Raw genomic sequence first — 115,343 nt, 5'->3', positions numbered from 1 at the left:
TAGTTTTACATAGGCTTCTTTGCCCTGCCACCTTCCAGGCATCAGGCAAAACACCCCTGGATTTCTCTCTTAATCCCCCCTTTCAATAGAAGAGAAGCCGGTATTGTGGCCCTACCCTTTCACCATTGCACCCTACTTTCAAGTGTTACTTACTTTTTACGCTGTACCCAACTCCAGGCACACCTGGCATCCTTTACTTAACTTCTTAGTTCACCACCTAATTCAAATCATCTTATGATTAAAAACCTCTACTCAGACAGAGATTACCCCAAGCGTAATTATGTCTTTAGGCCCAAGGCTGCCTGGACCATAATGGTTATGCTCCTGGTGATCTTACTTCAGGCCCAGGCCGGTCTGGCCCAGGATGCCAGAAGGAAAATAACCGGTAAAGTAACCTCAGCAGCTGATAACTCGGCCATGCCCGGTGTGAGCGTGGTAGTGAAAGGCACCACTAACGGCTCTGCCACCGATGTAAACGGAAATTTTTCCCTGGACGTGACCGACAATGACGTGCTGGTGGTCACCTTCATTGGCTATGTTTCACAGGAAGTGCCGGTGGGCAACAAGACTTCGCTAACGGTAAGCCTTAAAGAAGATGCCCAGGCCTTAAGTGAGGTGGTGGTGACCGGCTATGGTGAGTTAAGAAGAAATGACATTACGGGCGCCCAATCCACTATCAGCTCAGTGGAGATGGAGAGAACTGTGAACACTACCATTGAGCAGGCCATTCAAGGCCGGGCAGCCGGGGTATACGTTACCCAGAACACCGGGGCACCAGGAGGTGGTATCTCTGTGAACATTAGAGGGGTAAGTACGTTGGGCGGCACCAATGAGCCACTTTACGTGATTGACGGGGTGCAGATTCAGGGTTCCAACTCTGCTTCCGGCACTAACCCTTTATCTGCTATTAACCCGGCAGACATTGAGAGCATGGAGATTCTGCAAGGGCCTTCTGCCACCGCGGTTTACGGTTCTAGAGGTACCAACGGGGTAGTATTGATCACCACTAAACGTGGTAAAGCCGGTGAGGTTAAACTGAACTACGGCTTCCTGTACAGCTTGCAGACACCCCCTAAACGCCAGAATGTGATGGACCTGCGGCAGTATGCCCAGATGGAGAATGAATATAAGGCCCTGGCCGGCGGCACTCCCAGAGAAGAGTTCCTAGACCCTTCTTTACTAGGCAACGGGACAGATTGGCAAAAGGAGTTGTTCAGCAACGCCCCTATGGTAAAGCACCAGCTTAGCGTAAGTGGCGGCAGTGAGAAAACCACCTATTACCTGTCTGGGGAACATATGACCCAGGACGGCATTGCGCTGGGCTCTGGCTTTGACCGTAACTCCGTGCGCCTGAACTTAGACAACCAGGCCAAGAAATGGCTGACCATTGGCGGTAACTTCAACTTTGCCCAGACCAATGAAAAGCTGGCTTCTACCCAGTCTAACCTGATCTCCCTGGCGCTGCAGTTGCCTCCACATATTCCGGTAAGAAACATTAACGGCACCTACGGCGGCGGAACCGAGACCCCCACCAACCAATCTGAGCGGTTTACACCGCCTAACCCTATTGGTCTGGCTAATATCGTGACCAATGAACTCACCAGAAGACAATTACTGGGCGGGGTGAACATTGGCATCAAGATTCTGGAAGGCCTGGATTTCCGGACCTCTTTCAATGGTAACGTGAACTTCTCCAATTCTCAGTTCTTCCAACCAACCTATGAGTTCGGGATCCAGAGACGTACAGAGGCCCAACTGAACAACAGCCACAACCTGGGCACTTACTGGAATTGGAACCAGATGCTCCAATACCAGAAGACCTTTGGAAAGCACAGCATCAACGCCATGGCCACCCATGAGTCACAGGAATCTCAATGGAGAAACCTTTCTGGGGAGAGACGCGGCTTCCAGACCAATGACGTGCTTGACCTGAACGCGGGCGCCATCCTTACCAGCGTAGCCGGCGGCGGACACGGAGACTGGGCCATGGAATCTTATCTGGGCCGTATCAACTACAACTTCAATGACCGCTACATCTTGCAGGCCGCTTTCCGGGCAGATGGTTCTGTATTCTTTGGTCCAGAGAATAAATGGGGTTACTTCCCGTCTGTATCTGCGGCCTGGAGAGTTTCTGAAGAACCTTTCTTTAATGTGCCAGTGGTAAGCGACCTTCGCTTACGCTATGAGATTGGCCTTACCGGAAGCCAGGCCCAAGGTGGTGGTGCAATCTATGGTACCCTCTCTGCCGGACCTTCTCCTTTTGGCGGCGGCACCAGCTTTATCCCTAACCGCTATCCTAACCCTGGCTTCCAGTGGGAAGAAACCAGAACCAACAACGTTGGTATGAACCTGGGCCTGTTTGAGAACCGCATTCAGTTAGAGGCCGATTACTACATCAAGAACACAGATAACCTGATCTTGCAGGCCAGCTTGCCTTTCTATATGGGTACCAGCGGTAGCGGCTCTGTTTCTGCCCCAACCGTGAACATTGGTTCCCTCCAGAACAAAGGCTGGAACTTCGCCCTTAACACCATCAATATTGACAACGGCGCTTTCAAATGGTCTTCTAACTTCAACATTTCCCACTTTAAGACTACGGTAAAAAGCCTTTCTACTGAAAGCAGCATCTTGAACAGAACCACTAGAGAGTGGAACCTTTGGTCACAACGCACAGTGGTTGGTCAGTCGCCTTGGTTGTTCTATGGTTATATGGAAGACGGCATCTTCGGGAGCGTGGAAGAAGTGGAGAAAAGTGCCCGTCCCGCCGACAACAATGGCGTTCTCTTCCCGGTGGCACCCAACAGCGTTTGGATTGGTGACGTGAAGTACCGCGACTTGAGCGGCCCTGAAGGCAAGCCAGACGGCATCATTGACAGCTATGACCAGACGTTTATTGGCAACCCATGGCCTAAGTATTCTTTAGGTTTTACCAACAACTTCTCATACAAAGGCTTTGACCTGAGCATGCTCATCACCAGCACCGTTGGCAATGACATCTACAACTGGGTACGCAATGAGAACTCCAACCCTAACAACATCAACTTAGGCCGCAACCTGTTCACAGACGCCTTGGACTATGCCCGCGTAGGCGTTAACGCCCAAGGCAACCCTACGTTGCTGAACCCCGGCACCACCGTGGCCAGAATGTCTGGCGGTAACAGAAACAACAACTTCGGACGCCACACAGACAAGTATGTAGAAGACGGTTCCTTTGTACGCCTGAAGAACGTGAGCCTGACCTACAACCTTCCTGGCAGCCTGGTAAGCCGTCTCAAATACATTGGCGGGGCCAGAATTGGCGCCAGTGCGCAGAACGTCTGGACCATTACCGGTTACTCTGGCTATGACCCTGAAGTTGGCTCCCACGTGGGTGGCCTGGAGAACCCTAACAACGCCGCTATTGGAGTTGACTACGGCCGCTACCCGCTTACACCTATGTACTCTGTGAACATTGGTATTGATTTTTAACGTAACTCTTCCTTCAAAATGAAAAATAAATATTTATACCTGGCAGCCATTACCGCTTTGTCTGTCTTCTCAGGTTGTGAGAAAGAATTCCTGGACAGGCCGCCGCAAGACACGTTGGTTGATGCCAACTTCTTCAAGACCAATGACCAGATCTTAGCCGCTTCTGCGCCCTTATATACCGTGGTCTGGAAAGATTACGTGGACAAGAGTTACTGGGCCCTTGGCGATGTAAGAGGCGGCACCCTGCAGCGCGGTTTCTATGACGTGTTCAAGAATGACGTGATGTTCCGCACCACGGGGATTGACGTCTCTAACGTAGAGGCTTACCGGTCTTTTTATGTGGTGGTAGGCCAGGCCAACACCCTTATCCAGAACGTGAACCGCTATGCGGGGGCGGCTGTTAGCCCAGAGATTAAAAACCACGCCATTGCCGAGGCCCGGTTCATGCGCGCCGTTGCCTATTACTTCCTGGTTTCTAACTATGGCCCGGTGCCAATCATTGAGAACAACCTGGAGCTGTTGAACAACGCAGACGTGACCCGTAACACGGTAGAAACCGTGTGGGAATTTATCTCCAGAGACCTTGAGTTTGCCGCCGCCAACCTTCCTGCCACCGCGGTGCAGCCTGGCCGCATCACCAAATGGTCGGCTGAAGGATTCCTGGCCAAGGTGTTCTTGACCCGGGCCGGTGTTGAGTCTAAGGGCGGTGCCCTGAAACAGGAGTTCCTGGACAAAGCCAAAACCCTTTCTGAGCGCGTGATCACCATGAGCGGAAAAGGCCTTCTACCCAAGTATGAAGACTTGTTCAAGTTCCCGTATGACAACAACAATGAGTCTTTGTTTGAGCAGCAGTGGGTGTTTACTTCAGACTACGGCTACGCCAACACTATGGTGTCACAGCTTAACTTCAGCAATGACATTGCACCGGGCTCAGACGGCTGGGGCGGTGACTTAGGAGCCTCCTGGTGGATGCTAAGCCTATATGACGGCCTCATTCAGGAGAATGGCACCAAGCCCGGTTTCACGCTGGATCAACGGTTAAAAGCCACCTTCATGCTGCCAGGCGCCAATTACCCAGAGATCACGCAGACCGTGAGAGATGCCGCCGGAAACGCCAGCAAACAAAAGCTTGTCTTCCCAGCCCCGGCTGCCGCAGACCAGTACAGCTTTGCCAATGTTAAGAAATATGTGATTGGTAACCGAGACGATGTAGGAGACCAGGTGACCCAGCAGCGCTACCCTAACAACACCTACATGCTGCGGTTAGCCGACATGTACCTGATCTACGCGGAGGCAGCCCTAGGAAGCAGTTTCTCTACGTCAGATCCTAAAGCGCTGGAGTATTTCAACAAGGTACACATGCGGGCGGGCTTACCTGTTTATACAGGCCCCCTTACCTGGGACATCATTTTCCAAGAGCGCGCCAAAGAGTTTGCCGTGGAAGGCGTGATCTGGTATGACCTGGTACGGTTGCATTACTCCAACCCACAGAAGGCCTATGACATCATCAACAGCCAGGACCGGGAAATATTTGTGATCAGACCAGACCGCATGCCAAACCCAACCGGCTGGACCTTCACCAAAACCTCTTACGTGACGGCCAGAACGGCTACCGCCAACTCTGGTAACTTCCAGCTGCCTATCCCTACGGTAGAGCAAAGCCAGGCGCCAAGTTTGAGAAATGCCCCGGTTCCTTATGTGTTCAAGTAAGCACTGTATTTAGAAAAGAAATAACCAAGCATATGAAAGTTAATTTTAAAACCCTGTTATTCCTCTTCCTCGCGTTTGCGATGAGTGGAGTGTTTACGGCCTGTTCAGAAGATGACGATCTTTCTAACGGGGGTAAACCCATGATCAGTTATATAAGGGTTACCAAGCCTACGGCCTCAGACTCACTTATTGTGAAGGCGGGCCAGGGCAAAATGGTAGCCATTGTAGGAGACAACCTGGCCAACGTGAAGGAGTTGTGGTTTAATGACCAGCCGGCCTCTTTGAACCCCTCCTACATTACCAATACCACCATTATTACCAGAATTCCTGCTCAGATTCCCACTACCATCAACAACAAGCTCCGCATGGTTTTCGCCAACGGGGAGGAACTGTTGCATGATTTCACCGTGGACATCAGTAAGCCCAGAATTGACAGAATGATGAGTGAATATGTCAATACCGGTGAAAACGCCATTATAGTAGGTGACTTTTTCTATGAGCCGCTTAAAGTAACGTTCACTGGTGGGGTACAAGGCGAGATTGTCTCTATCAAAGACTTTAAAACGCTTGAAGTGAAAGTGCCCCAGGGTGCCCAGCCTGGCCCTATCACCATCACCTCTAACTTTGGGGAGACAGAATCTGTTTTCTGGTTCAGAGATAACCGTAACCTCATTGCCACCTTTGATGCCGGCACCAGTGGCTTATGGCATGGCCCTAACTTCATCAAAGAATCTGACGCAACGGTTAAGCCAATCAATGGTAAATTCCTGAGGATTGACAACAACTTGGGCGCCTGGGCCTGGTATGAAACCTATGTAGGGGAGCAAAGCAGCGTAGCAGCCACAGAGAACAAAAACATTCCCGCCGATGCCTTTGCCAACCCTGCAAAATACAGCCTGAAGTTTGAGATCAACACGCAGGAGTCTTTGACCGGGGCCTGGTACAGAATGTATATGGGACCAGACATGGCCGGCAAAAGAGGTGATGTTTACTACAACTGGCAGCCTAACCTGCACACTGAGGGCAAGTGGCAAACCGTCACCATTCCTTGGGAAGATTTCTGGAAGGCAAACAAAGAGTTCGCCTACAATGCAAACGGGTATGGCGTATCTATGCACTTTAGCGGACCCAATGCGGTTAAGGCCAAGTTTGCCATTGATAACATGCGCGTAGTGCCTAATACTAAACTTTAATTTTAGAAAGCTCTTTATATGAAAAACCTTTATAGCATAAGAGTATTGCTGATGGCGCTGCTGGTATTCTCCCTGGGGTACCTCACGTCCTGCAATGACGAGGATGATGACCTGAAGTCTGACAAGGTGGAGCTGTTAAGCTTTGGCCCCACCGGGGCCAAACACGGCGAGAAACTCAAGTTCATTGGCAATAACCTGAATAAGGTGGAGTCAATTGTTCTGCCCGGCGTAACCGTTCCCAAAGCCAAGTTCACTTCCCAGTCTTCAGAAATGATTGAGTTGGTAATACCGGCAGAAGCTGAGCAAGGCAGAGTGGTGTTAAAAGTAACCGGCGGCGAAGAGATCACCTCTAAAACTGTCCTGAGCTTTAATGTACCTGTGGTAGTGACCTCGCTTACCGGCGAGGCAAAACCAGGTACCAACATCACCCTCAAAGGTGATTTCCTGAACTGGGTAGACAGTGTACAATTTGGGTCACTCACTAAAAGCGTGAAGACATTTGTCACTAAGTCTAAAAATGAATTGGTGCTAACCGTTCCCATGGAAGCAAAGACTGGTTCCCTTTTCCTATTCACAGGTGGCACCAAGCCCCTGAAAATGGAAACGGAACAGATTTTGACCGTCACGCTGCCCAAAGTTACTGGCCTTTCTCCGGCTTCTTTAAAGCACGGCGATAACCTAACCATTACCGGCACTGACCTTGACTTGGTGAAGGAAGTTGTCTTCACTGGGGTGGGCACGGCCAAAGCCACCACCTTCGTAAGCCAATCCGCTACGCAAATTGTAGTAACCGTACCTAACAATGCCTCCACCGGTACCCTTAAGTTGGTGGCAAAGTCTATGGTAGAGGTACCCACTACCCAGAGCATGACGGTGATTCTTCCGGCTATCACCACCATGACCCCAAACCCAGTAGACCCGGGCGCCAACCTAACCATTACCGGTACTAACCTGGACCTGGTGAAGACGGTCAACTTTACCGGTGGCGCCTCTGTTTCCACTTTCATCAGCCAGTCTGCCACCCAGCTTGTCCTGAAGATGCCTACCACTGACATCTTGAACGGTGCCGTTACTTTTATTACCCAGCGTAACTACACCGTAGCCACCGGCAAGACCCTTTCCATCAATATTGCCCGTCCGGCTTATTACATATACAATGATGTAATTCATGCAGATTGGCAGAAATGGGACGGATGGGGAACCACTTCACAAGACATAGCTAACACTGAGTTTGTAAGCCGCGGCACCAAAGCAATAAAAGTAAGCTTCAATGATGCCTATGGTGCTTTCCAGTTGCACCCCACTAACAAAGATGTCCTGGACGGCTATACCACTATTGTGTTATATGTGCGTGGCACCGTTAACAGCAGAGGCTCCATCCAGACTAAGAATATGGCCGGCACCTTCGGTAATGATGCGCCCTTTGATATTGTAGCAGGCCAGTTCAACCGCATTGAAATTCCTATCAGCTCTTTAGGCAATATTACCGGTGGTATTAATGAGTTCTACATCAAGAACTACGGTACTAACCCCAACACTTTCTATATTGATGATATAGAGTTGAAATAATTTCAATTCAAGAGTATAAAAAAAGGGATAGCCAAATGGTTATCCCTTTTTTTTATGCCCTAAAATCAGAACCTAATAACTTGAAATAAATAAGGCACCTTTGTAAATATCACGCCACCAGAGAAAGACACGAAAAGGAAAAAATTACACAGCTAAATTCAAACTTAAATCCACTCACGATTCTTCATAAACCAAACTTTCCCCACACATTCCAACGCTTCATTTCACCTTCCTTTGTTAATCAAATCGCCTTGTAACAGCAGAATCATTTTGCGTTTTGGGCCTGTTTTCATAAAAACAGGCCCAAAACAGGGATACTACATTTAAGGAAGATTATCCCACACCCATAACCTCCAGTGACAGTAATGACTACCCAAAAATAGACTAAGTTTCTCTCTTTGAATTCTAAAAGGTTTAAAGATAGAACGCAGCCCAGTTTGCCTAACATGAGCTTTTACGTTTTGAGCCCGTTTTCTGAAAAATAGACTCAAAACGCAACATAGCAGTTCCTTCTCACTCAGGGAGAAGGCTAAGATGAGGGAAGAAGTTTCCAGTTAATAGCCTGCGCCATAAATCTGCAATCCGCTTATTCTCCTCCAACAGGATGCAGCATATATAAAACTTTTAATTACTTGGTTGGGCCGGACAAGGAGTATATCCCACTAATAACTAATAGTAAAAGAGGACCCCAAACTATTAAATGGCCGGGGCCAGTTTCTCCTTCTACTTGATTGCAGATCAAGTAGAAGGAGAAACTGGCCCCGGCCCTAAGGAAAACCTTATTGGATAAATTCTTTAGTTTTTGATCAGCTTAAGGGTTTTGGTCAGGTTCTTTTGGTTAACCTTCAATAGGTACATACCCTTAGGGAGCCTTTCTCCTAACTGCACCTGCTCACTTGCTGTACCTGCCGCAACTAAGGCACCTGCGCCATTGTAGAGTTGGTACTCAAACTTGCCGGCCAGTTCAAACCGGAAGCTCTCGGTAAAGGGGTTGGGGAAAAGGACATGTTTTTGGGCGGCAATATCCGCCCCAATTCCCGTCACTACCGCCTGTTGCGTGCAGAAAGGATAGCCTACATCAGCCCTGCCGGCCAAATATTCCCTAAGCCAAGTCATGGCTGGGCGGTCAAAGCCGGAAGAAGTGAGTAGGTTGGTGTTGGTTTTCCAAGTTTTGCCAGACTCATAGCCCCACAGCGTGATTCCAGCCACGGCCGGGTGTTCCCAATACACCGGAAACAAGGTTTGGTATCTGGTGTATTGCGTGTTATCATCTCCGGAAACATCTAACTCGGTCACATAAATAGGCACCCCGGACCGGGTCATTAAATCTAGCGACGATTTTAGCTGCGTGGCAGACAGGGTATTAATGTTAAACTCATGGGCCTGGGTCCCGAATCCGTCAATCAAATTCCTGTCTCTCAACAGCTTAACAATGACCAACTGCTCATTTATGGCAGACTGATCATTCTCAAGGCCATAGTCATTCAGGATCAACTTCGAATTGGGGAAGTACTGCCTGGCTTTGGTGAACAGCCAGATGATCCAGTCATGCCCCGTAACACCCCCTCCGCCTAGACCCTGTTTAAAGGCGGGCGTGGCGGCGGCGTGGGTGCGCAGATTTTCATTCAATACATCTATCTGGTCTATTCCAGTTGGGAATTGGGCCGCTACCGCCGCCATGTATTCCTCCATTTCCTCCTGAAACTCAGCGGGGCTGATTAGTAAATTGTTGCTGGAGTTAATGGCCCAGCTTGGAAACTGGCTGCCCCAGGCAAACACGTGGTATCGGAACGGCAAGTAGTTAGTTTTGGCGTGGTTATAGGCAATATTGGCCCCTGACCAGTTCATGACATCACGGGTAGGTTCCACAGATCCCCATTTGGTATTGTTCTCAGCGGTAACTCCATTCCAAAGCGAGTTAAAATTACTGGGCACGCTTCCCGCAATAATTTGCGCCAGGTATTTGCCTTTGCAGGCGCTCAGACCTATGCTTGGCGCGGCGGCCGAGCCTACGGTCGCTACCACCCCGGCCGAGGTACTTACCATACCCAGGTTATCGGTCGCTTTGGCGGTGAGGGTGTAGGTTCCCGCAGAAAGAGGGCTCCAGACAAATGTATACACATTGTTACTGCCGGTAGTGGTTTCCCCAAGCTTAGCAGAACCATTGAAGAACTCTACTTTGGCCACCGTTCCGTCTGTATAGGTGCCACCAATATCTGCCGCATACACCTTAAGGGCCATGGCTTTCCCGGCCTCAAAATAGGAATTGTTATGCGGGGCCGTAATCACGCAGGAAGGCGGGGTATTACTTTGCGCTTGAACCTTTACAGAAAAAAAGGCTAGCACTATAAAGAACAGAAAAAGTAAAGGTTTTGCCATTTTAATCAAGTATAAATAGTAAACAGAAGCAAAGGGTATTTTAAATAGCTTATCACGAACCATTCTTAAGATTCAAAAAGATAAAAGGCCAGTTTTGTATCACAGATTGGCAATAAAGTATTAACCAAACTTCAATCCTACCATTAACAATAAAACAACCCCTTTTGAGAAAACAATTTAATAATTAACTTACCAGAACACTAATTAAATAGACACTAAATAAAGCTATTGTCTTTAATAAGTTATCACATAAAATCAACCGGCAAAATCTTTATATCCACTGAGTCTCTTGGCGATTTCTCTTTAGTTACAATTTGCTTCAGCAGAATAAAAATCGCTCTTACTTTTAGATCCTGACTTAAAAAAGTTTTAGCTTCCAAAAGAGACCGAAAGGGTTGTCTCCCCGGCTTTATGGGTAGGATTACTCCTATTGGATTGGTACCAAGGCAAAAGAATGGGTGGCTCTAGAGAAGTTTCCCATAAGATTGCGAACTGGAGGAAAGAAAGAAAACTCCGAGGTAGAAATGACTGGGCTATGGCAAGAGCGGTGGGTTATCGCCCTCCTTTAGTGTATTTGCCTACAGAAAAAGACAGCTGGTTTCCTGGCGTAGCGCATGTCCTCTTCCGCCCTGACCTTTCTGCAGCGCAGCAGATTGATGTTAAAAAAAGACCATTGGCAAACCGATCGTATTGGTCTTATTTCAATGCATCTACTCCTTACCGCAAAAATGAGGAATAGCCCATAGACAACTGATTTTGAAAGATAGGAAGGCTATCATTTTATCTAATCAGATATTTCTTGCCTACTTCTACTAGGCAGAAACCGCCAATAACAACTAGAAAGATGAATTCCATGAAACACGAACATTTTTCCTCCCCAGTTTCCCTAGCGCCGGAGCCGGCGTGGAAAGGTAGTTTTCAATCTAACATTTGCTAAAAATGTACTACATTTTCACCTGACACCTTTTTAGTTTTGTATAGGTGCTAAAGCCTTAGCAGAAACCGGAAGAAGGGAAAGATTACCAGGCTATAACCTTACAGTTTCTCCCCAAAACAAAGGAATAAAAGAGAAAGCTGGCGCTTACCTGAACACTCCTCACCAGCCTGTTTATTCACCAGTAATACCTATAGTAATCTACCCATGACGAAACCTTTGCTGGCGTGCTTCCTTCTGCTCCTCACCCATTTGGTTTCTTTTGGGCAATGGCTACCTGTCAACAAAAAAGCTACTCCTGAAACCAAAAACCTGTACGCCAACCTGAAGCGCCTCTCCCAGAAGGGCACTATGTTCGGGCACCAGGATGCGCTGGCCTACGGCATGGGCTGGAAGTATGAAAACGGTCGGTCAGATGTAAAGGGGCTGGTAGGCGAATACCCTGCCGTGGTAGGCTGGGACCTGGGTCACCTGGAACTGAAGAAACCCGTGAACCTGGACAGCGTTCCTTTTACCAAGATGCGCGCCTTTGCGCAGGAAGTGTATGCCCACGGCGGCCTCAACACCTTCAGCTGGCACCTGAACAACCCCCTAGACCCCGGTAAATCCAGCTGGGACCCCATGGACTCCACGATCCAACATCTATTTAAAGACAAAAAGGCCTTACGGCGCTATAAATCCTGGTTAGACGAGGTGGCCGATTTTATGAAAAGCCTGAAAGGACCCAAAGGTGAATTGATTCCGGTGGTATTCAGACCCTTGCATGAGCATACCGGCAGTTGGTTCTGGTGGGGGCGCAAGCATTGTTCCCCCGAAGAATACAAGCAGCTTTGGCGTTTCACGGTAGATTACCTCAGGAAAAAGAAGGCAAATAACCTGCTGTTCGCTTACTCCCCAGACCGCTTCTCTTCAAAGGCAGATTACCTGGAGCGCTACCCCGGCGATGAGTACGTGGACATCCTGGGCTTCGACATCTACCACCGCCTACCCCCAGATACCACCCTCACGGCCCAGGCCACCCTAACCTTTATCCAGGAAACCCGCCAGATGGTGGAAACCCTGCGCCAGATAGGCAAGGAGAAAAACAAAGTCTGGACCCTGAGCGAAACCGGCCTGGAAACGGTGCCCCTAGCCAACTGGTGGACCCAGGTGCTCTACCCCATTATAAAAGATGCCGGCCTGTCTTACGCGCTGGTGTGGCGCAACGGCCGGCCAGACCATTACTATGCACCTTTTAAAGGCCAGAATAGCGCGGCAGATTTCAAGGCCTTTTACAATTACCCCAATGTGTTTTTCATCAAAGACGCGGCCCGGGAGCAGCTGTATGCGCCGGTACCGGCCCAGTCTAAACAAGCCAAAAACTAATCTCGCCCTAACTTCCCAAACCTAACAGACAAACCTTCGCCTGCATGAAACTAACCGCACTTGATTTCAGCATTATCGCTTTCTACCTTTTGGCAGTAGCGGCCATTGGGCTGGTTTTGCAAAACAGAGCAAAAGCCAATAAAGAAGCCTACATGCTGGGTGGCAATACCTTGCCCTGGTATGCGCTGGGGTTGTCTAATGCATCGGGCATGTTTGACATTTCCGGCACCATGTGGATGGTGATGTTGGGATTTGTCTATGGCCTCAAAAGCATCTGGATTCCGTGGCTGTGGCCCTCGTTCAACCAGATTTTTTTGATGATGTTCCTGGCCGCCTGGTTGCGCCGCTCTAACGTGACTACCGGTGCCGAATGGATGCTCACCCGCTTTGGCCAGGGCCGAGATTCTGCCCGGTCGCACAGCATTGTGGTGGCCTTTGCCTTGCTCAGCTGCCTGGGTTTTCTGGCCTACGGCTTTATTGGTTTGGGTAAGTTTGTGGAGATCTTTGTGCCCTGGTCTTTGGTGCAGCCGTACGTGCCGTTCACCGTCTCCCCGGAGTTCGTGCCCCATTTCTATGGCATGCTGTTTACGTTCTTCGCGGTGTTTTATTCCATCCTGGGCGGCATGGCCAGCATTGTCTGGGCAGATGTGCTGCAGTACGCCATCATGACGGCAGCCTCTATTGTAGTGGCCGTGCTGGCTATCAACAACCTGGAGACCACCCCGCTCAACGTACCTGAGGAATGGAAAACCCCTTTCTTCGGGGCCACCCTGGACCTGGACTGGACCGGCATTATTGATGACGTGAACGCCAAAATAAAGTCAGACGGGTACTCGCTCTTCGGGATTTTCTTCTCGCTCATGGTCTTCAAAGGCATCCTGGCCAGCCTGGCCGGACCCACGCCTAACTATGACATGCAGAAGATCCTTTCGGCGCGATCCCCCCAGGATGCCGCCAAGATGAGCGCCTTTGTTTCCATCGTGCTAATCCCTACCCGTTACCTTATGATTATGGGGTTCACGGTGCTGGCTATCCTCAATTATGACCAACTGAACCTCACCTCTGCCAGCGGCATTGACTTTGAGCGCATACTGCCGGCCGCTATCCAGCGCTTCGCCCCTACCGGTATCCTGGGCCTTATCTTAGCTGGCTTGCTTGCCGCCTTTATTGGCACATTCGCTGGCACCCTTAACGCCGCCCAGGCCTACCTGGTCAATGACGTGTACCTGCGCTATGTGAACCCAAAGGCCAATAACAAAACCGTGAGCCGCATGAACTACGCCACCGGCATTGTGGTGGTACTGGTGAGCATGGTGCTGGGCTTTATGGCCAAAGACGTGAACAGCCTTTTGCAGTGGATTGTGGCGGGGCTTTACGGAGGCTATATCTCGGCTAACGTGTTAAAATGGTACTGGTGGCGCTTTAACGGGAGCGGCTTCTTCTGGGGCATGCTTACTGGTATTGTGCCGGCACTCATTTTCCCTTACTTCACTGATGGGCTTGATCTGTACTACTTCCCGTACCTGCTCCTCATCTCCCTGGCCGGCAGTATTGCGGGCACGTTCATGGCCCCGCCTACTGATGCCCACACCTTAAAAAGCTTCTATAGCAATGTACGCCCCTGGGGTTTCTGGGGCCCGGTGGCCGCTCAGCTAAAAGCCGAGGACCCGACATTTGAGGAAAACAAAAACTTCTGGCTGGACATGTTCAATGTCATAGTGGGCGTCATCGGGCAGATGTGCCTCACCCTCTTGCCTATTTACCTGATTCTGGGCATGTATAATGAGCTTATGGTGGTGGGTAGCATTCTGCTGGTCTGCGGCCTCATTCTCAAGAAAACCTGGTGGGACAAGCTTCCCACAGACGGCCTTTCTGTAGCAGCCTCTATCAAAAGAAAATTAGTTACCCATTCATAAGCGGCCATCCGCTATTACCACCTTTGACCCTAGTACCATGGAAAACACCTTCCAGACAAGATTGAATGCGCTCACTGCGTTTCAGGCTGATTTGATTACCAGAGCAAACGAAAAGCAGCCTTTAGGCAACGGCATCTATGACAGATACACCTTTCCGGTCCTAACCTACCAGCATGCCCCCTTGTCCTGGCGGTTTGACCTGAACCCCGAGACCAACCCGTTCTGCATGGAACGCATTGGCATTAACGCGACTTTTAACGCGGGTGCCATTAAACTAAATGGCAAATACCTGCTGGTGGCCCGGGTGGAAGGCAATGACCGCAAGTCGTTCTTCGCGGTGGCGGAAAGCCCCAACGGCATTGACAATTTCCGGTTCTGGGAAAAGCCCATCACCATGCCTGAGACCGAGGCCCCAGACATAAACGTGTATGACATGCGGGTGGTGCAGCATGAGGACGGTTGGGTTTACGGCCTGTTCTGCACCGAGCGCAAAGACCCCAACGCCAAACCCGGCGACGAGTCCTCGGCCATAGCCCAGTGCGGCATTGCCCGCACCCGCGACCTGGTTTCCTGGGAACGCCTACCCGACCTGGTCACCACCTCGCCGCAACAGCGCAACGTGGTACTGCACCCCGAGTTCATCAATGGAAAGTACGCCTTGTATACCCGCCCGCAGGACAGCTTCATTGAAGCCGGTAGCCGCGGCGGCATAGGCTGGGGCCTGACAGATTCTATGGAGCATGCGGTGGTAGGCGACGAGTTCATTATAGACCCGAAGACCTACCACACCGTGTATGAGGCGAAAAACGGCCAAGGCCCCGCTCCCATTAAAACTGAGAAAGGCTGGCTGCACCTGGCCCACGGCGTGCGCAACACTGCTGCCGGCCTACGTTATGTGCTGTACCTGTTCCTCACAGACTTGAAAGACCCCGCCAAGATACTCTACAAACCGGCCGGTCATTTTATCGCCCCAGAGGGCGAAGAACGAGTAGGCGACGTGTCTAACGTGACCTTCAGCAACGGCTGGATTCTGGACGAAGACGGCACCGTGTTCATTTACTACGCCTCGTCAGACACCCGCACCCATGTGGCTACCTCCACCGTGGACCAACTGCTGGATTACGTCATGAACACCCCGGCAGACGGGTTCCGCTCGGCAGCCTCTGTGCAGCAGATTAACCGGTTGGTGGAGAAGAACCAGGCGTATCTGGCCAGCCAAAAACAGGAAAAAGCCTATGAATTAACCGGGGCCCGTTCATGATTTCGGCCACATCGTCTGCCCGCACGCACCAGCTTACCCTGTACCAACAGGAAATGGAGCAGGAACTGGAGAGGATTCTGGCTTTCTGGGCAGAAAACACCCAAGACCACCAGCATAGCGGGTTTGTGGGGCAGATGGACGGGACCGGCATGGTCATTCCAGAAGCCCCCAAGGGCAGCATCCTGAACGCCCGCATTCTCTGGACGTTCTCGGCGGCATACCGGCACACGCAGAAAAAAGAACACCTGGAGATAGCCACTCGCGCCTTTAACTACCTGCAAACCCATTTCCTGGATTCCGCCCACGGCGGAATCTATTGGATGGTAGACGCGCAGGACCAACCGCTTAACACCCGTAAGCAGGTGTATGCCCAGGCTTTCGCGCTGTACGGGTTCAGCGAGTATTACCGGGCCACCCAGTCGCCAGCGGCCTTAAAAAGAAGCCAGGAACTGTTCACCTGGATAGAGCACTACAGCTATGACCCGGAGCACGGCGGTTACCTGGAGGCTTTTAGTCGCGAAGGGCAATTGCTGGAAGATCTGCGTTTGAGCGAGAAGGACCGCAACGACCCCAAGACCATGAACACGCACCTGCATGTGCTGGAAGCCTACGCCAACCTGTACCGCATCTGGCCAGACCCGGTGCTGGCGGAAAGGCTGAGGGATTTGGTAAACGTCTTCCTGCAGCGCATCATAGACCCGGCCACCGGGCACCTGAAACTATTCTTCAGAAGGGACTGGACGTCTACCGCCAACCTGGTTTCCTACGGGCATGACATTGAAGCCTCCTGGCTTTTGCAGGAAGCCGCCGAGGTATTGAACGACCAAGCCTTGTTAACGCAGGTGAAAGAAGCGGCCCTCAAACTGGCCCAGGTCACCGCTGAGGCCCTACTCCCGGACGGCAGCCTGTACCATGAACTCAACCTGGACCAGAACCACTATGATACCCACCGCGAATGGTGGGTGAGCGCCGAGGCGATGGTAGGCTTTTTGAATGCCTTTGAACTGACCCAGAACGAAGAGTACCTGCGCCACTCCTGGAACGCCTGGCAATTTGCCCAAAACCATCTCCTGGACCACAAGAATGGTGAATGGCTCTGGGGCGTGCACCATGACTATACGCCCATGGCCGCACAAGACAAAGTAGGTTTCTGGAAATGCCCTTACCACAATGCCCGCGCCTGCCTGGAGATCATTCACCGGTGCCACCAAAAGGTAAGGCAAGAGAACCATACGTAACTTTATATCTGTGAATTTACTTAACGCGCCTGCTCAGCACCTAGTCCACAGGAAGAGCCGAGAAAAGAAAATCGTTTTAGGCACGTTTTTCAGAAAACGGGCTCGAAACAGAAAAGCAAGCCAAGGATATTCCAACTACAGACAGTGAAAAGAATTGGGTCTTTCCTGCAAATAGACAAGTAAACTTACCTCCTGTTTTAGGGCCGTTTTCCTGAAAACAGGCCCTAAACGGAAAACACAAAAAAGAACGTATGGCACACAAGACCACCAAATGCATTGTGTTGTTTCTGCTGCTGGCGGCGGTAAACGGCTGCGCGTTCAAAAGCACCTCGTTCAAGAGCAAGCCCAGCCTTACGGAAGCCCGTGCGCTTTTGGTGGACAAAAACGCCACTGAGCAAACCGCCGCCCTTTTCTACAACCTTAAGAGAATCTCTGAGGAAAAGATCCTGTTCGGGCACCAGGAAGCCACCCGCCAGGGCTACGGCTGGAACTGGCGGACCGGTTTGCAAACCCCAGACGTAAAGGCGGTTACTGGTCAGATGCCGGCCGTCTATGGGTGGGACTTCATAGACATTGCCAGCTTCAAGCCCCAGGAAGAGGTAAAGAAAGTAGAGGTATCGGTACGGGAACAGATCCTGGAAGGCTACAAGCGCGGCGGGCTCCACACCTTCTCCTGGCACTACAGCAACCCCGTGTCAGAGGGCAGCTTTTATTGGGAAAAATCTCCAGTAGAGGCAGTCAGTCAGATTCTGCCCGGTGGCTCTGCCCATGGAAAATTCAAGAACTCGCTCCGGCAAATAGCCGATTTCTCCAAGTCACTGCAGGTAGACGGCCAATTGGTGCCGCTCATTTTCCGGCCCTGGCATGAGTTTGACGGCGAGTGGTTCTGGTGGGGCAAGGGCCACCGCAGCCCAGAGGAGTTCAAACAGCTCTACCAGTTTACCGTCACCTACCTGCGCGACAGCCTGCAGGTGCGCAATATGCTCTACGCCTGGTCCCCGGACTGCCGGTTTAGCAACGAGGAAGAATTCCTGAAAGAATACCCCGGCGATGCATACGTGGATCTGGTGGGTACCGACAACTACTGGGATTTAAAGGAAGGCAAAGACCCGGCCGTAGCCGGCGCCAAATTCAAGCTGGTGTCTGATTTCGCCAAAAGCCGGAACAAGCTGGCCGCCGTCACAGAGTCGGGGCTGTTGAACGTGAGCCAGGCAAACTGGTACTCCCAGATGCTGATGAAAGCGCTGCAACATGACAAGCTGCAACTGGCCTACGTACTGCTCTGGCACAACCGCCAGGACGAGTTCTGGACGCCGTTCAAGGGCCACCCAGCGGAGCAGGATTTTGTGCAGTTTCTGCAGCACCCCTACGTGCTCACCGAAGAGAACGTAACCGACCTGTATAAGATAAAACGCCAGCTGCCCTACAAGAAAAAACAGCTCCTCAGGCCATGACCTCGCAACCGTACTTCCCAGAAATTTCACCTCATCTCCTCCCCTTATGACACTACTTTTACCTTTAATCAGGGAGTCTTTTCTCCACGCAAGGGCACTATGGGTAGTAGTCTTTTTACTTGCTGCGTGGCCGGCGCAGGCGCAGGAGATAAAACTGGAAGCCGAGAACGCCACCCGCAACGGGGTGACGGTAGGCAACAGCCTGGCCGGGTATTCTGGCACTGGCTACGTGCAGGGCTTTGACAACTCGTTTGCCAAAAACGTGGCTTTCACGGTCAACGCGCCGGCGGCAGGTATCTATGATTTGGCCATAAGATACGCTACGCCCTCCGGCGAGAAAGGATACGCCCTGGAAATAAACGGCCAGCGCACCGAAGGCATGTTCTCTAACGTACCCAGCTTCGCCACGGCGCAGGCCGGCAAGCAGTACCTAAACGCCGGCACCAACACCCTGGTCATTGGCGGAAGTTGGGGATATTACTACATTGACTTCATTGCCCTTACCCCGGCTACAATTCCGTTGCCGGTCAAGCCCTCTAAAACCCTCACCGATGCCAACGCCACAACCTCCACCAAAAACCTGTTCAGTTACATGGTAGATCTGTACGGAACCAAGGTGCTGGCCGGGCAGCAGGAAAACAACCTGCTACAGGAAATAGACTACGTACGGACCAACACCGGCAAAGACCCTGCCATTGGTGTCTATGATTTGATTGACTATTCGCCCTCCCGGTTGCAGTACGGCGCCAACCCTAACAACCACTCAGAGAAGGCCATTGCCTGGGCCAAGAAAGACCAGGGCCGGGGCATCATCAGCCTTATGTGGCACTGGAATGCTCCCACAGATTTGATTAACCAAAGCCCCGACCAACTCTGGTGGAGTGGTTTCTATACCCGGGCCACCACCTTTGACCTGGCTACGGCGCTAGCCGATAAGAACGGGGCCAATTACCAACTTCTGCTCCGCGACATGGACGCCATTGCCGTGGAGCTGAAGAAGTTTCAGGCCCAGGATATTCCGGTGCTGTGGCGCCCGCTGCATGAGGCGGCCGGGGCCTGGTTCTGGTGGGGCGCTAAAGGCGCGGCTCCTTTCAAAGAGCTCTGGCAAATCATGCATGACCGCTTCACCAATCACCACCAGCTGCACAACCTCATATGGGTCTATACCGCCGAGCCCAACAAACAAGACTGGTACCCCGGCGATGCCTTTGTAGACATAGTAGGCATTGACATTTATGAGAACACCGCCACAGCCTCTAACCTCAGCAGCCAGTGGACCGAACTGCAATCCTATTTTGACGGTAAGAAACTGGTCACCCTGTCTGAGACCGGCAACCTGCCCAACCCAGATTACATCAAATCCTTCGGTACCTGGTGGTCCTGGTTTGCGGTCTGGACCGGCCAAGATTATATCCGGAAACAGCCTATCCCGCTGCTGCAAACGGTCTTTAACCACCCAGACGTCATCACCCTGGATGAACTCCCCAACTGGCGCACCTACGGCACCCTTACCAGCAGTGCTCTGGAAAAAAATCTGGGTGAGCTTCGTATTTTCCCTAACCCTTCGGCCAACGGCAAACTGACGGTTGAACTGAACGCCACCTCGGCCGTAGCCGCCATCTTTACTTTACTTACTACCAGCGGAGTAAAGGTGACCTCTGTAAAACAGAAGCTGCGGGAGGGGCAGAATGTGGTACAGATACCGGTGAAGCAGCTGGCGGCAGGCATGTATGTGCTCTGCATCCAGAAAGGGAAGGAGCGGTTCACGCGGCGGGTGGTTCTTCAGAAATAAAGCTTGAACACACCTTGCTGTTTTGGGGCTGTTTTTCAGAAAACAGCCCCAAAACAGGAACAAGAAATTAGTAGAAAAGCATACCAAACAGAACGCATGAAAAAACTGGTTCTCTTTTTAACTGCCTTTGCGTTATCCCTCACCGGCTTTGGCCAAGGCAACAATTATGTGCAAAACTACAAGAAGTTTGAAGGCCTGGCCCTCATGCCGCCCATGGGCTGGAATAGCTGGAACAAGTTTGCCTGCAACGTAGACGAAAAGCTCATCAAAGAAACCGCCGATGCCATGGTCAGTTCCGGCATGAAGGCAGCCGGGTACACCTATATCAACATTGACGACTGCTGGCACGGCGACCGCGACAGCCTGGGCTTCATCCATCCGGACCCCAAGCGATTCCCGTCGGGCATGAAGGCGCTGGCCGATTACGTGCATTCCAAAGGCCTGAAATTGGGCATTTACTCAGATGCCGGGTCGCAGACCTGCGGTGGAAGGCCAGGCAGCCGGGGCTTTGAGTTTCAGGATGCCAAAATGTATGCCGAGTGGGGCATTGACTACCTCAAGTATGACTGGTGCAACACTGAGGGCCTAAAGGCCGAAGGTGCCTACAAAACCATCACTGCTGCGTTGCGCAAAGCCGGTCGGCCCATCGTGTTGAGCATTTGCGAGTGGGGCAATGACAAGCCCTGGGAATGGGGCCAAGAAGTGGGCCACCTCTGGCGCACCACCGGCGATATTTACAATTGCTTTGACTGCGTGGAAGACCATGGCACCTGGAAGTCCTGGGGCGTGATGCAGATTCTGGACAAGCAGGAAGGTCTTCGGCAGTACGCCGGCCCCGGCCACTGGAACGACCCGGACATGCTGGAGGTAGGTAACGGCATGGCCATAAACGAAGACCGCGCCCACTTTACCATGTGGAGCATGCTGGCCGCCCCGCTTATTGCCGGCAATGATTTGCGCAAAATGAGCAAAGAAACTGTAGCCCTTCTCACCGACAAAGAAGCCCTTGCCATTAACCAAGACAAGCTGGGCATTCAGGGGTTCAGGTACGCCAAAAAAGACAGCCTGGAAACTTGGTTCAAACCCCTGGACAACGGCAAATGGGCAGTCGCCTTTTTGAACCGCAGCAAGAACCCGCAGAAAGTAGGGTTTGACTGGAAGAACACACCCATCACAGATGATTTCTCTAAAAAGGAATTGAACGCCAAAACCACCTACAAAATAAGGAACGTGTGGACCAAAAAAGTGCTGGGCAACACCAAAAAAGCCTTCTCCGGCACCGTTCCCGGCCATGACGTAATTCTGCTGGTATTAAGCACTTAGCCACGATTCCGTTTTGGGCCTGTTTTTCCAAAAACAGGCCCAAAACGGAGTTGAAGTAAAAGCCATTTACACTCCACTTTCCTTGACCCTCCACTATGCGCTTAAAGACATTCTACAAACTTTCAATTTTGATGATTTTCTGCGGACTTGCTCCCTCGGCGGGAGCCGTTACCTTACCCGCCATTATCGGGCCCCACATGGTACTGCAACGCAATTCAGAAGTGACCATCTGGGGCTGGGGCAAGACCGGCGAAGAAATTACCGTAACCGGCAGTTGGGACAATCAACCCGTAAAAACCAAGGCAGACAACCAGGCTAAATGGGAAGTTAAACTGCAGACTTCGGCGGCCGCCGGTCCGCACACCCTCACCGTAAAAGGCTACAACACCCTGGTGCTGGAAGACGTGCTGCTGGGCGAGGTGTGGCTGTGTTCCGGCCAGTCTAACATGGAATGGAGCGCCAGCGCCGGTATAGACAATGCGGAGCAGCACTTGGCCCAGGCCAACTACCCGTCCATCCGGTTCTTCCAGGTGGCCCACCGCACCGCAGACACGCCGCAGCTGGACCTGCAGGGTCAGTGGGTGGTCTGCACCCCCGAAACCATGAAGTACTTCAGTGCCGTGGGATACTTCTTTGGGCGGGAGATTCACCAGAAAAGGCAGGTGCCGGTGGGCTTGATCAACAGCAGCTGGGGCGGCACGCCCGCCGAGGTCTGGCTCAGCAGCCAGGTCATTGCGGCCAATCCGGTGCTGGCTCAGTCGGCGGCCAACCGCAAAGAGGTACCATGGGGACCGGTGCAGCCCGGCAAAGCCTACCATGCCATGATTGCCCCGCTCATCCCCTTCCGGCTGGCCGGCGCCCTGTGGTACCAGGGCGAGTCCAATACTGATGCTCCCGAGGTGTACGCGCAACTGCTGCCTGCCCTCATTCAGAACTGGCGCACCCAGTGGCAACAGGATTTCCCATTCTACTATGTGCAGATTGCGCCCTACAAATACGGTGGTGCCGAAGAATGGCCCCGCTTAGCCGAAGCCCAGCTGAATACCCTGAGCGTGCCCCATACCGGCATGGCCGTGATCAGTGACGTGGGCAACATAGATGACATTCACCCGCGCAACAAGCTGGACGTGGGCAAACGCCTGGCCGCCCTGGCCCTGAACCAAACCTACGGCCAGAAAGACGTGCCTTTTTCCGGACCTATCTTCCGTGAGATGAAACCTGAGGGCAACAAACTACGCCTTTCCTTTGACCATGCAGACCAAGGTCTGGTAGTGAAGGGCAAAAGCCTTACCCATTTTGAGATTGCCGGAGAAGACCAGAAGTTTGTACCCGCCACGGCTAAGGTAGATGGCAGAATCATTGTGGTAAGCGCCAAGGAAGTAAAAAAACCAGTAGCCGTACGGTATGCCTGGAGCAACTCGGCCAACCCCAACTTGTTCAACAAAGCGGGGCTACCTGCCGCCTCCTTCAGAACCGACAACTGGCCTAAGAAATAAGGATATTTTCCTGTATCCATTGAAAAGCACATGAAGAAACTATACCTCCTGCTGGCGTTGCTGTGTACCTCCTTTGCCCAGCTTCAGGCCCAAAAGAAAGCCGATTTTGTCAAGACCAACGGGCACTCCTTCTCCTTGGGCGGCAAACCCTACTACTACATTGGCACCAACTACTGGTACGGAGCATTGCTGGGCTCTACCGGCCAGGGTGGCAATCGGGCCCGGCTCACCAAGGAACTCGACCTGCTAAAGAAAGCTGGCGTCACCAACCTGCGTATTCTGGCGGGCGCCGAAGGCCCAAACAACCAACCCTACCGCGTCTCGCCGGGGCTGCTCATGGCCCCTGGCCAGTACAATGACACGCTGTTGGCGGGGCTTGATTTCCTGCTCGCGGAGATGCGCAAACGCGACATGAAGGCGGTTCTGTACCTGAACAACGCCTGGGAGTGGTCGGGTGGTTTCAGCCAATATGTAAACTGGAACACCAACGTGCCCATTCCGTATGCCTTAGCCAATAACAATGACTGGGCTAGCTTTATGCGGTACTCGGGCCAGTTTCACCAGTGTGCCCCCTGCAAGCAGCAGTTTAAAGACCACGTAACCTTCATGTTGAGCCGCACCAATCAGTTCACGAACCAGAAGTACACAGACGACCCGGTGATTATGGCCTGGCAGATTGCCAACGAGCCCCGGGCTTTCTCTATGGCCAACGTGCCAGCGTATAGTCAATGGATCAAAAACACTGCCGCCCTCATCAAATCCCTGGACAAAAACCATCTGGTGTCTACCGGTTCAGAAGGCTCACATGGCTCAGAAGGTTCTATGGACGTTTTTCAACAGGTGCATACAGACCCCAGCATTGACTATTTTACCATGCATATCTGGCCGCGCAACTGGGGCTGGCTGGACAATAAGAACCTGGGTAGCTCTCTGGATTCTGCCGTTACCAAAACCATGCAGTACATGGACCGCCACATCGCGTTTGCCCGGGAACAGAAGAAGCCAATTGTGATGGAAGAGTTCGGTTTGCAACGCGACAACAATGAGTTCTCCCCAACGGCCAAAACCGCCCACCGCGATCGATACTACCAACAGGTGTTTGAGCGGGTGCTTTCCAGCGCCCAGGCAAAAGACGCCTTAGCGGGCGCCAATTTCTGGGCTTTCAACGGTACCGCCCGCCCTAACGCCACCCGCCGCTTCTGGCAACCCGGCGATGACCTTATGGGCGACCCGCCCCAGGAAGAGCAAGGCCTATACGGCGTCTTTGACACAGACTCCACCATGCCTTTGATTAAGAAGTACAGCAAGGCCGTAAAGAAAGCCGGCAAGAAAAAGAAGCGGTAAGCAAGAGTACATGGGTATTGCTTTTCCCATTTTCATCTTCTACCACCAAACCACCATGCATCAGCGCCTTCTAACCTTTCTGCTGCTTTTTTCTTTAATCTTTACCGGGTGCAAAACCAGCAGTGGCAACACGCAGGAAGCGGTGCTTTTTGAAGCTGACCATCCCCTAATCCAATACACCGGCCGCATTGATTTCTCTGACCCCAAGCAGCCACGTTTCTGGGCTCCGGGGGTGTATATCACCTTCCGGTTCAAAGGCACCACTTGTGAAGTTATTTTAAACGATGAGGAGTACGGTAATAAGCACAACTATCTGCAGATAGCTATTGACAACACCTCCCCCTATCGCATCCAGACCACCGGCAAAACCAACACCATTACCATTGGCGAGAACCTGACCCCGGGAGAGCATACGGTCACCATCTGCAAAAACACCGAAGCGAATGTGGGGTACCTGGAGCTAGTGGGAATAAAGGCGCAGGCCTTGTTGCCGCCGCCCGCCAAACCCACCCGCAAGATTGAATTTATTGGCAACTCCATTACCTGCGGCACCGGGGCAGACCTTTCGGGTGTGCCCTGCGGAAAAGGGCAGTGGCATGACCAGCACAACGCGTACCTAGCCTATGGCCCCAGAACAGCCCGGGAACTGAACGCCCAATGGCATCTGACCGCCGTCTCAGGTATTGGCCTTATGCGCAGCTGCTGCAACATGCCGGTGGTCATGCCGCAGGTGTTTGACAAAATCAATTTACGCGAAAATGAGTTGCCCTGGAATTTCAGCCGCTATGTGCCAGATGCCGTGACCGTTTGCCTAGGCCAGAACGACGGCATTCAGGACTCCACTGCGTTTACCAGAAATTACCTGCAGTTCCTGCAAACCATCAGGAGCAACTATCCGCAGGCGGAAATCATCTGCCTCACCAGCCCCATGGCCAACGCCAAACTAGCCGCCGCGCAGAAAAACTATCTCACCGGCATTGTAGCTGCGGCTAATAAAGCCGGTGATAGAAAGGTGCATAAATTCTTCTTCTCCCGCTCCTACACCAACGGCTGCGATGACCATCCAAGTCTGGAGGAGCATGGTTTTATTGCCGCTGAGCTTACTGCTTTCTTGAAGGAGATATTGAATTGGTGAATCTAGGAATTTAAAAAAGAGCTAGTAAATATTACTATTACTTTGAAATTAAATTCAACCAGAAATCAAACATTTTATTTTGCACCTGGCTTACATCTTAGTTACCTGTTTAATTATTGGAAGCATAAATTTTCAATAACTCTGTCACATACCTTTCTACTCTATAATCCTGAGCTTTCATAAATGCTTCTTTTGCGTTACTCAATAGTGCATTCTTATAAGAGCTTATTTCATTAAGAATACTCACCAATGCTCTTGCATCAGCTAAGTCAAAGAAAACTGCTTTACCATCAGAAACTTCCCTAAAGGTATTTATATCAGACAAAATACACGGCAAGCCAATTGCCATAGCCTCCGCCACAGCAATACAGAAACCTTCATTTTCTGAGGACATGACAAATACGTCATAATCTCCCAACAGCTCCGCTATATTTGTTTTCGCACCTAATAATTGGATATTATCTACTTTATAATCCATTAACATCCCTTCCAATTCATGGCGGCAATTACCCTCACCATAGATATCTAAAGAAAACTCATTACCCTTTAATTCCTTGAAAACCTTAATTAAAAAATTATAGTTTTTGGCACTTTTTAAATTTCCAACAGAAACCAACCGTAAGGGTCTATGAAAATCAACCTGAAAGCCAAGTTTATTTTTTAAAAAAAATGACTCCTCTACAAAATTATATAAAACATAATTATGGCCCTTTATGCGAACATGTTTGTGATAATCACTCTTTACAGTATTTGAAACAAAAATGGGGGTTTGGTTTTTTTTATAAGTAAGCTTCTCTATCAAAAGCAATGCTCTATTAGATTGGAAAACATCTAAACTAAATATACTGTGAACGCTAAAATAAAATTTCACATTAGCAGGGCAAGCCATTCTAGAAATTATAGTGGAATAATAAAGGTGGGCATGAACAATATTTACCTTATGGGCCATTATTATAGAACGAAGCTTTAGAGCCGCACTAAAAATATTTAATGCACCAGTATAGCCCAGGCAAATAACATCAACACCTATTAATGCGGGAAGCAAACTGGTAGAACCATTCAGATACACCACGGTGCATTTAACATCTGCAGGCAATTTCAATATAGTATTGACTACTATCTTCTCAGCCCCTCCCATTCCTAAAGAATCAATCACATATAATATTTTCATATTGACACCCTTTAAGAAATCTCATCCACGCAATTGTTACTCAAAAAGAGACCTAAGCAGATATTTAAAATATCTTTATCTAACTATATTAAATTATAGAGCCGTTTCAACTAAAATAAAGCTCAAACTCACTATTCTATTATTTGAATAAAACAAGGAATCGTTTATTAAATACACTCATTTAAAAAACGATTTAACCCATTTCCAGATTTTTGCTTTAAGGTATTGCAAGTACATAGGCTTGCTATATTTCCATAGCAATATCTTTTCCTCTCTATTATTTTGCCGGCTATTTTCAATCAATGCCTTAAATAGGATTTCAAGGGATTGCTTAGCGTAAAAGTTTTTCCAAAATGCCACTCCTCTTACCCAAGCTATTTTCTCAGTTTTAGAATTTAAAAAGCATTTTTGTTTGTATAAGGCAGTTAAGGCTCCTATTAACATTTCTTTAAAACGATAAGAAATGTTTTTTTCGTGAAAACGATAAACGGCAATGAATTCCTGATGATGTAAAACAGGATGCTTTCTGGCAATTCTTAAGTATAAATCGTAATCCTCACAGGTCCGTAAGGAGACATCGAAACGGTAATGCTCTAATACCCTTCTTCTAAACATCACCGCTGCTACCATACTAATATAATTACGCTCTAGAAGGTGTATATAGTGGGTGGTTTCAATGGATGTTTGAAAGGGAACAAATTGGTTCCGGCTCTCATAAAAATTCATGTAAGCCCCAGATACAAAGGCAAGAAGTTTGTTTTGCTGTAGAAAGCCAGCGTTTACAGATAACGCGCCTTCCACAAGCCAATCATCTGCGTCAAGAAACACCACAAACTCACCACTGCAATAATATATTCCTGCATTACGTGCGGCAGAAAGCCCTTGGTTTTCTTGATAAAGATACTTCACTTGTGGAAAGCCTTGTGCGACCACCCTACTATTATCTGTGGACCCATCATCTATGATCACCACCTCTACCTGGACATTCTGCTGGGACAAGACGCTTTCAATGGCAGTAGCCAAATAGTGTCCTTGGTTATAGCACGGGATAACCACTGAAACCAGATTAGGTATAAAGGGCTGTCTCAAGGTTCTTGCTGTTGCAAATACTGAGTAGATACTTCAACCGAAAGCGGCGTGAGATTAACAGGGAAATTAGGCCTAACCCAACCCCACCATTTTTCATACCAGTTAATACCTTCCCTAAAATCCTCAACGTCAAAGAATAAGCACTTTTCAAAATAAAATAGCGCTTGCGAGGTATTCTTGGTGAAATGTAGAGAAATGTAATAACTGCCATCATTTAAGAAATCACCAGGCACCGTACATTCCCCTTCTATTACTCCTGCTCTATAAATGGAAGCCTTACTAGCCACATCAAAAACACATTCCCCAGATGAGCTAAAAAGAATAATGTCTGTATTAAGCTCTATGTTGTCACAAAAATTGTAAAACCTGAATCTAACGGTTATAGCTGTTCTTATGTCTATGCTTGCATAGGGGTCACTTAAATGGGGGATTAATTCTACTGCTAAAACTTTAATGAATTCATTACCTGGTGCGTCTTCCAGAGAACTCCACTTTTGGAACCATACCTTATCCTGCGAAACGTATAAGTAATTATTCACCAACTGCTTACTATCCCCACTTGCATGCAGACAACCATTCTGTAGCCAGATGGACGTGGGGCAAAGGTTAGTGATTGCCTGCATATTATGACTGACAAAAAGAATAGTTCGGCCCTCTCCCGTCACTTGCCCCATCTTCCCTAAGCATTTCTTTTGGAAGTCAGCATCCCCTACAGCCAGCACTTCATCTATGATTAGGATCTCTGGTTCCAGATGAGCAGCCACCGCGAAGGCGAGGCGAACAGACATGCCGCTACTATACCGTTTAACGGGGGTATCAATATGCTGTTCTACGCCAGAGAAGGAAATGATTTCATCCAACTTGCTCCTAATCTCCCGGGTAGTCATACCTAGGATGGCACCATTCAAAAAGACATTTTCCCTCCCGGTAAGTTCTGGATGGAAGCCCGTTCCCACCTCCAATAAGCTGGCAATTCTTCCCTTGATTCTTACTTCCCCGGTGGTGGGGCTCGTAATCCTGGAAAGGATTTTCAACAGGGTAGACTTACCGGCCCCATTCCTTCCTATAATGCCAACTGCTTCGCCTTGCTTGATTTCAAAGTTTATATCCTTTAGGGCCCAAAAATCGCTTTTATTAGCAACTGGGTCATTTCCAACCAAAGCATAGGGGTTCTCTTTACCTCTTACAGATGCCCACCATTGGTTTAAGTCTCCCCTGAGTGTTCCGGTCCCAAAACTCCCTAGTCTGTATTTCTTCCCAAGCCCCTTTACCTGTATGGCTACATTTCCCATAACTACTTAGATAACATCTATGAAGCTTTTCTCTACCCTGTTAAAAAGCAGTATTCCTAGGGCCAATATAACCGACGTTAACAAAACACTGTACCCCAAAAACCAGGCATTCCATTCTCCTACTCCTAAGAGAGAGTACCTGAAAACCTCTACAAAACTGGATAGAGGATTAAAAAGCACCAATGGTTTGTATTTACCGCTTAAAAAGGAAAGGGGATAGATAATAGGCGTAGCGTACATCAATAGTTGCACGCCAAAGGAAACCAAGTAGCTAAGGTCACGGTATTTGGCGGTTAATGAGGAAACTATGATCCCTAATCCCAATCCCAGTGCGGCCACCAATAACAGTAGTCCAGGAATGAATAGTAACCTCCAGGAAACCTGGAAAGGATAATCGAAGACCAAAAAATAGAATAGGATCACCACCACAAGCAAAGTAAACTGAATGGCGAAGCTTATTAACGCCGATACAGTGCTTGCCACTGGAACAATCAATCGTGGGAAATAGACCTTCCCAAACAAACCTGCATTCGCAGAAAAAGTAACTGAAATGTTATTAATACAGGCCGAAAAGAAATTCCATAAAACTAATCCTGATAAATAAAAGACGGCAGGGGGCACGCCATCTGTAGGAATACCTGCCATCTTTCCGAAAACCAAAATAAACATTGCAGTGGTTAGGGCAGGGTGCAGGATATACCAAAGCGGGCCTAAAATGGTTTGTTTGTAAATAGCTACAAAATCCCGTTTCACAAACATCAGGATCAGGTCACGGTACCGCCAGATCTCCTGTAGATCAAGAGCAAACCAAGAGGCCTGGGGTTTAATGATCAAAGTCCATTTCTCTTCTGAATCCTGGCTTGATGGATATTCCATTCTTAGGTTTGAAATTCTGGCAAAACACCTGCAGTCAACGGTGACCATTGCCAAGAAGTCTGGCTAGGTCAAAACCAAGTATTTAAGATACCCAATTTAAAAGTGACAAATACCTTTATACATCATTTTTAATTTCAGCATAAAAGAGACAGAATCATACCTACTTAAATCTTGGGCAAAGTATTCTTGCAGGCTTTTCAGTTTTTTTTGCGGGTAATGATAACAGGCATAAAACCAGCGAGAAGCTAAAGAGCGTTTTAAGGCTATTTCAGGAAAGACGTTTACCTCCCTATTCATCAAAAGAATTTTTTTGAATAATTTGGCTACATCTTTCAGGGTATAAGGCTGCAAGGGCTGATCTAGATTATAGAGTACATCAAGCAATTTAAATTCAGCCTCATTCAAGGCAAACCCATGGGTTGCCAAAAATTGCCTTCTAATGCCGTCTACCTGTCTTTTTCTCTCCTTTACAATACATTCCCTACTCGTTTGATCAAAGATGCGGTACCTTAGCAGCGGCTCGGGCAAAACATAGAGGTGCAGCTTCTCTCTGTACCTGGCAAAGAAATCATAATCTTCCGCCTGCCGGAGGGAGGCATCATACCGCATTCCGCCGTCAAAGAACAACTCGCTTCTCAACATAACAGAGGGATTGCCTATCGGCATGCCAAATAGGGTCCTGCACATTACCTGATCCGAATCAAGGGAATATTGGTGCAAGTAAGTACTGTGCCCAAAGCATTGAATCCAGCTACCTACCACATTGATTGCAGGATGTTGTTCCAGAAAAGCGACTTGTTTCTCTAACCGTTGCGGATGGCAAATATCATCACCATCCATTTTAGCAATATACTTCCCTTGTACAAAAGGCAACGCATTGTTATCAGAACCGGCGCGTCCAATATTTTTCTGATTTTCCAGCAACTTAATGCGGGAATCAGTGAATTGTTTAATTATGCCAACAGTGTTATCAGTAGATTTGTCATCCACTACAATCAACTCAAAATCAGCAAAAGACTGCTTAAGCACACTATCTATTGCTTCGTAGATATAATGCTCACAGTTATAAACCGGCAAAACAACTGATACCATTGGCCTCATACTACTGCCCTTCTATTGTTTATTTCTCCTTGCCAACCAAGTTATACTGGATATTCCTTCTGAAGCTTGTTATATTATTAAAAGCGAAAAAGGCCGTTTTACGGTTCTTAAAGGAGGATAGTAAGTTTGCTACATTCCTATTCACCTCTATCACATTCCAATCTTGGGTACCGTATTTATTAAACATAAACCGATAGAAACTCACGGGACTTTTCATTACCTGCCCCAAAAGCCAAACCAAGCGTTTGTAGTACAAGTATTTGAATCTTGTATCATTTAGATCTGAATTTCTAAAGATGAAATAAAATACAGCACCTGAAATATCAGATTCCCCACTGCCTTTGGTAGACCTTAAGATAAAATCCCAGTTCAGTCTTTCTTTGGGAATGAAATGCTGAAAAACTAACCTTTCATCATACCACAGTTTATAGCCGGCTAATCGCATGGCATTTTCCAGTTCCACATCCCCACCGCATAGTAAATCACTGCCCCTGCGGTCCGTTAGAATACTCTGAAAACCAGCCTTGAGCACCTCTAACCAGGCAGACTTTCTAATTACTGCTCCGGCTCCATATAAAAATCCATAGTCTTTAATCTCTCCACTCTGATTGGCCTGCTTTCCTGCTGCATATGCTAGCTGGTATTTCTCAAACCAGGCAGGTGCAGTTACCTCCAACACGGGAATACCAATGCCCCCCAAAACTCCTATCTGGTTATTACCCTCCATGATATGGTAAGCATTCTCTACATAATCAGATTGAAGCCAGTTATCGTCATCCACCCAAATCATATATTCATAAGCTGATGCCTGCAAGCCTGCGATTCTGGCAAAATTCAAGCCTGGCTGGTGCTCATTAATGACCCTAAATGGAATAGCTGACTGACTACTAGCATACAGGTCTTGGGCTATATCTTCTGTATTGTCTGCTGATGCGTTATTTACTACTATTATTTCCCAAAGTATTCCTTGCGGTACCACTTGAGAAAATAGGTGACCTAACGTTTTGGGAAGTCTGGTTGCACTGTTATAGCAGCAGATGATTAGGGAAACTCCTCTTATATATTCTTCCATGGGGGGGGGGGTGAACACCGTTATGCATCCTCAGCTTTTTACAACAACATAAATATAGTATTATAATATATGATTATAACATAATAACACAAAAATAATTCATCCATTTACCATGAATACCTACTAATAGGTAGTCAAACTTTCTATGATTACAGGTACTTGAATGTTTTTTTTAGAAAAGGACAATAGAAATAATATGATAGTATAAATACTATCTGCAAATTTGGCGGCAGGTTGTAATATTACCTTTTGCCCCTTCATAATAATTAGCATTAGTTCACTAATAGAAATCGGCTAAATGCAGTATGTCTTTGCCTATACCTTATTCCTATTCTACTAAGATTGGCTTAAGTATGGACATTTTGCAAGTCATGAACGCCATAAGGAAAAACATGTTTGAAATCACCCGCAGATAAAAATGACAGGAGCCTAAAGATTGCAGTACCTTATATTCTAATTACTTAACATGAACAAAAATTCACTTAAGAAATAGCAAGGTTATGGAAAACCCACTTATTACGACCAAAGATTACACAAAGATTGAAAAAGCTATCCAGTGTACCCCTCCTCCACTAATACTCTTCCCTGGGTCTTAATCCAGCCTATACTCACCTTTAAATAAATATTAAATAAACAATATATAAAGCTCACTAAAACATATCTTAAATATTTTTGATTTTTGTACTTAACAAACAAACAACCTAATACAAAAGAAAATATATTTGCATCAAATACTGGACAATTAAGCTTCAAAACAACTTAAATAACGTTTTATCAAGATTTTTATATAATTATTTCAACTAAACAAGAATATATTGGTATAAACTAACCCCTCTTTCCATCTATAATTTTACAAGTTCACATTTCCACTAATGCATTTTTTATAAAAACGCATTCGCTACCCTATGGCCCTTTATAATTGCTATTGCTCAATCTTTATTCATGCCAAAAATTTACTCATCACAAAGGTTCTTTAATCAAAAAACCGGCATAAAAGCCTTCCTTTTTATTATACCTCTCTCTCTTATATTTTCCTGTACCTCCACGCCAGATCTTGAGGTGGATCAGCCAACTCCTTCTGTTATTGTACCAGTTGTAGGGAAAAGCTATTTTCTTAGTAAGACAGGAAATGATGCAAACCCCGGGTCAAAAGAATTGCCGTGGCGTACGCTAGAAAAACTCAACACCATTAATCTTGAGCCTGGTGAAACAGTTTACCTGGAGGGTGGGTCTATTTTCCAGGGCACTCTTCTGCTAGATGCGGAGGACAGTGGCACCAAGCAGCAGCCCGTCACCGTTACCAGCTATGGCGTAGGAGTGGCTACCTTGGAGGGTGGTAACAAAGAAGCCGCCATTATCAAAAGCAATTACTTCAAATTCAAATCTATCAATGCCAAAGGCTCGGGCCGAAAAGAAGGCAACACCACCGATGGTATTAAAGTGGAAAAAGCATCTAACGGCGTTATAGAGGAGGTGACTACTGAAGGCTTCCAAAAATCTGGCTTGTTGCTTTATAGCTGCAAAAACATGGAAGCCATTAAGGTAGTGGCTAAAAACAACGGGTATAGCGGCATTTTTGTAACCGGAGATTATAGCCTGCGCAACGGCAAATACATGTACCCTGAAAAAGAAGAAGACTGCTCCAGAAACATAACGCTTAGAGGATGCACTGCTGATAATAACCCTGGTGACCCAACGGTATTAGACAACCACAGCGGCAACGGCATTCTGGTAGAGTATACCAAAGTTGCTTTGGTAGATTATTGCTCTGCCACCAACAATGGCTGGGATATGCCCCGCACCGGAAACGGACCCATTGGCATCTGGGCAGCCTCCAGCGATAGTGTTATCATTCAAAATTGCATCAGTTACCGCAATAAAACGGCTCCTGGGGCCCATGACGGCGGCGGATTCGATTTTGACGGCGGGGTTACCAATTCCATTATCCAATACTGCCTATCTTATGAGAACCAGGGTGCGGGCTATGGCCTGTACCAATGGAGCGGCGCCATGGACTGGGACAACAACACCGTACGTTATTCCATCAGTATAAATGATGGCATTAATAGCTACGGGGGCTTTAACCTGTGGAACGAGAGCAATGACAGCCGGGAATTTAAAAATGCCCATATCTACAATAACGTGGTGTACAACAGCACTTCCCCAGCCGTGGTTTTCCTGGGCGCTAGCAAGAATGAAGATTTCGGTTTTTACAACAACATCCTTATAGGAAAAGGGCAGATTGTAACAGGTCCCTCCTCCGGAGAAAAGTTCTTGGGCAATGCCTACTGGCCTATAGAAGGCAGTTCGCTTTCTTTTAGAGGCTACAACAGTCTATCTGATTGGGCTGGGGCTACCGGTCAGGAAAAACTGGACGGGAAGCTGTTAGGCCTGTTTACTGACCCCAAACTTTCTGGCCCGTTTACCACTACCCTTACAAACCCTTATCAGTTGGCTAACATGGAGGGGTACAAGTTAAAAAGCGACTCTCCCCTACACAATTCAGGTTTGAATCTTCAAAACCTCATGAAACTCAAAGTTCCTTCTAAGGATTTCTTCGGCAATTCCATCTATCAGGGAATGGCCCCTGAACCTGGCGTGCATGAGTTGAATTAAGAACGACAGGAATTTTTAAGCAGACTGCCACCTTTGTAAAAAGGGTGGCAGTCTGCTTTTTAAGGTAGCCATAACTATTCTATCACCGAGAGAAACCAATCTTTAAAACCATTCCCCAGCGCTACTCATAGCTAACAATTGGCATAAAGTAAGGTTTGTGGTAGGATGGTTTATAAAACCAGTTTTTAATAGGGCAATTTCCATGAGGAATTTGGCCGTTCCTCTTTCCGTTTTCCTACTTTAAGCTAATGAAAATAGCGAAAGCAGGTAAATAAACAGGGAGTTCTCTAAAGCAGGATGAGCATTAAAAAATTAAAAGACGAAGTGTCTACCAAGTAAAAACACCTTTTAATTATCGCCTTGACCCTCAATTATTTCCCCTCTTAAGTAATCATTTTAAAAAGTTTACTATCTTGTTATAGTATATTAAATCTACAATATATTTCAAGTCACTTTCTTCACCCTAATGTTCCCCGCATGAAAAAAATTCTACTCAGTTTCCTAATTCTTATTTCTTTGCATGCCTTTGCCCAGGCGCAGGCTCCCAAACGCGAATTCAGGGGAGCCTGGATTGCCACCTATGCCAACATTGACTGGCCCAGCCGCACCCAGACTCCTGCTCAGCAACGGGCGGCCCTCATCACCATCTTGGATCACCACAAGGCCACTGGCATCAACGCCATTTTCCTGCAGGTCAGGAGCCAGAGTGATGCATTGTACGCCAGCACCCTGGAGCCTTGGTCCGCTGATTTGACCGGTACCCAGGGAAAGGCGCCTAGCCCCCTGTGGGACCCGCTGCAGTTTGCCCTGGAAGAATGCCACAAGCGCGGCATGGAACTTCACGCCTGGCTGAACCCTTACCGGGCAATAGCCAATGTGACCGGGCTTACCGCTTTCGCGCCTAACCACGTGGCCAAGCAGCACCCTGAGTGGCTCCTGGCTTCTGGCAATCTCCGCAACCTAGACCCCGGCCTTCCGCAGGTGCGCAATTACATTATGACCGTGATTGCCGATGTGGTAGAGCGCTACGACCTTGATGGCCTTCACTTTGACGACTACTTCTACCCCAACACAGCCTTCAACGACGATGTCACTTTCAACGCCTACCCCAGAGGGTTCACCAACCGGGCCGACTGGCGCCGCGATAACGTGAACCTGCTCATCAAGCGGGTGCACGATACCCTGGACGTACTCAAGCCGTGGGTGAAATTCGGGGTGTCGCCGTCAGGTATATACCGCAACAGCACCAACCCCGCCATTGGCACCAACACCAGTGGCCTGGAACATTACACCACCCTGTATGCCGACTCTAAGAAATGGATCCAACAGGGGTGGGTGGATTACCTGGCCCCTCAGGTGTACTGGTACATTGGCCAGCCGGGCGCCAATTACGGCGTGATAGTGCCCTGGTGGAACAACCAGGCCAACGGCCGGCACATTTACATAGGCATGGCCGGTTATAAGGTAAATGACCCAGCCATGGGAACCGCCTGGGCCAACCCTTCTGAAATCCCTAACCAGGTGCGGCTGAACCGTTCTCTGGCTAACATATACGGGCAAGCCGTGTACAACACCAGCAGCCTGCGCAGCACCACTAAGCTGGGCTTTCGGGATTCTCTGCGCACCAACTTCTACCAGAAACCGGCCCTGCTCCCCAGCATGCCCTGGCGCGACGCCACCCCGCCGGCTGTGCCGTCTACACTGGTAGCCAACCGCCACAACGCCGACTCCGTGCTGCTCACCTGGGATGCTTCGCCCACCGGGCTGGGGCCATTTGACCAGGTGGTCCGCTACGTGGTGTATCGCTCAGAGAGCCCAGCCCTGGATATCACTAACACAAGTCAGCTGCTGGCCATCACGCCTACCGCGGGCAACACGTTCAGAGACCGCGTGCCAGATGCGGCCAAGACCTATTACTACACCATCACGGCCGTTGACCGCTTCCACAATGAAAGCGCCCCGTCTAACGTCACCGACTACACCGCCCCGGTACTGGCCTGCCTAGAAAGCCAGACCCTCACCCTGGCCACGCAGTGCGCCGCCGCCCTGCCTGACTACCGGAGCCTGGTGACCGTCACCGATGATGTGTCCAACGGCAGCGCAATCACCCTTACCCAGAGCCCTGCCGCGGGAACCCTGGTGTCTGGAGTAGGGTCAACCATGGTGACTATCACCGCCACCGATGCCTCTGGCAAGTCAGCTTCTTGCTCGTTTGCAGTAGAGAAACTAGATACCACGCCGCCGGTGCTGCTGGCCCAGAACCTTACCCGTACGCTTAGCAACGGCACCGTGACTGTGCAGCCCTCTGAGGTGAACAACGGTTCTTATGACAACTGTACCTTGGATATTAGCAGCCTCACCCTGTCAGAGACCACCTTCACTTGCGCCAACATTGGCCCCAACACCGTCACCCTCACCGGCAAAGACGCCAGCGGCAATGAGGCCTCTGTGACGGCTACCGTTACCATTGTAGGCGCTCTTCCGGCCCCGGCTATTGCCGTGAGCCGCCAGGACCCCACCTACACCGGCCTGCCTGATAACACCCTTGCCTTGGGCTACGGGGCGCAGCAGCTAACGCTCACCGCCAGCAACCCCACCTCGGCCCCGGGCCAAACTAACTATACCTGGAGCCCAGCCGCTGGCTTGAGCACCACCACCTCCGGCACCACGGTCTTCACGCCTACCACGGCCGGCACCTACACCTTCACGGTAGAGGCCACCAATGAATATGGCTGCTCTCAAAGCGCCCAGGTGACTCTGCAGGTGATAGACGTGCGTTGCGGAGAGAAAGGCGACAAGGTTCTGGTGTGCCACGCCACCCGAAGCACCAGGAACCCGTCTAACCCGCTTTGCCTGGATGCCAGCGCCGTGTCCGCGCACCTGCAAAAAGGCGGTTCTTTGGGTAGCTGCACCTCAGGGGCCTTGGCCAGCGCCAAAGCTTCATCGGCAGTTATACTCAGCACGCCTGTGCTAGCGGCCTTCCCTAACCCATTTGCTGACCAACTCACGGTTAACTTCACGTTAGAAAAAGCAGAGGAAAAGGTGACCCTGGAGATCTATGACCTGTATGGCCAAAAAGTGACGCAGGTATATGCCGGCCCCGCCGAAGCCAACAGAACCTACAGCTTTGAGGTGAACGGCTCTACCCTTGCTGGAAGATTCTTCTACGTGCGTCTCATCACGCCAGGTAAGGTCCACACCTTCAAGCTTAGCCGGCAATAGGTATTACAGCCTTTAGCCTTTAATAAACAGCAGCGCCTCCTGAGATCTCAGGAGGCGCTGCTGTTTTAGGGGAAGTAGGAAACAAGACAAAGCAAATACTCTTCCTTCCTTAAATCCTGTTTTGAGGCTGTTTTCTGAAAAACAGGCTTAAAACGGAGTTCAGACTGGTGAACTAGAATTCTGTTTCATCGGCGCTAGGGCCGTAGCTGCCCGGGATGGGGACATGGAGAAGCCTCAGGTACACGCCTAACTGCGCGCGGTGGTGAATGATCTGGCTCATGGTATTGCGCAGCATGTCAAACTTAGTGCCAGTGGTATAGATAATGTCCCCGTTTCTGAGCGTCCACTCCTCGGTTAACTGCTCTTCCTGGGCTTGGGCCAGTTCGGCTTTTCCTTCTGCCAGGTTTTGCTCAAAGAAGGCCAACAGTTCCTCGGTATTGTTGATCTGAACTGGGGCATAAGGGCTGGTGGCGAAGTCCAGTTCTGGAGCGTTCATGACCATACCAATCCAGGAGGGCAACTCGGCCACGTGCGTGGCCAAGGTTCTCAGGGTCATGCTCTTTTCATGGGGTTGCCAGTCATATTTATCATTGGGGATGCGCGCCAGCATGTTGCGGGTGGTTTGGCCTTCGGCTTCCAGTTCTTTCTGGAGCACGTCTAGCACGGACAGGATTTGTACTTCTGACATAGTTTTCTTTTGGTTAGATGATACCCCAAAGAAACACCCACCCACTGACAACCCTATGGCAGCGCACTTTTGGCAACTGAAAATATTTTGGCTTGATCCGTCTGGCGGGCGCCGCGCTGAAAGTTGGTTGGAAGAAGGATCGCGCTTGGAAACACCCGCCACCGCAGATCACCTAGTTTCCACGGAGTTGCCCGTAGCCCAGCCTGTTTTGGGCCTGTTTTTGGAAAAACACCCGTTAAACGCAAAATCTAATAAGCCACCGGAAGCTGCTTCATGTAGTCCCCGATGGCCATGTGATCAGCCTTCAGGAATGGCAGGCCCGTGTTCTTGAGGGTGAGAATGCGCGACACCCTGAAATCGCGGTAGTCCTGGCGGTGGTGGCACCACCCGATCAGATGCCAGTTGAAGGCGTAGAAAATCAGCCCGATGGGTTCTGCCCGCCGTTGGCTCACCTCCTCTTTGTTGTTCTTGTAGCCTAATTCCAGCAGGCATTTGTTGGAAATTGCTTCCTGGATAATGGACAGGTACTCATAGTCATTGTTGAGGCAGGCCGGCAGCTGCAGCTTGATGTGGTTATGCAGGAAATCCAGCTTTTCTTTCTGGGTAGTGCGCAACACGGCTTTCACCTTGCTCAGCGCCGAGGCATAGTGCGTGTGGATGGATTTATCGGTGAACCCGAAGACCATGGCCTCCATGAGCAACAGCGCGTTGGCTTCCTCAGAGGTGAAGGCCACTGGCGGCAGGAAATAGCCCTGCACCACAAAATACCCCTTGTGCGGCTCAAAGCCCACGGGCACGCCCTGCTCGCCCAACGCCTTCACGTCACGGTATACAGTGCGCACGCTAATGTTGAAAGCTTCGGCAATCTTCTCGGCGGTCACGTATTTCCTGGACTGCAGCAGGGTCAGAATTCCGAAAAGCCGGTCTACTCGGTTCATAGGCACGTACGGTTTTAAACGGTTAGGGAGAGTTGGCGGGGCCAGGGAAGAGGTCGGGAAGCTGGTGCCTGCAAGCCAGTTTGGGGCTGTTTTCCCAAAAACGGGCCCAAAACGGGTAATACCTTAAAAGACTACTCCTTAGACAGCCTTTACTTTTAGCGGGTGCCGGAACGTGATTAACCCAAACAGGGCCGTAAACAAACCATATATCGCCAGCAACACCAGAATAGGAACCGTTGTTTGGCCCGCCGCCTTCACTCCGTTCAGCAAGGCCATGGTTCCAATAAAGAAATGCGCGAAGTTCCCCATCGCCAGAGGCCGAGCGTACACTCCACCCATCAAAACCCCTTTCGCCATCCAATTCAACTGAGCAAAGCCCAGAAACAGCGCCCCCAGCAACTGCACCAACAAAGCGGGAGCCTCACCGGGCAGCACACCCAAAAAAGAAAGGGTTTCCTGCGGGAAAAATGAAAAGACAATGCCTATCAGAGCCATTACTAGTGCGCTTGCCTGCATCACTAACTTAGTGTTCATGGGTAGAGGGTAAGAGGTAGAGGAAGCGCTAAAGCTACAGAATAAAAAGAGGCTAAAAAAGGCGGTGGCCCGTAGAAACCAGTTTCTACGGGCCACCGCCTTTTAGGCGTTTCGGGGCTGGTTTTCAAAAAACGGGCTTAAAACGCATTTTCGCAAATCACCTTTTAAAAGGGTGTTTGTTGTCTATTTCCCTAAGGGCGCACCTACCGGCACGGCGCAATCATGTCCCGGTTGGCCATGGGGCGGGTTTAAGCCTTTTGCCGTGGAGATAGGGGGCGCGGAGGGTAGAACCGGGGCCTGCGGCATTGGCGCGGGCGTACCCGAGGTGATGGTTGGGGCCTGGGCCGGCGCAGAGGAAAGGGGGGCGCCCACCTGGATATCACAGCGGTGACCAGGCTGCCCGTGCGCCGGGTTCAGGCCCGCAGTAGCACCAGTGGCAGCCGGTTGTGCTGGTCTCTCCCAGGGCTGGGCTTGAGGGGTTGCAACGGCGTTTGCCGGCACGGCGGCTCCTGGTTGCGAAGCGCCTTGGTTGGTTTTATTGTCTCTTGGTCCGGAGCAGCTTGCCAGGCAGAAAAGAGAGGCCGCTAGTACTAAAAAAGTATTCTTCATAATGTTTCTATGGCGTAAAAAAGGAAGTAGGGGATTTGGGGGCTTCCGATGATAAAGATAAGAGAAACAGTTGGAAACGCCGCTTTCATTCCCTGCCCGGGGCTGGGCCAATACACTATTAGCAGATACCCTTCCACCCAAAACAGGTTCCTACCAAAAGGCTGGCGGCCCCAGATGGCGCACCGTCCAGAAAGCCCTTGGGGAGCACAACCTTATAATTCAGTTGAGCATGGCTTTCTGCTTGAACTTGGGAATGGCAGACTTGGAGGCGAAAACCAGCATCAAAATCATCACGCCAATACAAATAAGGAGGGCTACCTCAAACTGGGTAAGAATAGTAGAACCAGCGATAATCCGTTTGGACTGGTCCCGCAAGCGCTTGCCTTCTTCTACCTGAATATGCGACAACTGGCTTAGATACCCGGCGGCCAGGTGGTGGTGACTTTCTAGTTGAGACGGGGCGGCAGAAGCAGCCTTTCCTTCGCCCAATCTGGCCAGGTAGCTGTATTCAAGAGCCTGTATAGCCGCCACGCTTTGCTTCAGGGCCCCAAAATGCCTGGCTTCGGCTGGGGTTAGCTGGGTCTTCTCATAGTCCTGGAGCAGGGTAGCAATGGCCTCATTGCTAGTGGTTAGGTTATCCCGAAGCAGGGCAAAATCCTCTGCCAGGTGGTACTTGTCCAGGGTCATCTTTTTCTGATACAGGTGCCCAGACAATTGGAAAATGTAACTTTCCACCAGCAGCCGGTCTTCATACACCGCCGCAAACGAAGAACCTAACTGGCGCACGTAACGGCTGTCTACTATATTTTTCACTACCACCAACCCCAGCACCAGGGCCAGTAACAGGGCGGCTTTCCCTTTCTGTTTAATACTATATACCCATTTCATCTTACCGCGGCTTAAAGGAAGTTGAACAAAGCCCAGGCATGCAAAGAAGGTGGCTGGGCGGCTGCTATAGGGCAACCTTGCTAGGAAGATACCACTTTTTTCAACTAAAAGCCAGTAGCTTACAAGACGCTCCGGTCCCTTTCGTCCTTATTGTCAGGGTAACCCAGGGCCTTAAAACCTTTATAAACTCAAGTATCGGCCCTTATCCAAACTCTTCCCCAGAGGGCTTTGGGAAAGGCGTCAGGGGAACTCCTCAATTTTTCAGGGTTCAAATTTGTATAGTAAAAATTTAATCCTTCTATTTGTCTACTACTTCTATAGACATTAAGATTTTATATAATATGCTTTCTAAATCCTTGCTCTCAGAAAGAGCCGGCGCCCTTAGGTAGGCTTTACAGAAGGCACAGGACTTAAAACAAATTCACCTTTCACTACCCAAAACGGAAGAACCCTTGCCCCTGCTTGCTCCCTTACTTCCGTGAAGAAACCGTCACCCTTAATTACAAGTCATATGAAACCACATGCCTTTCAGAAAAGAACCGAGAACCAAATGCAACGCTACGCTGCGGGCTTTGGGTGTTGTTGTTGCCGCTAGCAACCGCAGTCCTTTTTCTCATTCCTTTCTAAAGACATTTATATGAAAACAAGATTCCTACTCCTTCTCTCTTTTCTTTTCATTCCATTTTTACGCCTTCAGGCCCAGGAAACCAACTTTGTGGAGATTAACGGACGGGTAACCGAACAGGGTACCAAAGATCCGCTGCCTGGCGTGAGCGTGTACGTGCGCGGCACCGTTACCGGCACCACCACCAATGGTTCCGGAGATTTCAGCCTCAAGACCAAACTGAAGTTCCCGTTCCACCTGGTCATTTCCATGGTGGGGTACCAGCCCCAGGAATTTGAGATCACCCAACCCGGCTCCCGTTTGGATATTGCCCTGGTCACGCAAACCTTGCTGGGCAAGGAAGTGGTGGTGAGTGCTTCCCGAATAGAGGAAAGTATCCTTAAGTCGCCGGTGGCCATTGAGAAGCTGGACATCAGGGCCATTAAGGAAACGGCCGCACCCAGTTTCTATGACGCCCTGGAAAACGTGAAAGGCGTGCAGATGCTCACCTCCAGCCTTACGTTCAAGGTGCCTAACACCCGCGGCTTCAACGTGCCCAACAACTTCCGGTTCATGCAGCTGGTAGATGGCGTAGACATGCAGGCCGCCACGCTGGGGGTACCGCTGGGCAATGCTATTGGCGCTACCGAACTGGACATTGAGAGCGTGGAGATCACGCCAGGGGCGGCCTCGGCACTGTATGGCATGAACGCTATCAACGGCATGGCCAACCTCACTACCAAAAGTCCCTTTCTGTATCAGGGGTTAAGCATCTACCAGAAAGTGGGGGTGAACCACGTTGACGGAAAAGACCGGGACCCTAGCCTCCTCACTGAGACCGCCGTGCGGTATGCCAAAGCCATCAATGACAGATTCGCGTTCAAGGTCAACTTCAGCACGCTTAAAGGCACCGACTGGGTAGCCAACGGCCTAGTGGACCAGAACCCCCAGAACCTGCCCAGCGCCAACCCTAAATTCCCGGAGCTGGCGGGGGAGAACAACCCCGCGCTGGACCAGTGGAGCCGCTACGGCGATGACCGTCAGGCCCGCCAGGCCATCACCATCAACTATGGCGGCGTGAATCAGACGTTCAACGTGGCCAGAACCGGTTACCTGGAGAAAGATCTTATCTACCCATCGGTGCGGAACCTGAAACTGGACGGAAGCCTCTTCTATAGGCTCAACGAGAAGCTGGAGCTGTCTTACGGGTACCGTTACGGCATTATGGACGGTATTTTTCAGCGCGGAAACCGCATTCAGTTAAAGGATGTGACCGTGCAGAACCATAAAATAGAATTGAAGGGAGCAGATTTACTGGTACGGGCCTATGTGCTGAAGGAAAATACGGGAAACTCCTACAACCTCAACCCTCTGGCCTATAACCTGGACCTTAGCCATGCCACCAACGCCCAGTGGGGAGGAGTGTTTAAGAACGCCCTGCAAACCCAGGTGAACAACGGCGTTGATTTGGCCACGGCCATGAAAATAGCCCGGGCCGCCGCAGATGCCGGACGGGCCGAACCCGGAACCCAGGAATTCAACACCCTCAAAAACACCATCATCAACTCCAACAACTGGGATATCGCCTCGGTGGTGCCGGGGGGAGCGCCCAACGGAGGGGCCGCACTTTGGCAGTACAGCAACACCTACCACGCCGATTTTCAGTATAATGTAAGCAAATTCAAATGGGCCAATGTGTTACTGGGCGCCGATTACCGCCGGTACGCCGTCATCCCAGATGGAAATACCTTTGTAGACCTTTCCAGGCCGCTGGAAACCAGAACGGTACCAGATGCCAACGGTTCCTTTGGAGGCAATCAGTACTACACCAAGTATGGCGGCTTTGTGCAGGTGAGCAAATTGTTTCTGCAGGACAAACTAAAGTTAACAGTCTCTACCCGCCTGGACAACAACCCCGAGTTCAGCCCTAAATTCAACCCGCGGGTGGCCGCCGTGTACACCGCCGCAGAGAAGCATAACTTCAGGGCCTCCTTCCAGAACGGCTACCGGTTCCCGGCCTTGTTTGAGGCGTTCTCCTTTCTGAACAATGCCAGCGTGCGCCGGGTAGGCGGCCTGGCCCGCGTGAATGAAGGCATCGGGTTCCTGGAGAATTCCTACACCTTGTCTTCCTTTGATAAGTTTACGGCAGCGGTGAATGCAGACGTGGCCACGGGAATGAACCGGAACGAAGCGGCGCTAAAAAACCGGGACGTATTGCAGGTGGCCAACCTGCCGGTAATGAAACCAGAAAGCATCAACTCCTTTGAGGTGGGCTACAAAAGCGTTTTGTTTGACAATACCCTGACCATAGATTTTGATGCGTACCATAACTCTTACAAAGGGTTCTTAGGCCAGGTAGAGGTGGCGGTACCCAGCTCAGGGCCGGTGGGGTCAGACGCGGCCGTGCTGGACATGCTCACCAGAGCCAAGCAAAACCGGTACCGGGTATACACCAATGCCAAAAACAGCTACAACAGCTACGGCACGTCTTTGGGGCTGACGTATATCTTCTACAAGAAATTCACCCTTTCTGGAAACGCCAACTACAACGCCCTTTCCAAAAACCCGAACCCAGATATTTTCCTGACCAGTTTCAACACGCCTGAATGGGTGACCAACCTTTCCCTCAGTAACCGCGAAGTCTTCAAAAACATCGGCTTCAACGTGGTGTGGCGCTACCAGGACAAAGTGTATTGGGAAAGCACCCTGGCTAATGGTCTGGTTCCGGCCTTCTCTACCATTGATGCCCAGGTAACCGCCAAACTTCCGCAGCTCAAGTCCTCGGTAAAGGTGGGCGCTACCAACCTGTTCAATAAACGCTATTACCAGTTTGCCGCTGGCCCCACCATTGGCGGGCTCTACTACGTAGCGGTTACCTTAGATGGCCTTTTAACCAAATAAAGCGCCTCGCCGGGGGCGGAATTCTCTTCTGCCCCCGGCCATGCCTTACCCCTTTTCCGTTTTGGGCCCGTTTTCAGGAAAACGGGCCCAAAACGGAAATTCTTCTTCCTCCTTGGTTTCCACCAGATATCCTTCTTTAAAAACACGCCCTATGTGCCCTTTCACCCAGACTACCCTCTATGAAACAATATTTACGCTTCTTCTCCCTTCCGCTTCTGCTGTTGCCTTCCCTCCTTTACTCCCAAACCCCAGAGAAGCAAGTCACAGACCGGTCACAGGTCTGGCTGGGCTATTTCAACCAAACCAGGGTGTCTGACAAGTTCTCCCTGTGGCTGGACCTGCACGCGCGCCGTACTGATTTTCTGGACCGGTGGGCCACCACCATTGTGCGGCCGGGTCTCACCTACCATATCTCTGACCACACCCGCTTTACGGCCGGCTACGCCTACGCCTCGCACTGGCCCGCCAGCAAAAACGAGGAAACCGTGCGGCCCGAGCACCGGCTGTGGCAACAGATCAACTGGTCTGGGAAAAGCAAGCGGCTGCAGACCAACCAGTGGGTGCGGCTGGAGGAGCGCTTTAACCGCAACATCACCAATGACCAGCTGCAGGAAGGCCACCACTTCAACTTCAGGGCGCGGTATATGGTTGCCCTCATGGTGCCCCTCACCGCCGATGCCATCGCACCCGGCGTTCCGTTTCTGGTGCTCAATGATGAGGTACACGTCAACTTCGGAAAAGAGATTGTCTACAATTACTTTGACCAGAACCGTCTCTTTGGCGGTGTAGGCTACCAGTTCAGCAAAAGCTTCAACGCCCAGTTGGGCTACATGAACGTGTTCCAGCAAACGGCGGCCGGCAACAAGTTCTTCAATACCCATGCCCTTAGGCTGTTCCTGTTCCATACCTTTGACCTGCGCAAACCCAAGGAAACCCCTCCTCTAACCCAGTAAACCTGTTTTGGGGCTGTTTTAGCCAAAACAGCCCCAAAACAGGAATGGCCTGAACCAGCCGCTGGCAATACGCCAGGAATACCTGCATCTTTAGAAAGGCAAATCACTCACCCAACCGCCGCTTTCTATGAAATGGATTACCCATGAACACCCCAAGATTGACCGCCTTGCCTGCCCAACCTTTTGCTCTTTGATAAGCCTAGCCATACTATTTTAACTTCACCTTGTTCTATCTTTCCCTGGCCTACTTGCGTAGTATTGCCGTGGAACTCACCACACGCCTATGACTCAGAAAACAATGGTAAGCCCAGAGCCCGTACAAGCCCTGTTGCCCCCAGAAAAGCCGTCCTTCAAAGAGGCGTTTCTGTTCTGGCTGAAGCTGGGTTTTATCTCCTTTGGCGGCCCGGCCGGGCAGATTGGCATTATGCACCATTTTCTGGTAGACCAGAAACGCTGGGTTTCAGACTCAAGGTTTCTGCACGCCCTCAACTACTGCATGCTGTTGCCGGGCCCTGAGGCTCAGCAGCTGGCAACTTACCTGGGTTGGTTAATGCACGGGGTAAGGGGCGGCCTGGTGGCGGGCATCTTGTTTGTGTTGCCCTCGGTGTTTCTGCTGCTGGGTTTGAGCATGGTGTATGTTTCGTTTGGGCAGATTCCGTGGGTGTCGGCGCTTTTTTATGGGTTGAAACCGGCGGTGGTGGCCATTGTGGTGCTGGCCCTGTTCAAGATTGCCGGCAAGTCCTTGAATAGTTGGTTCCATTACACCGTGGCCGCCGCCAGCTTTGTGGCTATCTTCTTTTTGCACGTCCCTTTCCCGCTTATCATCCTGGTCACGCTGGTCATGGCTTTTGCCCTACACAAGTTGTACCCCGCCCTGCTGGCCGAAAAGGCGGGCGCCGCCGCCGCGGCCCACACCAATGAGCAGGCGTATTACCTCAATGCTCATAGCCAGGTGAAAGGCGCAGGCTTCAATCTGGTGCAAAGTCTTTCCCGGGTGGCGGTCACCTTGGTCCTTTGGGCACTTCCGCTGGGGTTATTCTATTTAGGTACCCGCCAATTCTCCTTTTGGGGCACGTTGGTCTCCTTCTTCACTAAGGCCGCCCTTATTACCTTTGGCGGCGCCTACGCCGTGCTGCCGTACCTGGCGCAGGTAACGGTAGAAAAACTGGGCTGGCTTACCAAATATGAGATGATTGACGGTCTGGCGCTGGGCGAGACCACGCCCGGACCGCTTATTATGGTGCTGGCCTTTGTGGGGTTCATGGCAGGTTTTCACCACTACGGTGGCTCTTTGGCCATGGGCGCGTTGGGACTTTTCACCACTACCTTCTACACGTTTCTGCCCTGCTTTTTATTTATTCTGGCAGGCGCCCCCCTCATTGAAAAGACCCGCGACAACGGCACCGTGAAATCAGTTTTAGGGGTGGTGACAGCGGCCGTGGTGGGCGTCATCCTTAACCTGACGGTTTACTTCGGGAAGGCAGTTTTGTTTCCTGAGCAGGTGTCCTTGGCCAGACTGGATGTGTTCAGCCTGGTCTGGATCATTATTTCCTTTGTAGCCATGTACCGCTTTAAGATTGGCATGATCACCTGGATTGCCGTCAGTGCCCTGGCTGGCCTGGGGTATTACCTGGTCACGGGAAGCATGGCCTGAGAAACAGCATTAGCCTAACCGGGCATTCATCTGGGCCGAGAAGGCGTCATTCTCAGCGCGGGAGGCGTTTCTTCTTTCCTCTGAGGAGCCAAACCCAACCTCCAACTCGCCCTGGTCTACGCGCTGCATCACGGCGTCTGCGAACTCATTCAAGTCAGCCCCGAAGGTGTGCAGGCCCACCCCGCCCAGATCTGTGTTAACGGCCGGCGGCACAATCTCCACTACCTCTACTTGGGTCTTGGCCAGCAGGTGCCGCAAAGACATGGTATAGGAATGCAGGGCGGCTTTGGTGGCGCAATAGATGGGCGCAAAAGTCGCCGGGGTAAAGGCCAGCCCAGACGTCACGTTCACAATAGCCGCCGAAGGTTGCTGCTTCAAATGCGGGATAAAGAGGTGACACAGGTGGATGGGCGCCTCCAGATTAATAGCTATTTCCTGCTGCGTTTCTTGCCAGTCTTCCTGCTGCACCACGGGGTTGAGGCGCCGCTGGATACCGGCGTTGTTGACCAGCACGTTCAACTGAGGGAAAGAGGCGGTAGCCCATTCCAGCAAGGCCACGCGGTCTGCCTCATTAGCCACGTCACACACGCGGGTGTGCAGCGCAGGGTGTTTTTGTTGGGCTTCCTGCAGTTTGTCCGGGCGGCGGCCGCAGATAATGACAGTGCTACCGGCTTTTAAAAAACGTTCGGCTATGGCCAGTCCTATTCCAGAGGCGCCCCCGGTCACCAACACGGTGTTTCCAGCTAGTTTCATAGTGTTAAGGGAAAGAAAGTAAGAGCAATGCGCTTGGTATGCTTTACTGCCGGTCGGCGCTGGAGGTTCCGCTAAATAAGGCTTATCCATTTCCCAAACCCGGGCAAGCCTGTGTTTCCGTTTTGAGCCTGTTTTTCAGAAAACGGCCCCAAAACGGAAACAAAAAAGCGGAGACCGTTTGCACCGTCTCCGCTTTTTGCTATTCCTCCAAAAAGGGTTTTTACATCAACGTTTTTGGATCATTGTCTGTATCCAGAATTTCGCTCTGGCGCAGGTGCACCGGCTCGGTTTTCTTGCGGAGCTTCATGTTCAGGAACTCTACCAACAAAGAGAAGAACATAGCAAAGTAGATGTAGCCTTTCGGGATTTCGCCGTGGAAGGCTTCTACTACCAGCATTACCCCAATCAGGATCAGGAAGGAAAGCGCCAGCATCTTCACGGTAGGGTGGTTGTTCACGAAGTCACTGATCACTTTGGCAAATGCCAGCATGATGCCCATGGAAAGGATTACGGCAATGATCATTACTTCAACGTGTTTTACCATACCCACGGCCGTTAAGATAGAGTCAAAGGAGAAGACAATGTCCACCAGGATAATCTGGACCAGGATCTTGCCCATGGTGGTGGAGCCGCCGCTCGGGCCGTGGGTCTCTTCTTCCCCCTCCAGTTTGTTGTGGATCTCCGTGGTGCTCTTGGCCAGCAAAAACAAGCCACCGCCAAACAGGATAATGTCCCGCCATGACACATGGAAAGGCTCATCCATCCAGAAAGGCTCTATGGTGAACAGGGGTTGGTTGGCGTTGACAATGGTACTGATGAACATCAAGAGGATAATCCGGAACACCAGGGCCAGGATAAGGCCTATGGTACGGCCGCGGCCCTGCTGGTCTTTGGGCAGGCGCGCCACTACAATAGAGATAAAGACAATATTGTCAATGCCCAGCACCACTTCCATGAAGGTAAGGGTGAGCAGACTTAGCCAGACATCTGGGCTGGAGAATATTTCAAACATAGTTTTTCAGGTATGGGGGATTTATAGGTGTATAACCCGCAAGATAGCAGAATTTACCGCAGCCTTCGGCAATAAGCAAAAACGGAACCGGCCGTCTTTCCAGGGGCGGGCTTAGGACTTCATGTTTACGAACTGCAGCGGAATGCCTAGTTCAGCGCGGCGCAAAAGGGCAATCACGTCTTGCAGATCATCAATCTTTTTGGCGGTCACGCGCACCTGGTCATCCATGATGGCGGGGGTCACCTTCAGCTTGCTGTCTTTGATGAGCTTTACAATTTTCTTGGCGTCCTCTTTGTCAATACCGGCGCGCACTTTCACGTCTTTCTTGATCATGGCGCCGCTGGCCACGTGCTCATTGGTGAAGTCCAGGGCGGTGGCGTCAATCTGCTGCTTTACAATCTTGCTCAGGATGATGTCTTCAATCTGGCGCAGGCGCATGTCATTTTCCGTGACCACGTGCAGGATGTTGGTTTTCTTGTCCAGTTCCACGCTGCCCTTGGTATCCCTGAAGTCAAACCGGGTCTGAATCTCTTTCTTTACAGTGTTGATGGCATTTTCCAGGGTCTGCGGATCAACTTTGCTCACAATATCAAATGAAGGCATAACAGGATTATAAGTAGAAAATTTATTTAAATACGGGCTTCTTTCACACGAAGCCGATCAAAGTTACTAGTTTAGCGGGATTTTACGGAAAAGAGCTTAAAAACGCAGTTATGCAAATTATTCAGCCCTCTACCTTCCATGAGTTTGAACAGTATTACCGTTTACGCTATGAAATGTTACGTAAGCCCTGGCACCAGCCACACGGCAGCGAACGCATGGAAGATGATGACATCGCAGTACATTTAATGGCCATCAATGATGATTCTGGGGAGATTATGGGTGGGTGCCGCGTGCACATGGAAACTGACACCGAAGCCCAGCTTCGCTTTCTGGCCGTTGGGCCGCAGTACCAGAACAAACAGGTAGGCCGCCGGTTGCTGCAGGCCGTGGAAGAGGAAGCCCGCAGAATGGGCGCCAAGGAACTGATTGTACAGGCCCGCGAGTACGCCAGAAACTTCTACAAACGGAACGGCTTCACAGAGGAATACCCCACCCATCTGCTATTTGGCGAGGTGCAGCATTACCAGATGCGCAAACCCCTTTACTAAATACGCCCGTATACCCGGTTACCGCTTCAGGTAACCGGTGGTCAGCTAATGGCCGCCTTGCCCTGAGCAGGTTCACGCCTTTAGCCTGCATGAAAACGTCTAAACTTCTTCTGGGCCTTGGTGCCGGATTTCTAGCTTCTGGGGCATTGTATGCCGCGTTCAGGCCCCAACCTGCGCCTTTGGCAACGGTGCCCTCCGTAGACATGGCCCGGTACGGTGGCACCTGGTATGAGATTGCGTCCTTCCCGCAGCGGTTCCAGCGCGGCTGCCAGTGCACCCAGGCGCAATACACCTTAAAGGAAGGGTATGTAGAGGTAAAGAACACCTGCCATAAAAACGGCCGGTTGACAGGCATCACCGGCAAGGCATTTCCGGTGGCGGGCAGCCATAACACCAAACTCAAGGTGCAGTTCTTCTGGCCCCTGCGCGGCGACTACTGGATTCTGGACCTGGACCCAGACTACGCCCACGTGCTGGTAGGCACCCCAGACCGCAAATCGCTCTGGATTCTGGCCCGCGCCACCACTCTGCCTGCCCCGGTGTTTCAGCAATTGGTGCAACGCGCGCAACAACTGGGCTTTGACACCACCATGCTCCAGAAAACCGACCAAAGCTGCGCAGAGAAACAGTAAAACCCTCTGGTATTGACTTCTCCCCCTTTTCTCCTGAATGAGCCTTATAGGCGAACTAGAAAAGCCTTGGCGCATTGCTAGCAAACGCCATGTACTAGGTTTAGACACGCCTGACAGAAGGCAACCAACCAAAATCTCTCCTTAAGGCCAAAGGAATCATCTTCCGTTTTAAGGCTGTTTTTCTAAAAATGGGCCCAAAACGCCCACAAAACAAATTAGTTATATCCTGCGCTTTCAGAAGACACCCCTACTGGGAAAGCAGATGCCAAAGGAGTGGCCTTTCTTCTGGCAAACAGACAGATTTTATACGGTTTATTATGCCGGTTTGCCTCTTCTGCTGTAACCACATCTATCTGTCTTGAGTACAAGTAGCATCTCACAAAACTGCTACTCTATTCAACTTGTCTACGCAGAACGTTAAGAAATATACGCTTAAGACGCTGGCCGTGCTCCTATGGATCATTGGGGGCTTGCTGGTATTGGTGGTGGTCCTGTTGTTGGCGCTGCAATTGCCCAAAGTGCAGGATTTCGCCGCCCGTAAGGCCGAAGGCTATCTTCAGAATAAACTGGGCACCGAGGTCCGCATTGGCAAGTTCCGGAGCGACTTCCGGAAGGATATTCTGCTAGAGAACGTGTACCTGGAAGACCAGAAAGGTGACACGCTCTGGTACTCGCAGCGCCTGGCCGCCAACCTGGACATTCTGGGCCTACTCAAATCTAAGGTGGGCCTTAACTCCCTGGATCTGGAAAACGCCACCGTGCATCTCTCCCGTACCTTGCCAGACAGCGTCTCCAACTTTGACTTCATCATAGACGCCTTCACCACCCCCGTTGACACCACCGTCACAGACTCTACGGCGGGCTTCACCTATGACATTGGCAGCGTTGATCTAAAGAATATTTACCTCACCTACAAAGACGAGGTGAACGGCCAGAACGTGCGCACCCGCGTAGGCAACCTCACCCTGGACATGGACGAACTGGACCTTGAGAAAGAGATCTACCGCATAGGGGACATTGCGCTGCGCGATACCTGGGTAGACATGGTGCAGACCAAAGTACCGCCCGAGGGCGAGTCAGAGCCTTTAACCATGCAGTTTGGGCTCAAGACCGTGGCCCTGGACAATGTCAAGTTCAAGTACCGCAATGGCGTGGCCAAGCAGTACATAGACGCCAACCTGGGCCAGGCCCGATTAGCCTCAGATAAGATTGACCTGGTCAACACCCGCATAGATCTCTCCAACTTGGAACTGCATAACAGCACGCTGGCCTACTCCCAGAACGCCGAAATGCCCGCCGAGTATCGCGTGGTGAACCCCGCCGAGGCCATAGAAGCCATTGAAGAGGCCGTCTCCAAAACTACCGGCGAGCCCGTGAACTGGATAGTGACCCTGGACAAACTCAACGTCACCGAGGTGGACGCCGCCTTTGACAACTATGACGCACCCAAGCAGGCCCGCGGGGTAGACTATAACCATATACAGGCCCGCAACCTCAACCTGCAGCTTCAGGATTTGTACTTCAGCACCAACCACACCACCGCCCAACTGGAGCAACTAAGTTTCCAGGAGAAAAGCGGCTTTGAGGTAAAGAACTTCACCGCCGGCATCCTGTTTGACTCCGTGCAGACCGAACTCACTGACCTGGTGCTGGAAACCGGCCACAGCCGCATTGCCCGTCGCATAAAAGTTGGCTACCCTTCTTTAGAAACGGCTGCCGACGACCTGAGCAAGCTCACCCTTTCCGCTGATTTGAAAGACACCCACATCGGGTTTAGAGACATTGCGTTATTGCAGCCATCACTTACCAGTCAGCCGCCGCTGGCCGGTAACCTCAAAGAGACCGTGTACCTGAGCGGGTTAGTGAATGGCCGGATGGACAACCTGCTCTTAAGCAACGTACGCGTGAGTGGCTGGCGCAACACCCAACTGGCCCTGAGCGGTCGCATCAAAGGCTTGCCTAACCCAGATAACCTGGCCGCCAACCTTCAGATCAACCGCCTGCATACCACCGCCTCTGATGTAAAATCATTACTCCCCGCCGGTACCTTGCCCCCTAACATTACTTTGCCCCCGGTCATGGACATAGAAGGTTCCTTTAGTGGCACCATGACCGCCTTTGACCTGGACGCCACGGCGCGAACCTCCTTCGGGAATGCCGTGGCCAAGATTGATATGAGTCCGGGCCGGGCTGCTGGGCAGGAACGCGTGCAGGGCAACGTGCGGCTGCAGCGCTTTGACCTGGGCAAACTCATGCAAGACCCCGCGTTGGGCAGAGCCACAATGGTGGCCAACATCAACGGCACGGGCATTACCCCAGAGAACATGGTGGCCAAAATAGACGGTACCGTGCAGAGCTTGGAGTACGGCGGGTATAACTACCGCAACATAGGTTTCAATGTAGACGCCAACCGCAACCGCTATGACATCAAGGCCAACAGCGCCTCAGATGAGAATCTGGCCTTTAACCTGAACGGCATGGTGAACCTACGCGGCGCGCAGCCCAGCTACAATTTTACCACAGATATCAAATCCATTGACTTCCAAGCGCTCAAACTGTACTCAGAAGACCTGCGCATGCGCGGTAACATCACGGCCAACCTGAGCGGCAGTGACGCCAACAGCCTTAACGGAACCATTATTGCCAGTGATGCCGCCATTACTAGCAACAACCAGGTTCTGCCCTTTGACACCCTGCACCTCACCCTTACCCAACGCCCCGGCGAGACCCGCGTGCGCCTTTTCTCTGACGTGCTTACTGCCAACCTGGATGGCAACGTGGCCCTGGGAGACATTGGCCCCGAGTTGATGAACCACATCAGCCGGTACTATGACCTGGGCAATGGTCCGTATAAACCTAGGTCTACGCCCCGGCAGTTCACCTTTGCCGCAGCCCTGCACAAACCCCGTTTGGTGGCAGCGTTTATACCCGGCGTTACTCGCCTGGCCTTAGACACGTTGCACGGTTCTTACAATAGCCAGACGGCCAACCTACAGGTGGTGGCGCGGCTGCCCCGGTTACGCTACAATGGCATTAGGCTAGACTCATTATCATTAGATGTTTCCTCAGACCCCAACAAACTAACCTACGCCACCCGCGCCGAGCGCATCCGGCAGGATACTACTTTCAGGTTCAATAATATTGTGATGGCCGGCAACGTGCAGAACAATACCGTAGGCCTGCGGGCAGCCAACCAAAGCGCCGCCGGCGAGGAAGAATCGGCTATAGGCCTTCTGGTGCGCCAGATGACCGGTGGCTTTGAGGTGAACGTAACCCCAGACCTGCTCATTAACCGTGACCGTTGGGAAGTGGGCCCCAACAACTACCTGCGCTACTACACTCAATCTGGGGCAGTCACAGCCAACAACCTGCGCCTATCACACGGGGCCATGGCCATACTACTGCAGAGCCAGAACCCCAATGCCCAGAACTCGCCGCTCAACGTGAACCTCACAGATGTGGACCTGGGGTACCTGGCCCGGGCCGTTGCCCAGCAAGACAGCCTGGTAGCCGGCACGCTTAACGGCCAGGCAACCGTGAACAACCTCACCGGCAACATGAGCTTCACCGCCGACATGAACCTGACTGGCTTGCGCTACCTTTCTAACCCTGTGGGAGACATAGCGCTACAGGCCAGAAACTCCACCGCTAACCGCTATGACGTAACGGCCCGGCTTACCGGCAACGGCAACAATGTGACTCTGGGCGGCTATTATCTCACCACCGCCGGCCAACCCATGTCCTTTGACCTGAATTTTGATCAATTGAACCTGGCCAGCCTGCAGCCTTTCACGCAGGGGCTGCTCAAGAATATGGGAGGCGGCTTGCTGGGAACGGTAGCCATTAGGGGCAACATGGACAACCCCCAAGTAGCCGGTGACCTGCAGTTCCAGAACGCTAGCTTCAATGTGGCTCAACTCAACTCTACTTACCGCATTCCAGATGAGCGCCTGAGCGTGACCAACCAGGGCATCAGGTTTGATGATTTTGAGCTATTGGACTCCCTCAACAACCGTGCAGTGGTCAATGGTAATATCCTTACCTCTAATTTCCTGGACTACCGGTTTGACCTGCGGGCTACCACCAATGATTTTATGGTCATGAATAGCACTGCCAAGGACAACCCTCTATACTTTGGAAAAGTGTTCGTGGATAGTGATACCCGTATTACCGGCGACCTGAACGTGCCCATTATCAACACCAATGTAACGGTAGCGCCTAATTCTAATTTCACTTATGTGATACCAGAGGAAGAGGTGAGCGTGAACCGCGAGGGCATTGTGCTCTTTGTGGACGTGGACAGTACCCGCAACCGCCGTATCTCCCGGCAGAAACAGCTGGATACCGTAGACGCCGAGGTGCAGGGCATAGAAATGGCCATGGTCCTGAACCTGACGGATGACACGCCTATCACCGTGATTGTGGACCAGGAATCTGGCGACAACCTTACTTTCAAAGGCGAAGCCAACATGAACGTGGGCTATGACGTCACCGAGAACATTACCTTATCAGGACGCTTTGACGTGACGGAGGGTATGTACACCCTGAACCTGTATGAACTGGTGAAGCGCGAGTTTGAATTGGACCCGGCCAGCTACGTAGTCTGGAACGGTGACCCTTTTGACGCAGATGTTAACGTCACGGCCATCTACAACGTTGACGCGGCCCCGCTGGAACTCATCCAGAGCCAGACTGCCGGGGTAGATGCGGGTAGCGCCGGCCAATACCGCCAAAAGCTGCCCTTTGACGTGCGCCTGAACCTGGAAGGTGAGATCATGAAGCCTACCGTTTCCTTTAATATTGAGTTGGATGAAAAAGCCAAAGGCGCTTTTGGAGGAGAGGTAGACGCCCGGTTGGAGCAACTAAGCCAACCCACGCAGGAATCTGAGCGCACCAAGCAGGTCTTTTCTTTGCTGGTGCTGGGTAGGTTCATGGCGCAGGATCCGTTGGCTTCCTCGGCGGGCGGGGGTATCAACAGTGCTATCAGGGGCAGTGCCAGCCAGGTGCTCACTGACCAGCTCAACGCGCTAACCGGTCAATACCTGGGTGGTCTGGGGCTGGAACTGGGGCTCAACAGTTATGATGATTACTCCTCGGGCGAGGCCCGTACCCGCACAGACCTAAACGTGGCCATGCAGAAACAACTCATGAATGACCGCCTTACCGTGCGTTTTGGTACTGACATCAACCTAGAAGGCAGTGACCAAAGCACAGTAATGGGCAATAGCAGCGCCGGCGGTTTCGCTGGTGACGTGTCTGTAGAATATTCTATCACCAAAGACGGCCGCCTGCGGTTACGGGCCTTCCGGCAAAATGCCTATGAAGGCTTCCTGGACGGCCAGCTGCAACGCACCGGTTTGTCCCTCATTTTTGTGCGCGAGTATGACAGCCTCGCCGAACTTTTCAAAAACACAGGCAAAGCAAAATAATGACATCCTTGTTCTCCCCGTTACGCGTTTTACCTTCTAGCTGCCTGCGGTTGCTGCTACCGGTGTTATGCCTGGGCCTGTTGGCCAGTTGCAGCAGTACCAAAAGCGTTCCCCAGGGCGATTATCTCTACATAGGCGGCGCTATCAAAGTGACCTCCACAGACCAGAACACCAAAACCAAAGACCTGGAGTCTGAGCTCAACGCCGCCATCAGGCCACAGCCTAACACGTCTTTTCTGGGGTTAAGACCCAAGCTCTGGATCTACAACGCCATGGGCGGAAACAAAAAAACCAAGGGCATTGCCAACTGGGTCAAAACCCGCCTGGGTGAGCCGCCGGTGCTCCTGAGCGAGGCCCACCCAGACCGCGTGCAGGGCCAGATGGTAAATCGTCTCTACAACAATGGCTACTTCTCCCCCACGCTGGAGTTTAAGGTAGACACCACCAGCAAAAAGAAAATGGCCACGGTGAACTACAGCGCCACCGTAGGCCGCCAGTACATGATCCAGCAGGTGCAGTTCCCCCAGGGCAATGACAGCCTGGCCATAGCCATCCGGGAAACGGAACCAAATAGCCTGTTAAAGGTCAACGACCCTTATAACCTGCAGACCATGATTGCTGAGCGGCTGCGTATCAATGAAACCCTCAAAGAGAAGGGCTTCTTTTTCTTTGATGAAGACTACCTCATTTTCCATGTAGACAGTACCCTCAACAATAAAGTGAATGTGTATGTGCGCATTAAAGACTCCGCCCCCAGAAAGGCTTTGATCCCATACCGTTACCAGCAAGTGAGCGTGTTTACAGACTACTCCCTCACAGATTCTATTGGGGATTCTTCCATTCCGCCGGTGCAGTACAAAGACTACAAGTACTACCCCGATGAGAAGACCTTTAAAGCCAGGACTATCCTCAATGCGGTCTTCATAGAGAACAATGACCTCTACAGCCGCAAACGCCACTTGCAGACCATTAACCGCCTTATGGACTTGGGCACCTTTAAGTTTGCCGAGGTGCGGTTTACCCCCCTGGATTCTATTGGCCTCAACGGCCGCCTGAAAGCCGACATCTTACTGACCCAGGCCAAGAAAAAATCTGTGCGGGCCGAGGTGCAAACGGTGCAGAAATCAAATGGCTATGCCGGCCCGGCCCTTACCGTGGGGTTCAGGAACCGGAACGCCCTGCGGGGTGCCGAGCTGCTGCTGATTAATCTGGTGGGTTCTTTTGAGTCACAAATCAGCGGCGACTCCACCAGTTCTGGCCTTTCTTCTTTTGAGGTAGGCGCAGATGCTGAAATGAACGTACCGCGTATCATCTCGCCCTTTGATATCAGAATCTCCAGCAGCATGTACCAGCCCCGGACCCGCTTCAAGTTAGGGTTCAGGTTCATAGACCGGCAGGCGTTCTTTCAACAGAACTCCTTCAACTTTGAGTACGGCTACAGCTGGAAACAGCGCACCACCACAGAAATAGTGCTTAATCCGGTGCAGGTGCTGTACGCCCGTCTTATGAGTACCACGCCAGCCTTTGATGCCGCCATTCAGGAGCGTCCCTTTCTGGCTCGCGCCTTTGACCAACAGTTGATTATAGGGGGCAATTACCGCCTTATTTTCAACACCCAGAACATACCCGGCAAAACCCATCAGTTCTACATTAGCCCCGGCCTAGACTTTTCTGGCGGATTGTGGGGCCTTTTTTACCGCGTCAAGAACAAGCGGCCCGCAGACCCAGACAATCCTAACCAGTTTAGGGGGCAGACGCTTTCACAGTACGCCAAGGTAGACCTGGAGACCCGTTATTACTTTAACATCACAGAAAAACTGGTGCTAGCCACCCGGTTGTTGGGGGGCTATGGCTTGCCGTATGGCAACTCCCGGGTGCTTCCCTACATAAAGCAGTACGGAATTGGCGGCCCCAACAGCATACGCGCCTTTCCGGCCCGCGGCCTGGGCCCGGGCGTGTATAACCCCACCTTGCTTACCCAAGGCGGAGACCCGGCAAAACGCAGCTTCTCCTACTTTGACCAGACCGGCGACATCCGGATAGAGGGGAACGCCGAGTTCCGGTTCCCGCTGCTAGACCCCTACCTCAAAGGCGCATTTTTTGTAGATGCCGGTAACATCTGGCTGGTAAATGAAGACCCCACCCGCCCCGGCGGAAAATTCAATGGCAACTTTATGAGCCAGCTGGCTATTGGCGCCGGGGCAGGCCTAAGAATTGACGTGCAGTTCTTTGTGGTAAGGTTTGACCTGGCCTATCCGTTGCGTGACCCGTCATACCCTAACGGCGGCCGGCCTACCTCTGGTCTTTTTGGCAGTGGGGTCTTGAACCTAGCCATTGGGTATCCTTTCTAAGCTCCTTTAGGCAGGTGTTTCGGTTTTAGAGCCGTTTTTAAGAAAACAGCCCTAAAACAGAAATTTTCTATGACCCGGCCAACCATGGTATCTGCTTTTTAAGTAACATTACCCACCTTAAAAAGAAGCTATGAAAACGAAATACAAGATCCTTTTGGCGCTGCTAGTGCTGCTGGTTTTAATTCAGTTCATTAAGGTAGATACCACCAACCCGCCGGTAGACAAGGCCAAAGACTTTATCACGTTAAAGAACCCGCCACAGCAGGTAACAGGTATTCTCAAAGCGTCTTGCTATGACTGCCACTCCAATGAGACCACCTACCCCTGGTATACCAGCGTAGCGCCTTTTTCCTGGTGGATCAAAGATCATATAAACGAAGGGCGCCGTAAACTCAACTTCTCAGAATACGGAGATTTGCCGGCCAAAAGAGCCAAGCACAAGCTGGATGAGTCTTATGAGATGGTAGCCGAAGGCGAAATGCCCTTGACCTCCTATACCCTCCTGCACCGGGATGCCGCCTTGAGTGACACCCAAAAACAGGAACTACTGTCCTGGCTGCAGTCTATTGGCGCAAAGGCCACCCCGGAGGTTAAATAAAAACCAATGCCAATACTCAGCACGGCATCTGAGATAGTTTACCAAGCCGGCCTTGCGTAACAACTGGTAAGCCTGTTTCCTGGCTAGCAAGGCAATTACTAATGCGGTGAAGTGAACAGGCTATTGTTATATGGGTAACCAGGACCGGCCCTCGCTGTTTCCTATTTAGACCTCATTTCAAGCACCGGGTCATGCTGTTTTGCCCCCTCGTTTACGGTGACGTTTTCACCGGCCGTCAGTAGCCATTTCCCTTTCCGTTTCACATACACCAGCGTGGCGAGGTCCTCGGTGTTACCCATTTTCTGGCCGCTAGGAGTGGTGAATTCTCCATAGTAAGTAGTGATATGGGCAACCGCCACCTCTTTAGTGATAAACCGGATATCAGAGGACTTCAATTCTACGGGCACGTTCTTGAACATGGTTTTGTGGAAGGCCTCATGGGCATATTGCACCTGATCGCGGCCTTTCCACCACATGCCCACTATGTTCACCCAGTCTACATCTTCAGTGGTGTAGTTTTTCATGTCACTGAAGTCATGCTGATTCCAGCTGTGGATCAGGGCCTCAATTTGGGCGTGCACCGCTTGCCGGTCTTTGGTAGTTTGGGCAAACAGATTGGAGGTACAGCAGATGGCAATAGTTACAATGGCTAAAAGACGTTTCATGGCAGCTTTTTTTTTAATAAAAGTACCAAGTCATAAAACGGCCCGATAGTACAAACCCGACAACTTAAAAAAACACTCTGTTCTGGAGGTTAATGGCGGTTTCACGCAGGGAGGCTTCAATAAGAGAGGGATTGGCACCGGCAAACTCCTTGAAGTCCCGGATAAGGTGCATTTGGTCATAGTACCCGCAGGCGTGCGCTATTTCGGTCCAGTTGGCATTAGGGGAAGCTTCTTTCTGCACCCAGGCATTGGCGAACCGCACCAACCGCGAGAAAAACTTAGGCGATACCCCCACCCGATCTTTAAAGGTCCTCTCAAACTGTCGGGTGCTTAAACAGGCCAAACCGGCTAACTGGTCTACCGGTAATAGGCCGCCGTGTTTTATTAAAAGCGGCAAAACCTGGTCTATGGGCAGGAGCTGCTTCAGGGCTTTTTGCTTTTTCAGTAAAAACCGCTCCACAATAGATTGCATCTGGCTATAAGTAGTTGCCTCCCTTAGCTGCTCATTGATCAGGTAGACTTCCGGGCCAAGCAACTCGCCTGCGTCAAAGGCTTCAGGGCGCAATAAATGGTGCATGGGTATACCTAGCAAGCGGTGCAGGCCACCGGGTTGGAAACCAACTTTTATGACCAGATGCTCATGGCCCATGGTTATGTGCAACGGGGCCGTTTGCGGCCCCACGATGGCACAAGGAGCAAGCTTTTCTGTACCCCCGGCCGCGTACTGCACGTCCATGCGGTCATAAGGATAAAAGAAAAGGCATTGCTCAGGCAGCGGCGGAAACAGGAAACTAGGTTTGGGCGCTAAGGGGTTGAATGAGACCTTACTGATCATGATGTTGTTCACCATCTCTTCCAAAGCGGGGCCGGGCTTGAAAAATTGAAGGAACATAAGATCAGCTGGATTGCGGTTTCTACATAAAATTAAGGACTACCACCACCAAGGAAAGGGCACAAAAGGAAAATTGGCCAGGTTTCATTTACTTACTAGTACGCAGGGGTGTTTAACACGGTGACCAGTAATGCACCTTTACCAGATAGCCAGACTTAAAGCTGAACACTAGCCCATCATCAGCGTTCTTAAAATACAACATCACTTTTGTAACGCCGAGGTCATCAGCTTTCTCCCTGGTAGTTTTCCCAAAGATTTTCTCAAACTCCTTTAACGTAAGGGTATGGTTGAGTTTGAATTTGCCGTAATCTAAGGTGAGGTTACTTTTTGGGTTAAAATCAATATATTCTATCCCGTACTTTTCCGTTTCGTTTCCTACAAAGGCCAGGTGGTCATAGGCTAACTGGTAGTATTTTTTGCCTTGCTCTGCCTCTGAGCGGAACCCACACTCATGCTTTGGTTCAAACACCTTTTTAGGCTTCCCGAACTTGGCTACTATAGCTTCTTTCTTTGAGTCTAAAGGCAAGCCTTTCAGGCGAAATAGCGTTGGTTCCAGGCTGCTGGTCTGGGCAAAGGTACTTCCTACATACAGGAAAAAGCTTAGAAAGATGGTTACTACTGTTTTCATGATTTAATGTTTAATAGAATAGTTATTTAATGGCAATGAAGGCGGTAGGCCTGGGCTAAAAAGCGTTTTGATGTTGTTTAGTTGTTGTAGCTTGTATTTTTAAGAGGAACTCCAAGTAGATAAACTTTTTTTGCTTTCCCTGAAATTATACCTTTCTCCCATTTATAGTCTTCTGTTTCCAAACCCATAAGTAAGATATCTAAATCTTTTAAGGTATAGGTTCTAGCGTTAGAAACAGCTCCATCCCAGGCAAAGAAAATTGGAATAACAGGAATAAAATAAGTAAATAAAATCTGTTTCAGGGTCAAAGGCCTTACAAAAGGGGTGATTAGGAAAGCCATGATGAAATTTAGAGGTAACGCCACCCACCACAGAAGTATTGGCAGACGGTTATCGCTTATCTCATAGATACAAATTGGCTGTCTCCTTTCTTTTGCATCGATCAAAATGTTTCTTGCTGTGTCAGGTTTCATATGATGGAAACTGCACACCATTGTTCTCACACCACTTAGATTGGATGGTACGTTTGCGGCGTCTACGGAATTAGTCACATAAGATACATCAGCACTTCCTTGTCTGTTGATTTTACTGGCTAAATCTGTATTGGGGTATAAATCTGTTAAAGTAAGGGTTAGGTCCCTTATTTGGTATTCTCCCTTCAAAGTCTGAGCCACTGCTAACATAGGCCCTCCACTCCCTGAACATAAATCGATGATGGATGGCTTAGAGGAATACCCCATGATTTTGTTCACCAAAGCTGCTATTTCCTTAGTGGTGCCTAATAAGCGATGCATCACAACTATAAGTCTGGTCAAACTTATCCTAAGCCAGTTCGGAAACCATGGCAAGTCTTCAAATTCAAACAGGTGGATTCTTTTCATAGAGATATTTGCTACAACAGACTGGCCTATGGGGCGTTTATGCACTATAGGCATTGTTGAGAGTTGTCGTTTATAGTTCTCCTTGCCGCTTCACAAAAAACTTATCTAACTCTTTGTAGAAGACCCCGGAAAAGGTTGTGACGTACACCTTGTTCTTGAATTTACTGATCGATGTGATGCCTTTACCTGCTAAACCATCGTTATCGAGCTCCCTGAATTCGACTTTGGCAAGAGAAGGAGTTATCTCGAAAATCTGGGAGTTTTTGTACCCGATAATTTTACCGTTAACTTCTGTGTATGTTAGCCATGTCCAGGCCTCCGGGAATTCAAAGTTCTTTAACCACGTCCGCCCCCATCTTCCGAGACATACCCTGTGCCCGCCGAGCCGATGGCATACAGCACCTGCTTTGCCTCAAAAATGGCATGCAGCCTGTCGTTGAGCACCTTTTCCACATCCCCCTTTGAACTAACCCGGTAAGTTTCCTCGTAGTTGGGGCTTATAAAAAAGTTGTCATCCACGCTCTGTACAAAGGCCAGAAACCCATCATAGGTACTGTTAAAGTCAAGCTGCTTGGTCCTAATCGTGTCGATGATGGCCGTGGTGATGTCCAAAGGTTTGGATACAACATCCAGGAGCATAGCCCTCAGCCGCAGCGGGGAACCTTCCCTAAAGCTTTGGTAAGTTACCAGGGCCTGCCCTTTGCTGTTGATCGCAAAGCTTTCCCCGGAACTGAAGGATACTAAACCAAACCGGTGGAAGGTGCTGTCCAGCTCATGTAAAGGGATTGTAAGCGCCGCTGGCCTGGACGCGGTGTAAGCGCTGGGGTTCAGGGTTGGCGAGAGTTTCAACTTGGCTGGTTCTTTCTCCGAAAAGCTGATAAAATAATCGGCATTGATGGGAAATTTGTATGAAATGAGCTGTTGGTTAAAGAGGGTGTAGTGGGTCCAGTTAGCCCCATACCTGTTTTTAACTGAGTCTGGCAGCATTGCTGTCATCGTATTAATCCCAAGGGTAAACAAGTGTTCATCCGTTGCAAAACTATTCAGCTGGGTGGCGTATTCATATTCGAAACCGGGACGGCTTTTCCAACTGAACTCTCTTTCTACCTCCTTCACGATGATCACTTCATCTTTGTCACAGCTGCTCAAGGCTAAAACCGACAAGGCAAACAGTAAAGCTTTCTTCATTTATATTTATTTATTACTCTCGACACCTGAATAAACGCACCGGTGCGATTATTTTAGGAAAATTTAGCTTAACAGTTTATAGGTCAACCAATTTCAAAATTTTTTAATTTAATCCTCTTAAAAATTAATCCTCTTAAAAAGGCATTTTCTAAATGACCAAGGGGGCTTTAATTTCCCCATCCCTTTTTCTGACAATTATTGATAAACGTACTACCTAAGGTTTCTAAACTTCTTACACTTCCAAATTACGTTTTATTGCACAACATAACGGGGACCCCTAAGTGAATGATTGAATTTACTACTTAGATTCATCGTCTCAAAACCGCAGCTCCCTCGGTTATAAAATCCCACTTATACCTGGCATTGTGGACAAAAGTAGGTGGCCCTGCCGCCCACGTATTTCTTCTGAATGAGCGTTTGGCAGCGGGGGCAGTTCAAATGGGTGCCCTGCGGACCTTTGGCAGGCGCCTCGTCCCACTCGCGGGCATGGATCAGGTAGTGTGACGGGAAATCACGGTAGACGGCCTCAGCAGCCACGGCGGTTTCCAGTACTTCTCTAATGGCGGTGGCCAGGCGGTCTACCTCAGCGGGCAATAAGGAATCGGCGGTCCGCTCAGGCTCCAGCTGGGCCTGGAACAGCACTTCATCGGCTATCCAGTTGCCTACGCCGGGTGCTATGCGTTGGTCCAGGAGCAATGGTTTAATAGCCGATTTCTTTTTGGCCAGGCCTTGGGTCAGTTGCTCAGTGGAAAGGGTAAGGGCATCGGGCCCTAGTTTCTTCTGCTTCCGGAAGGCTTCCACACTCTGCGTGAGGCCCAGCCGGCCAAACTTACGGGAGTCCAGGAACGCGAACTGAAAACCATTCTCAAAGTGGAAGACGGCCCGGGCAAAGCGCGGGGTGTCTGCAGCATCACGGCAATAGGCCACATCGCCGGTCATCCCGAAGTGCATGGTCACAATTGGTCCCTGGGCAGTAAGTAGGAAAAGCTGCTTGCCAATGCGGTGGGTGCCCGTGAACTGATTGCCCATTAAGGCCTTCCTGAAATCATCCAGGTCTACCTGCAACTGGCGTTTGGGGTCCTGCACCTCCACATCCCGAATGGGTTGGTACAGGCTGGTTTCCTCTATGAACTTTCTATAGGTTTCTACCTCTGGTAATTCGGGCATGGTTCTTGGTTTACGTTTTGAGCCTGTTTTTAGGAAAACGGCCCTAAAACAGTACGTATTCTATAACCGTCCCGATGGCACATGGTTGCGTTAGGGCCTACCTTTTGCGCATTGGCACAGCCTTTTAAATGGTCTTGTCCAGAGGCATTTTCTGGGGCAGGATACAGGCAACCGGAACTGGATAGTACAAGTACGCTCTCTTTAAAATTAGAAGGTAAAAACGCAGCAAAGAAATCTGTAATACGTTAGATTTGTCAAAGACCTATTTCTGCCATGGAAACGACCACCCTCCCCCTGGAAATACTCCGCTACCCTGTTGGCCGGTTTACAGTGCCGCCCCTTTACAGATCTGCTTTGGTAAAACAGGCCTTGGCCAAGTTAGAAGCCTTACCCGCCCAATTACGGGCTCAAGTAACTTCCCTGTCAGATGAACAACTGGATACCCCATACCGGCCCGGCGGCTGGACCCTCAGGCAGGTAGTGCACCACCTGGCAGACAGCCACATGAACAGCTATACCCGTTTCCGGCTGGCCCTCACAGAGGAGCAACCTACCATTAAGCCGTATGAGGAGTCTTCCTGGGCATATCTTCATGATGCCCGCTGGGCCGACCCAGAAATATCCTTGCGCCTGCTGGAGGCTTTGCATTACCGGTGGGTGCTGCTGTTGCGTTCCCTTTCCATGGAAGAATGGCACCGCACCTTCCTTCACCCCCAAAACGGGGAGACGTATTTGTTCCAGGCTGTAGAGATGTATGCCTGGCACGGAGAGCACCACTTGGGGCATATCACCTCGCTTAAAGAGCGAATGGCCTGGTAAATACCGTTTAAAGCATATATTTCTGAAAACAAGGTCGAAACAAGCACTTGGCTCCTCCGTTTTCTCATAAAAATTAGCTTAATTTAGTCAGAAGTTTTGTTTTACCACGATGCTGCTGACTGCTACCCTGTTCATTGTCTCTACGTATTGGTCGCTCCTGCTTCAGTTCCTGGGCAGTACCCCTGCGCCTGCGCCGGTAGCCACAGTTACTGTGGCGCCTGCCGCGAAGGCTTCCGCCCTGGCAGACACCCGCACGCTGGAGTTTGTGGAGAACAAAGGACAATGGCCCCACCAGGTAGCTTACGCCGCAGACGTGCCCAGCGGCAAGCTGTTTCTGGAGCCTACAGGGTTTCTATACGTGCTGCGCGACCCTTCCCAAATGTCCAGCCATGGCCACGGCACTAATGAGCCTACTACCACACGCCGTAACATCTTGCCGGACGGCACCACCCGCAACCACGCTTATTCCGTCACTTTTGAAAACGCCAACCCAAAGGCGGCCCTGCAGGGCGATGAAGTAACCGAAGGCACTCGCAACTACTACCTGGGCAAAGACCAGAGCAAATGGGGCACGGGGGCCCGCGGGTTTAGAAAGGTGCAATACAAAGCGCTGTACCAAGGGGTAGATCTGGCGCTTTACGAGCAGGCAGGTAAGCTTAAGTATGACCTGTATGTAGCCGCCGGCACCTCGCCTTCGCAAATCAAACTTACCTATACCGGTGTAACCAGCCTGTCATTGCAAGAGGGCAACCTGCAGATTGAGACATCGGTGGGCCGGGTAACAGAGCACAAACCCATTGCCTATCAATGGGCCCAGAACAAGCGGGTACCTGTAGCCTGCGCCTATCAACTGACCGGCAACACGCTACAATTCACCTTCCCCCAAGGGTATGATGCTACACTACCGCTGGTCATTGACCCCGTGGTGGAGTTCTCTTCTTTCACCGGTTCATTTGCTGATAACTGGGGCTTTACCGCCACCTATGACAGCCATGGCAATATGTATTCCGGGGGCATTGCCTCAGGAGTAGGGTACCCTGCGTCAACTGGCGCGTTTGACACCTCTTTCAACGGCGCCTGGGACATGGCCATTATCAAGTACAACACCAAAGTGCTGGGGCCGGCCGCCAGGCTTTATGCCACCTATGTAGGCGGCGACGAGACGGACGTTCCGCACAGCCTGGTGGTAAACGCCGCTGATGAGCTCCTTATTCTGGGCACTACCAGCTCGCTTAACTACCCTACCTCCAGTAACGCTCTTAAAAGAACCTTCAATGGGGGGGCCTTCATTGCGCCGCTGGGCACCGGCGGAAACCCAACCTATGCCAACGGTTCTGACCTGGTGATCACCCGCCTCAGCGCTACCGGCGACAAGCTTCTGGCCTCTACGTTTCTGGGCGGCAGCGGCAATGACGGCCTGGTGAGCAGAACACCTTCCAACGTGCCAGGGCTGGTGCAGAACTACGGAGACCAGTTCAGGGGAGACATTATCACAGACCCAGACGGCAACGTGTACCTGGCCAGCAACACCGCCTCTGCAGACTTTCCGGTCCGCAACGGGTTCCGGTCCCAGGCCTATGGCTCCAATGACGCCATTGTCTGCAAACTCTCGCCAGACCTGAGCCAGGTGATCTGGGGCAGTTACTACGGTGGCCCAGACCTGGACGCCGCCTACTCCATTCAACTTGACCCAGACCGGCAGGTGTATGTGTGCGGGGGTACTACCAGCACTTCCCTTCCCGGCACTGCCAACGGGCTGCACTCGGCCTCGGCGGGCAATACAGACGGCTTTGCGCTCAAGATCAACAATACCGGTAGCACGTTATTGGCCGCCACGTTCCTGGGCACTTCGGCCTACGACCAGACCTATTTTCTGCAGCTGGACGCCAGCAACAGCGTGTATGTACTGGGTCAGACCTTGGGCAATTATCCTGTTACTACCGGCACCTACCGCAACACCAACGGCCGCCAGTTCATCCATAAACTAAACAACACCCTCTCGGCCACGGAGTTTTCTACCATATTTGGCTCCGGAAGAAGCACCCTGGATATTTCACCCACGGCCTTTATGGTAGATGAGTGCCAGCGCATCTACGTGGCAGGATGGGGTGGCAATTCCAACGCGTCTTACGGCAACGGCTCCACCACTGGCCTGCCGGTAACCCCGGGGGCAGCCCAGACCACCACAGACGGCGGCGATTTCTACCTCATGCAGTTAGGCACCAACGCCAGCCAACTACTGTACGCCACGTTCTACGGCGGCAACCAGAACCTTACAGGCGGCAGCTATGAACACGTAGACGGCGGCACCAGCCGGTATGACAAAAAAGGCTATGTGTACCAGGCGGTATGCGGCGGGTGCGGGGGCCGTAGCAACTTCCCTATTCCGCCGGGCGCCAACTTCTACTCCCCTATCAACAACAGCACTAACTGCAACAACGCCTCCTTTAAATTTGACTTCGCTGAAGAACTGCGCGCCGAGGCCGGCAAAGACAGCACTGTTTGCGCCGACGCTCTGAACGTTATTCTGCAGGGTTCCCCTACCGGGGGCGTCTGGACCGGAACGGGCGTAACCAGGGTCAATGGCATCTACCAGTTTGATCCCACGCCGGCCCTTATCGGGAAGCACACCCTCACTTACACCGTGACCGGAACCGGATCCTGCGCCGTCTCCAACACCATGGACATGACCGTGTCTGAACCTCTGCCCCACACCATTACGCTGCCGGCCACCCAGTTCTGCGCCAACTCCACAGAGGCGGTGGCGTTGGTGGCTTCTCCTGCTGGGGGAAAATTCTCGGGCACCGGGGTGACGGGCACTACTTTTAGTCCGGCCAAGGCCGGGGTGGGCCGTCACGTGATCACCTACCGCAGTGACGGCTCTAACGGCATCTGCGGCGTGGCTACCCAGGAAGTATCCGTTATTTTACCCGTCCTCAACATTGGCCCAGATACCACCCTTTGCCCGGGCAGCGTAACCCCGTTCCAGCTAAAGGCCAACCTTGCCGGCGGCACCTGGAATGGCACCGGGGTCTCGGCCAGCGGCCTATTCACACCACCTGCCGGCTTTACCGGCACCCTGGAGGTGACCTATTCCATCACAACTCCTTGCCCGGTCTCTATCAAGAAACGTATCCTTCTGCCGCCCCGCCCTTCCATGGTGGCCGCCCTGGCCAATGCCTGCCTGGATAACGTGAAGGTTTCGGGCTATGCCCCTTACAATGCCGCTTTTAACAACACCACCGCCAACGCCGCAGGCTTTACCTGGCACTTTGGGGACGGCAGCCAATCTAATGAACGCACGCCCCGGCACATGTACCAAAACCCCGGCAGCTACAAAGTCACGCTGGTGGCCACCTACGGCAACGGTTGCCAGGACCAGATGGAAGTAGGCACCGTAGTAGTGGAACCCGCTTTTATCCCCAACATCTTTACGCCTAACGGCGATGACGTGAATGAGACTTTTGTGCAACGCTTCAGTTGTTTCCCCACAGAATTGACCGTCTATAACCGTTGGGGCAAGCAGGTGCACCAGGAAAAAGTCTATCAGCAGAAATGGAACGGCGGCAACCTCTCAGACGGCACGTATTTCTATATTCTAAAAGACACGGAAGGCAGCACCGCCAAGGGCTGGGTGGAAATTATCAGGTAGGGCTGGGTTCCCGCTGAGCTTAGAATTCAGCATAAGGTATTCATCGGTTTTCAGACCACAAACCTACTGATCTTTCCCTGGTTAGAGACTTGGCAGAAATAGGCTTTCCGGCAAACACTTCTATTCCCGCCATTGTTTTAGTACTTTTAACCCTCTCTTACTTCTATACCATGGCAAGACGCGGAAGACGCACGTTGGGCATGCCGTTGCCTATCTCTGGCAGGTTTTTGCCCGCCACTATGTTGATTATTCTGGGCCTGGGGCTCATGATTTATATTGGCTTCACTAAAGAGGTGCGGGGCACGCAGGATCTGGTGGTGAAAGAAGGCACCCTCTCTAATTACTCCTTCAAGAAAACCAAGGAAGGTGAACGCGACTACGGCCTCTGGCTCAAGGAATTCCCGGAACGCTTTGTCATGACCGACCGTGACGAGGCCTCTTTTGACACTGCTGCCTTTAAAGCGGCCATCCAGCCTGGCCAGCGCCTTCGGGTGGAATACAGCACCCGCGAGAACCTGATGGAAAACGGGGGCCTCCGGAAACTGTACGGCCTAGCCATTCCCTCCAAAAACATCACCTATTTTGAAGGCCGCAGCACGGTGCAACACGAGAACAACGGGATCATCAATTATGTGATGTATGCCTTGTTGGCTGCCGGCGTAGGGCTGTATGCTTGGCAACTTGTACAGATGCAGCGCGAAAAAAGAGAGTACCGGTCATAGCGCGGGTGGCCTTTCTGTTTTGGGCCTGTTTTAAGAAAACGGCTCTGAAACGGAAAGCGCCAAGTCTGGGGCCTATCTTAAATTTCATAGCCTAAGGCAGCCAATATAAGCACCGGCCGTACAACCACAAGAAAAAGGCACCAAACCAATTATGAGTAAAACAATCCATTTCCCCCTCCAGGTGATTTACGCCTGCTCCGGCAGCAAATGCCAGAAGCGTGGCGGCAAGGACATCCGGAAGGTAATGCGGGAAGAACTGAAAATGGCCGGCCTCAAAGACCAGGTGGAAATTGTGAAGACCGAGTGCACTGATCGTTGTAAACACGGCCCCATCTTCTGCCTGCAACCGCAGAATACCTGGCTGCATGACATGAGCGAGAGCCAGATCCTGCAGGTGTTCCGGGAAAAAGTGCTAGGCAAGTAGGGCCGGCATAGGCAAATAAAAAACCCCTCAGGCTTACGGGCTTGAGGGGTCTTTCTTTTTATACGGCTAGGCTGGCAAGATGTTATTCGCCGGTACTGCCGCCGTATTCTATTTTACGCACCTGCTTGTCAATTTCCCAACGGCCGGTGCCTTCCTCGCCAATCACGTCAAAGAGCTCAAGGGCGCGGCGGGCTACATATTCTTCTTCTACCTGCTCTTTCAGGAACCACTGCAGGAACTGGAAGGTCATGAAGTCCTTGGCCTTAAAGCAGCGGTCTGCCAGGCGGTTGAATTGCTGGGTCACAAAGATCTCCTGCTGCAGGGCCTTCTCAAACACATCTCTAAAGGAGTCAAACTCCTGCGGCACATTGGTCACCTCCGGCGACACGGCATGGCCGCCCAGGTCCAGCACAAAGTTAAATAGCTTAAGCATATGCTCCCGCTCCTCATGTGATTGCTTCAGGAAGTAATCGGCGCTGTAGTCAAAACCCTGGCGGTTGCACCAGCTGGACATGGCCAGATAGATAGCCGATGAGTGAGCCTCTACTTTTATCTGTTCGTTCAAGAGCGTTTCTATTTCTTCTGAAAGAGAGGTACGCAGTCTCAATAAGTCTTTCATGGTAAGGTATATCTGTTCTAAAAAGGCAACACTTGCTGTAAGCGACCTAACTCAAATATACCGGCAAAACCCATTGATAGTTATCTTAAACGCTTGATTTACAGTAATACATATTCAGTCTAAATACACTCTCTGACCTCCCCCATGCCAAACCACCTGAACAATAGCCGCTTCCGTTTTGGGCCCGTTTTTCCAAAAACGGGCCCAAAACGGAAAACCCCTCTGAATGAGTAATCATCCCCCTACCGCCTTCAAAGGGGGACGAAATGCGTAGCCCTTAGCGCAGACACTCGTAGGGGCTGCGCACACTACGAGGTCTTTTGAGCTGAAGCTTATCTAATCTCAGACAGCTTTCCCCCTCCGCCCAGAGGGCGATGCAGACGTTGCAGCCGATCAAGCAGCAATAGGCTCATGTGCCTTGGACCTTGCGGAGGGCCGCCACTGCGTAGCCCGGAGCATGGGCAGGGGTATAGCAATTGGCAACGGCGTAAGCTCCCTACACAGCAGAAGGCCTTTGCCCGGTGGTACTGAAAGGAAGCCCCGCCTGTCTGAGCGGCAGCGAGTTCGGGGCTTCTTGATTCTTTTGGTTACTTTTCTCATCAAGGAGAAAAGTGACAGACGCGGGCAAAACACCACTTCAGCCTTGAGGCTTGGCAGTTAGGAAATGGACAGTAAAAGCTTAAAAGAATATGGAGAGGCAGTCTAGGTCGTTGCTGAGCCTATCAACAACGACAAGAGAAACTAAAGCAGATAAAGTCTTAGCTAAAAACCGCCGGAGCGTACAGGCACTCATAAATCATGCTATTCAACGCCATCATGGCCCTAGCTCCCTGCAACAACTCCTGAAAGTGCAGCACATCGGTGAGGGTCAAAACAAAGCAACGCTCAGAGCGATAAGGCATAAACACGTGCACATCTGAGGCCCTATCAGGGTTCTTGGCCATTTCGGCCACATTGATAGCCTCTACGTGTTGTTTCAGGTCCAGGAAGTCAGACACTTTGAAAGGAGAAACGCTGCCGGCAAACTCTACAAAATAGCAGTGGTACCGGTTACACTGGTACACTGCACCGTGGGCGGTGCGGAAAAGCTCATGCAGGTTGGGAGGGGTAGGCATACGCGTAATTCTAAAGGACTCTGTACTAAGAACACAACAAAAATAGAGACAGTTTAGAATTAGTCCAAATAATTAGAGATGATATTCCTCAATATTTCGTTTGATGCTCATCAGTTACCTTTATCCTTTAACCAGACCTGGATGAGGCATATAACTGAAAAATCTCCTCCAAAGGGCGCAAGCCATAGGTTATAGAAACAAATCTGCTCTTCTTGCTGTTTCAGAAATAGGCCTCTTATGGGTCTACCAATCCTATGAAACATACCCTATTTGCCTTTATATTGCTCCTTGGGTTCACCTCCTGCGCCCAGAGCCAGGACAAGAAACCAACGGCCTCTGCCCAGAAACAAACCCAGAAGACAACGGCCGTCAGCCATGCCGGACTGGCGGTGGCCACCTTCGCCGGGGGCTGCTTCTGGTGCACCGAAGAATCTGCCGAGAAACTGAAAGGCGTGCAAGACGTGGTTTCCGGGTACACCGGCGGCACCACCAAAAACCCTACCTATGACGAGGTAAGCTCCGGCACCACCGGCCACGCCGAGGCCATCCAGATTTACTATGACCCCAAGGTAGTCTCCTACCAAACCCTGCTGGAGGCGTTTTTTGCGGCGCATGACCCCACTACCCTCAACCGCCAGGGCCCCGATGAAGGCACCCAGTACCGCTCGGCTATCTTCTACCGCACCCCAGAAGAAAAAGCCCTGATAGACGCCTACATCAAAAAACTGAACGCCGCCCGGGCCTTCCGGGCCCCCATTGTGACCCAGGTAGTGGCCTTCAAGGAATTCTATCCCGCTGAGGAAGAGCACCAGGACTTTTACCGTCACAACCCTAACAACCCCTACATGCGCGCCGTCTCTAAACCCAAGCTGGAGAAGTTTGAGCAGAAGATGAAAGGCAAGCTGAAGGAAAACGAATAATAGGCTAATTTTCTAAGGTGCGGATTCCTCCTCACCTTAGAGGAACGCCTTTCCTGTTTTGAGCCTGTTTTCCAGAAAACAGGCTCAAAACAGGAAAGGCGTTCCGTATTCAAATAAAGGCAACTAAGCCTACATTACACGCGTTTCTCTGAGACGGCAGGAATGGCTAGCTTTGCCGGAAGTATCTAAGGAAAACGTACCCCTTGAAAGCAACGCAATTTTTGGACCTGTACCGGCAAGACCCCGTGGTGCAAACCGTGGCCCAGCGCCTGCAGGCTCCTGAACCTCAACATATTCAATTAAAAGGCCTGGTAGGCAGCCTGGACGCCGTGGTGGCCTCGGCCCTGCAGATCATGCACCCGGGCACCCACCTGTTCATTCTACATGACCGCGAGGAAGCCGCCTACTTCTACTCTGATCTCTCCCACCTGCTGGAAGAGAGCCATGACGTGCTGCTGTTCCCCAGCTCCTACAAGCGCGCCTACCAGTTTGACGCAACTGAGAACGCGAACATCCTGCTGCGCGCCGAGGTACTCAACCGCCTCAACAACCGCGGCGCGGGCGGCACGCTCATCATCACCTACCCCGAGGCCCTCACCGAGAAAGTAATCAACAAACGCTCTCTGGTGGCCAATACCCTGGGCGCCAAGGTAGGCGAGAAACTGGACGTGAACTTCCTCACCGAGATGCTTTCCAGCTATGACTTTGAGCGCACAGACTTTGTGTACGAGGCCGGCCAGTTTGCCGTGCGCGGGGGCATCGTGGACGTGTACTCCTACGCCAATGAGTTGCCGTTCCGCCTAGAGATGTTCGGCGATGAGATTGAAAGCATCAGGACCTTTGACCCCAACACGCAGCTATCTGTAGAGCAGAAAAAGCAGATTTCCATCATCCCCAACGTGCAGACCAAGCTCCTGCAGGAAACCCGCGAATCATTCCTGGACTTCATTCCCCAAGACAGCAAAATCTGGCTCAAGGATTACCGGCAAACCGTGGAAGTGGTGTCTGAGTCCTTTGAGAAAGCCGAGCAGGCCTTCCATGAAATGCTGGAGCACAGTGCCGGCGTGCAGGTTGTCTCCAAACCCGAAGATTTGTTTGAGTCTGGCAAAGCCTTCAAGAAAGGATTAGACAAATTCACGCTGGTGGAGTTTGGCAAGCGCTTCAACTTCAAGAACGCTGAGATCATCCAATTCCAGGCGCACCCGCAGCCCTCGTTCAACAAGGATTTCCAACGGCTAGTGAGCAACCTGCACGAGAACCAAAGCAACGGCTACGTGAACGTGATCGCCGCCGAATCGCCGCGCCAGGCCGACCGCCTCACCACCATCTTTGATGAGCTGGACCAGGACGTGCGGTTCCATCACCTCATGCTGGCCCTGCGCGAAGGCTTCGTGGATGACCAAGTGAAATTGGTTGCCTACACAGACCATCAGTTGTTTGAGCGTTTCTATAAGCACAAAACCAAAGAAGGTTATTCCAAATCAAAGGCCCTTACCCTAAAGGAACTCCGTACCCTCAAGCCCGGTGACTACATCACGCACATGGACTACGGCATCGGGCGGTTCGCCGGCTTGGAGAAAGTAGAAGTGGGCGGCCGTTTGCAGGAAGCCATCAGATTGGTCTACCGCGATGATGATTTGCTGTACGTAAGCATTCACTCGCTGCACAAGATCTCCAAATACACCGGCAAGGAAGGTACGCCACCCACCATGAGCAAGCTGGGCTCGCCGGAGTGGGAAAACAAGAAAAAGAAGGTCAAGAGCAAGGTCAAAGACATTGCCGCCGAGCTCATCAAGCTCTACGCCAAGCGCAAGAAAGCCCCCGGATACGCCTTCACCAGAGATGGGTTCCTGCAGGCTGAGTTAGAGTCTTCCTTTATCTATGAAGATACCCCAGACCAGGGCAAGGCCACCGAAGACGTCAAAAACGACATGGAGCTACCCCACCCCATGGACCGGCTGGTCTGCGGCGACGTGGGCTTCGGGAAGACCGAGGTAGCCATACGGGCGGCCTTCAAAGCCGCCTGTGACGGCAAGCAGGTGGCCGTGCTGGTGCCTACCACCATCCTGGCCATGCAGCACTACAAAACGTTCCGGGACCGCCTGGAGGCGTTCCCGGTGCACGTGGAGTACATTAACCGCTTCAAGACTACCAAACAAATTAAAGAAACCCTGGGCCGCGTGGCCGAAGGCAAAACCGATATCTTGATCGGCACCCATAGACTGGCCAGCAAGGACGTCAAGTTCAAGAACCTGGGCCTGCTCATCATTGACGAGGAGCAGAAGTTCGGGGTAAAGACCAAGGACCGCCTCAAGGAGATAAAGGTGAACGTAGACACGCTTACCCTCACCGCCACGCCAATTCCGCGCACGCTGCATTTCTCACTCATGGGTGCCCGGGATTTGTCCGTTATTGCCACGCCGCCGCCCAACCGCCAGCCGGTGCAAACGGAGCTGCACGTGTTTGAGGACACCCTCATCCGGGACGCCGTGGCGAATGAATTGAAAAGAAAGGGCCAGGTCTTCTTCGTGCACAACCGCATTGCCGACATTGAGGAGATGGCTAACCTGATCCTAAGGCTGGTGCCCGATGCCAAGGTGACTTATGCTCACGGCCAGATGGACCCCGAAGAACTAGAGAAACGCATGATGCGCTTCGTGGAGGGCGAGTATGACGTGCTGGTCTCTACCAACATCATTGAAAGCGGGCTGGACATTCCTAACGCCAACACCATCATCATCAACCGGGCGCACATGTTCGGGCTTTCAGATCTGCACCAGATGCGCGGGCGCGTGGGCCGGTCCAACAAGAAAGCCTACTGCTATTTGTTAACGCCGCCGGTGTCTGGACTGCCGTCCGATGCCCGTAAGCGCCTGAGCACCCTGGAGGAGTTCTCCGACCTGGGCGAGGGCTTCAAGATAGCCATGCGCGACCTGGACATCCGCGGCGCGGGCAACATGCTGGGCGGCGAGCAGAGCGGCTTCATCAATGACCTGGGCTTTGAGGCCTACCACCAGATTCTGGACGAGGCAGTGCAGGAGCTCAAGGAAACCGAGTTCAAGGACCTGTTCTTCAAAGAGCTGGAAGCCGACAAACTGCTGGACCCCGTGCGCGAGTGCTCCATTGAGACCGACCTGGAGGTACTCATCCCGGACTCCTACATCAGTAACATCTCTGAGCGCCTGCAGATGTACAGCAAGCTGGACCGCGTCAAAGATCTACCTGAGCTGGAGAAGATGGTGGAGGGCATGGTAGACCGTTTCGGGCCCATGCCGCCCGAGGTGGAGCAACTCGTGAACATCGTGAAGATGCGCTGGGAGGCCTGCCACCTGGGCTTTGAGAAGCTTACCCTCAAGAAAGACACGCTTAAAGGCTACATTCCTAGTGTAGACAATGAGGCATTTTTCCAGTCAGAGACCTTCAGCCGCATTCTTACTTACGTGCAGCAGCACTCGCGCCAGAGCCGCCTGAAAGAAGCCAAAGACAAGCTGATTGTGATTGTGGAGAACGTGTCTTCACTGGAGAAAGCCAAGAACATATTTGCTGACATGCAGGCTTAAGCTGTTTTGGGCCCGTTTTTTCAAAAACGGGCCCAAAACAAAGTAAGGGCTTTTTGCTTTCTATTTTTTACCTTCCCTACTGGAACGGCCTGAACCATTGCCCCGGCACTTTAATTGTTAAGTATGAAGTCCCCTCAAGTCCCTGCTCCCGCCCTGGACCTTTCTTCCCTTGTGCGCGCCTTACCGGGGCTGCACGTTTTCCTATCGCCGGAGTTGACGGTACTAGAAGCCACTGATGACTACCTGGCCGCCACTTTATCTACCCGGGAGCAATTGCTGGGCAGGAACCTGTTTGAGGCTTTCCCCGCCAACCCAGCCTCTGCCCTGGCCAATTCCACCAAGCTCATAAAAGAGTCTTTAAATTACGTGGTGGCGCACGCCCAGCCGCATACCATCGCAGAGGTGCAGCGCCATGATGTTCAGCGGCCTGGCGGTGGGTACCAGGAAAAATACTGGTCGCTGCAAAGCAAACCGGTCTTAACTCCGCAGGGTCAGGTGCGCTACATCATCCACAGCGTGGTGGACGTAACTGAGACTTACAAACAGCACCAGGAGCAGGAAATTACCAAAGGTAGCATGCGGGCCTTTGTGGAAGCCTCTGGCGGCACCTCCTGGGATTATGATATCAAACACAGACGGTTCTACTGGAGCAAGAATTTTGAGCAGATTTTCGGGTACCCCGTCTCAGAAGAAGGCGAGTCGCCCGAAGAATGGGATACCCGTGTGCACCCGGCAGAATATGAAACCCTGCGCGAAAGCCTGAACCAGGCCGTGCAAAATAAAGAGAAAGCCTGGACCGGCAAATACCGTTTTCTCAAGGCAGACGGCACCTATACCCATGTCATGGACCATGGCTACATTCTCTATAATGAAGAAGGGCAGCCTTACCGCATGCTGGGCACCCTGGTAGACATAAGCCGCCAACTGGAGGCCGAAATACTGGCCAAGGAGAACCTGGAACGCTTTGAGTTAATGGCCAAAGCCACCAATGACGTGATCTGGGACTGGAACCTGGAGACGAATTACGTCTGGTGGAATGATGGCTTTAAAGTTACGTTTGGGTACAAAGAAGAAGACATTGAGCATGATGTCAACTCCTGGTATGGCCGCCTGCACCCAGAAGACGCCGAGCGGGTAGTAGCCGGTATCCATGAAGTGATTGACCATGACGGCACCAACTGGCAGGATGAATACCGCTTTCTCAAGGCAGACGGCACCTACGCCGACATTCTGGACCGGGGCATTGTGGCCCGCAATGAGGCGGGGCAACCCATGCGAATGATTGGGGCCATGATGGACATTACGGAGAAGAACCGGGTGGCCGCAGAACTGAAGGAGAGTGAGCAGCATGTGCGGGCCCTGCTGGAAGGTATACCAGAAATTGCCTGGGTGGGTCGCGCCGATGGCTATATCCATTACTATAACAAAGCCTGGTATGCGTACACAGGCAATTCAGGCCCAGAGGAAGGCTGGGACCGGGTAGTGCACCCAGATGACCTTTCCTCTACCATTGCCAACTGGACTGAGGCCCTAGCCACAGGAAACGAGTATGTGAACGAGGCCCGCCTTAAACGGGCCCTTGACGGGCAGTACCGGTGGTTTACCATGCGGGCCACGCCGCTCCATGATAGCCAGGGCACTATCAGGGCCTGGATTGGGGTAGACACAGACATTCAGGAACAGAAAGACATTCAGCAGGAACTAAGGGCCCGCGATGAGTACGTGCAACGCATGTTGGCCCAGGCACCCGTGCAATTTGCCGTTTTGAAAGGACCAGATTGGTTGGTAGACTTTACCACGCCTCAGTTCACGCAACTGGTGGGCGGCCGTGACACCGTGGGCAAACCCTTCAAACAAGCCTTACCAGAGCTGGAAGAGCAGGGTTTCTTTGCCATCATTGAGAACGTGTACGCCACTGGCAAACTGTACCGTGGCAATGAGGCACCCGCCTACCTTGACCGCAGCGGCACCGGTACCCTGGAGCTAGGGTATTTTGACTTTGCCTACCAGCCCCTGCTCAATGAACAGAACACCGTAGAGGGGGTCATGATTCTGATAGTGGAGGTTACTGAACGGGTCGAAGCCAAACAGCAGGCGCAGCAACTAGACCGGGCCCTCAAAGCCTCCCATGACCGCCTTACGCAAATCCTGGACGCACTACCTCACATGACCTTCACCTCACGCCCAGATGGGTTTGTGGAATATTACAGCCAGCAATGGTATGATTTTCTGGGCACCAACCATGACACGCTCCTGCAACTGGGCTGGGAAAACTTTATGCACCCCGAGGACGTGCGCACTACCTTGCGGGAGTGGCGGCATGCTCTGGACACGGGCGAGCCCCTTATGGTGGAGAACCGCTGGCGCGCTAATAACACCGGTGAGTACCGCTGGTTTCTGGTACGGGCGGTCCCGGTGCGCGATGACCAGGGCACCATCACCCTCTGGGTGGGTTCACACACAGACATCCATGAGCAGAAACAGTCGCAGTTGGCCCTGCAGGAAAGCACCCAGAACTTCCAGTTTCTGGCAGACAGCATGCCCCAACTGGTCTGGACCACCGATGCCCAGGGTTACCATGACTACTTCAACCAGAAATGGGTGGAGTACACCGGCTATGACCTGGAGGCCAGCAAAGGAACCCAGATGTGGAACAACCTACTGCACCCAGATGACCGGGACCGGTCCGCGCGGCGCTGGAAAGAATCGTTGGAAACGGGAAAACCTTACCAGATGGAATACCGCTTCCGGCGCGCGGCAGACGGGGAGTGGCGCTGGTTTCTGGCCCGGGCCCTGCCCCTGCGGGACCATAACGGTCACATTGTGCGCTGGTTTGGCACCTGTACAGACATAGAGGAGCAAAAACGGGCCGAAGAGCGCATGGAACAGACCAACCAGGAACTGCTCAGCATCAACGAGGACCTGGACAGCTTTGTCTACACCGCTTCTCATGACCTCAAGCTGCCCATCATCAATATGGCCGGTATTTTCAAGGAGCTGACCCAGAACGCCACCTTCACAGACCCAGACGCGCAACTACTCATTGGCATGTTCAATAAGTCCCTGAAGCAGATCAACGCCACCATTTCAGACTTGTCTGAGATTGTAAAGGTGCAGAAAGACATTGATGCCCACCAGGAGCAGATAGACCTGGCTGACCTCACCGAAGAGGTGAAATTCAGCATCAAGGACTTGATTGAGCAAACCAGCGCCCGTATTCAGACAGATTTCAGCCTGGCGCCTTCGCTCTATTTCTCCCGGGTCAACCTCAAAAGCATTGTCTACAACCTGGTCAGCAATGCCGTTAAATACCATGCGCCGGGCCGCCAACCCCAGGTGCACCTGCAAACGCACCTGACAGAAGAGTACCTGGTGCTCACCATCCAGGACAACGGCCTGGGGCTGGACCTGGACCGCCACGGCGCCAAACTGTTCCAGATGTTCAAGCGTTTCCATGACCACGTAGAAGGTTCTGGCCTAGGTTTGTACATTTTAAACCGAATTGTGCAGAAAAACGGCGGTCGCATAGACGTTACCAGCCAAGTGAACGTAGGTACTACATTCACTATTTATTTCAGGAACCTGGCCCAATAGCCATACCCCCTGTCTATATTTGCTTTATGAAAAGGTTAAACCTGATATTATTGGTAGATGATGATGAAACCACCAATTACTTAAACAAGCGGCTTTTAACCCGTATGGACATGGCAGACCGCATTGAGGTGGCCGCCAACGGCGAGGAAGCCCTGCAGTTTCTCAAGAACGCCATTACCCAGAAAGAGCCTTTGCCGGAACTCATGTTCTTGGATATCAAAATGCCGGTCATGGACGGGTTTGAGTTTCTGGACCAATATCACCAACTACCCCAGGAGGCCCAAAAATGCATGGTGGTCATGATGCTCACCTCCTCAGCCAGCTTCTATGACCTGGAACGGCTCAAGAAGTACCAGGCCGTGCAACGCCATATCTCCAAACCCCTGGAAGAGGCGCACGTGCGGGAAATCATGGAAGATAACTTTCACATAGACTAATACGGGGTATTTAAAAACAACCCCATAAAAGACACCTGTGAAAAGGGAGGCCCGTTTTATGCAGGCCTCCCTTTTTATTTAGGCGCGGGGAAGGCAAGATGGTCTTTTATGATAAAGCGGGCCCTGTTCTGGGCGGCTGCTTTTACAGCCCGCGCCTAACACAATTAACGGTTGGGCAACACCATAGAGGCCGTTGCCTCCTGGCTTACGGGAAAGCTCGGCCCCAGAGAAGTGACGGGTTTCGCCTGACCGTGCGCAAACCCAGATATCACCAGAAAAAACAGCAAGAAAACGCCCAACAAAGGTAGATACCGTTTCATAAGACAAAGCAGAAAGAGTGGTTTCCTCCCTTTACTATTTTGCCGGTGAAAGGTTATGGGGTCCTGGCGTTTTAGGCCCGTTTTTCTAAAAACGCCCCCAAACCAGCATCGCTGCCGCGGCCATTAGCTTAACCCTCTGCGGGTACCCTCGTACATATTCTGGCGGACTTTGAGAAAACAGGGTCCAGAAACAAGACCAACTAACTTGACAGAACTATGCAAGATACACCAAGAAACACGTTCTCTCCAGACCAGCATGGTGACGCAGGGAACCACCAGAAAGGACGGGAATTATATAACCGCGATCAGCAACGCCATACGCAGAACTCCTCCCTGCAACACGGCCAGGATGCCCACTGGGATGCCGGCAACCAGTTCCATACTGGGTACAGCCACCAGACGCGCAGCCATTTCCCCGAAGACAGCCATCAACGCACCACCAACGCAGACCGCGGCGGCAGTCTACACCAGCAGCAGTACGGTAACCAGGAGCATAGCTCCTACCGCAACTCCCAGAACCTGAGTCAGGGAAACAGCCGCAGCACCCAGGGGCGGCCCGCTTTTGAGCACGGCAACAGCCATTTTGCCCCCTATGGTGATGCCCGGGAGACCTACACCTCTAGCCAGCGGAGCTACGGACAGGGCCAAGGTAACGTGCACCCAGAAAACAGAATCAGTGAGCAGCGCCGCCGCGATGACTCCAATGAGAACTATTACCAGGGCGGCTACATGGCCTCCCGCGGAGACCACAGGGATCCGCCTCTGCCAGAGCGCAACCCCTATAATGACTACCCAGGCGGCCGCAGCCGTTACAAAGACGATGACTACCGCTACGGCAGTGGCCACCACACCTGGTACCAGGAGCAGCGCTATACCGCAGATGACGGCCGCGTGATGGACCGGGACAAAGGCAGCATTATCAATGACATGGGCGAAGGGCTGCGCGAAGCCTGGCATGACGTGTCGCACGGGGTCACCAACCTGTGGAACCGAAACACGCCAGACCGCCATCATCCAGAGCAGCATAGATCAGAGCACCACCGCACTGAGGACAACCGGCATAGATATGAGTACCGCTCTGCCCATGACCGAGGCCTTGAAAGAGGCCCTCGGTGGTCTGATGAGACAGACAACGGCGATGATTCCTTTTTCTACGGCAGCGGCAACAGCCCCCGTTATTACTAACCAGTAAACCAAAACCGTATGAAACCCATCATCATAGCCATTGTGCTCACCAGCGTAGCCGCCTCCTGGCTGCTATTGAAGGCCTTTCCGCAGGATGAGGTCTCTGCTGACGGATATTTAGACGAATAAAGGCGTTTCGCGTCTTACCTTTTGGAGAAGCCGGCCCACCCATGGACCGGCTTCTTTCTTTTCTTTTGGGTCTATTCCCGTTTCTGGCCCGTTTCCCCGAAATTTGCCCTAAACCAGAATCTCTTTTCTTTCCTGATTCCTTATGCTGGAAGAACTTCTCACCCAGATACGGGCCTGTCAACTCTGCACCGCCCATTTACCCCACGGCCCTCGGCCGGTGGTGCGCGCCTCTGCTACATCCCGGCTTCTGGTAGTGGGCCAGGCGCCGGGTTCCAAAGTGCATGCTTCCGGGGTTCCCTGGGATGACCAGAGCGGCAAACGGCTACGGCAATGGCTGGGCCTCAGCCCTGATCAATTCTATGACGAGGCGCATGTGGCCATTGTGCCCATGGGCTTCTGCTACCCCGGCACCGGAAAGTCCGGGGACCTACCGCCCCGCCCTGAGTGCGCCGCCCACTGGCACCCGCAACTGTTGCCCCGCCTGCCCCAGGTGCAGCTTACCCTGCTGATAGGCAACTATGCGCAGAAGGCGTTTCTGGGTTCCAGGGCCAAACCTACCCTCACCCAGACCGTGGAGGCCTGGCAGGAATATTTACCGCAGTACCTGCCCTTGCCCCATCCCTCGCCCCGCAACATTGCCTGGTTTAAGCGCCACCCTTGGTTTGAGCGCGAGGTAGTGCCTACCCTGCAGCAAATAGTACAATCAACCTTGCCCCGCTAACTTGCCCCGAGCTGTTTTTTGCCTATTTTCACAAAAACAGGCTTAAAACGCATGAGCTTCTCCTTGCAAAGTAAACTACCCCGCGTGGGCACTACCATATTCAGTACCATGAGCCAGCTGGCGCAGCAGCACGGCGCTATCAACCTTTCCCAGGGCTTCCCAGATTTCAACTGCCCTCAGGAACTGATGGACCTGGTCACTCAAGCCATGCACGCGGGCCACAACCAATATGCCCCCAGCCCAGGCCTGCCGCTGCTCCGCCAGAAAATAAGCGAGAAAACCCAGTTGCTTTACGGGCACCTGCCCCACCCAGACACAGAGATAACCGTCACCTCCGGCGCTACGGAAGCCCTATTCGCCGCCATTGCCGCCGTGGTACACCCCGGTGATGAAGTGCTGGTGCTGGAGCCCTGCTATGATTCCTATGTGCCGGCCATTGAGCTGAGCGGCGGCGTGCCGGTTTTTGTCCCTCTGCGCTTCCCAGATTATAGCATAGACTGGCAGCAGGTAGAAGACAAGCTCACGGAGAAAACCCGCCTCCTTATCATTAACTCACCACACAACCCCAGCGGTGCCGTTTTGCAGCCCCAGGATCTGGCAGCCCTCACCCGCCTTACCCAGAAATTCCCGTTTCTGATTCTCAGCGACGAGGTCTACGAACACATGGTCTTTGAAGGGCAGCCGCACCTGAGCCTGCTCACCGTTCCGGCCCTGGCCCAGCGCGCCTTCTTGGTATCCTCCTTCGGGAAGACCTACCACACCACCGGCTGGAAAGTAGGTTACTGTATTGCCCCGCCCGCCCTTACCGCTGAGTTCAGGAAAGTGCACCAATACCTCACCTTCAGTACCGCCACGCCCTTCCAACACGCCTTGGCCACCTTCCTGGACAACCAGGAGCACTACCGCACCCTGCCCCAGTTCTACCAACAGAAGCGCGACCTGTTCACCCAACTGCTACAGCCCTCCAAATTTGAGCTGCTCCCTTGCCCCGGCACCTATTTCCAGCTGGCCCGCTACTCCCAGATCTCAAACGCCCCAGACGTAGAATTCTCCCAATGGCTCACCAAAGAAGCCGGCGTAGCGGTAATCCCCGTCTCCGTCTTCCACCACGACGGCCTTGACCACCGCGTCATTCGGTTCTGCTTCGCGAAAAAGGAAGAGACTCTGCGCGCGGCGGCTGAGAGATTGTGCAAGTTGTAATTGTAGAGTTCTGAGTCTTGGGTGCAGGAGGTGTTACAGGCCAGTTATCAAGGAACAGGCCACTAGCAGCTTGAAACACGGACAGGTCAAGCCCTGTCCCTACACCTCCTTGCCTTATTATCTTACCGCGAGGGACAGCCATTGGCATAGACCCTCGTAGGAGCTGCGCATAGTACGAGGTCTTTGGAGCCAAAGCAGTTCAGCCAGAAAGCAAACAGGCTTCCCCTCCGCCCGGAGGGCGATGCCGGCCTTGCAACGGAACCATCAGCAATAGGCTTATCTGCCCTGAACCTTGCGGAGGGCCGCCACGCGTAGCCCGAAGCATGGAGAGGGGTAAGCAGTGGCTGATCAAGTGGCAGTGTCGTAAGCTCCCTACGCAGCAGAAGGCCTTTGCCCGGTGGTACCAAGGTGAAGTCCCGCCTGTCTGAGCGGCAGCGAGTTCGGGGCTTCTTGATTCTTTTGGTTACTTTTCTCATCAAGGAGAAAAGTAACGAACGCGGGCAGACCGCCACTTCCGCCCGGAGGCTTGGCAGGAAAGGGAGTGGACAGTAACGGCTTAAAATCGAATAGATAGGAAGGGAATGCTCTATAGCAAATCGAAAAGGCATTCTTGGTCGTTGCCTCCTGAACACCAACAACGGCGAACAACGATTCTATACTTATTACTCAGCAGGCGTCCATCATCCCCTACCCCTTCAAAGGGGGACGAAATGCGTGAGTTTCACACTCAGTGCTGAAGACTTCTGTTTTAAGCCCATTTTCCCAAAAATAGACCCAAAACAAAAATCTCTCCTACAAAAGCTTCTCCGCTACTTCCTGCCACGTACTCACCCGCTCAAACTCCACCAAATTCACATTATGCGGCGAAGTGAACAGCAGCTTACGCTCCCCAGAGAAAGTACGCAGGTTCTTGGGCCGGTCATCAATCATGATATCAGCACCAATGATGCTTTTGTCGCCGCAGAGCACGTAGTTTTTCCAGCTGATGAAGGGGAAATGGTCCTGGAGCCAGTCAAACTTATCAATGAGCGAGTTCCGGAACTCCATGCCCGCGCTCACAATAAAGACCTCGTATTTTTCGGTGAGCGCTTTGATCACTTCCTGGCTTCCCGGAATCACGGTAAGGTCCCGGAAGAAGCCCTCGGCGTTAATGTACTCCCACACTTTATGGGAGTGCTCCTGGGGTACGGCCTCAAAAATCTCTTTCCCGTGCAGGGCTTCCAGCTTCAGGTCCAGCGCGAAGTCTTGGTTGTACAGGTTGATGAATTTCTCAATGGGGTCAGCCATGACCTCATCCATATCTATGGCAATCTTTTTCTTTTGAATCTCCATGCAGGGTATTGGGTGTAATGAGAAGTAACGCTATATTTAGCGTACCAGAGAGCGGCAAGTTACCGGTTCTAGGTAAAAAATAGTCCTATTTGTTGATTCTACTTCCCTTACATGTCTGACCTGCACGTTTCCCTTATCCAAGCGGACCTTCACTGGCATAACCCTGTTGCCAACCGAGCCATGTTCCAGCACAAGATGGAACAACTGCCTTTCACAGATTTGATTGTTCTCCCGGAGATGTTCACCACCGGGTTCAGCATGGATGCCGCCCACCTAGCCGAACGGATGGACGGGGATTCTGTGGCCTGGATGGCGCAAATGGCCTTTCGGTTTAATACGGTAGTGACCGGAAGCCTTATTATTGAGGAGAACGGCCGGTACTTTAACCGCCTCATCTGGATGCGCCCAGACGGCACGTTTGCCCACTATGACAAACGCCATCTCTTTAGAATGGCCGGTGAGACCGAGGTGTACACCCCCGGCAAGAAACGGCTGATAGTGGAGTTGAAAGGCTGGCGCATCTGCCCCATGATCTGCTATGACCTGCGGTTCCCGGTGTGGTCCAGAAACACGCCAATCAATTATGATGTGCTACTGTACGTGGCCAGCTGGCCTAACAAACGGCGCCTGGCCTGGCAAACGCTGCTCCGGGCCCGGGCCATTGAAAACCTGGCGTACTGCGTGGGCGTGAACCGCGTAGGCATTGATGACCGCGGCCACTCATACGCCGGTGACACCGCCGCCTACAACCTGCTGGGCGAGGAACTGGTGCACCACCAGTATGATGAAGCCGTGAGTACCGTCACCCTTTCCCATGACCACCTGCAGGAAACTCGCCACCACCTCCCGTGGCACCTGGACGCCGACGCGTTTTTCCTGAGCTAAAAAACCGACAGGAAAGCCTCAAATGAGATTTTCCTTGGTGCCAATAACAGATCTGCCCTAATTCCTTGCGCCTTGTAGATGGCGTATAGGATTAGGGCAGGTCTGTTTTTTATATCAGAATAGATTCTCTGGCTATAATTCACTCAGAAATGTTCTGGTCTGTTTTGAGGCTGTTTTCCAGAAAACGGGCCAGAAACGGCTGCCAGTCGTTTTCCTGGGTGCTGTGGTGAAAAGCAATGGCCGGCCGGGCCCTGAAGATGGAGGCTATCTGGGGTTGTTCCCCTTCCAGGCAAACCGCTCCCGCAGCCCCTTTCCGAAGAATACCTTCCACCAAGCCGGTAACTGGGCCAAGCGGCTGTTTTGAGCCTGTTTTTAGAAAAAGAGCACAAAAGCGTGCTTCCTGCAATAGTTTCTGGGCATACCCTAGCAAAGCGGGGGCAGAAGCGGCGTCTACATCCAGGGTCACCACCAAGGGGAAATGTTCCTTTACCCAAGCCACCACCGGCTGCTGGTAGGTGAAGGAGGCTCCTTCGAAAAGGTCTATTACCACTACCGCTACCATGTTAATGCCGCACTATAAGTTTGCGGCTGGTCACTTGGCCGTCTGCCCAAAGCACGCGCAAGAGGTACACACCAGACGGCAGGCCCTGCGTGGAAATGGAATGGGCCGTGTTTGCCTTGGTAAGTCCTTGGCCCACCTGGACGCCCATAAGGTTAAGTAAGGTATAAGAGGCTGCTTTACCGGTTATTAATTGCGTGGTTGCCTGGGCAGGGTTAGGGTAAAGTTGCAGGGCTTCCGGGGCCAGCGAAGGATTCTCCTCTATGCCTAAGGGTTCGGTGATGGCTCTCAGGAAACGGATGCCGCCGGCCAGTGTTCCTACCAAGACTTCGGGCAGCTGGGAGCCGTCATTGGCTAAATCAGCAGCCGTTAGCACCATTCCCGCCCCAAACGTAGCCTTGGCATATTCCTGCCGAAGGGGTTGCCAAAGCACATTCTCCTCTAACGGGAAGGTACCAGTCAAATGCGTTTTAAAAGCCGGGTAAACCCGAAGTTGCCCGCTGTCATCCGTGGTGAGCAGGTCTGGTTGTCCGCCGCGGTTCAGGTCGGCTACAGTTACCTGCAGGCGACGCCTTTCCACGTTGGGACTAATTCCGCCCAGGGCCTCAGAGGCCAGCACCCAGGTGGGCGCGGTGCTGGTGCCGGTGTTACGGTAGTAGGTTAAGGCCCCCGAAGATTTTCCAATCAGCACGTCCAGGGTTCCGTCTCCATCAAGGTCATGGAGGTAAGGCGCATCGCCTTTGAAGAGCAACAGCCCCGGTACCGGCACCGCCTGGGCCAATGAGAACTGCGCCGATTGCCCGGCAGCGGCTTGGTTGAGCAGGTACTTGAATTCTACGGCAGCGGTACTTGGGTTATAGGCACTCCAGGCTATGTCTATTTTACCATCAGCATTAATATCCAGCAGTTGCGGCTTAAGTGATTGCAGGTTGAGGGCAGAAAAGCCAAGGTAATCTGTGTCTAGGGTTTCAAATAGGGCCTGTTGGGTAGTGCCTTTGTTTTGCCACAGGGTCAGGGAGGCGGCGTAACGGCCATTCTCCAGGGCCGCGGTATTGCCCACCAGCAGATCCAGCGCGGTGTTGCCCGTTAAATCTCCCAGCGCCGGGGCAGCCCCTTCCCCAACCTCCAGCATCTGTTGTTGCAGGAATGGCTGCCTGGTATTCTGGAAACGGGGCTTTGCGGCGGTTCCCGTGTTGGCATACACCCACACCGAGTTCTTCAGGTCTACGTTCTGGTGCGAGTTGCTGGTCATGTTGGGCGCTACCACCAGATCCGGAAGTCCGTCAAAAGTAACATCCAGGTAATAGGCCGCCGGAAAGACGCTGAACTGCTTGCCCGCAATGTCTGGCCCGAAGTTATAGCCGGCGCTGGTGATCTTTGGTTGCTGGTTGGTACCGGTGTTGAGGAGGCTGGCTAAATCTGGGCAATCGTCATGGCCGCTGAGCAGGTCCAAAACGCCGTCTTCGTTTAAATCCAGGGGCAGCACACTAGAGCCTCCAATATGGTGGATTGACGGGCACTCGGTGCCAAAGGCATAGCTGTTACAGGTGCCTATGCAGCGGCTCACCTGTCCCCACCAGGAACTGGCGCGGGTGAGCTTGAACGTACCGCAAGGCAGCCCCTGCTCCACTTGGTCGTTCCGGAAATACTCCAGCTTGGCGCCGCCAGACCATTCCCAGGCCAGAATATCCAGGTCACCGTCGCCGTCCAGGTCCATGATGGCAGGCAGGTCCTCAGAGCCAATGACCAGGTTGGCGTTAGCGTCATACAGTAGCACTGGGTGGGTAAGGTTAAAGGTCAGGCCTGAACTGGTGGTGGAGGTATTCTTATACACGGCCACGCCCTGGCTGGAGACGGTAAAAATGTCTGGCTTGCCGTCACAGTTGAAATCTCGCAGCAGGGCAAAATACCGTAGTTCTTTGGGGAACGCCTCTGCGTATTGCGGTGCCGGTTGGTAGCCCCAGGCCTCATTGGTACGCACGGCCAGAAAGGTAGAAACCTTCTGGGAACTTCGGTCAAAGACGAAAAGATCCAGTTGCCCGTCCTGGTTCAGGTCAATAGAGGAGAACTGCGGACTGTTCATGCCTCCCGCCCAGGCCAGCGGCAAGGCGTTGCCCTGGGCGGTCTGCACCACCGGCCCGGCAGCTTCCTGCAACCGGATGGGGGTTTGGCTAAGCGCAGATTGCCCCTGGCCCAGTACCCAACATAAAGAAAAGGCTAGTACCTTTAATGCACGATTCATTTATTTGTAGCACGTAACGTGAGAAAGCAAGTTAAGCTATGGCGCAGCAACTAGAGCAAATTTACCAAAAATACCTGGAGTGCCGGAAAGTAAGCACAGATTCCCGGGCCCCACAAGACAATACGCTTTTTTTCGCCCTGGATGGGCCTAACTTCAAAGGCAGCCAGTTTGCGCAGGCCGCCCTGGACAAAGGCGCCCGTTATGCCGTGGTACAGGACCAAAGCATCACCGGCCCTAATATCATCCTGGTGGAAGACTCGCTCAAAGCCCTGCAGGAGCTGGCTTTGCACCACCGGCTGCAGCTGAGCATCCCAATTATTGGCATCACTGGCTCCAACGGCAAAACCACCACTAAAGAATTGATCAATGCCGTGCTTAGCCAGAAGTTCAACGTGCTCTGCACGAAGGGCAACCTGAACAACCACATTGGGGTACCGCTTACTCTGTTGAGCATCCAACCCGAGCATGAGTTGGCCATCATAGAGATGGGCGCCAACCACCCCGGCGACATTGCCGAACTCTGCTCTTATGCCCTGCCCACCCACGGCCTCATCACCAACATTGGCAAGGCGCATTTAGAAGGCTTCGGGAGCCTGGAAGGCGTAGCCCGCACCAAAAGCGAGCTCTACCTGCACCTGGACAAAGCCAACGGTATCGTCTTCGTGAATACCTCTAACGACCATCTCATGCGCATGGTACGCCGGCTGGCTAATAAAGTCACCTATTACAACGAGCAGGATGATTACCACGCCACCCTGCTGCAGGCCGCCCCACAGGTAATTTACCGTGCCGCCAATGGCGAAGAAGTGCATACCCACCTGATGGGTTCCTATAACTTTGAGAACATGATGGCGGCCGCCTGCATTGGTCAGTTCTTTGGGGTGCCGCATGAAAAGATAAATGCCGCCATTGCCAGCTATGCGCCTACCAATAACCGCTCCCAGATAGTAAAGAAAGACACCAACACTATCCTTCTGGATGCCTACAACGCCAACCCCAGCTCCATGGCTTTATCCGTGGCCAGTTTCGCAGAGATGGCCGGTGAGCCCAAAGTGGTCATTCTGGGCGACATGCTGGAACTAGGCCAGGAGAGCGAAGCCGAGCATAGGCTATTAGGCGAGCAACTGAACCGCCAGAACTTCAGCCAGGTGTTTATCTGCGGCAAGGAGATGCGCTACGCCGCTGAGGTGAACCCCGACTTCTTTTACTTCGCAGAGAAAAGCGCCCTGATGCAATGGCTAACGGACCACCCTATTAGAAACAGCAACGTGCTCATCAAAGGGTCCCGCGGCATTGGTCTGGAGACCATAGTAGATTTGCTTTAATTCTGTTTTGGGCCTGTTTTTGGAAAAACAGGCCCAAAACAGAATTACATATAAAAAGAGAAGCCTCTGCCATATGGCAGAGGCTTCTCTTTTTATATGTAATTACTTCTCCTTTAGAACGGCGACTCAAAATTGGCCAGCGTAGGGAGAATCTCATCCTTATCTGAAATCAACGGGTTTTCCACGCCCCAGTCAATCCCTAAGGCCGGGTCATTCCAAAGCAGACCTCCTTCAGATTCTTTGTGGTAATAATTGCTGCACTTGTATTGGAAAACGGTTCCTTCCTCCAGAGCCACAAAGCCATGGGCAAACCCAATAGGCACAAACAATTGGTTATGCTTTTCAGCATCCAATAAACAAGTCAAATGCTGGCCATAGGTAGGGGATTCTGTGCGTAAATCCACAATCACATCCAGAGCCTTGCCCACTACCACGCTCACCAACTTTGCCTGCGCAAAAGGTGGTCTCTGAAAATGAAGACCGCGTAACACTCCCTTCTTGGAAATGGATTTGTTGTCTTGCACAAATACGTCCTGCACGCCCGCTTCCGCAAACAATTTGGCACTGAAGGTTTCCAGGAAAGCCCCCCGGTCATCGGCAAACACGCGCGGTGTGATCTCAACTACCCCCTCTATGGGGAATTTCTTTATCTCCATGTATTTTATATTGAGTGATTGAAGGATTGAATGAATGTGAGAAGGACAGAAACCACCTCCACATTTTCACCCCTTCAAATTTTCAAATTTACTTTCTAGCCACTTTTCCGGTAGCTCCCTCTATGGCCGCAAAGTAGCGATCTATCACGTATTTTTCGTCAAATTTCTCCTCTGCTAAGCGGCGGCTGTTCTGTCCCATGGTCTGTAGGTTTTCTTCTGAAAGCAGGTACATCTGCTCCATCTTAGCGGCCAGGTCGGTACCGTTGCGTACGTCGCAGAGGTAGCCGTTGTAGCCATCTATTACGGTTTCTTTACAGCCAGGTACGTTGGTGGTCACTATGGGTTTGCCTAAGGCAGCGGCTTCCAGTAGGGTACGTGGGGTGCCCTCACGGTAAGAAGGCAATACCACGCAGTCGGCGCGGTGCATGACGCCGGCCACGTCATCAGAAGTGCCCAGGTATTCCAACCATCCCTCGTTGGCCCATTGCTCCACCTGGGTGCGCTTAATGCCTATGTTGCCTTCCTCATCAATGCCGCCCAGCAGCTGCACCCGTACCTGGGGATATTTGGCTTTCAATATTTTACTGGCCTCCACGTATTCCACCAGCCCTTTTTCATACAGGGCCCGGGAAACCATCAAAAACACAAAGGGATCCTGCCGTTTAAATTCGGCCGCCGGCTGAAACCGGGAAGTGTCAATACCGGAGCCGGGCAGCACCTCTGTGATAGATTCACGCACCAGTTTGCGTTCCAGGAACAGGGCTTTGTCATCGTTGTTCTGGAAAAACACCTTGGCCGGAAACTGGAAAGAGAAACGGTAAAGCGCCATGGCCACCTTTGAAACCAGATTCTCCACAATGAAGACCGTGCCTAAGCCAGACACGTTGTTAATGGTGGGAATACCCGCCAATTTAGCGGCTATGGAACCGTATATATTGGGTTTGATGGTGTACTGCAGAATTACATCGGGCTTTACAGCTTTGTAGGCCTTCAGAAACTTGCCCACCAGCAGCAGGTCTTTGACGGGGTTGGTGCCTTTGCTTTCCATAGGCAAATCCACGAACCGGCAGCCGGCCGCTACCAACTTAGCCGAATAGGCGTCCTCGGGGGCAATGGCCACCACCTCATGCCCCGCCGCCAGCAAGGCTTTCACCAGACTGAGCCGGAAATTAAAGATGTTCCAGGACTTATTGATAACTATGGCAATGCGCATGGCGGGAAAATAAAAGACAAAGATAAGAGCAGATTCGGCAGTTAACCCTTCAAACCCGTAGAATCTGGTTTTGGTTGTGTACAGTTCAGCCTCATTGTGCTTACTTTGCAGTGAACCTACCACCGCTTACTCCTTTTCAGATATGATTACCGCCATTTCACATACGCACATTCTGGTTGTAGTACTGTTTCTACTGCTGTTGCTGGTGAAGGCGTTTCTCTTGTTTTTCAACCGGCATGACACCCTGAATAAGGTAAGGTCTTCTACCAAAATGCTGGATGTGGTGTTTGGCTTGCTTATTTTCATAACTGGCATTTTTCTGGCCCTGAACTATCACGGCCAATTACCCAACTGGCTTCTCATAAAAGTGGGGCTGGTGCTGGCGGCGGTTCCGGTGGCCGTGGTGGGCATCAAAAAACACAACAAGGTTTTAACGGCCGTGGGCATCCTGCTCTTTTTGTATGTGTACGGCGTGGCCGAAACCAAAAGCCTGAAAATGCGTCCTGACAAAGGCGGGTTGGCGGCAACCTCCCCAAAAGAGGAAATGCAGAGGGAAACACCTCCTCCAGCCAAGGCCAACCACCCTATTATCACCGAGTTGCAAGGAACCCAGTTGGAGAACACCAAGGCCATTTACACCAACCTCTGCGCCGCCTGCCATGGCCAGGACGGCCAGAAAGGAACCGGCGGGGCCACCAACCTGCAAACCAGTACGCTTACTCCCGCCAGCCGGCAGCAAGTAATTGCCAACGGGCGGGGCCTGATGCCGGGCTTCGGGTCCCAGTTAACAGAACAGGAAATAGAGGCGCTGGCCCTTTATTCCACATTGCTTAAAAAGTAAAAAGACTACATGAAGAAATCGCTCCATATAACTGCCAAAGACCAGGAAACCGCTGTCTTGGTGGCCGTGCCTGCCTACAAGCAGACCGATGAAAAGACCAAGGAATATTTAGACGAACTGGCCTTCCTGACCGAGACCGTGGGCGCCAAAACGCTCAAGCGGTTTGTGCAGAAACTAGACAAGCCTGATATGCGCACCTACGTGGGCAAGGGCAAGCTGGAGGAAATCCAGGCGTTTGTCAAAGAACACAAGGTAGACATGGTTATTTTCGATGATGACCTGTCCCCCTCTCAGGTGCGTAACCTGGAGCGCGAGCTGGAGGTGAAGATCATTGACCGCAGTTTGCTCATCCTGGACATCTTCGCGCTGCGCGCCCAGACCGCCACCGCCCGCGCCCAGGTAGAACTTGCCCAGTACCGTTATCTGCTGCCCCGCCTGACCAACATGTGGACCCACTTAAGCCGCCAGAAAGGTGGGGGCGTGGCCATGCGTGGACCAGGGGAAACTGAGATTGAGACCGACAGACGGATTGTGCGCGAAAAGATCACCTTGCTCAAGGAAAAACTGGAGAAGTTTGAGAAGCAGAACTTTGAGCAGCGCAAGTCCCGGTCCGGCATTGTGCGCGTGTCTCTGGTGGGGTATACCAACGTGGGCAAGTCTACGCTCATGAACCTGCTCACCAAGGCAGACGTGTTTGCCGAGAATAAACTGTTTGCCACCGTAGACGCCACCGTGCGCAAAATGGTGATTGACAACATCCCGTTCCTGCTCTCAGACACGGTAGGGTTTATAAGAAAGTTGCCTACCAAGCTTATTGAAAGCTTCAAGACCACCCTGGACGAGATCAGGGAGTCTGACCTGCTGCTGCACGTGGTAGATGTATCGCACCCGTCCTTTGAGGAGCACATCAACGTGGTGAACGAAACCCTGAAAGACATTCACTCAGCAGACAAGCCGGTCATTCTGGTGTTCAACAAAACCGATTTGTACCTGGAGGAGCGCGAACGCGAGATGCAGGAGCATAACCCGGAGGCCCGTCCAGACATCAATGAACTGAAGTCTACCTACATGGCCAAGCAGCACACGCCCGCCATCTTCATCTCGGCCACCAACCGCATCAATATTGATGAGCTGCGCGAGGTACTGCTCCAGCAGGTGTCCAGGCTCCACTATGAGCGTTACCCCAATAACGCGCCTCAGCAGGAGGAAGCGTAACCCTTTTCCTGTTTTAGGCCCGTTTTTCTAAAAACGGGCCTAAAACAGGAAAACAATCTTACCAAAGAAGGGAGCCTAGAAGAGGGTTCCCTTTTTCATTGAAAATCCTTTTTGGTCATCCTAAAGAAACGTGGCCGGAACAACACTTTGGGGCATAGATTTGAGAGGTTTCTGTTTTGGGCCTGTTTTCCTAAAAGCAGGCCTAAAACAGAAACGACCTGCAAGGTACTTGAAGTGCTAGACCAAAAAAGGACCAAGGACCAAGGCCCCAAGCTTCAGGATTGAGAGCGGTTCATGACTGAGTAATCCTAAGGTTTACGGTCCTTAGGCATAGGTCAAGGCCACTACCACAACTATTTCACGGCGGTTTCAGTAAAGACAGTAGCCATAATTGTGTGTTTTACGCAGGACTATGGCTATTCATGTTATAGAAGCCCAATGAAGACGCTATATCTGTTACGCCACGCAAAATCCAGCTGGAAATTTGAAGAGCTCAGTGACCATGACCGCCCCTTGGCCAAGCGGGGTCGCAATGACGCCAAATTAATTGGCCAGGAGCTGCTGGAGCGCAAAACCAAGCTAGACCTGATCATTTCAAGTTCAGCGGTAAGGGCTATTTCAACGGCCACGCTTATTGCCAAGGAACTGGACTATGATCCCGAGAAGATTGCGGTGCAGGAAGAGCTTTACCAAATTACGGCTGAGGACCTGCTAGACTTTATCCAGGTGCTGCCCGAGGAATATGACCACGTCATGCTGGTAGGGCATAACCCGGTCTTTACGGAGCTGTCCAACCACATCACCCCAGAAAAAAGCATTGCCAACGTACCTACCGCGGGCGTGGTGGCCATCAGCTTTGACTGCGGCTACTGGGGCGAGATCTCCAAAGAGAATGCCAAGCTGCTCTTCTTTGACTTCCCTAAAAACTACCGGTAAGCCCTCCCGTCGCTTTCCAGAACTCCCCCTTTTACTTTTATTCCAGAATGGCTGCAATTGAAAATTCAGACCCAACCCAACAGATTACATCCGGGGCCTCCCCTTCAGAAACTCCGCTTCTAAGCCGTGAACTCAGCTGGCTGGCGTTTAACTACCGGGTGCTGCAAGAGGCCAAAGACCCGCGGGTTCCGCTGCTGGAACGCCTCAACTTCATGGCCATTTTCTCCTCTAACCTGGACGAGTATTTCAAAGTGCGCGTGGCCACCATGCGCCGCCTGGTGAAGCTGAAGAAGAAAACCCGTGAAAAGCTGGAGGAAGACCCCTCAGCCGAACTGGACGAGATTCTGCAGGAGGTATCACGGCAACAGAAGGAGTTTGGCAAGATCTTCAGGAATGAGCTGCTGCCCGAGTTGCGCAAAGAGCACATCTGCCTGATAGATGAGACCGAGTGCACCGCCAGCCAGCGCGAAATGGCACTGGACTACTTCAAAAAAACCGTGAAGCCGCTGCTGGTGCCCATTATCTTCAGCTCTAACCCCAGCCCTTTGTTCCTGAAAGACCAGACCGTCTACCTGATGGTGCAGCTAACGCCCACCCCAGACCAGGAAACCACCCACGACCAATACGCTATCTTAGAGATACCCACCCAGAAGCACGGCAGCCGGTTTGTGCAGCTGCCCGCTGAAGACGGAAAGCATTTTGTGATGATGCTGGATGACGTGATCAGGATAGGCCTGCAAGACCTTTTCCCTGGCTTCGCCCACGTTGAGGCCTTTGCCGTGAAACTCTCCCGCGACGCCGAACTGGACATTGAGGAAGAGGTATCTGGTAACCTCATGGCCAAGATCAAGAAAAGCCTTAAAAAGCGGGAGACCGGGCACCCCAGCCGGCTCCTGTATGACCCCAAAACCCCTGAAGCCCTGCTCAATGCCCTGCTGGACCGCACCGGCCTCACCTCTGAGGAACTGGTGGTGGGCAGCCGCTACCATAATTTCAGGGACTTCTTCGGGTTTCCTAAGTTTGACATGGCCCCGCTCTACTATGAAGCGGCGCCACCCTTGCCCCACCCTGAGCTGGAAAACGCGCCCAGCCTGCTGGATGCCATGAAGAAAAAGGAATACATGGTGCATTACCCCTACCAGAAGTTTGACTACGCGCTTCGGTTTTTTGAAGAGGCCGCCGATGACCCGCAGGTGACCAGCATCAGCATTACCCTATACCGCGTAGCCGAGAAATCTAAAATCGCCAAGGCCCTGATCAGGGCAGCCGAGCATGGCAAGCTGGTAACGGTGGTGGTGGAATTGAAGGCCCGTTTTGATGAGGAGTCTAACATCTTCTGGGGTAACAAGATGGAGAAGGCAGGCGCCAACGTGATCTATGGCGTGCCAGACCTCAAAGTACACAGCAAGATCGGCCTGGTCACCCGCCAGGAAGACGGGCAGGCCATGCATTACGCCTATTTGAGCACCGGTAACTATAATGAGAAGACCTCGCTGGTGTATACAGACCACGCCCTCTTCACCACAGATGAACGCCTTACCAGTGAGTTGGCCCAGGTGTTCAATTTCCTGGTAGACGGTAACAAAAACCAAACCTTTGAGCACTTGCTGGTCTCGCCGTTCAACCTGCGCGAAGGATTTACAGAACTCATCCAGAACGAGATGCGCCTGGCCCAGGAAGGAAAGCCGGCCTACATGATTTTGAAGATGAATGCCCTGCAAGACAGCCGCATGGTCCAGCAATTGTATGAGGCCAGCCAGGCCGGCGTGAAGATAGAATTGCTGGTGCGGGGTATCTGCACCCTTATACCCGGCGTACGGGGCCTGAGCGAGAATATTATTGTGCGCAGCATTGTAGACCGGTACCTGGAACACGGCCGTATTTACGTGTTCGGTAACGGCGGCGAAGAGAAAATCTACGTGGCCTCCGCTGACTGGATGAACCGCAACCTGAGCCGGCGGGTAGAAGTGGCCTTCCCTATCTACAACCCAGACCTGCGCAAGGAACTCCGGCACTTGCTGGACATCCAGCGCCAGGACAACCAGAAGGCCCGCACCGCAGACAACCAGTACTGGATCTCCAGTGACCCTACGGCCTCTATACGGGCCCAGTATGACATCTACCACTTCCTGAAAAAGAAGGCGGCCCGCTAGGCGTCTTCAGGAAGCACACCCACCAGAAAAGCCCCGGCCCTGACAGATGATTTTGTCAGGGCCGGGGCTTTTCAGTTTTAAATAAGAATAGAGCTTGTTTCTGTTTTGGGCCTGTTTTCTGAAAAATAGGCCCAAAACAGAAATCTATTGTTTTAAGAAGCGGCGTGGGGGCACCAGGAACAGCTCCACGTTGAAGAACACCGCGTCTTTGATATGGTTTTCTATGAGGGGATTAGCCGTTTTGTTGCGGCCGTCATACACGTTAAAGCGGTGATTATAGCGATAACCCGTCTCTAACCCAAACCACAGAAAATCATAGATCTCCCGGTCCCACCTTAGCCGGCCTTTCACCTCAGACTTTCTAATCTCTACGGTCTCATATTGGGTAAAGGGCTCGGTGTCAATGTTGATGTTGTAGGTGGCCCCTTCAATCTTATAGCCCAGGTATAGCAAAGACTTTTCTGAGAAGTTACGCCGCAAGGTCACGTTAGCCGGGAAGATGGCCTCCACCCCCCACTTTTCATTGAAGGTGCGGTTGTATAGAAAGGCTGGGTAAATGGTTTGCCGCCCGAAGGCATAGCCTAGCTGGGCTCCTATCCCGTAAGACAGGTAAGGGCTTTTCTTCCAGCCGTAAATGGCCTCCATAGAGGTTCTGAAATACCGCTTGAGGCTTACGTTGGAATGCTTGCCGTAGTCCCCGTTCAGTTCGCCCTTCACCCTGAACACAATGTAGTTTTTGTTGTTGAGGGGTTTGAGCATGATCAGCTGTCCGTCCAGGGAGCGTAGGTTCTTGTCTTCCAGCCGTTGGTACAAGGGGTATTTCTGGTCCTCGGGGTTACTGAAATTGAATTCCTCTATAAAATAGCTTCCGCCCAGTACCATCTTAAAATGGGGATTGTTCACCAGCGGGGCATAGGCCTTGAACTCAAACCGATTGCTCTTGAGCACCTTGGCCTCAGCGTCTCTTACACCCTCTTGCTTGCCCTCTGACCACATGCCAAAGCGGGGCAGGCGTTCATACCTAATGACCACGCCCTTGCTTTTACCCATACCCACCACAGACGGGTTGGCCAATTCCTCGGGGTCTTCGGTGGCCCGTAATGAGTCTGAGAAAAAGCCCTGTGCATTTGCCTGCGACCCCAACGTCAGAAGCGCCAGGACCCCAAAAAAGAAATAAAAGTGTTTCATGCCAATGGTGTTAGATACTTTTAGTACTACGTAGTTACTTTTTAAAACAGGAACCCAAAATTGAGATTCACCAGTTTATCTTCCTCGCCCACAGAGTAGGTGGCATTAACCACGGCTTGCTTGAGCACGTCTACCCAGATGCCGCCGCCTACGCCCCTATGTATTTTGTTGGATTTGTCGCCGTCTGCCCAAACCCGGCCATGGTCTATCAGGCCCATAACCCCAAACTTGCCCGGGAAAAGGTAGACATTGAATTTAAACAGCTGCACGCGCAGTTCTGTGTTCTGGTATAGCGAGCTGCGGCCAGCAAACCGGGTGCGGCGGTATCCCCTTAGGTTAGAAAGGCCACCCAAGGTATTTGCCTGGTAAAACGGAAAATCCCCGAAATTGTGCGCCCCTCCAAACCGGGCGGCCAGCGTCACCTGGAATGGCAGGCGCGGCCCAATATAGAAGATGAACTCAGAATCTATGTGCCCGAAGTTCTTGCCCTGGCCCTTTAACTGGCGGCTGTAGGAGAACTCGTTTAACCACTTCAACCCAATACGCGGGTTTACCGGGGTGCTGACCGCCTGCGCCCGCATAAAGCCTCTGACCCCAATAAACTGATCTACCCCAAATACCTCTTCAGAGAAGGTCTCATCTACAAAACGGCCAGGGTAATGCTGCAGCTCATACCGGTCATAGATAGGGCCAATGCCCATGCGTATAAAGCTGGTGAAGTTGGTATTGATGGTAGGCGATGCCATCATACGCGCTATTCTTACGCGGTAATAGTCAATCTCGCGGGTCTGCTTGGTTTCATTGCCCAAGCCAAAGAAGTTGATCTGGTATTGTGGGCCATTGATGGCAGCCTTCACCCCTAAGTCCAGCTCGTCATTGAAGATTTGTTTGAACTCACTGTCATACCTGATGTTATAGGCGCCCGTAGCAAAGGCATAGTTGGCCAGCAGGGTGTGCTCTGAAGCATAGGGCTTCTTCCGGAATTTATGGTTCCTGTACAGGACTCCCCCACCCAAGAACAGACCGTCATCTACGTTATACTCCAAAGACAGACGCGGCCCCAGGTACGGGATTTTATAGTTGTCGCGGTCATAGACGTTCACGTCTTCATAGTCTTCCGTTTTGTCTTCAGACTCTGGTCCCAGCGCCAGCACGTTTTCCTCTTTGGTGTAATCATAGACCTTGGTCTTGCGCACAAAGCCTTTTACCATGGACTTATCCGTGATGGAATCTTTCCCCTCGCCGCCTATGATCCGGACCATGGGCCCTTGTTTCACGTTGCCAGTTATCTCAAACACATCATCTCCGCCAAGGCCATAAAGCCTGATTTCCTCGGTTTCTTTGTGTAGGAACTTGCGCTGGTACAACACCCGGCTTATTTCGCCTTCCTTGTTGATTTTGCGCACGGTCACTTCCGTCTCATTGTCGTTGAGGCGGCGCACTTCAAACTTCTCCCGCTTGTCACTGCCGGCAATGTCTACGTCTTCGGCCAGGTGCAGGTAGTACTTGTCTGCCACCTGTGGCAGCAGGTCTCTCCTGGACTTGAGCTTGGCAATGATCTCTGGCCCAGACATTGGGAACACCTCTTTGGGCATCTGCCGGACGGCCTCCTCTATGGCGGCATCGGTGAGCACGTTCTTCATCTCTTTGGCAATTGCCTGCCACTGGTCTCTGGTCACGCTAGACAGGAAGGTACGGTCAACGGTAAGGGCCGTGAGGTTAAGGCCTTTGTAATCTCCGTAGTCTTTGCCAAAGTGCTGGAAGTTACGGACAGCCCACCGGCGGCTAACCAGCCAGGGAATAATCCCGTCGGCCTTGAAAAGGGCCACGTCGCGGTCCTCTGGTACGGGCCTAAAAGAACGGGAATCATCCCCAAATTTGGTTTCCACCCAGCGCCATTGCCCTTCATGCCGGTCCCAGTCCCCCAGGAGCATGTCTAGCAGGCGGGCGCGGGCATATTCCTGCTCGTCTACCCGGTTATCATGGTCATTTTTCTTTCGTTCCAGCACCTTCTCGGTGCCTACAATATTAGTGGCGTTGCCCAGGCTGGCCACGTCTGAGTGGTCTTCATTGGGGTCTTCCTCCAGAAAGGCCATGGTATTGCTGAACTCATCAATGTACTGGCGCAAGTGGGGGTCACTAGGCACGTACACCAGTTTAGGGTTGGTATGGTACACCCCGGTCACATCTGCCAGCTGCGCTGAAATCAATGCCCCGTACGGATGCTGCGCAGAGATCTGGTCTTGCAATAAGTCACGGGCAAAGGTTTCCTGCAGGGCCACAGGCAGTACGCTGGTGGGGTCTTTATTTACAGAACGCAAAGTGTAGAGCCGACCTTCTTCATTGCGGAGTTTCAGGGAAGCCGTTTGCTTGCCGCCCCCTTTTTTATAGGGAATCAATCCTCCCTTTTCATTTTGCAGATCTAGCAAAGGAAGGGTAACCGGAGTAAGCCATTCCTGTCTGTAGTGGGCGCCCAGCAACCCGGTCTTCACGCCGCCGGCGGCATAGGCGGGGTTAGCCGGCACGGTGATGGTGCTGTCTTTGTAATTGACGGGATTAGCGGCTATGCGGCTGGGCTCAGTTACAGATTTAGCGTACATAGGGGTCCTAAACGCCATGGCAGGCGGCTCTTTCCCGCTTTCATCGGTGGTCCAGAACTCTACCCAGGCCTCGCCGTTGCGGTAGTAGTTTACCCGCGCAAAACCCTTTGATTTGTGGGCGTAAAAGGCGTCTCCACCATTCTTTACGTGCTGGGTTTTACAGCCAGATCCACTAATGATATGGGGCAGCTTGCCCGCCTTGTAATATTGCAGGTTGTGCTCATGCCCGGCGGCGTAGACTATGTTATCATATTTCTCAAACACGCCCATCAAGCCTTTAATGTAGGCCTGGTAGGTGGGGTGCGGAATATCCTGGGCAATACCGCCGTACTTCCGGGACAGAGGGTAGATTGACCCAATAATAGGAAGCGGCAACACCCAGCCTTTTCTTACAATGGTAAGGGGGAACAAATGGTCTGTAAGGGTAAAATACCCCCCGTGAATACCATTACTGAAAAGGGGGTGGTGCCCCACCACCATGATATTTTTGCCTTTGTTCTTGTCAATGATGTCTTCCAGTTGCACCAGCATGTCTACCTCATTGACTACCCCGCAGGGGCTATCATTGCCGTATGGCCGCTCATATGGGTGTAGCCACCACTGTGAGTTCAGCGCAATCAGAACAATATCATCTTCCACCAATACCTCAAAGGGGCCTGGGCAGCCCCCGCCCGGTACAAAGAAGTCTGTGCCCACCACAATGCTGCTGTCTGTGAGGTATTCTTCCACAAAGCGCTCTTCCCTGACCACGGCGTCCCACCCGTCTGGGCTGCCGCTGCCACCGCCCCAGTCATGGTTGCCCGGGATCATGTATTTCTCGCCGGGGTACCCTTTCAAGATATCCAGCTGCGCCTTCATGCGGGCCTCTGCCGTTTTACGGTCATAAGCTCCCGGCTCTGGCAAGCCGTTCTGGTAAATATTGTCACCCAGGTACACCACGGTACTGCGGGCACCGGCAGCCATGATCTGGGATCTGAGTAGCATCAGGTTGGGATCGGGCCGGTCTGTGATGGGGGCTCCGGCATCCCCGATCAGGAATACAGAGTAAATGATCTCTGAGGAGTCTTTGGGCGTGTTGCTTTTCCAGTCTGTGACTGAACGAGCGTAATAAGGTTTTGCGGTAGTACAAGCCTGCAACAGGCAGAACAAGGCCACCGGCAGGAAAAGAAGAATGTATTTATTTTTCATGAACAATACGGGCAAGGCTTTCTGTTCGGCCGGAGATTAAGGTAAAAGGGTACCTTCTACGTAAAAGCTGCTCTTTATACGGAGTATCGCCTATCGCGATGGTTCACCCACTTTTAAAATAGATTCAGTACAATATTTGACCCTATGACGTAAGCAAGCGGTGTAGGGTTAGCAAGAACTGGAAACGTCTATATGTAAAGCATACGCTGGAGAACCAAAAGGCTTTCTGCATGTGGCTTTCCTTAGAAAGGCAACTCCTTTTGCGTAAGGTAGTTTGGCATAAAAACGCAGCCCGAAGAACGCCTTCTATGGGTTATAAACCCAAGGTCTGAAAACCTTCTGCTTGACTGCTTGCCGCCACCACATTCCCCTCCATTTCAGCCTGGCAGCTACGGCCGGTTGCCAGGAAGCAGCAGGTCTGGCACCCGTCTTTCTTTTTACGGGAAGGCAAATTTCTAACCTTACAGAAGGAAATAGCGTTGTAGACCTTTGGATTCAACCTCCAAAGAGGAAGCTCTCATGCTTCCTCAGCGCAAGTGCCAGGGCAATACCGCTCCAATCTATTTTATGGAAAAAGAAGATCTCATCCGGAAAGCAGGCAATTTTGTTTTTGCCCTTTTTAAGGAGAAACTATCTAAGAAGCTGGTTTATCACAACTACAAACACACGTTTGAAGTGGTGAAAGAAGCCCGTCACTTAGCTGAGACATTACAACTATCTGATGAAGAACTTGAGATTCTGCTACTGGCAGCCTGGTTCCATGACACCGGCTATATTACCACTTATGAGAACCATGAGGATGAAAGCGTTGAAATAGCCACCCATTTTCTGCGCGAAGAAAAATACCCAGAGGACAAAATTACTCAGGTGAACCGTTGTATCATGGCCACTAAGCAAGGCCAGCTCACGCACCACCTGCTGGAAGACATTCTTGTTGATGCAGACATTGCCAACATTGGAAAAGATACCTTCTTTGCCACCGCAGAACTGCTGCGCGTGGAGTGGGAAATCTTTTTGGACCGCACCTTCACAGACCTGGAATGGTCTCAGTATCAACTAGACTTCCTGCTTTCTGTCTCCTTCAGGACCCAACCGGCGCAGGCCAAGTTCTCCAAACAGCTCAGCAAAAACATTCAGGCGCAGCGCACGCACCAGCAGGAACTGGCTAAGAAGAAAAAGAAAAAGGAGAAGAAGAACCGGGAAACCATGGCGCAGCCTAAGCGTGGCATTGAGACCATGTTTAAAAGCACCTATGACAACCATATAAGCCTAAGTGCCATTGCAGATAATAAGGCCAACATGATGATCAGCCTCAATGCCATCATCATGTCTATTATCATCACGTATCTGGGTACCAAGTCTTCTATTATTGGCGCGGAGTTTACCCGTAACCCAGTTTTAATGATACCGGTGGGCATTCTGCTGGCCACTACGCTGGCTTCTGTTATCTCCGCTATTATCTCGGCGCAGCCAGAGGTTACCAGTTTCCGGCTTAGGCCAGATAAACTTACCAGCCGCCGTATCAACCTGCTGTTCTTCGGGAATTTCACCAAAATTCCGTTAGAAGACTTTCAGGCCGGCATGCATGATATCATGCGCGACAAAAACGCCCTCTACAACAACATGATCACTGATATTTATTACTTGGGTGATGTGCTGAAGAGCAAGTACCGTCTGCTGCGCATCTCATATACCATCTTCATGATAGGGATTATCCTTACGGTGCTTTCCTTTGTGATTGCCATTGCCCAATAGTTTTTACGGGATCCATACCAACAGAAAGGGCCGCCATTCTTATGGCGGCCCTTTCTGTTACAGGCGTGTCTAAAATTATTAGGGCTGCTTCCTGGCGGCTTGTAGCTGCTCACACAGCATTTTCAACTGCACCAGCGAGGCCTTCATAAACGCTTTGATCTGGCTACGGCCAAAATAGTCATAGAAGTAATCTCCTACTGACACTCTACTGTAATGGAACTCCAGTGTGAGAAAGGTGCCACCTTCTTCCTCATACAGGTAGTAGAAGATAAGCGAGTTGGGAAACATTTTAAAATTGGCCATTTTCTCAATTACCTCTGTTTTTTCTGGGGTAACCCGGCTTTGCAGCGTCTGCATTTCAATAAGCCCGCCTTTTTCCATTTCACACAGATAGTTGGTGCCAATGCGGTTTATTTTCTTTGTGTCAAACCTAGCCGATTTGACCCGATGCATCCATTTAGGTTTAAGCCGGTAATTCTGGATAACGCGCCACACCAAATTCACAGGAGCTTTTATGTGGCTCTTGAGAGAAAAGGTATTGGGGTACTGTTTGTGCGTATGCTCAACCTCAGGGTCGGTTACGAGCAGGCGCAAAGGCGTAAGAAACGCATATTTATAGCGTACCAGGCCCATGTGTTCATACTCGTTCTCCCCTTCCTTTAGCTGAGACCACTCAAAGTTTTGTTTAACGGCTTCTGGGTCCTGGGTATTCAGGTATCCTTCTGTTAAGAGCACATATTCAGACCCTTCAATGCTGTTTTTAAGCAACCGGTGCGCCATAATCACATCGGTGCCCATCAGTTTGGTATAATCCCTGATCTGGGTGACGCTAATGCGCCCATAATGCACTACTATTTTAAGGGTAAGTTTCGTCTCTGATAACTGCGCGCTGGGCAAAAACTTGTCCCGCTCCATAATACGGAGGTAATTCTGAAAATCAAGGAAGATTTGCTTGCACTGGCTTACTATCTGGTCAATGGCCGGCGGATCGCCCAGTTTATAGAATAAAATAGCGTCTCCCTGTATTTCGCACAACTCCATATTAAGGATATTGCCCTCAATAATGGTTTCAAGTAAATCGGCAATGAGGTTGCGGCTATAGCGTACTCCATTCTCATGCATGAAGCGCGTAAAGCCACTTATATCTGGGATGAAAAGCAACGCCGGTTGCGAATCATCTGATTCATGGGGCTCTAAAGATATGTTAGTCACTTGTGACTCCATGGAATATATTTAAGTATCAGAAGTCAGGTTACACCCAGGCAGCCTCCTTCTTCTTATTTGGCTTACGTGCCAACGCCACATATACGTGAATTCCCTCCTTTTCTTTGCCTTTCAGGCATACTAGTTTAAAATTTTAGGCCTTGGCTCCTGCCCGCACCCACCCTTGTCAATAAGAACGGGAGAAAATCCTTTACCAGATCAACTGAAAGCCAATGACTTACCCAACATACTTCAATGAATTACCCTGAAATTCAAAAGAAAGTAGGGGTTTCCTAATCGGCCTGGAAAGGCAGCTTAAAAAATAAATTACTCCTTGAAAATTCTTAAATGGCTTACTGAGTACTTTTTTAAAATGAAAATGGGTGAAGGGAACCTGCTTGCAAGTCTCCTTCACCCATTTAAGGCAATTGTTAAAATATAACCTTATGAATTAGCTTCTGCGTTTTTTGGCTTACGGCCTCTTTTTGCACCTTTAGGCTTGTTCATTGAATCAGGAATTTGGTTTAACGCCTCATTCATCTGGCTGAAAATACCTAACATTAATTGAACGTCTTCAACATTCTGGCAATCACGGATTACTTCCATCTGCATTTTGTCAAGCTTGCCTTTGAGTTGTTCTCTCATAGTTTTATAGATTTAAATGTTTGTTTTTATTTAATAGAGCACAAATATAAAAATAAGGCGCAATAATCAAACCGTTACAGCCCAGGAATTAAATTACGTTATTCCAATTAATAAAAGCCAATCTAATAAAATTGCTTTGTTTGTTTTTATCCTAATCCTTTCGCCTATTTACTTCTCATTTTAAAATTGACTGCCATACGCGTGCCTGATCCTCCTTTTTTCTATTCTTCCTAATTCCCTTTTCTCTTGGCTCCGCTTTGTGAAACCAGATAAAAATGTGGGGCTTTAGTTGGCATTGAGTTTCCTGGCTCCTAATTTTACCTTACTTTTACAGCAGACGCCCGTAGCCGGCTTTTAAATGGCCCCGTAGTTCAACGGATAGAATAGAAGTTTCCTAAACTTTAGATTCAGGTTCGATTCCTGACGGGGCCACTCTTTTTTCCCACCTCTTTTTTAAGTGAAGCCTGACCATTTTACCGGACCTGTTCTGGCCATCCGGGAAATATCTATCTGTCCAGGTTTTCCTTTATCTTTTGGCAGATACCCAAATTATTCACGGCTAAATACTACCTGTTATTTGGCAAGGCCAGAGACCTATAACGCTTAGTTTCCAAATCCGAGAGCAGAATTTAATACAGAAGTTAAACTATGCTGTACTTTGCTTTTTAATGAAAGTGCGATTGCCATTACTTCCTGCCGCACATAATAAACTTTTGCCAAACCCTTTCTCTTGCAGTGTTATTTGCCTGGTTAGATTCTTGAGCCGCTATACAGCAAGACATTCATTTCCTGCGTCTTTTGTATTAACTTAAATTCCCATAATTCAATCATAAAATACCCAGCATAAAACCATGAAAGGAAAATATGTCTTCAACAGATAAAAGTAAACGCGTCTATTAGCATCCATTTGGAAACCACTAACCAATAACAAAAAAGGCAAGACCCGGGGGCCTTGCCTTTTTCAACAGAAATCTGAAAGTTACCTCAGAATTACTTTTCTTACCTCACTATAATTAGCGGCCTCAATTTTAACGTAGTACAAGCCTTTGGCCAGTTTGGTTAAGTCAAGGGTTTTGGCAAAATGGGCGCTGGGATCCTGCACCACTTCCCGGTACACCACGTTCCCAATCACGTTCATTATACGTAAGTCTGTTTTCTTTCCTTCATAGCCTTCCAGAGAGATGGTCACTATGCCGCTGGAGGGATTGGGGTAGACTGAAAGGCCAGGATCTTCCTGACTTGCTTTTGCCTCGCTCTTCTGTTCTGCTGGCATGGCGCGTACCCGCACCTGAGCCGACAAATCCCCGAAGGTGAGGCAAATAAATAATAAAAGTATAAAGTGTTTCATGGGGCATTTTTGTTTAGCTTGAATTACAACAACTTACGGCTGTCTGCACATAATATTAACGCATCCTAATCAAACTTAGTTTTGGATTTTTACGCCTACTACAGACATTAAAATGAATTATACGTTACTGCTATTGCACTTAAATTATAATACCATATCACCAGCATGAACAGCCGTAAAACCATTATCATTGGCGGAGGATTGGCGGGCCTGGTTAGTGCTTTGCAATTATCGGGCCAAGGGATAGAGGTGACAGTTATCGAGAAAAAGCAGTACCCCTTCCACAAGGTATGCGGCGAATATATTTCTAATGAGGTACTGCCCTACCTACAGGCACTTCAAATACGGATTGATAACCTGGAGCCCGCCCGCTTAACCAAGTTTATGTTGTCCTCGCCTAAAGGGAAAATGCTGCAGACTCCCCTTGATTTGGGCGGCACAGGCGTGAGCCGGTACCGGTTAGACCATTACCTCTATGAGATGGCACTTAGGCAGGGGGTTGCCTTCCGGCAGCAGGCTACCGCCACAGACGTTTCTTTTGAAGAAAACCTGTTCACCGTCACGCTTTCCTCTGGAGAAACGCTGCAGGCCCAGGTGGTCATTGGCGCCTACGGCAAACGCAGTGGCCTAGACCGTCGGCTCAACCGGGAGTTCTTTGAGGAACGCTCCCCGTACATGGCCGTTAAGTACCATGTGCGCACCCAAATGCCTAAGCACCTGATAGCCCTGCACAATTTTACAGACGGGTACGCGGGCATTTCAGCCATTGAGCAGGACCGCTACTGCTTCTGTTACCTTACCACCCGGCAGAACCTCAAAAGGTACGGCACTATTGCCGAAATGGAAGCCCAGGAACTCAGCAAGAATCCTTTCCTGCGGGATATCTTCGCCAACAGTGACTTTCTTTATCCACAACCCCTGGTCATTAATGAAATCTCCTTCGCCCCTAAAACCTGCCTGGAAGAACGGGTGCTAATGGCCGGGGATGCCGCCGGATTGATCACGCCCCTCTGCGGCAACGGCATGGCCATGGCCATTCACTCCGGTAAGCTGCTCTCTGACCAGGTGCTGCTGTTTCTACAAGGCAAACAAACCCGCCAGCAAATGGAGACCGCCTACGCTGGTAATTGGAAAAGACAGTTTGGCGCCAGGCTACAGACCGGCAGGCTGGTGCAGCGGCTGTTTGGGCACCCGGTTCTGTCTGAACTGGCGGTGGCAGGGCTAAAAGGGCTTCCTTTTATAACCCAGGCCATTATGCGGCGCACCCACGGGCAGCCCTTTTAATCTCTTTAAACCCAAAACCAAGGCACCAGATTCTGAGTATGTGAAAAGCGGGCCGCACCGATTCCCTTTCTCCCGCAGCAATATAGATTTTAAACATCTCAGCGCTTTTTTGCTTATACACTTTATATGAAGAGTTACCTCTGCGCCATAGGAACGGCTAATCCCCCGCATGTGCTCCCGCAGCAACAGATCGCGGACTTTATGGCAGAGGCCCTTCAACTGGATGCCCAGAACACCCGCAAGCTGAAAGCCCTGTACCGGGTCTCGGGCATTGACCAGCGCCACACCGTGCTCCCAGACTATGGCCGGCAGAACGGCAGCTATGAATTTTACCCCAACACCCCCGGCCTGGAGCCTTTCCCTACGGTAGGCGCCCGCATGAGCCAATTCCAGAAAGGGGCGCTCCCGCTGTCGGTGGCCGCGGTGCAGGACTGCCTGGCCCAGGTACCGCACCTGGCCATACAGGAAATCACCCATTTAATCACGGTAAGTTGCACGGGTATGTACGCGCCGGGGCTGGATATTGAATTGGTAGACGCCCTTGGGTTATCGCCGCAGGTGCAGCGTACCTGCGTATATTTCATGGGCTGCTACGCGGCCTTCAACGCTTTAAAGCTCGCAGACACCATTTGCCGCGCCGATGCCCAAGCCCGCGTGCTCATTGTCTGCACCGAACTCTGCACCCTCCATTTCCAAAAGCACGCTGAGAGTGACCACCTGGTCTCCAATGCCCTTTTCGCCGATGGTGCGGCCGCCGTAGTAGTCAGTCCGCAGCCCTTGGGCCCGCTTTCTTTGGGCGTGGAGGCTTTCCATTGTGACCTGGCTCCGTCCGGACAGAAAGAGATGGCCTGGCACATTCAGGACTTCGGGTTTGAGATGACGCTTTCTTCTTACGTTCCCGCTCTTATCAAGCAGGGCATTGGTCAGCTGACCCAGTCACTGCTGCAAAAACTCAACCTGCAACTAGACCAGATAGACCTGTTTGCCATTCACCCGGGCGGCCGCAAGATTCTGGAAGTCATAGAGCAGGCACTGGGGTTAACCGCCCAAGACAACCAATATGCCTACCAGGTGCTGCGCAAATACGGCAACATGTCGTCGGCTACGGTGCTGTTTGTGCTGCGGGCGCTGTGGGGAGACCTACAACCAACCCAACAACAGGCTCCAATCCTCAGCTTCGCCTTCGGCCCGGGCCTTACCCTGGAGTCTATGCTCTTATCTGTGCACTATGTTTAACCAGCGGTCCACCACGCTGGAACTTATGGATGACCTCTCGCTGGCCAGCGATGACCTGCGCCAGAACCTGAAGGAACTGGAGTTCATCAACGTGTGGCTGGGTGGACATGACGTGGTGCGCAACGGCTTAGATAAAATTGTTGGAAACCCGTTTTGGGCACGTTTTTCAAAAAACAGGCTCAAAATAGCCGACCTGGGCAGCGGCGGCGGCGACACCCTGCGCATGGTGGCCCTGTGGGCACGCAAACGACAACTGCCAGTAGAGTTGGTGGGCATAGATGCCAACCCTTTCATGCTGGAGTACAGTGCTTCTCTCAGCCAGAGTTTCCCAGAGATTTCTTACCGCCAGGCCGATGTGTTTTCACAAGCCTTTTCCCAGCAGGAGTTTGACATTGTGATCTGCAGTTTGTTTCTGCACCATTTCCCAGATAAGGACTTAGCGCGATTACTCGCCCAACTGCAGAGGCAGGTGCGGGGGGCGGTTTTGATCAATGACCTGCACCGGCACCCGCTGGCCTATTATTCCATTAAGGGCCTTACCCGGCTTTTCTCTAGATCTCATCTGGTAAAGAATGACGCGCCCCTTTCTGTGCTAAGGGCTTTTAGCCGGGAAGACTGGCAACGCGTGCTGGCGCAGGCCGGCGTAGACCGTTACCAGATAACCTGGAAATGGGCCTTTAGATGGCAGGTTGTTTTCGGGCCGATTTTGGAAAAACCACGTAAAACTGGAAAATAATTTGTAACTTAATAAAACAGAGCCCCTTTCGCACTTTTGCCGGGCGGTATCCGTTCTTCAAAAACAAAAGGATCTCTACAGGGTTAAGCTGCCCCAGCATGACTTAGCCTTATTGTTTCACTAATTTTTTATCCATGGGCCGAAGTTCCTCAAAGCAAACCATTCAATTCTGGCTACTCTTGACAGCCTCTATTCTATTGGCCGCTATGGTCATCAGCCTATTCCTGAGTGTCATGAAGGTGATGATTTACCTTCTGCTGGTGCTCTTATTGGTGCCCTTCATTTACCTGGCACTCAAACGCTCTCTCTACCTGTTCCGGAGCCCCGCTACCAAGCTGAAAACCCGGGACTGATTTATAGTATCACATAGTAAGACCACATTTCGTTTCGGGCCTGTTTTTTGAAAAACAGGCCCGAAACGGTTTTTTTATCGTGCTACGTGACACCCGCTACTTAATATAAGTGCCTAAAAGAAGATCTGCTGCGCCAGCCTAAAGGTATTGGCGTGTGCCTCCACGATATCTGCAATGCGGGTAGAATAGCCGCCGCCCATACTGGCGCAGACCGGCACCCCATGCCGGTGACACAACTCCAGCACCGTTAAATCCCGCTCCTTGCAGCCCGCGTGCGTAAGCCCCAGTTTGCCTAGCTTGTCAGTGGCCAGCACGTCTACCCCACTCTGGAAGAACACAAAATCTGGCTTTACCTGGTCAAACAGGGCCGGCAGGTGACGGTTCAGCAAGGAAAGGTACGCTTTGTCTTCAATGCCGTCTGGCAGCGGCACGTCCAGGTCTGAGCGTTCTTTCTGCAGGGGGTAATTGTTGCCGCCATGCATACTAAAGGTGAAGACGCGGGGCTCATGTTCAAAGATCTGGGCGGTGCCGTTGCCCTGGTGCACATCTAAATCCACAATCAGAATCTGGGTGGCCTTTCCTTCGTCCAGCAGGTATTGCGCGGCCAGGGCGTTGTCATTGAGCAGGCAAAACCCTTCGCCGCGGTCAGTGAAGGCGTGGTGGGTGCCGCCGGCAATGTTCATGGCCACCCCATACTGTAACGCGTATTGAGCGGCTTCTACCGTACCGCCCATGATCACCACCTCACGGTCCACCAGTTCCTTAGACAGCGGGAAGCCCGTCTTCCTGATCTCAGCGGGCGTGAGGGCCAGCGTGCGCAGCCGGTGCCAGTAATCAGCATCGTGCACGCGCAGAATTCGGTCTTCGGCCAGGGCCGAGGGCTGGAAGAAGTTCTCCTGGGTGACCGTGCCTTCATACAAAAGCTGTTCGGGCAGCAGTTCATACTTGAGCATAGGAAACCGGTGCGCCTCTGGCAACGGGTGGGCATATTCTGGAGACCAGGCAATCTTTAACATATCCTTCTTAGGTTCAATTTTGGGCCTTCTGCCGTACAAGGGTTAACAGGGGCGCCGGTTACCTTGTTTTGGCCTAAATACCTGCTTCTTCCTTTTGCAACATTATGGGCAGTACGCAGTATAAGAGGAAAGCTTATGTAAAGACATAGGCCTCTTTATTACCATACTACAATTCCAAAAATACTACCTGCTATGAAAAAACTCACTTTACTTTTAATAGCCTCCCTTTTCTTTGGAGCTGCCCAAGCCCAGGAACGCGTACTGAACAGAGGTATCATTAACCATAACGAAGGCGCCGAGGGCTCTCCCAGAGGTAACAGTGGCTTCGGGGTGAAAGGGGGCGTTTTATTCAACTCCCTGCACGGTGACGGGGAAGATCAGATCAGAGGCCTGAAAACCTCTACCAACTGGCACGCCGGTTTCTACTCCCAGTTCAGCATTGGCAGCGTGTTCTCCATTCAGCCAGAGGCACTTTATACCCGCCGCGAGGTGAAGTCTGATGACGGTGACCTGCGTTTTGACTACATTGACGTGCCGGTACTGGCCGTAGCCAATATCACTGAGAACATCAGCATTCATGCCGGCCCACAGGTAGGCGTGATGCTCACCGCCAAACGCGATGACAAGGAGATAGACAAAGAAGGCCTGAATACCTTTGACTACGGTGCCGCCGCAGGCGTTGAAGCCAAGGTGTCCATGTTCCGGTTAGGGGGCAGGTACTACCGCAGCTTCGCAGATATTGGCAAGTTTGACGCCGGCCTGCTGAACACTTCTCTGAATGATGTGAAGGCGGGAATGTTCCAGGTTTACCTGGGCGTAGGCTTCTAAAAGACCGCACCGCCCAACTTTAAAAGGGATGCTTCTGCAAAGAGGCATCCCTTCTTTTTTTACGCTTGGTTGTCTTGCTGTTTTAAGCCTCATTTCAGGAAAACAGGCCCAAAACGAAGAGAGCCGCTCAAGGTCATGAGCGGCTCTCTTTCGTTTTAAAGAGTCAATAACCTAGCCTCTGTTGTGAATGCCTTCAGCGAATTCCTCTATCATTTTCTTGTTGAAGGCCGGAATATCTTCGGGTTTACGGCTGGTCACCAGGCCCTTGTCTGTGACTACCTCCTGGTCTACCCAGTTGGCGCCAGCGTTGGTGAGGTCTGTTTTAAGGGAGGGCCAACTGGTCATCTGGCGGCCTTTTACGGCGCCGGCCTCAATAAGGGTCCAAGGGCCGTGGCAGATGGCCGCAATGGGCTTGCCGCTTTCAGCAAAGGCCCGCACAAAGGCCACCGCCTGTTCATTGGCCCGCAGGTAATCTGGGTTCATGACACCGCCGGGCAGTAAAAGACCGTCATAGTCGGCTGCCACGGCATCCTTCAGGTTTTTGTCCACGTCTACTTCTTTGCCCCAGTCAGTCATGTCCCAGCCTTTCACCGTGCCTTTCTGAGGGGAGATAAGATGGGTTTCGGCGCCAGCGTCCTGCAGGGCTTTGCGGGGTTTCTCTAACTCTACCTGTTCAAATCCTTTTTCCACTAATATGGCTATTTTCTTGCCTGCTAACTTCTCACTCATGCTGCTGTTCTTAAATGGTAGTTAAAAATGTTTCTTAGGTGTACCCCGGTACTAAAAGAATCGTTACATTAACAAGGAAATACGGCCCGAGTATGCAGTACCAGCGACTTCTCTTTCTTTTCCTTTCCTTGCTAGGTATGTGCCTGGCTGGCAGCGCCGTGGCTCAAACCCCACCAGTGCCGCTGGCCAAGCTGCCGCAGCTGCAGAAATATCTTTCCTCCAAATCAGACACCACGTACGTGCTTAACTTCTGGGCCACCTGGTGCCAGCCCTGCGTAGAGGAGCTGCCCCATTTTGAGGCCCTGCAGCAGCAATACAAAAACAAGCCCCTTAAAGTGGTTTTAGTGAGCATGGACTTTGCCAAGGACCTGGAGAAAAAGGTGATTCCTTTTGTGAACCGCCGTCAATTGAAAAGCACCGTCTTTGTGCTGGATGAGCCTGACCAGAATGCCTGGATTGATCTGGTGGACCCCAGTTGGAGTGGGGCCATTCCGGCTACCCTTATCCTCAACAACGCCCGCCACCAGCGGTTTTTCATTGAGAAGCCCCTTACCCTGCCCCAACTGCAAGACTTTATCTCCTCTAAATTCAACTAAACCTCCCGCCGCACCCATGAAGAGAATTAACCTTTACCTGGCAGTTTTGAGCACCTTGCTGCTGCTGGCCTCCGCCTTTAAGGCCCCTGAGAACGGCTACCAGTTAGGCGACACCGTCTCTGACTTCCGGCTGAAAAATGTAGATGGCCAATTGGTAAGCCTTAAGAATCAGAAAGACACCAAAGGATTTATCATTGCCTTTACCTGTAACACCTGCCCTTACGCCAAGTTGTACGAGGAACGCCTGATCCAGCTACACCAGAAATATGCCCCCAAAGGGTACCCGGTTATCGCCATCAACCCCAATGATGCGGCACTCTCCCCGGGAGATGCCTTTCCGGAGATGCAGAAGCGCGCCCGCGAGAAAAATTACCCGTTTGTGTACCTGCAAGATGAGAGCCAGGAAATTGCCCGCCGGTACGGCGCCACCCGCACCCCACAGCTCTACGTCTTAACCCGCCAGGGGCAGGACCTGAAAATAACCTACATAGGCGCCATTGACGATAACTCCGGTGACCCGGCCAAAGTGGAGAAACGGTACGCTGAGGCGGCCCTGGATCATTTGCTCACCAATAAACCGGTACCCCAGCCTACCACCAAGGCCATTGGCTGCAGTATTAAATGGCGTAATAGCTAAGGGCAAGCAGTTATGCCAGGAGCCGCCGCGTTTTGGGCCTGTTTTTCTGAAAACAGGCCCAAAACGCGGCGGCTCCTTTTAAAGACCTCTAACTG

The 115,343-nt window shown here is 51.5% G+C and carries 84 protein-coding genes and 1 tRNA gene; 50 read left to right on the top strand and 35 right to left on the bottom strand.

Annotated features, from left to right (window positions below):
* Window positions 1-234: 234 nt before the first annotated feature.
* From ACYVJQ_RS15145 to ACYVJQ_RS15130, 4 genes are all read left to right on the top strand, one after another.
* Window positions 235-3,468, top strand: a complete 3,234-nt coding sequence (locus tag ACYVJQ_RS15145) for a SusC/RagA family TonB-linked outer membrane protein (protein ID WP_460893951.1) — start codon at window positions 235-237, stop codon at window positions 3,466-3,468.
* 18 nt (window positions 3,469-3,486) lie between these two features.
* Entirely contained in the window at window positions 3,487-5,178 is a 1,692-nt protein-coding gene (locus ACYVJQ_RS15140; RefSeq protein ID WP_460893950.1) for a RagB/SusD family nutrient uptake outer membrane protein, read from the top strand.
* Window positions 5,179-5,318: 140 nt separating this feature from the next.
* Window positions 5,319-6,371, top strand: a complete 1,053-nt coding sequence (locus tag ACYVJQ_RS15135) for a glycan-binding surface protein (protein WP_460893949.1) — start codon at window positions 5,319-5,321, stop codon at window positions 6,369-6,371.
* Between the two features lie 18 nt (window positions 6,372-6,389).
* On the top strand, window positions 6,390-7,940 hold the full coding sequence (locus tag ACYVJQ_RS15130; RefSeq protein ID WP_460893948.1) for an IPT/TIG domain-containing protein: 1,551 nt from the start codon (window positions 6,390-6,392) through the stop codon (window positions 7,938-7,940).
* A gap of 795 nt (window positions 7,941-8,735) precedes the next feature.
* Here ACYVJQ_RS15130 and ACYVJQ_RS15125 read toward each other — a convergent pair.
* Entirely contained in the window at window positions 8,736-10,319 is a 1,584-nt protein-coding gene (locus ACYVJQ_RS15125) for an endo-1,4-beta-xylanase (protein ID WP_460893947.1), read from the bottom strand.
* Between the two features lie 1,141 nt (window positions 10,320-11,460).
* Between ACYVJQ_RS15125 and ACYVJQ_RS15120 the strand changes: the two genes are divergently transcribed.
* The 10 genes from ACYVJQ_RS15120 to ACYVJQ_RS15075 all read left to right on the top strand — a co-directional run bounded on the left by ACYVJQ_RS15120 (window position 11,461) and on the right by ACYVJQ_RS15075 (window position 25,577).
* Complete coding sequence (locus ACYVJQ_RS15120) at window positions 11,461-12,618, top strand: glycoside hydrolase family 26 protein (protein WP_460893946.1); 1,158 nt, start codon at window positions 11,461-11,463, stop codon at window positions 12,616-12,618.
* 44 nt (window positions 12,619-12,662) lie between these two features.
* Window positions 12,663-14,534 (top strand): sodium:solute symporter family protein, encoded by a 1,872-nt coding sequence (locus ACYVJQ_RS15115; protein ID WP_460893945.1) that lies wholly within the window; start codon window positions 12,663-12,665, stop codon window positions 14,532-14,534.
* Window positions 14,535-14,571: 37 nt separating this feature from the next.
* Window positions 14,572-15,795, top strand: coding sequence for a glycoside hydrolase family 130 protein (locus tag ACYVJQ_RS15110; protein WP_460893944.1), 1,224 nt, complete (start codon window positions 14,572-14,574; stop codon window positions 15,793-15,795).
* The gene (locus ACYVJQ_RS15105) at window positions 15,792-17,033 is read left to right on the top strand and encodes an AGE family epimerase/isomerase (RefSeq protein ID WP_460893943.1); all 1,242 of its coding nucleotides are present in this window, start codon (window positions 15,792-15,794) and stop codon (window positions 17,031-17,033) included. Before ACYVJQ_RS15110 ends, ACYVJQ_RS15105 begins: the two co-directional genes overlap by 4 nt.
* Before the next feature lie 251 nt (window positions 17,034-17,284).
* Window positions 17,285-18,487: a glycoside hydrolase family 26 protein gene (locus ACYVJQ_RS15100; protein ID WP_460893942.1), complete on the top strand. Its 1,203-nt coding sequence runs from the start codon at window positions 17,285-17,287 to the stop codon at window positions 18,485-18,487.
* A gap of 46 nt (window positions 18,488-18,533) precedes the next feature.
* Complete coding sequence (locus ACYVJQ_RS15095; protein ID WP_460893941.1) at window positions 18,534-20,279, top strand: glycosyl hydrolase; 1,746 nt, start codon at window positions 18,534-18,536, stop codon at window positions 20,277-20,279.
* 96 nt (window positions 20,280-20,375) lie between these two features.
* On the top strand, window positions 20,376-21,602 hold the full coding sequence (locus ACYVJQ_RS15090; RefSeq protein WP_460893940.1) for a glycoside hydrolase family 27 protein: 1,227 nt from the start codon (window positions 20,376-20,378) through the stop codon (window positions 21,600-21,602).
* A gap of 95 nt (window positions 21,603-21,697) precedes the next feature.
* On the top strand, window positions 21,698-23,098 hold the full coding sequence (locus ACYVJQ_RS15085) for a sialate O-acetylesterase (protein ID WP_460893939.1): 1,401 nt from the start codon (window positions 21,698-21,700) through the stop codon (window positions 23,096-23,098).
* Window positions 23,099-23,128: 30 nt separating this feature from the next.
* On the top strand, window positions 23,129-24,442 hold the full coding sequence (locus tag ACYVJQ_RS15080) for a glycoside hydrolase 5 family protein (RefSeq protein WP_460893938.1): 1,314 nt from the start codon (window positions 23,129-23,131) through the stop codon (window positions 24,440-24,442).
* Window positions 24,443-24,452: 10 nt separating this feature from the next.
* Window positions 24,453-25,577 (top strand): SGNH/GDSL hydrolase family protein, encoded by a 1,125-nt coding sequence (locus ACYVJQ_RS15075; protein ID WP_460893937.1) that lies wholly within the window; start codon window positions 24,453-24,455, stop codon window positions 25,575-25,577.
* Between the two features lie 109 nt (window positions 25,578-25,686).
* On the opposite strand, the gene ACYVJQ_RS15070 is transcribed toward ACYVJQ_RS15075, so the two are convergent.
* The 6 genes from ACYVJQ_RS15070 to ACYVJQ_RS15045 form a co-directional block, all read right to left on the bottom strand.
* On the bottom strand, window positions 25,687-26,748 hold the full coding sequence (locus ACYVJQ_RS15070; RefSeq protein ID WP_460893936.1) for a glycosyltransferase: 1,062 nt from the start codon (window positions 26,746-26,748) through the stop codon (window positions 25,687-25,689).
* Between the two features lie 177 nt (window positions 26,749-26,925).
* Entirely contained in the window at window positions 26,926-27,837 is a 912-nt protein-coding gene (locus ACYVJQ_RS15065) for a glycosyltransferase family 2 protein (protein WP_460893935.1), read from the bottom strand.
* Complete coding sequence (locus ACYVJQ_RS15060; protein WP_460893934.1) at window positions 27,834-29,129, bottom strand: ABC transporter ATP-binding protein; 1,296 nt, start codon at window positions 29,127-29,129, stop codon at window positions 27,834-27,836. Before ACYVJQ_RS15060 ends, ACYVJQ_RS15065 begins: the two co-directional genes overlap by 4 nt.
* Before the next feature lie 6 nt (window positions 29,130-29,135).
* Window positions 29,136-30,005, bottom strand: coding sequence for an ABC transporter permease (locus ACYVJQ_RS15055; protein WP_460893933.1), 870 nt, complete (start codon window positions 30,003-30,005; stop codon window positions 29,136-29,138).
* A 96-nt stretch (window positions 30,006-30,101) separates the two neighbouring features.
* Window positions 30,102-31,097: a glycosyltransferase family 2 protein gene (locus ACYVJQ_RS15050; RefSeq protein ID WP_460893932.1), complete on the bottom strand. Its 996-nt coding sequence runs from the start codon at window positions 31,095-31,097 to the stop codon at window positions 30,102-30,104.
* A 28-nt stretch (window positions 31,098-31,125) separates the two neighbouring features.
* Window positions 31,126-32,178: a glycosyltransferase gene (locus ACYVJQ_RS15045; RefSeq protein WP_460893931.1), complete on the bottom strand. Its 1,053-nt coding sequence runs from the start codon at window positions 32,176-32,178 to the stop codon at window positions 31,126-31,128.
* A 1,155-nt stretch (window positions 32,179-33,333) separates the two neighbouring features.
* Between ACYVJQ_RS15045 and ACYVJQ_RS15040 the strand changes: the two genes are divergently transcribed.
* Window positions 33,334-34,794: a right-handed parallel beta-helix repeat-containing protein gene (locus ACYVJQ_RS15040; RefSeq protein WP_460893930.1), complete on the top strand. Its 1,461-nt coding sequence runs from the start codon at window positions 33,334-33,336 to the stop codon at window positions 34,792-34,794.
* 477 nt (window positions 34,795-35,271) lie between these two features.
* Window positions 35,272-38,016 (top strand): family 10 glycosylhydrolase, encoded by a 2,745-nt coding sequence (locus tag ACYVJQ_RS15035; protein WP_460893929.1) that lies wholly within the window; start codon window positions 35,272-35,274, stop codon window positions 38,014-38,016.
* A gap of 172 nt (window positions 38,017-38,188) precedes the next feature.
* Here ACYVJQ_RS15035 and ACYVJQ_RS15030 read toward each other — a convergent pair whose 3' ends face one another.
* The 5 genes from ACYVJQ_RS15030 to ACYVJQ_RS15010 all read right to left on the bottom strand — a co-directional run bounded on the left by ACYVJQ_RS15030 (window position 38,189) and on the right by ACYVJQ_RS15010 (window position 41,673).
* Window positions 38,189-38,704, bottom strand: coding sequence for a DinB family protein (locus tag ACYVJQ_RS15030; RefSeq protein WP_460893928.1), 516 nt, complete (start codon window positions 38,702-38,704; stop codon window positions 38,189-38,191).
* 248 nt (window positions 38,705-38,952) lie between these two features.
* Window positions 38,953-39,642: a helix-turn-helix transcriptional regulator gene (locus tag ACYVJQ_RS15025; protein ID WP_460893927.1), complete on the bottom strand. Its 690-nt coding sequence runs from the start codon at window positions 39,640-39,642 to the stop codon at window positions 38,953-38,955.
* Window positions 39,643-39,780: 138 nt separating this feature from the next.
* On the bottom strand, window positions 39,781-40,176 hold the full coding sequence (locus ACYVJQ_RS15020; RefSeq protein ID WP_460893926.1) for a hypothetical protein: 396 nt from the start codon (window positions 40,174-40,176) through the stop codon (window positions 39,781-39,783).
* A gap of 183 nt (window positions 40,177-40,359) precedes the next feature.
* Window positions 40,360-40,785, bottom strand: coding sequence for a hypothetical protein (locus ACYVJQ_RS15015; protein WP_460893925.1), 426 nt, complete (start codon window positions 40,783-40,785; stop codon window positions 40,360-40,362).
* A 219-nt stretch (window positions 40,786-41,004) separates the two neighbouring features.
* Window positions 41,005-41,673, bottom strand: coding sequence for an MCP four helix bundle domain-containing protein (locus tag ACYVJQ_RS15010; RefSeq protein WP_460893924.1), 669 nt, complete (start codon window positions 41,671-41,673; stop codon window positions 41,005-41,007).
* A gap of 637 nt (window positions 41,674-42,310) precedes the next feature.
* On the opposite strand from ACYVJQ_RS15010, the gene ACYVJQ_RS15005 reads away from it, so the two are divergent.
* The 3 genes from ACYVJQ_RS15005 to chrA all read left to right on the top strand — a co-directional run bounded on the left by ACYVJQ_RS15005 (window position 42,311) and on the right by chrA (window position 47,785).
* On the top strand, window positions 42,311-45,178 hold the full coding sequence (locus ACYVJQ_RS15005) for a TonB-dependent receptor (protein ID WP_460893923.1): 2,868 nt from the start codon (window positions 42,311-42,313) through the stop codon (window positions 45,176-45,178).
* Window positions 45,179-45,357: 179 nt separating this feature from the next.
* A complete protein-coding gene (locus ACYVJQ_RS15000) occupies window positions 45,358-46,131 on the top strand; it encodes a DUF2490 domain-containing protein (protein ID WP_460893922.1) in 774 nt (257 codons plus the stop codon).
* Window positions 46,132-46,414: 283 nt separating this feature from the next.
* Complete coding sequence (chrA, locus tag ACYVJQ_RS14995) at window positions 46,415-47,785, top strand: chromate efflux transporter (RefSeq protein ID WP_460893921.1); 1,371 nt, start codon at window positions 46,415-46,417, stop codon at window positions 47,783-47,785.
* A 9-nt stretch (window positions 47,786-47,794) separates the two neighbouring features.
* Here the strand turns inward: chrA and ACYVJQ_RS14990 are convergent, their stop codons facing one another.
* The 3 genes from ACYVJQ_RS14990 to ACYVJQ_RS14980 form a co-directional block, all read right to left on the bottom strand.
* Entirely contained in the window at window positions 47,795-48,538 is a 744-nt protein-coding gene (locus ACYVJQ_RS14990) for an SDR family oxidoreductase (protein WP_460893920.1), read from the bottom strand.
* 220 nt (window positions 48,539-48,758) lie between these two features.
* A complete protein-coding gene (locus tag ACYVJQ_RS14985; protein WP_460893919.1) occupies window positions 48,759-49,550 on the bottom strand; it encodes a TerC family protein in 792 nt (263 codons plus the stop codon).
* A gap of 111 nt (window positions 49,551-49,661) precedes the next feature.
* On the bottom strand, window positions 49,662-50,153 hold the full coding sequence (locus ACYVJQ_RS14980; RefSeq protein ID WP_460893918.1) for a YajQ family cyclic di-GMP-binding protein: 492 nt from the start codon (window positions 50,151-50,153) through the stop codon (window positions 49,662-49,664).
* 110 nt (window positions 50,154-50,263) lie between these two features.
* Between ACYVJQ_RS14980 and ACYVJQ_RS14975 the strand changes: the two genes are divergently transcribed.
* From ACYVJQ_RS14975 to ACYVJQ_RS14955, 5 genes are all read left to right on the top strand, one after another.
* Window positions 50,264-50,701 (top strand): GNAT family N-acetyltransferase, encoded by a 438-nt coding sequence (locus ACYVJQ_RS14975; RefSeq protein WP_460893917.1) that lies wholly within the window; start codon window positions 50,264-50,266, stop codon window positions 50,699-50,701.
* Between the two features lie 89 nt (window positions 50,702-50,790).
* Window positions 50,791-51,333, top strand: coding sequence for a lipocalin family protein (locus tag ACYVJQ_RS14970; protein ID WP_460893916.1), 543 nt, complete (start codon window positions 50,791-50,793; stop codon window positions 51,331-51,333).
* 401 nt (window positions 51,334-51,734) lie between these two features.
* Complete coding sequence (locus ACYVJQ_RS14965; RefSeq protein ID WP_460893915.1) at window positions 51,735-56,762, top strand: translocation/assembly module TamB domain-containing protein; 5,028 nt, start codon at window positions 51,735-51,737, stop codon at window positions 56,760-56,762.
* Window positions 56,762-59,113 (top strand): translocation and assembly module lipoprotein TamL, encoded by a 2,352-nt coding sequence (tamL, locus tag ACYVJQ_RS14960; protein ID WP_460893914.1) that lies wholly within the window; start codon window positions 56,762-56,764, stop codon window positions 59,111-59,113. The genes ACYVJQ_RS14965 and tamL overlap by 1 nt, the downstream gene beginning before the upstream one ends.
* A gap of 130 nt (window positions 59,114-59,243) precedes the next feature.
* Entirely contained in the window at window positions 59,244-59,711 is a 468-nt protein-coding gene (locus ACYVJQ_RS14955; RefSeq protein WP_460893913.1) for a heme-binding domain-containing protein, read from the top strand.
* A 161-nt stretch (window positions 59,712-59,872) separates the two neighbouring features.
* On the opposite strand, the gene ACYVJQ_RS14950 is transcribed toward ACYVJQ_RS14955, so the two are convergent.
* The 6 genes from ACYVJQ_RS14950 to mutM form a co-directional block, all read right to left on the bottom strand.
* Window positions 59,873-60,376: an SgcJ/EcaC family oxidoreductase gene (locus ACYVJQ_RS14950; protein WP_460893912.1), complete on the bottom strand. Its 504-nt coding sequence runs from the start codon at window positions 60,374-60,376 to the stop codon at window positions 59,873-59,875.
* Between the two features lie 64 nt (window positions 60,377-60,440).
* Entirely contained in the window at window positions 60,441-61,268 is an 828-nt protein-coding gene (locus tag ACYVJQ_RS14945; RefSeq protein WP_460893911.1) for a helix-turn-helix domain-containing protein, read from the bottom strand.
* A gap of 112 nt (window positions 61,269-61,380) precedes the next feature.
* A complete protein-coding gene (locus tag ACYVJQ_RS14940; protein ID WP_460893910.1) occupies window positions 61,381-61,896 on the bottom strand; it encodes a hypothetical protein in 516 nt (171 codons plus the stop codon).
* A gap of 77 nt (window positions 61,897-61,973) precedes the next feature.
* The gene (locus ACYVJQ_RS14935) at window positions 61,974-62,777 is read right to left on the bottom strand and encodes a hypothetical protein (protein WP_460893909.1); all 804 of its coding nucleotides are present in this window, start codon (window positions 62,775-62,777) and stop codon (window positions 61,974-61,976) included.
* A gap of 336 nt (window positions 62,778-63,113) precedes the next feature.
* Complete coding sequence (locus ACYVJQ_RS14930) at window positions 63,114-63,965, bottom strand: hypothetical protein (RefSeq protein ID WP_460893908.1); 852 nt, start codon at window positions 63,963-63,965, stop codon at window positions 63,114-63,116.
* Between the two features lie 351 nt (window positions 63,966-64,316).
* The gene (mutM, locus tag ACYVJQ_RS14925) at window positions 64,317-65,132 is read right to left on the bottom strand and encodes a DNA-formamidopyrimidine glycosylase (RefSeq protein ID WP_460893907.1); all 816 of its coding nucleotides are present in this window, start codon (window positions 65,130-65,132) and stop codon (window positions 64,317-64,319) included.
* Window positions 65,133-65,405: 273 nt separating this feature from the next.
* Between mutM and ACYVJQ_RS14920 the strand changes: the two genes are divergently transcribed.
* From ACYVJQ_RS14920 to ACYVJQ_RS14905, 4 genes are all read left to right on the top strand, one after another.
* On the top strand, window positions 65,406-65,951 hold the full coding sequence (locus ACYVJQ_RS14920) for a YfiT family bacillithiol transferase (protein WP_460893906.1): 546 nt from the start codon (window positions 65,406-65,408) through the stop codon (window positions 65,949-65,951).
* Between the two features lie 109 nt (window positions 65,952-66,060).
* Window positions 66,061-69,603 (top strand): DUF7948 domain-containing protein, encoded by a 3,543-nt coding sequence (locus ACYVJQ_RS14915; protein WP_460893905.1) that lies wholly within the window; start codon window positions 66,061-66,063, stop codon window positions 69,601-69,603.
* 170 nt (window positions 69,604-69,773) lie between these two features.
* Window positions 69,774-70,325, top strand: a complete 552-nt coding sequence (locus tag ACYVJQ_RS14910; protein ID WP_460893904.1) for a hypothetical protein — start codon at window positions 69,774-69,776, stop codon at window positions 70,323-70,325.
* A gap of 151 nt (window positions 70,326-70,476) precedes the next feature.
* The gene (locus tag ACYVJQ_RS14905; RefSeq protein ID WP_460893903.1) at window positions 70,477-70,749 is read left to right on the top strand and encodes a (2Fe-2S) ferredoxin domain-containing protein; all 273 of its coding nucleotides are present in this window, start codon (window positions 70,477-70,479) and stop codon (window positions 70,747-70,749) included.
* Between the two features lie 82 nt (window positions 70,750-70,831).
* Here ACYVJQ_RS14905 and ACYVJQ_RS14900 read toward each other — a convergent pair whose 3' ends face one another.
* The gene (locus tag ACYVJQ_RS14900; RefSeq protein WP_460893902.1) at window positions 70,832-71,368 is read right to left on the bottom strand and encodes a ferritin; all 537 of its coding nucleotides are present in this window, start codon (window positions 71,366-71,368) and stop codon (window positions 70,832-70,834) included.
* A gap of 758 nt (window positions 71,369-72,126) precedes the next feature.
* Window positions 72,127-72,483 carry a hypothetical protein gene (locus tag ACYVJQ_RS14895; protein ID WP_460893901.1) on the bottom strand — a complete coding sequence of 119 codons (357 nt, stop codon included), beginning with the start codon at window positions 72,481-72,483 and terminating at the stop codon, window positions 72,127-72,129.
* A 254-nt stretch (window positions 72,484-72,737) separates the two neighbouring features.
* Between ACYVJQ_RS14895 and msrA the strand changes: the two genes are divergently transcribed.
* The 7 genes from msrA to ACYVJQ_RS14860 all read left to right on the top strand — a co-directional run bounded on the left by msrA (window position 72,738) and on the right by ACYVJQ_RS14860 (window position 84,549).
* Window positions 72,738-73,403, top strand: coding sequence for a peptide-methionine (S)-S-oxide reductase MsrA (msrA, locus tag ACYVJQ_RS14890; protein WP_460893900.1), 666 nt, complete (start codon window positions 72,738-72,740; stop codon window positions 73,401-73,403).
* 203 nt (window positions 73,404-73,606) lie between these two features.
* On the top strand, window positions 73,607-76,963 hold the full coding sequence (mfd, locus tag ACYVJQ_RS14885; RefSeq protein WP_460893899.1) for a transcription-repair coupling factor: 3,357 nt from the start codon (window positions 73,607-73,609) through the stop codon (window positions 76,961-76,963).
* Window positions 76,964-77,086: 123 nt separating this feature from the next.
* Window positions 77,087-80,557, top strand: coding sequence for a PAS domain-containing protein (locus ACYVJQ_RS14880; RefSeq protein ID WP_460893898.1), 3,471 nt, complete (start codon window positions 77,087-77,089; stop codon window positions 80,555-80,557).
* A 26-nt stretch (window positions 80,558-80,583) separates the two neighbouring features.
* Window positions 80,584-80,994: a response regulator gene (locus ACYVJQ_RS14875; protein ID WP_460893897.1), complete on the top strand. Its 411-nt coding sequence runs from the start codon at window positions 80,584-80,586 to the stop codon at window positions 80,992-80,994.
* Between the two features lie 536 nt (window positions 80,995-81,530).
* On the top strand, window positions 81,531-82,499 hold the full coding sequence (locus tag ACYVJQ_RS14870; protein ID WP_460893896.1) for a hypothetical protein: 969 nt from the start codon (window positions 81,531-81,533) through the stop codon (window positions 82,497-82,499).
* Between the two features lie 271 nt (window positions 82,500-82,770).
* Window positions 82,771-83,349: a uracil-DNA glycosylase family protein gene (locus ACYVJQ_RS14865; protein ID WP_460893895.1), complete on the top strand. Its 579-nt coding sequence runs from the start codon at window positions 82,771-82,773 to the stop codon at window positions 83,347-83,349.
* 51 nt (window positions 83,350-83,400) lie between these two features.
* On the top strand, window positions 83,401-84,549 hold the full coding sequence (locus tag ACYVJQ_RS14860) for a pyridoxal phosphate-dependent aminotransferase (protein WP_460893894.1): 1,149 nt from the start codon (window positions 83,401-83,403) through the stop codon (window positions 84,547-84,549).
* A gap of 792 nt (window positions 84,550-85,341) precedes the next feature.
* Here the strand turns inward: ACYVJQ_RS14860 and ACYVJQ_RS14855 are convergent.
* Window positions 85,342-85,881 (bottom strand): 5' nucleotidase, NT5C type, encoded by a 540-nt coding sequence (locus ACYVJQ_RS14855; protein ID WP_460893893.1) that lies wholly within the window; start codon window positions 85,879-85,881, stop codon window positions 85,342-85,344.
* 111 nt (window positions 85,882-85,992) lie between these two features.
* Here ACYVJQ_RS14855 and ACYVJQ_RS14850 point away from each other — a divergent pair, with 111 nt between their 5' ends.
* Entirely contained in the window at window positions 85,993-86,766 is a 774-nt protein-coding gene (locus ACYVJQ_RS14850) for an amidohydrolase (protein WP_460893892.1), read from the top strand.
* 139 nt (window positions 86,767-86,905) lie between these two features.
* On the opposite strand, the gene ACYVJQ_RS14845 is transcribed toward ACYVJQ_RS14850, so the two are convergent.
* Window positions 86,906-87,328 (bottom strand): hypothetical protein, encoded by a 423-nt coding sequence (locus ACYVJQ_RS14845; RefSeq protein WP_460893891.1) that lies wholly within the window; start codon window positions 87,326-87,328, stop codon window positions 86,906-86,908.
* Between the two features lies 1 nt (window position 87,329).
* Entirely contained in the window at window positions 87,330-89,567 is a 2,238-nt protein-coding gene (locus ACYVJQ_RS14840; RefSeq protein WP_460893890.1) for a T9SS type A sorting domain-containing protein, read from the bottom strand.
* Between the two features lie 38 nt (window positions 89,568-89,605).
* Between ACYVJQ_RS14840 and ACYVJQ_RS14835 the strand changes: the two genes are divergently transcribed.
* A complete protein-coding gene (locus ACYVJQ_RS14835; protein ID WP_460893889.1) occupies window positions 89,606-90,892 on the top strand; it encodes a UDP-N-acetylmuramoyl-tripeptide--D-alanyl-D-alanine ligase in 1,287 nt (428 codons plus the stop codon).
* Between the two features lie 113 nt (window positions 90,893-91,005).
* Here the strand turns inward: ACYVJQ_RS14835 and rfbC are convergent, their stop codons facing one another.
* Window positions 91,006-91,548: a dTDP-4-dehydrorhamnose 3,5-epimerase gene (gene rfbC / locus ACYVJQ_RS14830; protein ID WP_460893888.1), complete on the bottom strand. Its 543-nt coding sequence runs from the start codon at window positions 91,546-91,548 to the stop codon at window positions 91,006-91,008.
* An 88-nt stretch (window positions 91,549-91,636) separates the two neighbouring features.
* Complete coding sequence (locus ACYVJQ_RS14825; protein ID WP_460893887.1) at window positions 91,637-92,761, bottom strand: glycosyltransferase family 4 protein; 1,125 nt, start codon at window positions 92,759-92,761, stop codon at window positions 91,637-91,639.
* A 142-nt stretch (window positions 92,762-92,903) separates the two neighbouring features.
* Here ACYVJQ_RS14825 and ACYVJQ_RS14820 point away from each other — a divergent pair, with 142 nt between their 5' ends.
* The 4 genes from ACYVJQ_RS14820 to ppk1 all read left to right on the top strand — a co-directional run bounded on the left by ACYVJQ_RS14820 (window position 92,904) and on the right by ppk1 (window position 97,906).
* Window positions 92,904-93,602 (top strand): c-type cytochrome, encoded by a 699-nt coding sequence (locus tag ACYVJQ_RS14820; protein ID WP_460893886.1) that lies wholly within the window; start codon window positions 92,904-92,906, stop codon window positions 93,600-93,602.
* A 9-nt stretch (window positions 93,603-93,611) separates the two neighbouring features.
* Window positions 93,612-94,817, top strand: a complete 1,206-nt coding sequence (hflX, locus tag ACYVJQ_RS14815; protein ID WP_460893885.1) for a GTPase HflX — start codon at window positions 93,612-93,614, stop codon at window positions 94,815-94,817.
* Window positions 94,818-95,255: 438 nt separating this feature from the next.
* The gene (locus tag ACYVJQ_RS14810) at window positions 95,256-95,753 is read left to right on the top strand and encodes a SixA phosphatase family protein (protein ID WP_460893884.1); all 498 of its coding nucleotides are present in this window, start codon (window positions 95,256-95,258) and stop codon (window positions 95,751-95,753) included.
* A 47-nt stretch (window positions 95,754-95,800) separates the two neighbouring features.
* The gene (gene ppk1 / locus ACYVJQ_RS14805) at window positions 95,801-97,906 is read left to right on the top strand and encodes a polyphosphate kinase 1 (protein ID WP_460893883.1); all 2,106 of its coding nucleotides are present in this window, start codon (window positions 95,801-95,803) and stop codon (window positions 97,904-97,906) included.
* Window positions 97,907-98,050: 144 nt separating this feature from the next.
* On the opposite strand, the gene ACYVJQ_RS14800 is transcribed toward ppk1, so the two are convergent.
* Window positions 98,051-99,094, bottom strand: coding sequence for a DUF6268 family outer membrane beta-barrel protein (locus ACYVJQ_RS14800; protein WP_460893882.1), 1,044 nt, complete (start codon window positions 99,092-99,094; stop codon window positions 98,051-98,053).
* 41 nt (window positions 99,095-99,135) lie between these two features.
* Complete coding sequence (locus ACYVJQ_RS14795) at window positions 99,136-102,882, bottom strand: metallophosphoesterase (RefSeq protein WP_460893881.1); 3,747 nt, start codon at window positions 102,880-102,882, stop codon at window positions 99,136-99,138.
* A gap of 567 nt (window positions 102,883-103,449) precedes the next feature.
* Between ACYVJQ_RS14795 and ACYVJQ_RS14790 the strand changes: the two genes are divergently transcribed.
* The gene (locus ACYVJQ_RS14790; RefSeq protein ID WP_460893880.1) at window positions 103,450-104,637 is read left to right on the top strand and encodes a Pycsar system effector family protein; all 1,188 of its coding nucleotides are present in this window, start codon (window positions 103,450-103,452) and stop codon (window positions 104,635-104,637) included.
* Between the two features lie 78 nt (window positions 104,638-104,715).
* Here ACYVJQ_RS14790 and ACYVJQ_RS14785 read toward each other — a convergent pair whose 3' ends face one another.
* Both ACYVJQ_RS14785 and ACYVJQ_RS14780 read right to left on the bottom strand, forming a co-directional pair.
* The gene (locus ACYVJQ_RS14785) at window positions 104,716-105,861 is read right to left on the bottom strand and encodes a DUF2652 domain-containing protein (protein ID WP_460893879.1); all 1,146 of its coding nucleotides are present in this window, start codon (window positions 105,859-105,861) and stop codon (window positions 104,716-104,718) included.
* Between the two features lie 423 nt (window positions 105,862-106,284).
* Window positions 106,285-106,485 carry a hypothetical protein gene (locus ACYVJQ_RS14780; protein ID WP_460893878.1) on the bottom strand — a complete coding sequence of 67 codons (201 nt, stop codon included), beginning with the start codon at window positions 106,483-106,485 and terminating at the stop codon, window positions 106,285-106,287.
* Between the two features lie 360 nt (window positions 106,486-106,845).
* Between ACYVJQ_RS14780 and ACYVJQ_RS14775 the strand changes: the two genes are divergently transcribed.
* Window positions 106,846-106,917: transfer RNA gene (locus ACYVJQ_RS14775), tRNA-Arg, on the top strand.
* Between the two features lie 547 nt (window positions 106,918-107,464).
* Here the strand turns inward: ACYVJQ_RS14775 and ACYVJQ_RS14770 are convergent.
* Window positions 107,465-107,833, bottom strand: a complete 369-nt coding sequence (locus ACYVJQ_RS14770) for a T9SS type A sorting domain-containing protein (protein WP_460893877.1) — start codon at window positions 107,831-107,833, stop codon at window positions 107,465-107,467.
* Between the two features lie 165 nt (window positions 107,834-107,998).
* On the opposite strand from ACYVJQ_RS14770, the gene ACYVJQ_RS14765 reads away from it, so the two are divergent.
* From ACYVJQ_RS14765 to ACYVJQ_RS14750, 4 genes are all read left to right on the top strand, one after another.
* Complete coding sequence (locus tag ACYVJQ_RS14765; RefSeq protein WP_460893876.1) at window positions 107,999-109,117, top strand: NAD(P)/FAD-dependent oxidoreductase; 1,119 nt, start codon at window positions 107,999-108,001, stop codon at window positions 109,115-109,117.
* Window positions 109,118-109,243: 126 nt separating this feature from the next.
* Window positions 109,244-110,353, top strand: coding sequence for a type III polyketide synthase (locus ACYVJQ_RS14760; protein ID WP_460893875.1), 1,110 nt, complete (start codon window positions 109,244-109,246; stop codon window positions 110,351-110,353).
* Window positions 110,346-111,089 (top strand): methyltransferase domain-containing protein, encoded by a 744-nt coding sequence (locus ACYVJQ_RS14755; protein ID WP_460893874.1) that lies wholly within the window; start codon window positions 110,346-110,348, stop codon window positions 111,087-111,089. Before ACYVJQ_RS14760 ends, ACYVJQ_RS14755 begins: the two co-directional genes overlap by 8 nt.
* A gap of 134 nt (window positions 111,090-111,223) precedes the next feature.
* Window positions 111,224-111,442, top strand: coding sequence for a hypothetical protein (locus ACYVJQ_RS14750; RefSeq protein ID WP_460893873.1), 219 nt, complete (start codon window positions 111,224-111,226; stop codon window positions 111,440-111,442).
* Between the two features lie 113 nt (window positions 111,443-111,555).
* Here the strand turns inward: ACYVJQ_RS14750 and ACYVJQ_RS14745 are convergent, their stop codons facing one another.
* Entirely contained in the window at window positions 111,556-112,458 is a 903-nt protein-coding gene (locus ACYVJQ_RS14745; RefSeq protein WP_460893872.1) for a histone deacetylase family protein, read from the bottom strand.
* Window positions 112,459-112,650: 192 nt separating this feature from the next.
* Between ACYVJQ_RS14745 and ACYVJQ_RS14740 the strand changes: the two genes are divergently transcribed.
* A complete protein-coding gene (locus ACYVJQ_RS14740) occupies window positions 112,651-113,286 on the top strand; it encodes a porin family protein (RefSeq protein ID WP_460893871.1) in 636 nt (211 codons plus the stop codon).
* A gap of 171 nt (window positions 113,287-113,457) precedes the next feature.
* Here ACYVJQ_RS14740 and ACYVJQ_RS14735 read toward each other — a convergent pair whose 3' ends face one another.
* Window positions 113,458-114,015: a type 1 glutamine amidotransferase domain-containing protein gene (locus ACYVJQ_RS14735; RefSeq protein WP_460893870.1), complete on the bottom strand. Its 558-nt coding sequence runs from the start codon at window positions 114,013-114,015 to the stop codon at window positions 113,458-113,460.
* A 92-nt stretch (window positions 114,016-114,107) separates the two neighbouring features.
* Here ACYVJQ_RS14735 and ACYVJQ_RS14730 point away from each other — a divergent pair, with 92 nt between their 5' ends.
* Together ACYVJQ_RS14730 and ACYVJQ_RS14725 are read left to right on the top strand one after the other, a co-directional pair.
* The gene (locus ACYVJQ_RS14730) at window positions 114,108-114,611 is read left to right on the top strand and encodes a TlpA family protein disulfide reductase (protein ID WP_460893869.1); all 504 of its coding nucleotides are present in this window, start codon (window positions 114,108-114,110) and stop codon (window positions 114,609-114,611) included.
* Between the two features lie 16 nt (window positions 114,612-114,627).
* A complete protein-coding gene (locus ACYVJQ_RS14725) occupies window positions 114,628-115,248 on the top strand; it encodes a thioredoxin family protein (protein ID WP_460893868.1) in 621 nt (206 codons plus the stop codon).
* The last annotated feature ends 95 nt before the right edge of the window (window positions 115,249-115,343 follow it).

The sequence above is a fragment of the Rufibacter soli genome, assembly GCF_054781795.1.
The sequence above is the reverse complement of the archived record's forward strand: the minus strand, read 5'-3'. Positions and strand labels throughout refer to the sequence as shown.

What these genes read in the sequence shown, in the direction of transcription:
- chrA (WP_460893921.1), top strand. Translation starts at nt 46,415, where the DNA reads ATGACTCAGAAAACAATGGTAAGCCCAGAGCCCGTACAAGCCCTGTTG.
- ACYVJQ_RS15105 (WP_460893943.1), top strand. Translation starts at nt 15,792, where the DNA reads ATGATTTCGGCCACATCGTCTGCCCGCACGCACCAGCTTACCCTGTAC.
- ACYVJQ_RS14745 (WP_460893872.1), bottom strand. Translation starts at nt 112,458, where the DNA reads ATGTTAAAGATTGCCTGGTCTCCAGAATATGCCCACCCGTTGCCAGAG.
- ACYVJQ_RS14835 (WP_460893889.1), top strand. Translation starts at nt 89,606, where the DNA reads ATGGCGCAGCAACTAGAGCAAATTTACCAAAAATACCTGGAGTGCCGG.
- ACYVJQ_RS14850 (WP_460893892.1), top strand. Translation starts at nt 85,993, where the DNA reads ATGTCTGACCTGCACGTTTCCCTTATCCAAGCGGACCTTCACTGGCAT.
- ACYVJQ_RS14935 (WP_460893909.1), bottom strand. Translation starts at nt 62,777, where the DNA reads ATGAAAAGAATCCACCTGTTTGAATTTGAAGACTTGCCATGGTTTCCG.
- ACYVJQ_RS15130 (WP_460893948.1), top strand. Translation starts at nt 6,390, where the DNA reads ATGAAAAACCTTTATAGCATAAGAGTATTGCTGATGGCGCTGCTGGTA.
- ACYVJQ_RS14870 (WP_460893896.1), top strand. Translation starts at nt 81,531, where the DNA reads ATGCAAGATACACCAAGAAACACGTTCTCTCCAGACCAGCATGGTGAC.
- ACYVJQ_RS14945 (WP_460893911.1), bottom strand. Translation starts at nt 61,268, where the DNA reads ATGTTCCTTCAATTTTTCAAGCCCGGCCCCGCTTTGGAAGAGATGGTG.
- ACYVJQ_RS14930 (WP_460893908.1), bottom strand. Translation starts at nt 63,965, where the DNA reads ATGAAGAAAGCTTTACTGTTTGCCTTGTCGGTTTTAGCCTTGAGCAGC.
- ACYVJQ_RS14795 (WP_460893881.1), bottom strand. Translation starts at nt 102,882, where the DNA reads ATGAAAAATAAATACATTCTTCTTTTCCTGCCGGTGGCCTTGTTCTGC.
- ACYVJQ_RS14855 (WP_460893893.1), bottom strand. Translation starts at nt 85,881, where the DNA reads ATGGAGATTCAAAAGAAAAAGATTGCCATAGATATGGATGAGGTCATG.
- ACYVJQ_RS14895 (WP_460893901.1), bottom strand. Translation starts at nt 72,483, where the DNA reads ATGCCTACCCCTCCCAACCTGCATGAGCTTTTCCGCACCGCCCACGGT.
- ACYVJQ_RS14980 (WP_460893918.1), bottom strand. Translation starts at nt 50,153, where the DNA reads ATGCCTTCATTTGATATTGTGAGCAAAGTTGATCCGCAGACCCTGGAA.
- ACYVJQ_RS14880 (WP_460893898.1), top strand. Translation starts at nt 77,087, where the DNA reads ATGAAGTCCCCTCAAGTCCCTGCTCCCGCCCTGGACCTTTCTTCCCTT.
- ACYVJQ_RS14785 (WP_460893879.1), bottom strand. Translation starts at nt 105,861, where the DNA reads ATGGAGTCACAAGTGACTAACATATCTTTAGAGCCCCATGAATCAGAT.
- ACYVJQ_RS14790 (WP_460893880.1), top strand. Translation starts at nt 103,450, where the DNA reads ATGGAAAAAGAAGATCTCATCCGGAAAGCAGGCAATTTTGTTTTTGCC.
- ACYVJQ_RS14840 (WP_460893890.1), bottom strand. Translation starts at nt 89,567, where the DNA reads ATGAATCGTGCATTAAAGGTACTAGCCTTTTCTTTATGTTGGGTACTG.
- ACYVJQ_RS14900 (WP_460893902.1), bottom strand. Translation starts at nt 71,368, where the DNA reads ATGAAAGACTTATTGAGACTGCGTACCTCTCTTTCAGAAGAAATAGAA.
- ACYVJQ_RS15085 (WP_460893939.1), top strand. Translation starts at nt 21,698, where the DNA reads ATGCGCTTAAAGACATTCTACAAACTTTCAATTTTGATGATTTTCTGC.
- ACYVJQ_RS14970 (WP_460893916.1), top strand. Translation starts at nt 50,791, where the DNA reads ATGAAAACGTCTAAACTTCTTCTGGGCCTTGGTGCCGGATTTCTAGCT.
- ACYVJQ_RS15055 (WP_460893933.1), bottom strand. Translation starts at nt 30,005, where the DNA reads ATGGAATATCCATCAAGCCAGGATTCAGAAGAGAAATGGACTTTGATC.
- ACYVJQ_RS15140 (WP_460893950.1), top strand. Translation starts at nt 3,487, where the DNA reads ATGAAAAATAAATATTTATACCTGGCAGCCATTACCGCTTTGTCTGTC.
- ACYVJQ_RS15010 (WP_460893924.1), bottom strand. Translation starts at nt 41,673, where the DNA reads ATGAAATGGGTATATAGTATTAAACAGAAAGGGAAAGCCGCCCTGTTA.
- ACYVJQ_RS15145 (WP_460893951.1), top strand. Translation starts at nt 235, where the DNA reads ATGATTAAAAACCTCTACTCAGACAGAGATTACCCCAAGCGTAATTAT.
- ACYVJQ_RS14735 (WP_460893870.1), bottom strand. Translation starts at nt 114,015, where the DNA reads ATGAGTGAGAAGTTAGCAGGCAAGAAAATAGCCATATTAGTGGAAAAA.
- ACYVJQ_RS14905 (WP_460893903.1), top strand. Translation starts at nt 70,477, where the DNA reads ATGAGTAAAACAATCCATTTCCCCCTCCAGGTGATTTACGCCTGCTCC.
- ACYVJQ_RS14865 (WP_460893895.1), top strand. Translation starts at nt 82,771, where the DNA reads ATGCTGGAAGAACTTCTCACCCAGATACGGGCCTGTCAACTCTGCACC.
- ACYVJQ_RS14740 (WP_460893871.1), top strand. Translation starts at nt 112,651, where the DNA reads ATGAAAAAACTCACTTTACTTTTAATAGCCTCCCTTTTCTTTGGAGCT.
- ACYVJQ_RS14950 (WP_460893912.1), bottom strand. Translation starts at nt 60,376, where the DNA reads ATGAAACGTCTTTTAGCCATTGTAACTATTGCCATCTGCTGTACCTCC.
- ACYVJQ_RS15115 (WP_460893945.1), top strand. Translation starts at nt 12,663, where the DNA reads ATGAAACTAACCGCACTTGATTTCAGCATTATCGCTTTCTACCTTTTG.
- ACYVJQ_RS14985 (WP_460893919.1), bottom strand. Translation starts at nt 49,550, where the DNA reads ATGTTTGAAATATTCTCCAGCCCAGATGTCTGGCTAAGTCTGCTCACC.
- rfbC (WP_460893888.1), bottom strand. Translation starts at nt 91,548, where the DNA reads ATGGAGATAAAGAAATTCCCCATAGAGGGGGTAGTTGAGATCACACCG.
- ACYVJQ_RS15090 (WP_460893940.1), top strand. Translation starts at nt 20,376, where the DNA reads ATGAAAAAACTGGTTCTCTTTTTAACTGCCTTTGCGTTATCCCTCACC.
- ACYVJQ_RS15005 (WP_460893923.1), top strand. Translation starts at nt 42,311, where the DNA reads ATGAAAACAAGATTCCTACTCCTTCTCTCTTTTCTTTTCATTCCATTT.
- ACYVJQ_RS14755 (WP_460893874.1), top strand. Translation starts at nt 110,346, where the DNA reads ATGTTTAACCAGCGGTCCACCACGCTGGAACTTATGGATGACCTCTCG.
- ACYVJQ_RS15070 (WP_460893936.1), bottom strand. Translation starts at nt 26,748, where the DNA reads ATGAAAATATTATATGTGATTGATTCTTTAGGAATGGGAGGGGCTGAG.
- ACYVJQ_RS15060 (WP_460893934.1), bottom strand. Translation starts at nt 29,129, where the DNA reads ATGGGAAATGTAGCCATACAGGTAAAGGGGCTTGGGAAGAAATACAGA.
- ACYVJQ_RS15125 (WP_460893947.1), bottom strand. Translation starts at nt 10,319, where the DNA reads ATGGCAAAACCTTTACTTTTTCTGTTCTTTATAGTGCTAGCCTTTTTT.
- ACYVJQ_RS15135 (WP_460893949.1), top strand. Translation starts at nt 5,319, where the DNA reads ATGATCAGTTATATAAGGGTTACCAAGCCTACGGCCTCAGACTCACTT.
- ACYVJQ_RS14940 (WP_460893910.1), bottom strand. Translation starts at nt 61,896, where the DNA reads ATGAAAACAGTAGTAACCATCTTTCTAAGCTTTTTCCTGTATGTAGGA.
- ACYVJQ_RS15050 (WP_460893932.1), bottom strand. Translation starts at nt 31,097, where the DNA reads ATGGTATCAGTTGTTTTGCCGGTTTATAACTGTGAGCATTATATCTAC.
- ACYVJQ_RS14750 (WP_460893873.1), top strand. Translation starts at nt 111,224, where the DNA reads ATGGGCCGAAGTTCCTCAAAGCAAACCATTCAATTCTGGCTACTCTTG.
- ACYVJQ_RS14975 (WP_460893917.1), top strand. Translation starts at nt 50,264, where the DNA reads ATGCAAATTATTCAGCCCTCTACCTTCCATGAGTTTGAACAGTATTAC.
- msrA (WP_460893900.1), top strand. Translation starts at nt 72,738, where the DNA reads ATGAAACATACCCTATTTGCCTTTATATTGCTCCTTGGGTTCACCTCC.
- ACYVJQ_RS14955 (WP_460893913.1), top strand. Translation starts at nt 59,244, where the DNA reads ATGAAAACGAAATACAAGATCCTTTTGGCGCTGCTAGTGCTGCTGGTT.
- ACYVJQ_RS15045 (WP_460893931.1), bottom strand. Translation starts at nt 32,178, where the DNA reads ATGGAAGAATATATAAGAGGAGTTTCCCTAATCATCTGCTGCTATAAC.
- ACYVJQ_RS15025 (WP_460893927.1), bottom strand. Translation starts at nt 39,642, where the DNA reads ATGAACCGAGTAGACCGGCTTTTCGGAATTCTGACCCTGCTGCAGTCC.
- mutM (WP_460893907.1), bottom strand. Translation starts at nt 65,132, where the DNA reads ATGCCCGAATTACCAGAGGTAGAAACCTATAGAAAGTTCATAGAGGAA.
- ACYVJQ_RS15015 (WP_460893925.1), bottom strand. Translation starts at nt 40,785, where the DNA reads ATGAAGAATACTTTTTTAGTACTAGCGGCCTCTCTTTTCTGCCTGGCA.
- ACYVJQ_RS14730 (WP_460893869.1), top strand. Translation starts at nt 114,108, where the DNA reads ATGCAGTACCAGCGACTTCTCTTTCTTTTCCTTTCCTTGCTAGGTATG.
- ACYVJQ_RS14825 (WP_460893887.1), bottom strand. Translation starts at nt 92,761, where the DNA reads ATGCGCATTGCCATAGTTATCAATAAGTCCTGGAACATCTTTAATTTC.
- ACYVJQ_RS14820 (WP_460893886.1), top strand. Translation starts at nt 92,904, where the DNA reads ATGATTACCGCCATTTCACATACGCACATTCTGGTTGTAGTACTGTTT.
- ACYVJQ_RS15100 (WP_460893942.1), top strand. Translation starts at nt 17,285, where the DNA reads ATGGCACACAAGACCACCAAATGCATTGTGTTGTTTCTGCTGCTGGCG.
- ACYVJQ_RS15030 (WP_460893928.1), bottom strand. Translation starts at nt 38,704, where the DNA reads ATGTCAGAAGTACAAATCCTGTCCGTGCTAGACGTGCTCCAGAAAGAA.
- hflX (WP_460893885.1), top strand. Translation starts at nt 93,612, where the DNA reads ATGAAGAAATCGCTCCATATAACTGCCAAAGACCAGGAAACCGCTGTC.
- ACYVJQ_RS14765 (WP_460893876.1), top strand. Translation starts at nt 107,999, where the DNA reads ATGAACAGCCGTAAAACCATTATCATTGGCGGAGGATTGGCGGGCCTG.
- ACYVJQ_RS14990 (WP_460893920.1), bottom strand. Translation starts at nt 48,538, where the DNA reads ATGAAACTAGCTGGAAACACCGTGTTGGTGACCGGGGGCGCCTCTGGA.
- ACYVJQ_RS14915 (WP_460893905.1), top strand. Translation starts at nt 66,061, where the DNA reads ATGCTGCTGACTGCTACCCTGTTCATTGTCTCTACGTATTGGTCGCTC.
- ACYVJQ_RS14800 (WP_460893882.1), bottom strand. Translation starts at nt 99,094, where the DNA reads ATGAAACACTTTTATTTCTTTTTTGGGGTCCTGGCGCTTCTGACGTTG.
- ACYVJQ_RS14875 (WP_460893897.1), top strand. Translation starts at nt 80,584, where the DNA reads ATGAAAAGGTTAAACCTGATATTATTGGTAGATGATGATGAAACCACC.
- ACYVJQ_RS15080 (WP_460893938.1), top strand. Translation starts at nt 23,129, where the DNA reads ATGAAGAAACTATACCTCCTGCTGGCGTTGCTGTGTACCTCCTTTGCC.
- ACYVJQ_RS14810 (WP_460893884.1), top strand. Translation starts at nt 95,256, where the DNA reads ATGAAGACGCTATATCTGTTACGCCACGCAAAATCCAGCTGGAAATTT.
- ACYVJQ_RS14845 (WP_460893891.1), bottom strand. Translation starts at nt 87,328, where the DNA reads ATGGTAGCGGTAGTGGTAATAGACCTTTTCGAAGGAGCCTCCTTCACC.
- ACYVJQ_RS15120 (WP_460893946.1), top strand. Translation starts at nt 11,461, where the DNA reads ATGACGAAACCTTTGCTGGCGTGCTTCCTTCTGCTCCTCACCCATTTG.
- ppk1 (WP_460893883.1), top strand. Translation starts at nt 95,801, where the DNA reads ATGGCTGCAATTGAAAATTCAGACCCAACCCAACAGATTACATCCGGG.
- ACYVJQ_RS14760 (WP_460893875.1), top strand. Translation starts at nt 109,244, where the DNA reads ATGAAGAGTTACCTCTGCGCCATAGGAACGGCTAATCCCCCGCATGTG.
- ACYVJQ_RS15095 (WP_460893941.1), top strand. Translation starts at nt 18,534, where the DNA reads ATGACACTACTTTTACCTTTAATCAGGGAGTCTTTTCTCCACGCAAGG.
- ACYVJQ_RS14780 (WP_460893878.1), bottom strand. Translation starts at nt 106,485, where the DNA reads ATGAGAGAACAACTCAAAGGCAAGCTTGACAAAATGCAGATGGAAGTA.
- ACYVJQ_RS15035 (WP_460893929.1), top strand. Translation starts at nt 35,272, where the DNA reads ATGAAAAAAATTCTACTCAGTTTCCTAATTCTTATTTCTTTGCATGCC.
- tamL (WP_460893914.1), top strand. Translation starts at nt 56,762, where the DNA reads ATGACATCCTTGTTCTCCCCGTTACGCGTTTTACCTTCTAGCTGCCTG.
- ACYVJQ_RS15000 (WP_460893922.1), top strand. Translation starts at nt 45,358, where the DNA reads ATGAAACAATATTTACGCTTCTTCTCCCTTCCGCTTCTGCTGTTGCCT.
- ACYVJQ_RS14860 (WP_460893894.1), top strand. Translation starts at nt 83,401, where the DNA reads ATGAGCTTCTCCTTGCAAAGTAAACTACCCCGCGTGGGCACTACCATA.
- ACYVJQ_RS14725 (WP_460893868.1), top strand. Translation starts at nt 114,628, where the DNA reads ATGAAGAGAATTAACCTTTACCTGGCAGTTTTGAGCACCTTGCTGCTG.
- ACYVJQ_RS15075 (WP_460893937.1), top strand. Translation starts at nt 24,453, where the DNA reads ATGGGTATTGCTTTTCCCATTTTCATCTTCTACCACCAAACCACCATG.
- ACYVJQ_RS14910 (WP_460893904.1), top strand. Translation starts at nt 69,774, where the DNA reads ATGGCAAGACGCGGAAGACGCACGTTGGGCATGCCGTTGCCTATCTCT.
- ACYVJQ_RS15110 (WP_460893944.1), top strand. Translation starts at nt 14,572, where the DNA reads ATGGAAAACACCTTCCAGACAAGATTGAATGCGCTCACTGCGTTTCAG.
- ACYVJQ_RS14770 (WP_460893877.1), bottom strand. Translation starts at nt 107,833, where the DNA reads ATGAAACACTTTATACTTTTATTATTTATTTGCCTCACCTTCGGGGAT.
- ACYVJQ_RS14920 (WP_460893906.1), top strand. Translation starts at nt 65,406, where the DNA reads ATGGAAACGACCACCCTCCCCCTGGAAATACTCCGCTACCCTGTTGGC.
- ACYVJQ_RS15020 (WP_460893926.1), bottom strand. Translation starts at nt 40,176, where the DNA reads ATGAACACTAAGTTAGTGATGCAGGCAAGCGCACTAGTAATGGCTCTG.